Genomic DNA, 109,437 nt, shown 5'->3' with positions numbered 1-109,437 from the left:
CCACGAGGACGTCACCGGACCGCTGGTGAACAGCGCCGACGTCGTCCGCTCGGGCGCCGAGAACCCCGCCATCTGCGAGACCGGCACCCTCGACCCCGACAAGGTGAAGGGCACGATCGTCGCCTGCACCGCGGGCGTCACCGCGCGCGTCTCCAAGTCGGCCGAGGTCGAGCGGGCCGGCGGCATCGGCATGCTGCTGCTCAACCCGACCCCGAACGCCCTGCACGTCGACGACCACTCGGTCCCGAGCATCCAGATCGACTCGCAGGCCTACCAGGCGATCACGACCTACGCCGGCACCGCCGGTGCGACCGTGACCCTCTCCGAGGGCAACTCGTCCGGAGCCTCCATCCCCGTCCCGCAGGTCGCCGGCTTCTCGTCGCGCGGACCCGCTGAGGCGGACGGCGCCGACGTGCTGAAGCCCGACCTCACGGCGCCCGGCGTCGCGATCCTCGCCGACAGCTTCAACGCCGAGGGCGACGACCCCGCCTTCGCGTTCGAGTCCGGCACCTCGATGTCGTCGCCGCACGTGGCGGGCCTCGGCGCGCTGATCCTCGGCGCGACCCCGAAGGCCTCGCCGTCCGCGGTGAAGTCGGCCATGATGACCTCCGCCTACGACAGCGTCGACCAGTCGGGCGCCGCGTCCGAGGACGTCTTCGCCCAGGGCGCCGGACACGTCGACCCGGCCGCGTTCCTCGACCCCGGACTGCTCTACCAGAGCGGCACGGAGGACTGGATCGCGTTCCTCAAGGGTGCGGGCTACGTCTTCACCTCGAACCCGGTGATCGACCCGATCGCCGCGATCGACCCGTCCGACCTCAACCAGGCCTCGATCGCGATCGGCGCCCTCGCGGGCACGCAGACCGTGACCCGCACGGTCACCTCGACCGGCGCGGGCACCTACACCGCCTCGGTCGACGGCCTCGCCGGGATCGACACCGTCGTCTCGCCCTCGACCCTCTCCTTCACGGGTGCGGGCCAGACGGCGGAGTACACGGTCTCCTTCACCACCGGCTCGGCGGCGCTCAACCAGTTCGCCACCGGCTACCTGACCTGGGCGAGCGCGGAGCACGACGTCCGCAGCCCGATCGCGGTGCGCCCCGTCCTGCTGGACGCGCCCTACGAGGTCTCCGGCACCGGCTCGACCGGCACCGGCACGGTGACGGTCACGCCCGGCATCACCGGCGCGCTGCCGCTCACCGCGAGCGGTCTCGCCGAGGGCGTCCTCGCCGAGGACGCCACTGCCGCTGACGGCCACTCGGCGACGCTCCCCACGGGGAAGTCGCTGACGACCACCGTCGTGGTGCCGGAGGGCGCCGAGTTCGCCCGCTTCGACCTCGACTCGCTCGACGACGCGGCCGACCTCGACCTCACCGTCACCAGCGAGAGCACCGACAAGGTCTTCACCTCGGCGACCGGCTCGGCCGACGAGCGCGTCGACATCGCCGACCCCGCTCCGGGCGAGTACACGGTCCAGGCCGATGTCTACTCGACCGCTCCGGGATCCTCGACGGTCACGTTCGACTTCCGCAGCTTCGTCATCACTCCGGAGAACGGTCTCGGCTCGCTGAGCACCGACCCCGCCGTGGTCGACGCCGTGCAGGGCGAGCCGATCGCGTACGCGGTCTCCTGGTCGAACCTGGCGGGCCCGGCCCGCTACCTCGGCCGTGTCGCCTACACCGACTCGGGACTCGCGACGCTCGTGAGCGTCGACGTCACCGAGGCGGTCACCCCCACCCCGACGCCGACCGCGACTCCGGAGCCCACGGGCACCCCGGAGCCGACCGCGACGCCGACGGCCGGCCCCACCGCCGGACCGGGGGAGCCCACCTCCACGCCGACCGCCGGACCGGGCGCGCCCGGCCACGGCGCCGGCGGCCTCCCGTCGACGGGCTTCGACGGCGGTCTCCTCGGAGCCGCCGCCCTCGCCCTCCTCGGTGCAGGTGCTGTGATCACCGGCCTCCGACGCCGCGCTTTGGCGCAGCGTGAGGCGGGCGCCGCGGAGTAGTCCTCCGCGACCGCCGCGAACGGCCGTCCCCCTGCTCCTCCAGGAGCGGCGGGGGCGGCCGTTCGCCGTTCCCGGGCCGGGGAGGCGGAGACGGGGCGGCTCGTGGTGCGTGCCAGGAGCAGGACCGGCCCGGCTGCGTGGGGGAACGGCTCGAGAGGGGAGGCGGGAGCGGGTCGGGGAGAGATCGACGATCAGGCGGGGCGGAACACCTCCGACTGGGGGCCCGGCGGCGCGATCGGCCCGGGGTCCCGCTGCGGTCGCGCATCCCCGGAGGTGCATCGACGGGAGAACGCGGTGGCGACCTGCCGCTGCGAGCCGGGACGACGCGTTCGGTCCCGCTCCGAGCGGCGGCGAGCGCACGGGGACCGCGGTGCACCCTCGGGGACAGCGGTGGACGGCTCCGAGCGAGCGCCCCCTCGGCCTGAGCGGCCGCCGTCAGGATCAGAGGGAGCGGCGTCCCGCGATGACGCCGGAGACGACGGCGAGGACGCCGAAGACGATCGCGACGACCGGCTGGCCGAGGTCCAGCCACGCCAGCGCGGCGGCGCCCATCACGAGCAGCTCGATCAGCGAGCGGCCGTAGACGTCGATCGCGAGGACCGCGCGCGGCGAGAGGAAGAGCGCCCAGATCAGCGCGGCGACCACCGGAGCGCCGATGCCGAGGACGATGTTCCACGGGAGGTCCCACGACGCGAAGCCCCAGAGGGCGAAGGTCGCCAGCGCGACGAGCTCCAGGAGGAACCGGAGGATCGCGTTCGGGCCGATCCTGATGTCGGTGCCCGCGGTGTCCGCTCCTGCTCGATTCACGCCGACCATGCTAGCCGCCGGAGGTCAGCGGAAGATGATGGTGCGGGCCCCGTCGAGGAGCACCCGGTCCTCCGCGAACCACTTGACCGCCTGCGTGAGCGTGCGGCTCTCCTCGTCCTGCCCGATGGCCACGAGCTGGGCGACCGAGTGCGAGTGTTCCACGCGGACGACGTTCTGCTCGATGATCGGCCCCTCGTCGAGGTCGCTGGTGACGAAGTGCGCGGTCGCCCCGATCAGCTTGACGCCGCGGGCGTGCGCCTGCTTGTACGGGTTCGCGCCCTTGAAGCCCGGCAGGAACGAGTGGTGGATGTTGATGGCGCGGCCGGCCAGTCGCGCGCAGAGCTCGGGGGAGAGGATCTGCATGTAGCGCGCCAGGACCACGAGCTCGACGTCGTGCTCCTCGACGACCTCCAGCACGCGCTCCTCGAACCCGCGCTTCGACTCCGGCGAGACCACGGGGCGCGACTCGAAGGGAACGCCGTAGAACTCGGCGAGGTCGCGCAGGCTGCCGTGGTTGGACAGGATCATCGGGATGTCCACCGCGAGCTGCCCGGCGCGCTGGCGGAAGAGCAGGTCGTTGACGCAGTGCGCGGCGGTGGAGGCGAGGACGAGGGTGCGCAGCGGCCGGCCGACGACGTCGAGGCGCCAGGTCATCCCGTAGTGCTCGGTGATCGGCAGCAGGGCGGCGGCGAACTCCTCGCGGCTGATCGGCGACTCCACCTGCAGGCGCATGAAGAAGCGGCCGGTGTCGGCGCTCGAGAACTGCTGGCTCTCGGTGATGTTGCCGCGGGCCTGGACGACGGCACCGGACACGGCGTGCACGATGCCCGGCTGGTCGGGGCAGGCGAAGGTCAGGGTCCAGTGGTTTCCCGCGGGCCGGGCGCCGGACCACGCGGCGTCGCTGCCCGTCGGACGGGTGCTCGCGGGGGCGGGCCGGGGAGTCGCGGACGCGGCGGGTTCGGGCTGCATCCGCCCAGGATAACGGTGGGGCACGGGGCGGTCCGCGCGCCTCAGCCCGCGTCGACGGACACGACGGCGACGGGTCCCTTCCGCCCGTCCGGGGAGGAGTAGCGGACGCCGATCGTGTGCCTCCCAGGACCGACCTCCAGGGTCGCGGCGAGGACGGGGGCTCCGGGAGCGAGGGACCGCACCTGCCCGCCGTCGACCAGGAGGTCGAGGCCGTCCGCGTCGGGATCGGCGAGCACGAGCACGCCGACCGCGCCCCCGCTCGACGCGGCCCGGGCGAGGAGCACCGGAGCGCGCAGGTCGACCGTCTCGGGGGAGCTGACTCCTGCGGCGGTGCGCGCCAGCACCGTGGTCCTGCCCGCGGGGAGGGGGAGCGCCGGCGCGGTCCAGGAGCCGTCGGCGTCGGCGGTGGCGGAGCCCACGCGGCGTCCGTCGGAGGCGTCCTCGAGGAGCACCTCGGCGCCGGGCGTGGCGGTGCCCCGGGCATCGGGCAGCAGCCGGCCGTCGGTGTCGAGCGCGAGGGTCGGTGCGGCCGGAGCGGGAGGTGCGGCCGGAGTGGGAGGTGCGGCCGGAGTGGGGGTCGTGACCGGAGCGGAGGTGCTCGGCGCCTCTGTCGGGACCGGCGCCGGAGTGCTCGGTACGTGCGTCGCTGCCGGAGCCGGAGTGTCCGGTGGGGGAGTCACGGTCGGAACAGGAACCGGGACCGGAGTGCTCGGTGCGGGGGTCGGGACCGGGACGGAGGGCAGGGCCGGGCCGCTGCCGATCGGGCCCGGCGCGGAGCCCCCGGTCGTGGCCCCCGGCGGCCCGGAGGGGGCCGGAGCCTCGGGGACGGCGGGCTTGGGCGCCGGTGCCGCGCTGCCGGTCACGGCGGGGCGGGACGGGGCGGGCTCGGCGGCAGGAGTCGGGGAGGCGGTCGCCTCGATCCCTCTCGACGCCGGTGCGCCGACGGGATCGGAGGACGGCTCCCGCTGCGGCGGACGTCCCGTCCTCCCGTGGGTTGCGCGCGTCGCTCCGGCATCGTCCGACGCATCCCCTCCGGCCACGGTCGGCACCGTGCTCCTCGGAGCGGCGCCGGAGCCGCTGGACCGCCCCGCCGGATCGCCGTCCGCTCCTGCACTCGCGCGGTCCGCGGCCTCCTGGTCCTCCGGGTCCGTCTCCGGTCGGTCGGCGCTCGCGGTCGCTCCTCCGCTCGATGTGGGCGCAGCCGCCTCGGCCGTTCCGCGCTCGTCCACCCGCGCGGAGGCGTCCTCCGCCGCCACGAGCGCGCCGCCCCCGTTCCCGGACAGCAGCACCGCCGCCCCGACGACTCCCGCGATCGCGAGTGCCGCCGCAGCGGACGCGGCGACGACCACTCCTGTTCCGCTGCCCGCTCTCGACGCTCGGACCGCGCTCGACGCTCGAACCGCGCTCGACGCCCGGACCGCGCTCGGCAGCGGACCGGAGGCCGCGCCGGAGCCCCCGCCCGCCGCCCAGGCGGCCGCACCGCTCACGCCGGCCGAGAGCGGCAGCAGCACCGACGCGAGGCGGCGCGCAGTGCTCTCGGCCTCCGCCAGCGCCTCCCGGCACGAGAGGCACCCGTCCAGGTGCCGGTCGATGCGGTGCCTGTCCCGGACGGGGACCCGTCCTCGCGCGTACGTCCCCGCCCGCTCGAGCACCCACTCGCACTCGCCCGTCGCCGAGGCGTCCGCCACGTGCTCCCGGATCCACGCGGAGCGCAGCCCCTCCCGCGCCCGCACCCCGAGCGCTGCGACCGCGTTGGGCCGCAGGCCCATCAGCGGCGCGGCGGCGGCGGGGGACAGGCCCTCCACCTCCGTGTACCAGAGCACCTCCTGCCAGCGCGGCGGCAGCGCCCGGAACGCGCGCGCGCCCAGGTCGCGCTCGAGGGCGGCGAGGGCGTGCGCCTCGGGATCGGGGCCGGCGGAGGGGAGGGCGCGGTCGGCCTCGTCGAACGGCCGCTCGTGCCGGTCCCGCCGGGCCCAGGACCCCGCGACGTTGCGGACGGCGGTGAAGAAGTAGGGGCGGAAGGCGCCCTCGGGTCCGCCGCCGCGCTCGATCGCCCGCAGGACGCGGAGGAACGCCTCCGAGACCAGGTCGTCGGGATCGGAGCTGCTCGCCCACGCCCGGGCCACGGTGCGCCCGGCCGAGGAGTGGCGGCGCCAGAGCTCGGAGACGGCGTCGGTGCGGCCCTCCCGGACCAGCGCGACGAGCTCCTCGTCGCTGCGGCCGTCGACGCGCTCGGAGCGGCGTCGAGGACCCACGGCGATGCCCTCCCTCCCGGTCCCGCGCCGGGACCGCCCGAGGGATCGTCGCACGATCGCGCGTGCCCGCCCCCGACTGGCGCGACTCCCGCGCCACCCGGCCCGCTTGCTAGAGTGAGCCCGCCGCGACTGGCGTTCGGATGGGTGACCATCAGGGAGCGGCACCTCCTCCGGGGCAGCGCCCCGGACACTTTTCCCGCCGCACGCCTGGGCTGGAACGGATACCGTAGATCGGGTCGCCCGAACGAGCCGTGTCGCGCCGCAGCGACCTGCCGGGCCCCTTCCGTTTCCCAGCCAAGGAGCGTCCGTGTCCTCTTCCCCCGCCAGCCCCGGCGTCGCCGCCTCGTTCGACCAGCCCGTGTCGGTGGTCGACCCCGAGATCGCCGCCGTGCTCCAGCAGGAGCTCGACCGCCAGCGCGGCTACCTCGAGATGATCGCGAGCGAGAACTTCGTGCCGCGCGCGATCCTCGAGTCGCAGGGCTCCGTCCTGACCAACAAGTACGCCGAGGGCTACCCCGGCCGCCGCTACTACGGCGGCTGCGAGTACGTCGACATCGCCGAGCAGCTCGCGATCGACCGCGCCAAGGCCCTCTTCGGCGCCGAGTTCGCCAACGTCCAGCCGCACTCCGGAGCCTCCGCCAACGCCGCGGCGCTCGCCGCGCTCGTGCAGCCCGGAGACACCATCCTCGGCCTCGAGCTCGCGCACGGCGGCCACCTGACCCACGGCATGAAGCTGAACTTCTCGGGCAAGCTCTACAACGCGACCGCGTACGGCGTCGACCCGCAGACCTTCCGCATCGACATGGACGCGGTCCGCGAGAAGGCCCTCGAGGTCCGTCCGCAGGTGCTCATCGCCGGCTGGTCCGCCTACCCCCGTCAGCTCGACTTCGAGGCGTTCCGCGCCATCGCCGACGAGGTCGGCGCGAAGCTCTGGGTCGACATGGCCCACTTCGCCGGCCTCGTGGCGGCGGGGCTGCACCCGTCGCCGGTGCCCTACGCCGACGTCGTGACGACCACCGTCCACAAGACGCTGGCCGGCCCGCGCTCGGGGCTCATCCTCGCGAAGCAGGAGTACGCCAAGAAGCTGAACTCGGCCGTCTTCCCCGGCCAGCAGGGCGGCCCGCTCATGCACGTGATCGCCGCGAAGGCGACCGCGTTCAAGCTCGCCGGCGAGCCCGAGTTCGCCGACCGCCAGGCACGCACCATCCGCGGCGCGCAGATCCTCGCCGAGCGCCTCACGGCGGCCGACTCGAAGGCCGAGGGCATCGACGTCCTGACCGGCGGCACGGACGTCCACCTCGTCCTCGCCGACCTGCGCGACTCGCCGCTGGACGGCAAGCAGGCCGAGGACCGCCTCCACGAGGTCGGTATCACGGTCAACCGCAACGCCGTGCCGTTCGACCCCCGCCCGCCGATGGTCACCTCGGGCCTGCGCATCGGCACGCCGGCGCTCGCGACGCGCGGCTTCGGCGACACGGAGTTCACCGAGGTCGCCGACGTCATCGCCGAGGCGCTCAAGCCCTCGGCCGACCTCGAGGCGCTGCGCGGCCGTGTCGCCCGCCTCACCGACGACTTCCCGCTCTACCCCGGGCTGTAGTCGATCCGCTGCACCACCCGCGCGGCGGAGGCCGGGGCACCGTCCCCCTCCGCCGCGCCACGACCGAGGAGCCCGAGATGACGGCACAGGTACTCGACGGCGTCGCGACGGCGACGGCGGTCAAGACGGAGATCGCGGAGCGGGTCGCCGCTCTGCGCGAGCGGGGCGTCGTGCCCGGGCTCGGCACGCTGCTGGTGGGGGACGATCCCGCCTCCCGCTCGTACGTCGCGGGCAAGCACCGCGACTGCGCGGAGGTCGGGATCGAGTCGATCCGCGTGGACCTCCCCGCGACCGCGTCGGCGGACGACATCCGCGCTGCCATCCGGCAGCTCAACGACTCGGAGGCCGTGACCGGGTACATCATCCAGCTCCCGCTGCCGGAGGGCATCGACGAGAACGCGATGCTCGAGCTCATGGATCCGGACAAGGACGCCGACGGCCTGCACCCCACCAACCTCGGCCGCCTGGTGCTCGGCGTCGAGGGTGAGCTGGACAGCCCGCTGCCCTGCACGCCGAACGGGATCGTCGAGATGCTGCAGCGCCACGGCATCCCGACCTCGGGCAGACACGTCGTCGTCGTGGGCCGCGGGCTCACCGTCGGCCGACCGCTCGGGCTCCTGCTCACGCGGAAGGGCCTCGACGCCACCGTGACCCTCACCCACTCCCGCACGGCCGATCTCGCCGCGGAGGTGCGCCGCGCCGACATCGTGGTGGCCGCCGTGGGCGTGCCCGGGCTCATCCGCGCCGACTGGGTGAAGCCCGGCGCCGCCGTGCTCGACGTGGGCATCACGCGAGTCGAGAACCCGGAGACGGGCCGCGCGAAGCTGACCGGCGACGTCGCACCGGAGGTGGCGGAGGTCGCGGGCTGGCTCTCGCCCGTGCCCGGCGGAGTCGGCCCGATGACGCGCGCGATGCTCATCCACAACGTGGTGACGGCGGCCGAGCGCGCCCTGCGCTGACCGGTCCCGCGCCACAGGACCCGCGCCGGACCGCGCTCGGGGGCGACGTCCAGTCGCCTGCCGGTAGCGTGGCCCGGCGCTCTCGCGTCCCCCACCCCGTCGGACACGTCCTCGGAGCGCGCCCCGCCCCACGAGGAGAACCCATGCTCACCGTCACCGCCTACGCCGCCCCCTCCGCGACCGAGCCGCTCGTCCCCACCACCATCGAGCGCCGCGACGTCGGACCGCACGACGTGCTCATCGAGATCGCCTACTCCGGCATCTGCCACTCCGACATCCACACCGTCCGCGGCGACTGGGGACCGGTGGCGTACCCGCTGACCGTCGGCCACGAGATCGTCGGCGTCGTGGCCGAGGTCGGCTCCGAGGTCACCAAGCACTCCGTCGGCGACCGCGTCGGCGTCGGCTGCATGGTGAACTCCTGCCGCGAGTGCGAGAACTGCCTCGCGGGCGAGGAGCAGTACTGCCTGAAGGGCAACACCGGCACCTACGCCTCCGTCGACCGCGACGGCACCATCACCCAGGGCGGCTACTCCACGCACGTCGTCGTCGTCGAGGACTTCGTGCTCCGCGTCCCGGAGTCGATCCCCTACGAGGCCGCCGCCCCGCTGCTGTGCGCGGGCATCACGACCTACTCGCCGCTCTCGCACTGGGAGGCGGGCCCCGGCAAGCGCGTGGCCGTCGTCGGCCTCGGCGGGCTCGGCCACATGGCCGTCAAGTTCGCGCACGCGATGGGCGCCGAGGTCACCGTGCTCTCGCAGACCCTCAGCAAGAAGGAGGACGGCCTCCGCCTGGGCGCCGACCACTACTACGCGACGCGCGACGAGGCGACCTTCACCGATCTCGCGAACACCTTCGACCTGATCGTCAACACGGTCAGCGCGCCCCTCGACCTCGACGCCTACCTGGGGCTCCTGCGCCGCAACGGCACGATGGTGAACGTGGGCGCTCCGGCCGAGGCGCTGCCGTTGCACGTCTTCACGCTCTTCGGCGCCCGTCGCTCCTTCGCGGGCTCGGGCATCGGCGGCATCCGCGAGACCCAGGAGATGCTCGACTTCTGCGCCGAGAAGGGCATCGCGAGCGAGGTCGAGGTCGTCTCGGCCTCGCAGATCAACGAGGCCTACGAGCGCGTCCTCGCCTCGGACGTCCGCTACCGCTTCGTGATCGACGCCTCCACGTTCGAGAAGTGAGCGCGGCCGGGGCGCTAGCCTCGGCGGCATGAGCGAACGGAGCCACCCGGCCGTCGACCGCGTCCTCGCCGACCTCGACCGGCACGGCGTGCACCCGACCGTGCGCTGGCTCGACTCGGCCGCGTCGACGGCCGCACTGGCGGCCGAGGCGCTGGGCGTCGACGTCGGTCAGATCGCCAACTCGCTCGTGTTCCTGCTCGACAGTGCGCCGCTGCTGGTCCTGACCAGCGGCGGCCACCGCGTCGACACCGCCTGGCTGGGCGTGCAGCTGGGCGGATCGATCACCCGGGCGCCGGCCGCGGAGGTGAAGGCCGCGACAGGCCAGACGATCGGCGGGATCGCGCCGGTGGGCCATCCCGCGCCGCTGCGCACCGTGGTCGACGCGGCCCTCGCCGCCTACGACGTGGTCTGGGCTGCGGCCGGGCACGCGCACACCGTCTACCCGACGAGCTTCGCCGAGCTGGTCCGGGTCACCGGGGGAGAAGCGCGCGCCGTCGTTCCGCCGGATCCGGCGCCGTAGCGGCTGGAGGAGGAACGCCCCCTGCGACGCGAGGTCGCAGGGGGCGTCGACGGAAGCAGAGGTCAGAGCACGCGGCCCGCGCCGTCGGCGGCCGTGACCAGGAAGAGCTCCGGAGTCGTGAAGCCCTTCTCGGCGAAGGCGGCGAGGACCGCGGCGCGGACCTCCTCCTCCTTCTCCACCGGAGTGAGGGCGATCGCGGAGCCGCCGAAGCCGCCGCCGGTCATCCGGGCGCCGATCGCTCCGGCGCCGCGCGCCGCCTCGACGGCGGTGTCGAGCTCGGGCACCGAGATCTCGAAGTCGTCGCGGAGGGAGACGTGGCCGGCGTCGAGCAGATCGCCGATCGCCCGGGGACCGTGCTCGCGCAGGGTGCGGACGGTCTCGAGCACGCGGGCGTCCTCGGTCACGACGTGCTTCACGCGCCGGTAGGTGACGTCGTCGAGGAGCTCCTGGGCGCGCGGCAGGTCGTCGACCGTCAGCTCGCGGAGCGACGGCACGCCGAGGGTCGCGGCGCCGAGCTCGCAGGAGGCGCGCCGCTCGGCGTAGCCGCCGGTGGCGTGCGCGTGCTCGACGCGCGTGTCGACGACGAGCAGGACGAGCCCGGCCTCCTCGAAGCCGAGGGGGACGACTTCGGTGTCGAGGCTGCGGCAGTCCAGGAACACTGCGGCGTCGCGCTTCCCGAAGAGGGAGGCGGACTCGTCCATGATCCCGGTGGGGGCGCCGACCGCGACGTTCTCGGCGCGACGGCCGACGCGGGCCATCGTCGCGCGGTCGAAGCCGAGGTGCCAGAGCTCGTCGAGGGCGACGGCCATCGCGCACATCAGCGCCGCAGAGCTCGAGAGCCCCGCGCCGACCGGCACGTCGGAGTCGACGTACGCGTCGAAGCCCGAGCGGGAGCCCAGGTCGACGCCGTACTCGGTGAGCGCCCAGACCACGCCGAGCGGGTAGGCCGACCAGCCGGTCACGGCGCCGGGGCCGAGCTCGTCGAGAGCGACCTCGACCACCTCGGGGGAGAAGGCGCTGCTGATCCGGATCAGGCGGTCCTCCCTGGGCGCGACGGCCATCGCCGTGGCGCGGTCGATCGCGAAGGGGAAGACGAAGCCGTCGTTGTAGTCGGTGTGCTCGCCGATCAGGTTCACGCGGCCGGGGCCGGCCCAGACGCCGGCGGCGGGGCGGCCGAAGGTGCGCTCGAAGGCGGAGGCCGCGCTCTCGGCGACGGCGGTCAGGGAGGCGGGAGCGGCGGTCATCGGTTCTCCTCGGCGATGTCGGCGGCGGTGGTGGCGGGAGTGGCGGCGCCGCCGGGAAGCGAGTCGTCGCTGTGCACGGCGACCGGCAGGGCCGCGTCGGGGCGCTGTGCGATCCCGGCCTCGAGCACGGCCGCGTCGGCCCGCTCGATCGCCGCGCGCAGGGCCGCGGCGCTCGTCTCGGGGGCGATGTCGCCGATCCAGGCGCCCATCGCGGCCTCGCTCCCCGCGAGGTACTTGAGCTTCGTCTCGGCGCGGCGTGGCGAGGTGATCTGGAGCATCAGGCGCACCTCGTCGCGGCGCTCGTGCACCGGGGCCTGGTGCCAGGCGGCGATGTAGGGCGTCGGGGTGTCGTAGAGGGCGTCGATGCCGCGGAGCAGGCGCTGGTACATCACAGCCAGCTCGTCGCGCTCCTCCGGGGTGGTCGCCGCCAGGTCCGGGACGTGGCGGTGCGGCAGGAGGTGCACCTCGACGGGCCAGCGCGCGGCGAACGGCACGAACGCGGTGAAGTGCTCGCCGCGGAGGAGGACGCGCTCGCCGGCCTGCTCGAAGGCGAGGACGTCGGCGAACATCGACGGCCCGTAGCTGTCGAGCGAGGCGAGCAGGCGGGTCGTGCGCGGCGTGACGTAGGGGTAGGAGTAGATCTGCCCGTGGGGGTGGTGCAGCGTGACGCCGATCGCCTCGCCGCGGTTCTCGAACGGGAACACCTGCTGCACGCCGGGAAGGGCAGAGAGGGCGCCCACGCGGTCGGCCCAGGCCTCGACCACGGTCCGGACGCGGGAGGCGCTGAGCGTGGCGAACGAGCCCTCGTGCTCGGGGCTGAAGCAGACGACCTCGCAGCGGCCGACGCTGGTCAGCGTCCGGCCGAGCCCGAGGGTGCGCAGGTCCTCCAGGGAGGCGGGCGCGTCCGCGTCCTCGAGGAGCGGGCCGAAGGAGGGGGAGCGGTTCTCGAAGACGGCGACGTCGTAGCGGCTGGGCACCTCCGACGGGTTCGTCGGCGACGCCGGGGCGAGCGGATCGAGCTCGGCCGGCGGCAGGAACACGCGGTTCTGGCGCGACGCGGCGATGGAGACCCACTCGCCGGTCAGCACGTCCTGGCGCATCCGCGCGGTGGCGGGGCGGGGGTCGAGGTGGCGTGCGTCGGCGGCGCGCTCCGGGGGGAGGGTCGTGTCGGCGTCGTCGAAGTAGAGGAGCTCGCGGCCGTCGGCCAGCGTGTGCGGGCGCTTGACGACGCCGGCGGAGAGTGTGATCGCTTCGTTCATGGCAGGAGTCAGACTAGGGCCGCACCTTCGAAAAGGAAAGCTCGTTTTCGCTTTGACAAGTCCACCGGCCCGCGGGCACGATGGGCGGATGAGGACGGACGGCGAGCAGGAGTCCACGTCGGCGATCGAGCGCCGGCTGCGGCTGCGTCTGGCCGCCGAGAGCTCGGGCTTCGTCGGGGTCGCCCCGATGGCCGACATGCTCGGGGTCTCGGTCGTCACCGTCCGCTCCGATCTCGCCCTGCTCGCGAGCGAGGGCGTCCTCCAGCGGGTGCGCGGAGGGGCGATCCCGGCTCCGAGGCCCACCGGCGAGCGCTCGCTCGAGGAGGGCCTGAGCGCCGCCTCCGACGAGAAGGCCGCGATCGGCGAGGAGGCCGCCGCCTCCGTCTCCTCCGGGCAGAGCATCGTGCTCGACGTGGGCACCACCCCGCTCGCCATCGCGCACGCGCTCGTGGCGCGGGAGGAGCTGCGCGACGTCACGGTGATCACGAACGGCCTCTCCACGGCGCTGGCGCTCGAGCCGGCCATCCCGCGCTTCACGGTCGTCGTCACCGGGGGCACTCTGCGGCCGCTGCAGCACTCGCTGGTCGAGCCGCTCGCGTCCGAGCTGCTCGAGCGGATCCGCGCCGACATCGCCTTCATCGGCTGCACCGGCGTGCACCCCGAGGCCGGCGTCACCAACGTCAACCTCCCGGAGGCGACCCTGAAGCGCCGGATGCTGCAGGCGGCGACCCGCCGGGTCGTGGTCGCGGACTCCTCGAAGCTCGGAGTGGTCGACCTCGGCCGGGTCGCCGCTCCCGACGAGTTCGACCGTCTGCTCACGGGGGCGGGCGCCGCCGACGGACTCGTTGCCGCTCTGGAGGAGGCGGGGCTCGCGGTCACCCGTTGCCGGGCGCTCGGCGAGCGCGTCAGTCCGTAGGATCGAGGAATGGCCGACTTCACCCCCGCCCCCGCCACCGGGCGCCAGTTCTCGCTCGACCTCACCGCCGAGGGACGCACCCTGCACGCCGTCGTGACGGAGGTGGCCGCAGCGCTGCGCCACCTCTCGGTCGACGGAGTGGAGATCACCGCCTCCTACCCGGAGAGCACCGTTCCGCCGTTCGGCTCGGGCATCGTCCTGATGCCCTGGCCCAACCGCGTGAAGGACGGGCGCTGGCACCACCGCGGCGAGACGCTCCAGCTCGCGATCACCGAGCCGAAGTACCACAACGCCATCCACGGCCTGCTGGTGAGCACCCCGTACCGCCTCGTCGACCAGGGCCCGTCCTTCGTCGAGCTGGCCGCGCCGGTCGTGCCCCAGGCGGGCTACCCGTTCCACCTCGAGACCTCGGTCCGCTACGAGCTGCAGGCCGACGGGCTGAAGGTCGTCCACCGCGTCGTCAACGTCGGAGCCGACGAGGCGCCCGTCGCCATCGGCACGCACCCCTTCCTCGCCATCGGCGACGTCCCGACCGACGAGCTCGAGATCACCGTCGACGCGGCGGTGCACATCGAGGTCGACGAGCGCCTCAACCCCACCGCGCAGAACCCGGTCGAGGGCACCGAGTGGGACCTCCGCTCCGGCCGCCGCATCGGCGACCTCGAGCTCGACGACGCCTGGGCCGACGTCCGGATGGTCGACGGCGAGAGCGTGCACGGCCTCCGCGCTGCGGACGGCCGCCGCGTGCTCCTCTGGGCCGACGCCTCGCACAACTTCATCCAGGTCTTCATCACCCGGATCTTCCCCGACGGCGACGACGTGAAGACCGCGATCGCCGTGGAGCCGATGACCGCTCCCGCCGAGGCGTTCAACAGCGGGCAGGGCCTGCGCTGGCTCGAGCCGGGCGAGGAGTGGACCGTCGCGTGGGGCATCCGCCACGAGGGGTTCCCCACCGCGTCATGACCACCCTCGCGGCGGTCGGGCGCGACGACGAGGCCAAGCGCGTCGCTCTCGTCCGGATGAAGCGGCTCGCCACGGGCCTGCTCGTGGTGATGGCCGTCGTCTTCGCCGTGTCGTTCGCCCTGCAGGAGCGCTACCCGTGGCTGCAGTGGGTCCGGGCCGCGAGCGAGGGCGGGATGGTCGGCGCGCTCGCCGACTGGTTCGCCGTGACCGCGCTGTTCCGGCGGCCGCTGGGCCTGCCGATCCCGCACACCGCGATCATCCCGACCAAGAAGGACGAGATCGGCGCGAGCCTCGCGCAGTTCGTCGAGGAGAACTTCCTCCGCGGCGCCATCGTGCGCGAGAAGCTCGACTCCTTCGGGATCGCCCGGCGGGCGGGGCTGTGGCTCGCCGAGCCGGAGAACGCGCACCGGGTCGGCGGCGAGAGCGCCGCGGCCGTCCGCTCGGCGATCGCCCTGCTGGACGACTCCGACGTGCAGCGCGTGATCGAGGCGCTGGCACGGCGCCACCTCCTCGACCCGCAGTGGGGCCCGCCGCTGGGCTCGCTGGTGGGCAGCGTGGTCGAGGCGGGCCACCACCGGCGCCTCGTGGACACGCTGGTGGAGCAGGCGGAGGCGTGGCTGACCGCGAACCCGCAGAGCTTCACCCGCATGGTCAGCGGCCGCCTGCCGAGCTGGCTGCCCTCCGCGGTCAGCCGAGCGGTGGACGAGCGGCTGTACCGCGAGGCTCTCGTCTTCGTCGCCGCAGTGCGCGAGGACCAGGTGCACCCCTTCCGGATCGCGATCGACGGCTACCTCGCCACGCTCGCGCAGGATCTGGGCACCGACCCCGACCTGATCGCCCGGGTCGAGGAGATCAAGAACCGCGCCTTCGACAGCCCGCGCGTGCGCGAGCTCGCCGGGGACGCCTGGGAGGCGACGAAGGCCTCCCTCCTCGGCGCGATGGACGACCCGTCGAGCCCCCTCCGCGGCAGCATCGAGTCGATCGTGGTCGATCTGGGCCGCCGGCTCTCGACCGACGCCAGCCTCGCGGCGACCGTCGACTCCTGGATCGGATCGGTCGCGGCCAACCTGGTCGACCGCTACCGCACCGACATCGCCAGCATCATCGGCGACACCATCCACCGCTGGGACCCGCGCGAGACGTCCGAGAAGCTCGAGCTGCAGGTCGGGAAGGACCTCCAGTTCATCCGGATCAACGGCACCGTCGTGGGCTCCCTGGCCGGGCTGGTCATCTTCACCGTCGCGCACGCGCTGCTCGGCTCGTGAAGCGGGGCGCCCGGGCCCGCTCCGCAAGCCCTCGTCGACGTCGGTGGTCGGGCGTACGGTCGCACCATGAGCGATGACAACACCACCGATCCCGATGTCAAGACCGAGGGCGACGTCCTCGGGGCCCGTGCCGACGACGGCAGCGACACCAGCGCCAGCAAGGACCCGTCCGACTGGGTCACCGGCGACGAGCCGATGACCGGCCCGCAGCGCAGCTACCTCGACACCCTCGCGCGCGAGGCGGGCGAGACCCTGCCCGCCGACCTCACCAAGGCCCAGGCCTCCGAGCACATCGACCGCCTGCAGTCCTCCACGGGCCGTGGCGACGGCAGCAACGGGCACGACTGATCCCGCCGGGGCGCCCCGGGGCTGAGCATCAGTCCCCGTCGGCGCCCCCGTCCGGGGCGCGCACACCGCGCCCCGGCGTCCCTAGGGTTCCGTCATGGCGATCTCCCGCACCACGCGCAACGCCCTCGACCTCATCGACGCGATCCGGATCCCCGGCCGCATCGATCCCCGTCTGGCCCGGCAGGTGACCCTGTCCCTCCGCCAGCTCCTCGAATCCGGAGCCTTCGGCCCGAGCGAGCGGCTCCTCCGCCGCCGCGCGAGGAGGCTCCGCTCCCGCACCCGCGAGGCGGCCGCGTTCCGGCAGACGCGCCCGGCTGGCTGAACCGTCCAGCCCTGAGCCCGCTGAACGGAGTCGCTCCGCTGTGACCGGCGACGGGACAGACACCGTCCGCGCGGTCGTCTAGAGTTCCTGGCATCCGGTCCGCCGGATGCCCGCCGCAGTCTCCCGGCCGGTCGACAACGGAGTCGTCCCGGTGCGGGTCATCCCCCCCCGTTCGCGCGTCGAACGCCCCGCTGGTTCCAGCACCCCGCTCCCTCCTCGAGAAGGGACTCCCGCGATGACGACCCGCGTCTCGCACACCGCGACGACCGTCCGCCTCGTCCGCTGGTACCGGATCGACTCCGACTGGCTCTCGGAGGTCGTCACCGGCCGCCTGCTCGAGCACCAGGACGGCCGCTGGCGCCTGCTCGTCGGCGAGAAGGTCCGTGACTACCCGGACGAGGTGTGGTCGCTCTGCCACGAGTGACGCCGTCGCGGAGCACCGCGGCCCGGACGAGGCGTCAGAGGTAGAGGTAGTACGTCTTCGCGCAGTCCGTCGAGCAGAACGGGTCACGGCGGCGGGCCGGCCGGACGCGGCACGCCTCGCACAGCCGCGGCCGGCGCAGAAGAACGCGGAGGACGGTCAGCACCTCTGCACGGTAGCGCGGCGACCTGGCTGCGCCCTGGCCGCGCCCTGGCACTGTCCGGAAAGCGCGACCAGGCGGTCGAGTGGTGGGCCCCGTCGGGCTCGAACCGACGACCCGCGGATTAAAAGTCCGCTGCTCTGCCAACTGAGCTAGAGGCCCGCGCGATCCAGGGTAGCGGGCCGTCGGCGCCCCCGGAGCAGGTGCGGCCCGGAGCAGGTGCGGCCCGGAGCGCGGTCGATCCCGGAGCGGACCGCGTCCTCCGCGCGGGCATACCCGCCCAGCCGTGGGCGTTACCCTCCTCGAACCCCCTACGGAGCGCGAGCGCGAGAGCGTCCGCGCGCACGACCGCGGAAGGCGGCCCCATGACAGACGGCTTCCACAAGCCGACCAAGTTCCCCTCCCACGTCTTCGAGGCGTTCCAGGGAGGAGAGGACCCGGCGCAGATCAGCCGCGTCGCCCACGAGACCGCGATCGCGCTGCTGAGCCGTGTCCGGAACGACCCCGACCCGGTGGTCATCGACCGCCTGGTCGAGTACACCGACCACAACGGCATCGACGCGCTCGCCGAGCTCTGGGCGCGCTCCAGCGCGGCGAGCCTGCCGGGCGCCCTCTGGCGGATCTACCTGCTGCGGCTGGTCATCCGGCAGGACCCGGAGAGCACGAGCTTCCTCTACCAGCGCGGAGTCGAGCTGTCCGCCACGATCGACCCGGTGGTCGCCGGAGCCAGCACTCCCACGGGGCCGGCCGAGATCACCGAGCTGGCCGACCGGATCCTCCGCGGCGTCTTCGACGGCGACTTCGCGGTGGCACTGGACCGCGCCGCGGCGTTCTGCCGCGTGAGCGCCTCCGGAGCCGTCTCGGTCGCCGACGACGTGGAGCCAGTGAACCCCGCCCGGGCGAGCGAGCTGACCACCCGCGCCCTGCGCCTCTCGACCACCGCGGCCGAGCTCGTGAGCTGCGCGCGGCTGTGGCGGAGCGACTCCCTGGAGTGACGCGCAACCCGCGTTCACCCACTGCGAACGCCGCTCGCCGCCACCGCGGAGGCCTTTGGTAGACTGGCGGAAGCCGGATCGCAGTAACCCCGGGCTCCACTTATAGCCGCTTCGAGCGGCCTCGCGCCGAGAGGCGTTCCTGCGGTCCGGCCCCTTCTCTGCTCGCATCGCCGCCACGGTGCGCGAGGCGAGGGCCCAGGAGGAGTCGATCCTCGCCCGAGTCCCCACAGACAGGCGCCAGCGGAATGAAGAACAGCAGAGCTCTCCGGATCGGCGCGCGCGTCTGGGCGGGGGCGGGGCTGCTGGTCGTCGCCGCCCTCTACCTCCTCGCCGCCCCGAGCGTCGACGACGCGGAGGGCGCCCAGTTCGCCGCGGGGGTCTCGCTCTCGCAGGGCACGGTGATGCGCGTCCTCGCGGTCCTCGACGTGCTCGCCGGGCTCTGGGTCCTCATCCGCCCGCGCAGCTATCCGGGCATCACCGCTGCGGCGGTGGCCGTGATCTCGCTCTGGCTGGCCCCCCGGCTGGGCGACCCCGCGCTCGTGCCGATCGGCACGTTGGCGCTGGATGTCCGATTCGTGACGCATCCGATCGAGGTGTCGGTCGTCGTTGCAGGCCTGGCCGTGACAGCCTTCTGGATGACGCGGAATCTTTCAGCCCGGGCGCGGGCGAGGCGGGGCTGATGACGGACGACACCACAGCGGAGGCGGCTGTCCTCCTCGAGCGCATCGCCGGGGGAGAGCAGGCCGCGTTCGCCGCGCTCTACGACCAGATGGCCGGCCGGGTCCTCGGCCTGATCATCCGCGTCCTCGTCGACCGCTCCCAGTCCGAGGAGGTGGCCCAGGAGGTCTTCCTCGAGATCTGGCAAACCGCTGGGCGTTTCGCTCCGAATAAAGGAAGCGCGACGACCTGGATCCTCACGATGGCACACCGCAGGGCCATCGACAGGGTCCGCGCGGCTCAAGCCGGCCGTGATCGGGACATGCGCATCGGAATCCGAGACCTCGGACGCGACTACGACCAGGTCTCCGAGCAGGCGGAGGTGTCCCTCGAGCACGAGAAGGTCGCGGCCGCCATGGGCCGCCTGACGGAACTGCAGCGGCAGGCGCTGCAGCTCGCTTACTACGGCGGATACTCGCACAGCGAGATCGCGGGGATCCTGCAGTGCCCCGTGGGAACCGTCAAGACACGCCTGCGTGACGGAATGATCAGACTTCGAGAAGAGATGGGGGTGGCCCTGTGAACGATGTGCGATTCCCCGACGGGATGGACGACCCGCGCGATCTCGCGGCGGGTCACGCACTGGGCATCCTGACGCCCGAGGAGCAGGAGCGCTACGAGCGCTTCCTCTCCGAGCACCCGGAGGCGCGCGGCGAGGCCGACGCGTTCGCCGAGGTGGCGGAGGCGCTGGTCGCCGACGCACCCGCCGTGGAGCCCTCGCCGGGCTTCAAGGCCGACCTGATGGCGCTCATCGCCACCACTCCGCAGCTGCCGCTGGAGGAGCCCGACGAGGACCACGAGGCGCCCGCCGCGCCCCGTCTGGTCCCCGTCGCCTCCGAGGGCGAGCGGAGCGGTCCGACGGCTCGCCGGGACGGTGGCGGCAGCGCCGCGAACCGCGCCCGGAGCCGCTGGTTCGCCCGCCCCGCGGTCTACCTCTCGGCTGCCGCGGCCGCCGCGGTGATCGTGGTCGGCGGAGTGACCCTCCCGCCGCTGCTCTCGTCCGGCCCCGGCCAGACGCAGCAGCAGACGGCTCTGGAGCAGATCCGCAGCGCCCCCGACGCGCAGGAGACGACCGGCACGGTCGCCACCGGCGAGCAGGCGACGCTGGTCTGGTCGAGCTCGCTCGGCCGCTCCGCCCTCGTGGTGGACGACCTGGCGCCGCTGCCGGAGGACAAGACCTACGAGCTCTGGTACATCGGCTCGTCCGGTCCGGTCGCCGCAGGGACGTTCGACGGGGGAGAAGGCAGCACCGTGGCCCCGCTCGAGGGGAGCCTCACCGAGGGCGGAGTCGTCGCCGTGACGGTCGAGGACGCCGGCGGCTCGCCGACTCCGACCACCGATCCGATACTGGCGATCGACATCGCCTGACGGCCCGAGAACGAGAAGAGCCGCACTCCCATGACGGAGTGCGGCTCTTCTCGTTCCCGGAGGGAACGCGGTGGAACGAGAGCGAGCCGCGACCCCGGAGGGACGCGGCTCGCTCTCGTCTGCGGCGGATCAGCCGAAGCGGCCCGAGACGTAGTCCTCGGTCGCCTGGACGGACGGCCGCGAGAACATCGTCGCGGTGTCGTCGTACTCGATGAGCTTGCCCGGCTTGCCGGTGCCCGCGATGTTGAAGAACGCGGTGCGGTCCGAGACGCGCGAGGCCTGCTGCATGTTGTGGGTCACGATGACGATCGTGTAGTCGTTCTTGAGCTCCTCGATGAGGTCCTCGATCGCGAGGGTCGAGATCGGGTCGAGGGCGGAGCAGGGCTCGTCCATCAGGAGGACATCGGGGGAGACGGCGATCGCGCGGGCGATGCACAGACGCTGCTGCTGGCCGCCGGAGAGACCGGAGCCCGGCTTGTCGAGGCGGTCCTTCACCTCGTTCCAGAGGTTCGCGCCCTGGAGCGAGCGCTCGACGAGCGCGTCCGCGTCCGACTTCGAGATGCGGCGGTTGTTGAGCTTCACGCCGGCCAGCACGTTGTCCCGGATGGACATCGTCGGGAACGGGTTGGGGCGCTGGAAGACCATGCCCACCTGCCGGCGGACCTGCACCGGGTCGACGCCCGGGCCGTACAGGTTGTTGCCGTCGATCAGGACCTCGCCCTCGACATGCGCGCCGGGGATGACCTCGTGCATGCGGTTGAGCGTGCGGAGGAAGGTCGACTTGCCGCAGCCGGACGGGCCGATGAAGGCGGTGACCGTGCGGGGCTCGATGGCGAGCGAGACGCCCTCCACCGCGAGGAACTGGCTGTAGTAGACGTTGAGGTCGTTGACCTCGATGCGCTTGGACATTGCTTCCTTCGGGGATTCCGGCCGGAGCCGAGTGGTGGGTGTCAGCGGCCGAGCTTGGGGGCGAAGATCTTCGCGATCAGGCGGGCGACCAGGTTCAGCGCCATGACGATCAGGATGAGGGCCAGCGCGCCGGTCCAGGCCCGGTTGAGGAACGCCTCGGCGTCGGGGCCCTGGTTCGCGTACTGCGTGTAGACGAAGACCGGGAGGGTCATCATCCGCTCGCTGAAGAGGTCGTAGTTCATCGACGCGGTGAAGCCGGCGACGATGAGCAGCGGGGCGGTCTCGCCGATGACGCGGGCGATCGCGAGGGTGATGCCCGTCGTGATGCCGGCGATGGAGGTCGGCAGCACGATCTTGACGATGGTCAGCCACTTCGGCACGCCGAGGGCGTAGGACGCCTCGCGCAGCTCGTTCGGGACCAGCTTCAGCATCTCCTCCGACGAGCGGACGACCACGGGGATCATCAGCACGGCGAGGGCGATCGAGCCGGCGAAGCCCATCCGGACGCCGGGGCCGAGGAGCAGCGCGAAGAGCGCGTACGCGAACAGGCCCGCGACGATGGAGGGGATGCCCGTCATCACGTCGACGAAGAAGGTGATCGCCCGGGCGAGGTGGCCGCGGCCGTACTCGACGAGGTAGATCGAGGTGAGCAGGCCGATCGGCACCGAGATCAGCGCGGCCATGGCCGTGATCTCGAGCGTGCCGACGATCGCGTGGAGGGCGCCGCCGCCCGCGTCGATGACGTTGCGCATCGACGAGGAGAAGAAGAGCGGATCGAACCGCGCGACTCCGTTGGAGACGACCGTGTAGAGCAGGGAGATCAGCGGGAGCAGCGCGATGATGAACGCGGTCGCGACCAGCGAGGTCACGAGGCGGTCGACAGCCTTGCGGCCGCCCTCGACCAGGCGCGAGACCACGTAGATGGCGACGTCGAAGAGGACGGTGCCCCAGAAGATCGCGCCGACGAGGCTGAAGTCGTTCATCATGCCGGCCGCCTGGAGGATCAGGAAGACGGCGGCGAACACGACCCAGCTGCCGACGAGCAGCATCCAGGGGGTGCCCTTGGGCAGCTTGCCCGCCTGCAGCGAGAAGGGCATCGACGAGGTGGCGGCGGACATCAGTTGGCTCCCGAGAAGGCCTTGCGGCGGTTGACGATGAACCGCGCGACCGAGTTCACGACGAGGGTGATGACGAAGAGGATGAGGCCCGAGGCGACGAGGACGTTGACGCCGACTCCGCTCGCCTCCGGGAACTGCAGCGCGATGTTCGCGGCGATGGTGTTCGAGTTCTGCGAGGTGAGCAGGAGGAAGGAGACGACCGTCGCGGGCGAGAGCACCATCGCGACGGCGAGCGTCTCGCCGAGGGCCCGGCCGAGGCCGAGCATGGCGGCCGAGACGATGCCCGGGGCGCCGAAGGGCAGGACGGCCATGCGGATCATCTCCCAGCGGGTCGCGCCGAGCGCGAGCGCCGCCTCCTCGTGCAGGCGCGGGGCCTGGAGGAAGATCTCGCGGCAGACCGCGGTGATGATCGGGATGACCATGACGGCCAGCACCACCGAGGCGGTGAGGATCGTCTTGCCGGTGCCCGACGCCTGGCCGCCGAAGAGCGGGAACCAGCCGATGTTCACGTTGAGGAAGAGGTAGAAGGGCTGCACCATCGGCGCCAGCACGGTCGCGCCCCAGAGGCCGAAGACCACCGAGGGGACGGCGGCGAGGAGGTCGACCACGTAGCCGAGGGCCATCGCGATGCGGCGCGGCGCGTAGTGCGAGATGAAGAGGGCGATCGCGATCGAGAGCGGCAGGGCGATCACCAGGGCGATCACCGCCGACCAGACCGTGCCGAAGACCAGGGGGCCGACGTAGGCCCAGAAGCTCGTCGCGTCGCCGGGGAGGCTGCCGGCCGGCGCGGTGAACGCGGGGATCGACTGCGCGATGAGGAAGATCGCGACGGCGGCGAGGACGAGGAGGATGAGGGAACCGGCGGCGACGGTCGAGATCGAGAAGACCCGATCTCCGACACGCACCTTCGCCTTCGGGCGGACGACGGTCTCAGTTGCCATTCCAGGGGACTCTCTTCAGACGAGGGGGTTCGGCGGGGCGCACAGGGAGATGCTAGGGCTCGGAGGGGGCGTCCGGTGGGTCGAGCCCGGCACAGGCGGGGCCCGTCCCGCGGATCGTGCTGCGAGACGGGCCCTGCCGGTGGGACTACTTGATCGACTCGATCGCGGTGGCGACGGTCGAGGCGAGCTCGGAGCTCAGGGGAGCGGAGCCGGCCTGAGCGGCGGCGGCCTCCTGGCCCTCCTCGCTCGCGACGTAGGAGGCGAAGGACTTGACGACCTCGCCCTTGTCGGCGTCCGCGTACTCCTGGCACACGATGAGGTAGCTGACCAGGACCATCGGCCAGGCGTCCGCCTCGGTGCCGGTGCGGTCGATCTTGATCGCGAGGTCGTTGTCCTCGCGGCCCTCGGCGATGGGCGAGGCGGCGACGACCGCCGCGGCTCCGTCGGCCGAGATGGTCGAGAATGCGTCGCCGACCTTCAGCTGGGCCATGTCCATGCCCTGGGCGCCGGACTCGTCGGCGTAGCCGATCGTGTTGGTGCCGTTCTTGACCGCGTCGACGACACCCGAGGTGCCCTTGGCGCCGTCACCGCTCTGGTACGGGAAGGTCTGCGCGGCAGGAGCGTCCCAGACGTCGCTCGCGGTGGCCGCGAGGTAGTCGGTGAAGTTCTGCGTGGTGCCCGAGTCGTCCGAGCGGTGCACGGAGGTGATGTTCGCCGACGGGAGGGTCGCGTCGGGGTTCAGGGCCTTGATCTCCGGGGCGTCCCAGGAGGTGATGGTGCCCTTGAAGATGCCCGCGATGGTGGCCGCGTCGAGCTTGAGCTCGTCGACGCCCTCCACGTTGAAGATGACCGCGATCGGCGAGATGTAGACCGGGAGGTCGATCGCCTTGGTGTCGGGGGCGCAGGCGGCGAAGGTGCCCGCGAGCTCCTCGTCCTTGAGCGCGGAGTCGGAGCCGGCGTAGTCGGCGGCGCCGTCGATGAAGTTGGTGCGGCCGGCGCCGGAGCCCTGCGGGTCGTAGTTGACCGTGACCTCGGGGTTCGCGGTCTGGAACGCGGCGGCCCAGGTGGTCTGCGCGGTGCCCTGAGCGGACGAGCCGATCCCGGTGATGGTGCCGGAGAGCGTGGAGGTGGTGGCGGAGCCGGAGCTGCCGCCTGCGGCCGGTGCCTCGTTGGCAGCGCAGGAGGTCAGCGTGATCGCTGCGACGGCGGCGACGACGGCCGCCTGGCCGAGACGCGAGAATCTCACAAGTATCCCTTTCGGGTAGGAAAGCGTGGAAAACAGAACGGGGCCTGGTGCAGCCCGCGAGCGAGAGTACGGAGGGGTCGTGTCCTGGCACCGACCGCTCGGTGAACGCGCGGTGAACGGGTCCGCCTCGGGGATTGCGGAGCGACGGGGCGGCGGGGAAGGCGCGGTGCGTCGGGCGCGTCCCGGCTGCGCGACCGGCCCGGTGCGGACGGACCCGTCGAGCCGGTCGCTCAGCGCGGCCCGGGCGGGTCAGGCCAGCGGCGTGTGCGTCTCGATCGCGACGATGCCGGAACCGGGGTGGCTTGTGGAGAGGTGCACCACGGCGAAGCCCCCGGTCGGGAGCGCTGCCGCCTCGTCGAGGTAGGCGCCGAGAGGAGTCGCCGTGGCGAGGGCGATCTCGCGCAGGATCTCGGGGATCACCGGCCGGTGACTGCAGAGGACGGCGGTGCGGCGGGCGCGGACCCGCTTGCCGACGAGGGCGCGGACGTCGGCGGTGCCCTGCTCGTGCGCCTCCTGGCTGAGGTCGTCGCGCAGCTTGACCGGCTTCCTGACCAGACCGGACAGCGGGGCGATGGTCGACCGGCAGCGCTTGGCGGTGCTCGAGACGAGGCGGCGCGGGCGCCAGGCGGCCACGGCCTGAGCGGCGGCCGCGGCCTCGACCCGGCCGCGCCCGGTGAGGCGGCGGGTGGAGTCGCGGCCGTCCCAGGAGGAGGCGGGCACCGCCTTCGCGTGCCGCAGGACCACGATCGCGAAGGTCTCGAGCGCACCGCGTGCGGCTATCCGGGCGAACTCGTCGACGATCGTCACGTCGTGCGGATAGGTCAGGTAGCTCCGGGCCCGCTTGAGCGTCACCCACTCGAGCGCCTCGACCTCGTCGTTCGGGAGGAAGTCGGACGCCAGGACGGCCTTCTCGGTCACCTGCGCCGCCCAGTAGTAGACGGCCTTCGGGCGCCCACTCGGCAGCGTGTACTCGGTGCACCCCAGCGGCACCCCGAGCGCCACCGAGAGCCCGGTCTCCTCGCGGATCTCGCGCACCGCGGTCTCCGGGAGGGACTCGCCCGCGTCGACCTTGCCCTTGGGCAGGCTGACGTCCCGGCGGTGCGGCCGGTGGATCACGAGGATGTGCGGGCGGCCCTCGATGATCCGCCAGCACACCGCTCCTGCTGCGTAGACGGTGCCCGTCACGGGCGTCAGCGGCTGGAGGCCCGGTTGGCGGACCGTGTCGCCGCGCGCTTGCGATGGGTGATGTGCTGCATCAGCTGGTTCTGGAGGTCGGCGAGCGGAGCGCCCTCCTCGTCGAGGTGGTGCCGCGTCCAGTCGCCGTCCGGGCCGAGCCACCAGGAGGCGGTCCGCTCGTCCATCGCCCGCTCGAACATGTCGTCGATCTCGCTGAGGTGCGCCGGCTCGACGATCCGCACCAGAGCCTCGACGCGGCGGTCGAGGTTGCGGTGCATCATGTCGGCGCTGCCGATGAAGACGTCCGGCTCGCCGCCGTTGACGAAGCTGAAGATGCGGGAGTGCTCGAGGTAGCGGCCGAGGATCGAGCGCACGCGGATGGTCTCGGAGAGTCCCTCCTGGCCGGGCTTCAGCCCGCAGATGCCGCGCACCCACACGTCGACCGGCACGCCGGCCTGGCTGGCGCGGTAGAGCGCGTCGATCACGGACTCGTCGACGATCGAGTTGACCTTGATCCGGATGCCCGAGGGCCGCCCCGCGCGGGCGTTCTCGGTCTCGGCGGCGATCCGCTTGAGCAGGCCCTTCCGGAGGTGGCGCGGCGCGACGAGCAGGCGCTTGAACTTCTTCTCGATCGCGTAGCCCGAGAGCTCGTTGAACAGGCGCGTGAGGTCCTTGCCGACCTCGGGGTCGGCCGTCAGGAGTCCGAGGTCCTCGTAGATGCGCGAGGTCTTCGGGTTGTAGTTGCCGGTGCCGATGTGGGAGTAGTGGCGGAGCACTCCGCCCTTCTCCTGGCGGATGACGAGCGCGAGCTTGCAGTGGGTCTTCAGCCCGACGAGCCCGTAGACCACGTGCACGCCCGCCTTCTCGAGCTTGCGCGCCCACGAGATGTTCGCCTGCTCGTCGAAGCGCGCCTTGATCTCGACCAGGGCGAGCACCTGCTTGCCCGACTCGGCCGCGTCGATGAGCGCCTCGACGATGGGGGAGTCGCCCGAGGTGCGGTAGAGCGTCTGCTTGATCGCGAGCACGTCCGGATCGGCCGCCGCCTGCTCGAGGAACGACTGCACGCTCGTCGCGAAGGACTCGTAGGGGTGGTGCAGGAGCACGTCGCCGCGGGAGACCGCCTTGAAGACGTCCTGCCGCTGGTTGGGCTCGCTGGGCGAGAGCTGCACCGCCGTCGTCGGGACGTGATTGGGGTACTTCAGGTCCGGGCGGTCGATCTTCTGCAGGCTGAAGAGCCCGCTGAGGTCGAGCGGGGCCGGGAGCTTGTAGACCTCCTGCGTCGTGATGTCGAGCTCGCGGACCAGCAGGCCCAGCGTCTCGTCGTCCATGTCGTCGGTGACCTCGAGGCGGATGGGCGGGCCGAACCGGCGGCGCAGCAGCTCCTTCTCGAGGGCCTTGATCAGGTTCTCGGTCTCGTCCTCGTCGACCTCGACGTCCTCGTTGCGCGTCACCCGGAACACGTGGTGGTCGAGGATCTCCATGCCGGGGAACAGGTCGTCCAGCTGGTTGGCGATCAGGTCCTCGAGCGAGATGAACCGCATCGGCTCGCCCGGCGCCGCGACTCCGGCGATCCGCACGAAGCGGGGGAGCATCTGCGGCACCTTGAGGCGCGCGAACTCGACCTTCTGCGTCTTCGGGTTCCGCACCCGCACCGAGAGGTTGAGCGAGAGGCCGGAGATGTAGGGGAACGGGTGCGCCGGGTCGACCGCGAGCGGCATCAGCACCGGGAACACCTGGGCCGAGAAGTAGTCGTCCAGCACGGTGCGCTCGGCGTCGCTCAGCTCGTCCCAGCGGACGAGGTCGATGCCGCCGTCGCGCAGGGCGGGCTCGACGAGCTCCTTGAACGCTCTGGAGTGGCGCTGCTGCAGCAGGTGCGCCTTCTCCGAGATGTCGGTCAGCACGTCGACCGGCACGCGGCCGATGTTCGTCGGCAGGGCGAGCCCCGTGAGGATGCGGCGCTTGAGGCCGGCGACCCGGACCATGAAGAACTCGTCGAGGTTGGACGAGAAGATCGCCAGGAAGTTCGCCCGCTCGAGCGCCGGAACCAGCGGATCCTCCGCGAGCTCGAGCACGCGCTGGTTGAACGCGAGCCAGCTCAGCTCCCGGTCGAGGTAGCGGTTGTCGGGGAGGAGCGGGTCCGAGTGCTCCTCCTCGTCGTCGAAGTCGTCGTCGAGGTCATCGCTGAGACCGTCTTCGAGAAGCAGGTTGTCGCCGTCCATGCGACCATCCTGGCACCGCGTCCGTCCGCTCCGCGCCGCCGCTCGTGAATGCCGGATGAACGGGGCCGGGGGAGGCCCTGTGGAGGAGTGCCGGCTCAGCGCAGCGGCGCGGCGCGCTGCAGGTACTGCACGTCGACGGAGGCGTCCGTGAACCCGAGCGAGCGGTAGAGCGCCACCGCCGACCGGTTCTCGGCCTCGACGTAGAGGTCGGCCGCGGTGCAGCCGCGCTCGAGCATCCGCGCGAGCCCGGCGTTCAGCAGGGTGCGGCCGAGTCCCCGTCCGGCCGCCTCGGGGGCGACCCCGAGGACGTAGATCTCGCCGGTCGTCGATCCGGGCTCGATCTTGAGCCAGTCGTATCCGAGGAGCGTGCCGTCGACGTCGCGGAGCAGGAGGAAGTCGCCCTCGTCGAACCACGGCTCGGCGCGGCGGGCCGCCAGGTCCTCCTCCGTCATCCGCCCCTGCTCGGGGTGCGCGGCGAAGACCCGCGCGTTCAGGGCGATCCACTCGGCCGGAGCGAGGTCGCGGGCGTCCGAGAGGACGACGCCCTCGGGGACGCGGACCTCGGGGGCGGCGAGCGGCTCGAGCTCGAGGTGCAGGAGGGTGCGCACCGGGGCGAAGCCGTGGGAGGCCGCGAGGGCCCGGGCGGCGGGGTGGTCGCCGTGCGCCCAGGCGAGCAGGCCCGTCCGGCCGCTCGCGAGGACCTGCTCCAGGGTCGCGGTGCCGAAGCCGACCCCGCGCCACTCCGGATCGACGACGAACTCCAGCTCGCCCTGCCCGAGGATCGCCGCCGCCACGACCACGTCCGCGCGCAGCCCCACGAGGAGGGTGCGCGAGCCGGCCCGGGCGTCGACGAGCGTCTGGTCGCTGAAGGGGGGCTGGTGGTCGAACCAGGCGGCGCGCCCGATCAGGTGCTCGAGGCCGGCCGCCACCGCGGGATCGGCCAGGTCCTCAACGGACAGGTTGAGCGACTCGCTCATTGTCCTCTTCGTACACGTTGAAGCGGTATCCGACGTTGCGGACCGTGCCGATCAGCGACTCCAGGTCGCCGAGCTTCGCGCGGAGGCGCCGCACGTGCACGTCGACCGTGCGGGTGCCGCCGAAGTAGTCGTAGCCCCACACCTCGCTCAGCAGCTGCTCGCGGGTGAAGACGCGCGAGGGGTGCGTGGCGAAGAAGCGGAGGAGCTCGAACTCCTTGAAGGTGAGGTCGAGCGGGCGCCCGTGCACCTTGGCGGAGTAGCTGGCCTCGTCGATCACGACGCCCGAGGCCTGGATGCGCGAGGTCGACTGCTCCTGCGCCAGCCGGCCGATCACCAGGCGGATGCGGGCGTCGACCTCGGCGGGGCCGGCCGAGTCGAGGATGACGTCGTTGACGCCCCAGTCGGCCGAGACGGCCGTGAGCCCGCCCTCCGTGAGGATCAGGATGAGGGGGACGTTGATGCCCGTGGTCGTGAGGATCTTGCAGAGCGACTTGGCGCTGGCGAGGTCCTGCCGCGCGTCGACCAGGATCAGATCGCAGCTCGGGGCGTTCACGAGCTGGGCGGGCTCCGCGGGGATCTGCCGGGTCCGGTGGCTGAGGAGCCCCAGTGCGGGGAGCACCTCGGCGCCTCCCGCCGAGGTCAGTATCAACAACTGCGCCACGGATCCTCCAGAACTGGTCTGCCCGCAATACTAGCGGCGGGCCGGGAGGGGCGTCCGCCTGGGGCACAATTGTCGGATGGGCAGGGATCGGGTGGGCATCGGAGTCGTCTGGGCGCTGGCACTCGCGGGCTCCGTGCTGACGCTGGCGATCGCCGCTCCGGAGTCCCGGCAGCTCTGGCTCGCGCTGACGTTCGGCGGCTGCGTGCTCGCGACCTTCGCGGTGCAGCTCGCCGTGGCCCGCGCCGAGGGGTACCTCCTCCGCGCGATGACGAGCATCGTCGGGGCGATGGCCGTGGTCGCGGTCGCGAGCGGGATCGCCCTCCTCCTCCCCGCCTGAGCGGTCGCGCCCTCCCGTCCCGAGCGCCCGGATCCGCACCGCCTGAGCGGTCGCGTCCGCCCCGCCCCTGCGTCGGAGGCGGCGGGTAGGATGAGCGCATGCTTCTCGCGCTGGAACTCTTCTACCTCGGTCTGCTCGGGCTCGCCTCCCTCGCCATCGCGTGGGTCTCCGGCGTGGTCGTCTACAAGCTCTACCGCGGCCAGCGCTAGCCGCCGCCGGAGCCCGAGTGATCTCGCTTCCGTCGGGCCTGCCGCCCGAGCTCGTCCCCCTGTCCTGGCTGCTCGGCGTCTGGGAGGGCTCGGGCGTCATCGACTACACGATCGGCGACGACTCCGTCCAGGCCGAGTTCGGCCATCGCATCAGCTTCAGCTACGACGGCCTCCCGTACCTCAACTACAACTCCTACACGTGGCTGATCGAGGAGGGCGCCGAGGAGGCGCCCCGGCCGCTGGTCACCGAGACCGGCTACTGGCGCCTCAGCCGCGCTCTGACCGACTCCGACGCCGGCCCGGGAATGCTGCCCGGCCGCGGCGCACCCGCCTTCCCCGACGCGGAGTCCGTCGAGACGCTGCGCAACGCCGCCGGCGGCTTCGACATCGAGGTCTCGCTCGTGCATCCGGACGGGGTCAGCGAGCTCTACCTCGGCCAGGTCAAGGGGCCGCGGATCGACCTCGCGACCGACGCGGTGATGCGCACCGCCGCGGCGAAGGACTACGCCGCCGCCACGCGCCTCTACGGCCTGGTCGACGACCACCTGCTGTGGGCGTGGGACATCGCCGCGCTCGGCCAGGGCCTGCGGACCCACTCCTCCGGACGGCTCGCCCGTGTCGACTGACGCGCTCTCCCCGCTCCTGGCCGCCCCGGGCGCCGTCGCCACGACGAGCGCCGCCGAGCCCGGCGTCGCCGCCCACTACGGCGAGCCCTTCCGCGAGCAGCGCGCTCTCGCCGCGGGCACCGCGCTCGTCGACCTCTCCGGCCGCGGCGTCGTGACCGTCACGGGGCCGGACCGCCTCACCTGGATCGACTCGCTCACCAGCCAGGCCGTCTCGCGCCTCACTCCCGGCGCGTCCGCCGAGACGCTCCTGCTCGACCCGACCGGCCGGATCGAGCACGTCATCCGCCTCGTCGACGACGGCGAGACCGCCTGGCTCCTGCTCGACCGCGACGAGACGGCCGGCCTGGCCGCCTGGCTCGACCGGATGCGCTTCATGCTCCGCGTCGAGGTCGCCGACCGCACCGACGACTTCGCGACCCTCGCCGCCCTCGGCGACGGGTCGGCCCTGACGCTCGCCCTGTCCCTGGCCGAGGAGCCCGTCGTCTGGAGCGACCCGTGGTCGCAGGTCCAGCCGGGCGGCTGGCAGTACGCGCTGACCACAGAGCACCCCGGGGCCTCCTGGGAGCTGCGCGAGGTCCTGGTCCCGCGAGCGGCCCTCGAGGCCCTCGCGGAGACGGCCGTCGGGAGGGGAGTGGCCCTCGCCGGGGTCGACGCCCTCGAGGCGCTGCGCATCGCCGCCTGGCGCCCGCGCCACGCGACCGAGGTCGACGAGCGGTCCATCCCGCACGAGCTCGACCTCCTCCGCTCGAGCGTGCACCTCGCCAAGGGCTGCTACCGGGGCCAGGAGACGGTGGCGAAGGTGCACAATCTCGGCCACCCGCCGCGGCGCCTGGTCCTGCTGCAGCTCGACGGCTCCGACTCGGTCCTCCCCGCCCACGGCGACGTCGTCACGGCGCTCAAGGGCGGCGAGCCGGTCGAGGTCGGCACGGTCACCTCCAGCGCCTGGCACTACGAGGACGGACCGGTCGCCCTCGCGGTCGTCAAGCGGAGCGTCCCGGTGGACCTCGAGCTGACCGTGCTGGCCGGCGACTCGCGCGTGGCCGCGGCCCAGGAGGTCGTGGTCCCGCCCGGAGCCGGAGCGGAGGCGGGAGTGCCCCGCCTGCCCCGCCTCGGGGCGACGACCAGGTAGGCCACGCCGTGGTGGCCGCACGTCCCGCCGAGCGGGGCCGGGCGGCCGAGCGGCTGCGCGGTCTCGTCCGGACCCCCGAGCTGAGTCCCGCGCGCGCCCTCGCCCGCGCGGGGGCGTCGCTCCCCGCAGTGCTGCAGATCGTGCTCGCGGCGACCCTCGCCTACTCCGTCGCGCACTTCCTCCTCGGGCACCCCGCGCCGGTGCTGGCGCTGACGGCCACGATCTCGAGCCTCGGCATCGCGCGCGACACCCGTCCCAAGCAGGTGGCCGAGACAGCGACGGGGATGCTCATCGGCATCACGGCCAGCGAGGTCCTGCTCCTGCTGTGGGGGAGCGGCGTCTGGCAGCTCGCCGTCGTCCTCGCGATAGTCTTCACGCTCGGCCGGGCCCTCTCGCCCTCGCCGGGGTTCGCCGTGGCCGCCGGGACCCAGGCGATGCTGGTGATGGTCCTCCCTGCGCCGGACGGAGGCGTCTTCACCCGGAGCGTCGACGGCCTGATCGGCGGGCTCGCGGCGCTGCTCTGCACGGCGATCGTGCCCCGCCCGCCGCTGCGCACAGCGCGGGCCGAGGCGCACCGGCTCCTCACCGCGCTCAGCCGGACCGTGGAGGAGCTGGCCGAGGCGCTCCGCCGGGGCGACTCCTCGGCGTCCACCGCGGCCCTTGAGCGGATCCGCGGGACGCAGCCGGTCATCGACGGCTGGACCGCGGCGCTCGACTCCGCTACCGGCGTCGCCCGGATCTCGCCGTTCGTCCGCCGGCACCGCGGCGAGCTCTCCCGCCAGGCCGTGATGCTGTCCGCGCTGGACCTCGCGACCCGTAATCTGCGCATCGTCGCGCGCCGCACCGACTTCCTCGTCGGGGACGGCGCCCCGCGGCCGGCGCTCGCCGGAGCGGTCGCCGCCCTCGGCCCGGGCATCGCGCTGCTCGGCCGCGCGGTCGCCGATCCGTCGGTGCTCGCCCTGGCGCGTCAGGACCTCGTGCTGCTCGCGACCACGCTCGACCCCCAGCGGCTGATCCCGGAGGCGCGCCTCGCCGAGAAGACGGTGCTCGTCCTGCTCCGCCCGCTCGTCGTCGACCTGCTCACGGCGACCGGCGCCGCTCCCGCCGAGGCTCGGGCCGCCCTGCCCCCGCTCGCCTAGGGCTCAGGAGGTCCGGTGCTCAGGCCCGGCGCTCAGGCCCGGCGCTCAGGAGGAGGGGGCGACCGCCTCCCACGCGACCGTCACCTCGCCCAGGCGCCAGCGCCGCGGCCCGCCGAGGACCGGCCACTCCGGCCGGAGGTCCCGGACCGCCGCGATCCAGCGCTGGCCCGGACCGTAGACGGCGAGAGGGGCGTTCAGCGTCCACGCCCGCTCGAGGGAGGAGAGGAAGGCGTGCACGCCCTCGCCGGGCACGTTGCGGTGGATGAGGGCCTTCGGCAGGCGCTCGGCCGCCGTCATCGGCGAGGGGACCGCCGCGAGCCGGAGCGAGAGGGTCAGCGAGCGCGGGCCCTCCCGGCCGACCTCGATCCAGGTGCAGATGCGGCCGATCTCGTCGCAGGTGCCCTCGACCAGGACGCCGTCGGGCTGCAGACGGTCCGTCATCGTCGCCCAGGCTCCCTGAACCGCGTCCTCGTCGTACTGGCGGAGCACGTTGAAGGCGCGGATGACGCCTGCCCGCCGCCCCGCGGGCAGGGGCACCTCGAAGCCGCCGCGCTCGAAGCGCACGCGCGCGTCCGCGGGGAACGGCGTGCCGCCCTCCCTCACCCGGGCGAGCTGGCGCCGAGCGGTGTCGACCCGGGCGGGCTCGATCTCGAGGCCGAGCACCTCGACGTCGGGCGCGGCCCGGACGAGCCGGCGGTGCAGCTCGAGCGTGGTGACCGCGCTCGCCCCGAAGCCGAGATCGACGACGAGCGGGGAGGCGGTGCTGCGCAGGACGGGCAGCTCGGCGAGCCGGCGGTCGACCCGGCGGAGGCGGTTCGTGCCCGTCGTTCCGCGGGTGACGGCTCCGATGGGCATACTCTCCAGCGTATCCGCGGGCGAGGGGGCCGCCTCTAAGCTGGACGCATGTCCGAGACCTACACCCTCATCCTCGTGCGCCACGGCAACAGCGAGTGGAACCAGAAGAACCTGTTCACCGGCTGGGTCGACGTGCGCCTGACCGAGCAGGGAGTCGCGGAGGCCACCCGCGCCGGCGAGCTGCTGACCGAGGCGGGCCTGCACCCCGACATCGTCTACACGTCGCGCCAGACGCGTGCGATCCAGACCGCCAACATCGCGCTCGAGGTCGCCGACCGCCTGTGGATCGACGTCAAGCGCTCCTGGCGCCTCAACGAGCGCCACTACGGCGCCCTGCAGGGCAAGGACAAGGCGCAGACCCTCGCCGAGTACGGCCCCGAGCAGTTCCAGACCTGGCGCCGCTCCTTCGACGTGCCGCCGCCCCCGCTCGACGACGACGACCAGTACTCGCAGGCGCACGACGAGCGCTACGCCGACCTCGGCGACGCCCTGCCCCGCACCGAGTCGCTGAAGCTCGTCATCGAGCGGATGCTTCCGTACTGGGAGTCCGACATCAAGCCGGACCTCGCCTCGGGCAAGACCGTCATGATCACCGCGCACGGCAACTCCCTCCGCGCGCTGGTGAAGACGCTCGACGGCATCTCGGACTCGGACATCGCGGAGCTCAACATCCCGACCGGGATCCCGCTCGTCTACGAGCTGAACGAGGACTTCGAGCCCATCGGGGAGGCGCGCTACCTCGACCCCGAGGCCGCGGCCGCCGGTGCCGCCGCCGTCGCCGCCCAGGGCGCCAAGAAGTAGCACCGCCCCGCACGCGCGAACGGCCCGCCCGAGTCCTCGACTCCGGCGGGCCGTTCCCGTCCACAGCTCCGACGGGGACGGCACGGACACGTCCGGCCCGCAGGAGACGATCGTTCCTGCGGGCCGGACGGTGAGACGGGCCGGAGCCCGAGGTGTCGACTAGGAGTAGTCGCCCGAGATCAGGTACTGGACCTTCTTGGCGATCGACACGGCGTGGTCGGCGAAGCGCTCGTGGTAGCGGCTGGCGAGGGTCGCGTCGACGGTGTCCGCTGCCTGGCCCTTCCACGCCTCGCTGAGCACCTTGTCGAAGACGCTGACGTGCAGCTCGTCGATCTTGTCGTCCTCGTCGCGGATCTCCTCGGCGATGCGCGGATCCTGCGAGCGGAGCAGGTCGGTCAGCTTGTGCGCGACGACCACGTCGAGGCGGCCCATCTCGACGAACGTCGGACGCAGGCTCTTGGGGACCACCTTGTCGGGGAAGCGGTAACGCGAGAGCTGGGCGATGTGCTCGGCGATGTCGCCCATCCGCTCGAGCGACGCGCTGATGCGCAGCGCCGAGACGACGATCCGCAGGTCGCGGGCGACCGGGTTCTGCCGGGCGAGGATGTCGATCGCGAGCTCGTCGAGGCTGATGGCCAGCTCGTCGATGCGCGCGTCGCTCGCGATGACCTCCTCCGCGAGGGTGACGTCGGAGTGGTTGAACGCCTGGGTCGCCTTCTCGATGGCGATCTCGACGAGTCCGGAGATCTCGACGAGTCGTTCCTGGACCTCGGCCAGCTCCTGCTGGAAAACTTCGCGCATCTGTGTTCGACCCTCTCTACGGCGCGCGCGGACGACGGCGCCGGATCTGCGGCGAGCACCTCGCACGCCGCTGCGACTGCACTCCGTGGGCGCAGGCGCAGTCATGATGACCACGGCAGGTTAACGGACGGTGCCGGGCGTTTGAACAGTACTCGACCCCCGGAGGATCGACGGGCGTCCGGTAGGGGGACGCCCGGTGGATGGTTAGCCTGGGTCCGTGGATTCGGGCTTGATCGTGGTTCTGTCGCTCGTTCTCGGTGTCGCGATCGGGATCCTACTGACGACCGTGCTCACGCTCGCCGCCCGCCAGGGCCGCATCGCGCAGGACGTGATCTCGGTCGGTCTCCCCGAGGGGATCGAGGCGATCATCGACGCCGTCGGCTCGCCCGCCTTCGTGACCGACCCGTCGCACAACGTGCTGAAGGCGTCCACCCGCGCCGTCGCGCTCGGCCTGGTCTCGCAGGACACGCTGCTCCACCCCGACCTCGCCGCCATCGTCGACCGCGTCCGCCGCTTCGGCGACGACATCGTCCAGGACCTCGAGCTCGCGACCAGCCCGCTCTCCGACGCCGCCGTGACGCTCGTCGTCCACGCGACCCGCCTGGGCTCCCGCTACGTCCTCGTCATCGCCGAGGACCACACCGAGGCGCGCCGGCTCGAGGCCGTCCGCCGGGACTTCGTCGCCAACATCTCCCACGAGCTGAAGACCCCGATCGGCGCCGTCGGCCTGCTCGCCGAGGCCCTCGACTCCGCCGCCGACGACCCCCAGCAGGTGCGCCGCTTCGCGCATCGGCTGACCCAGGAGTCGCACCGCCTCGCGAAGATCACCCGCGAGATCATCGAGCTCTCCCGCCTCCAGGCCGCCGACGTCGCCGGCTCCGCCGAGATCATCCGCGTCGACGACGTCGTCACGGCGGCGCTCGAGACCACCCACGTCATGGCGGAGTCGCACGACGTCACCCTGGTCAAGGGCGGGATGAAGAAGGCCTACGTCGTGGGGCAGGAGAAGATGCTCGTCTCGGCGCTGCACAACCTCCTCGCCAACGCCATCCAGTACTCGCCCGCCGGCTCCCGCGTGGGCATCGGCGTCCGCTCCACCGGCGGAGTCGTCGAGATCGCCGTCACCGACCAGGGCATCGGCATCCCGGAGGAGGACCTCGACCGGGTGTTCGAGCGCTTCTACCGCGTCGACCAGGCCCGCTCCCGCCACACCGGCGGCACCGGCCTCGGCCTCAGCATCGTCAAGCACGCCGTGCAGAACCACGGCGGCGACGTCCGCGTCTGGTCCAAGCCCGGCCGCGGCTCCACCTTCACCATCCGGCTCCCCGAAGCCGACCCCGCCCGGACGCCCTTCGCGGCGACCGCCCCGATAGGAGAACACGCGTGACCAGCATCCTGCTCGTCGAGGACGAGAGCGCCCTCAGCGAGCCCCTCAGCTACCTGCTCGAACGCGAGGGCTACGACGTCACCGTCGCCGAGGACGGCAACCGCGCCGTCGCCGCCTTCGACGAGGGCGACTACGACCTGATCCTCCTCGACCTCATGCTGCCCGGCATGCCCGGCACCGAGGTCTGCCGCGAGATCCGCACCCGCTCCTCCGTCCCGATCATCATGGTCACCGCCAAGGACTCCGAAGTGGACATCGTCGTCGGCCTGGAGCTCGGCGCCGACGACTACGTCACCAAGCCCTACTCCACCCGCGAACTGCTCGCCCGCATCCGCGCCGTCCTCCGACGCCGCACCGAGGAGCCCGGCGAGGAGCGGATCGTCGTCGCCGGCCCCGTCCGCATGGACATCGAACGCCACACGGTCGAAGTCGACGGCGTCGAGACCCCGATGCCCCTCAAGGAGTTCGAGCTCCTCGAGATGCTCCTCCGCAACGCGGGCCGCGTCCTCACCCGCGGCCAGCTCATCGACCGCGTCTGGGGGAGCGACTACTTCGGCGACACGAAGACCCTCGACGTCCACGTCAAGCGCATCCGCTCGAAGATCGAGAAGACGCCGAAGGAACCGGTGCTCCTGGTTACTGTCCGCGGCCTCGGCTACCGCTTCGACGCTTGATCGCGGGCCCTGGCGGGGCGATCTGCGGCGTTGTCGTCGGTTGCGATACCGCTGGTATCGCGCCCTCCTCCGCCTTGCAGCCCACCCCGCCAGGACCCGCGATCAACCCTGTGCTGGAGGGGTGAGGTGCGGGGCCGTCGCTGCGCGACGAGCCGTCGAGGGTGGGGCCGTCGCTGCGCGACGAGCCGTCGAGGGTGGGGCCGTCGCTGCGCGACAAGCCGTCGAGGGTGGGGCCGTCGCTTCGCGACGAGCCGGGCGGGGGCGTCGCTCAGGGCGTGGTGCTCGAGTGGTCGGCGTATCGAGACCCGCGCAGCCGGACGTCGCCCGCCTGGTGGTCGAGTAGCCGGCGGAGCGGGTGTGTCGTGACCTGCGGGGACGACGAAGGGCCGCCCACCGGGGTGGACGGCCCTCGAGGGCGGAGGGGGCTACTCCGCGGTGGGAGCGTCGACGCCGGGCTCGGCGGTGGGAGTGGGGAGCGCGGTCCGGGCGGGGTCGGCCGTCGGGGTGACGGTCGGCGTCGCGGAGGGCGCGGGGGTCAGCGTCGAGTAGGCCTCGAGGGCGTTCGTCAGGACGGGGACGAGGAGCTCCTTGCCCTGCTCGGAGCCGTACTGGAAGTAGACGGGGAGCAGGCCGCCGGGGATCGTGTCGATGTCATCCATCTGGACGGCCTCGGTGCTGTCGGGGCGGACCTCGGTACGGCCGGGGACGGCGTCGACGGTGTCGCTGGTGCGGCCCGCGGAGCCCTCGTACTGCACCTCGACGCTCAGCGCCTCATCGGTGGAGTTCACGAGCGTCACGATCAGGGTGCCGGCCTCGCCGTCGTCCGAGACGATCATCGCGTTGCGGATGGCGAGATCGCCGATCGTCGCGCCGACTCCGTCGCTCGGGTCGTAGATCTTGCGCGTCGCCTGCGGGGCGACGAGGTTGCAGCCGGCGGTAGCGAGGGCGACGCCGACCGCGAGAACGACGGATGCAGCGATACGCGCCTTCACAGGAACCTCCAGATCGTCGGCCCCGCTCGCCCCGGACAGGGCGACTTCACTGTGCACGAGCCGACACCAGGCTAGCGTAGCGAGCACCGCGGCTCCGCCCGTCCGGACTCCCGTCCTGCTCGGCGCGCATGGTAATCTGTCCGCCGCTGAAAGGACGTCGCATGCAGTTCGAGGTCGGAGAGACGGTCGTCTACCCCCATCACGGAGCCGCCACGATCGCCGAGGTGAAGACCCGGACGATCAAGGGCCAGGAGAAGACGTACCTGAAGCTCCGCGTCGCGCAGGGCGACCTCGTCATCGAGGTGCCCGCCGACAACGTCGACCTGGTCGGCGTCCGCGACGTCATCGGCCGCGAGGGCGTCGAGCGCGTGTTCGAGGTCCTGCGCGCCGAGGTCGTCGAGGAGCCGACCAACTGGTCGCGCCGCTACAAGGCCAACCTCGAGAAGCTCGGGTCCGGAGACGTCGTCAAGGTCTCCGAGGTCGTCCGCGACCTCACCCGCCGCGACCGCGACCGCGGCCTCTCGGCGGGAGAGAAGAGCATGCTCGCCAAGGCCCGCCAGATCCTCGTCTCCGAGCTCGCCCTGGCCGAGAAGACCGATGAGGACGCCGCCTCCGTGCTCCTCGACGAGGTCCTCGCATCCTGAACGGTCCGGCCGGCGCGCCGACCGCGGCCGTCGTCGTCGTCGCCGCCGGCAGCGGCACGAGGCTCGGCCGCGAGCGCCCCAAGGCCTACGTCGACTGCGCGGGGAGGACGATCCTCGAGCGCAGCCTGCGCACGGTGCTGCTGCTCGCGGAGCCGGTCCAGATCGTCGTCGTGGCTCCCGCCGCCCTCCTTGAGGAGACGGCCGCTCTGACGCACGCCGCCGGAGCCCCGGACGGCTCCGTCAGCGTCGTCGCCGGAGGCGCCAGCCGCCAGGAGTCGGTCGCTCGAGGGCTCCGGGCGCTCGGTCCAGCCGTCGAGACGGTGCTCGTGCACGACGCCGCCCGCGCCCTCACGCCCGTCGACCAGTTCGAGCGGGTGATCGCGGCGGTCCGGGAGACGGGCGGCGGAGTGATCCCGGGTCTGCCGGTCACCGACACGATCAAGCGCATCCGCGCCGACGGCGGGATCCTCGGCACGGTGGACCGCTCCGAGCTCGCCGCGGTGCAGACGCCGCAGGGCTTCCCGCGCGCGCTCCTCGACGAGGCCTACGCCTCGGCGGAGGAGGACTTCACCGACGACGCGGCGCTCCTCGCCTCGCGCGGCAGTCCCTCGATCGTCGTCGCCGGCGACCCGCTCGCCTTCAAGATCACCACCCCCTGGGACCTGGCCCGCGCCGAGCAGGTGCTCGCACCGCCGCCCGTCGTCGTCGTGCCGCGCGTCGGCATCGGCACGGACGTGCACGCCTTCGACGACGCGTCGCCGCTCTGGCTCGCCGGGCTGCACTGGCCGGGGGAGCGGGGCCTGTCCGGGCACAGCGACGGCGACCCGGTCGCCCACGCGATCTGCGACGCGCTCCTGGCGGCGGCGGGTCTCGGCGACATCGGCTCCCGCTTCGGCACGGCCGACCCGCGCTTCGCGGACGCCCACGGCGAGGTCTTCCTCCGCGCGACCCGCGAGCTGGTGGAGGCCGCCGGCTTCGCCATCGGCAACGTCTCGGTGCAGCTCATCGGCAACCGCCCGAAGTTCTCGCCGCGGCGCGAAGAGGCGCAGAGGCTGCTCTCGGAGCTGCTCGGCGCACCGGTCAGCGTCGCCGCCACCACCTCGGACGCGCTGGGCTTCACCGGCCGGGGCGAAGGGGTCGCCGCGACCGCGACGGCACTCGTCCTCCCCGCCCCCGCTGTCGCCCGGTAGTCCCCGGGCGGAGCCGCCGACCCGGCCGGGAGCGGTCCGCCCGGTAAACTCGCCCGCGTGACTCTGCGACTGCATGACTCGAAGGCCCAGGCCCTCGTCGATTTCGTCCCCCTCCGCGAGAACGAGGTCGGGATGTACGTCTGCGGACCCACCGTGCAGTCCTCGCCCCACATCGGGCACCTGCGCTCCGCCCTCGCCTACGACCAGCTGCGCCGCTGGCTGGCGTACCGCGGCTTCCAGGTCACCCTGGTGCGCAACGTCACCGACATCGACGACAAGATCCTCGCCATCGCCGAGGACGCGCGGCGTCGGGTGCCCGAGGGTGCGCCGGTCGAGCAGTGGTGGGCGCTCGCCTACCGCGTCGAGCTCGAGTTCACCGCCGCGTACACGGCCCTCGGCATCCTCCCGCCGACCTACGAGCCGCGCGCGACCGCGAGCATCGCCGAGATGATCACCCTCATCCAGACCCTGATCGAGCGCGGTCACGCCTACCCGGCGCCCGACGACTCCGGCGACGTCTACTTCGACACGCGGTCCTGGCCGGACTACGGCTCGCTCACCCACCAGCGCCTCGAGAGCATGGAGGCGGCGACCGACGCCGACCCGCGCGGCAAGCGCGACCCGCACGACTTCGCTCTCTGGAAGGGCGCCAAGCCGGAGGAGCCCGAGTCGGCCGCCTGGGCCTCGCCGTGGGGCGCCGGCCGCCCCGGCTGGCACATCGAGTGCTCCGCGATGTCGACGAAGTACCTCGGCACCCAGTTCGACATCCACGGCGGCGGGCTCGACCTGCGCTTCCCCCACCACGAGAACGAGCTCGCCCAGTCCAGCGCCGCCGGCCACGCCTTCGCCAGCTACTGGCTGCACAACGGCCTCGTGTCCGTCACCGGCCAGAAGATGAGCAAGTCGCTCGGCAACTCGGTGTTCGCCTCCGAGCTGCTCGAAGCGGCCCGCCCGCTCGTCGTCCGCTACTACCTCGGCTCGGCCCACTACCGCTCCACCCTCGAGTTCCACGACGGAGCCCTCGAGGAGGCCGAAGCGGCGCTGGAGCGGATCGAGGGCTTCCTCGAGCGCTCCCGCCGCCGCCTCGACGGCACGCGGTTCGCCGCGCTCGGCGAGCCGGTGGTCCCGGAGGAGTTCGCCGAGGCGATGGACGACGACCTGTCCGTCCCGCAGGCCATCGGCGTCCTGCACGAGACCGTGCGCGCCGGCAACGCCGCCCTCGACGCCGAGGACCTCGGCTCCGTCTCGGCCCTGCGCACCCAGGTGCTCGCGATGGCGGCCGTGCTCGGCATCGACCCGGAGGCGCCCGAGTGGGCGCGCTCCGACGACGAACCCTCGTACCGCGCGCTCAGCGTGCTGGTCGACCGCCTGGTCGCCGAACGCCAGACCGCGCGCGAGCAGCGCGACTGGGCGAGCGCCGACCGCATCCGAACCGATCTCGCCGCGGCGGGAATCACGATCGAAGACACCCAGACGGGTGCGCATTGGAGTCTCGATGGCGAATAAGCCCGGCCGCCCCGGAGCGGTCCGAAAGAAGAGCAAGGGCAAGGCCGTCGGTTCCGGCGGTCAGGGCCGTCAGGCCCTCGAGGGCAAGAAGCCCACGCCCAAGGCCGAGGACCGGCCCTACCACCCCGCAGGCAAGGCGAAGCTCGCGCGCGAGCGGTTCGTCGCCGCCGGCGGAAAGGGCCGTCCCGGCGGAGCCCTCTCCGCGGCCGCCCGCGGACAGGGGCGCCCCGCCCCGTCGCGCAAGCCCAAGAGCGGCGACGACTTCGAGATGGTGACGGGCCGGAACTCGGTCCTCGAGGCGCTGCGCGCCAGCATCCCGGCCACCACCCTCTACCTCGCGACCCGCATCGAGATGGACGACCGGGTCAAGGAGGCGCTCAAGATCGCCACCGCCCGCGGCCTTCCCGTGCTCGAGGTCATGCGCCCGGAGCTCGACCGCCTCGCCGGCCCCGACTCCGTGCACCAGGGCCTCGTGCTGAAGGTGCCGCCCTACGAGTACGCCCACCCGAGCGACCTGCTCGAGCGCAGCGTCTCCCGCGGAGCGGTCCCCCTCCTCGTCGCCCTCGACGGCATCACCGACCCGCGCAACCTCGGAGCGATCATCCGCTCCGTCGCCGCGTTCGGCGGCCAGGGCGTCATCGTCCCGCAGCGCCGCTCCGTGGGCCTCAACTCCGCCGCCTGGAAGACCTCCGCCGGAGCCGCCGCACGCATCCCCGTCGCGATGGCGTCCAACCTCACCGCCATGATCAAGGACTTCAAGCGCGCCGGCGTCTTCGTCATCGGACTCGACGGCGACGGCGACGTGATGCTGCCCGGCCTCGAACTCGCCGACCGGCCGCTCCTCGTCGTCGTCGGCAGCGAGGGCAAGGGCCTCTCCCGCCTCGTCACCGAGCAGTGCGACGCCGTCGTCTCCATCCCGATCAGCTCCGCCACCGAATCCCTCAACGCCGGGATCGCGGCGTCGGTCGCGCTCTACGAGATCTCCAAACTCCGCTCCGCCTCCGAGTAGCGCGGGCGCCGGCACGGCGATCTGCGGCGTTGTCGTCGGGCGCGATACCGCCGGTATCGCTTCCTCCTCCGCCTTCCAGCTCACAGCGCGAGCGCCGGCACGGCGATCTGCGGCGTTGTCGTCGGGCGCGATACCGCCGGTATCGCTTCCTCCTCCGCCTTGCAGCTCACCGCGCCGGCACCCGCGCTCCAGGTCTGGATGTCAGGGGCGCCGCCTTCGGCGAGCGGACAGGGGCGCCGCCTGCGGCGAGCGGATCGGGGCGCCGCCTGTGGCGAGCGAGCCGGGGGGAATGCGAAGAGGGCCCGTGCTGACAGCGCGGGCCCTCTTGCGGTGGGGGGGGTCAGACGTTCTTGGTCCAGTCGACGTCGGCGTCCTCGTCGGTGAGCTCGGCGTCGCCGGACTCGTCGAGGACGAGGTTCGGGAGGGTCAGCGCCTCGGTGGGAGGAGCGATGACCGTCGCCTCGTCGCGGCGGTGACGCAGGATGTCGTTCACGTAGGCGGTGACCGCCTCCGCCAGGGGGACGTCGCGCGCCTGCTGCTGCGACATGAACCAGCGGTGCTCGAGCAGCTGGTGGAACATCTCGGCCGGCTCCAGGCGACCCTTGAGATCGCGGGGGATCGAGCGGATGACCGGCTCGAACACCTGCGCCAGCCACTCGTGCGCCACCATCTCCTCGTCCAGGCCCTGCTTGTCGTAGGTCGCCGTGTACGAGTCGAGGTCGTTGAGCAGGCGCCGCGCCTGGTTCTCCTGCGCGTCCAGCCCGGTGAGACGGAGCAGCCGCCGCTGATGGTGGCCGGCGTCGACCACCTTCGGCTGGATCCGCACCGTGGACCCGGCCTCGTCGGTCTTGATCGCGAGCTCCTCGATGTCGAAGCCCAGCTCGTTCAGCCGGTTCACGCGGTCGTTGATCCGCCAGCGCTCCGACGTCGCGAACGACTCGGCACCGGTCAGCTCCTTCCAGAGGCTGCGGTACGCCGCGACGATGCCGTCGGAGACCGTGATCGGATCGAGGTCGTCGTCGACGCGACCGCCGGCCTCGAGGTCGAGCAGCTCGCCGGCGATGTTGACGCGGGCGATCTCCAGATCGTTCTCGCGCTGGCCGTTCGAGAGGCCGCCCGAGTAGAGCTGCCCGGTCTCCGCATCGACCAGGTAGGCGGCGAAGGCGCCGGCATCGCGCCGGAAGAGAGTGTTCGAGAGCGAGACGTCGCCCCAGAAGAAGCCGATCACGTGCAGGCGGACCAGGAGGAGCGCCAGCGCGTCGACCAGACGGGTCGCCGTGTCCGGCCGCAGCGTCTGCGAGAAGAGCGCCCGGTAGGGGAGCGAGAACTTGAGGTGACGGGTGACGAGCACGGCGGGCAGGGCCTCGCCCTCGTCGTCGGTGCGGTTCGTGATCACCGCGCCCGGAACCACGCACGGCACGTCGAGGCGCTGCAGCGTCTTCAGCATCTCGTACTCGCGCCGCGACATCTCGGCGGTCGTCTCCTTGACGGCGACGACGTGCCCGGAGAGGTGGGCGAAGCGGACCGTGTGCCGCGAGATGCCCTTCGGCAGGGCGGCGATGTACTCGTCGGGCCAGTCGTCGAGCCGCAGGTTCCACGGCAGGTCGAGCAGGGCCGGGTCGACGGTGGCCGAGGTGATGTTCAGGGAGCCGGACATGGTGCGCCGTTCGTGTCGCGTGTCGGACGGTGGGGGAGCCGCAGACGACGCTGCCGCCGCCCTGGAGGGGACGGCGGCAGCGTGCGGTGCAGGAGGAGGCTCAGGAGAGGCGCTCGCCCGACTCCGCGTCGAAGATGTGCACGCGGTGGTTCGCGGTCACGTACACGCGGTCGCCCGCGGTCGGGTGCACGCGGCCGTCGACGCGCGCGACGATGTCGGTGCGGCGGCCCTCGACCTCGGTGTGGCCGTAGAGGTAGCCGTCCGAGCCGAGCTCCTCGATGAGGTCGACCTCGATCGGCAGTCCGCCGGGCTGGGTCGAGACGGTGACGTCCTCGGGGCGCACGCCGAGCGTGACGACCTTCTGGCTCGTCTTCGCGAGCGCCTCGCGGGCGATCGGGAGAACGGTGTCGCCGAACTTGACGCCGCCGTCGGTGACGTCCGCGTGGAACAGGTTCATCGCGGGCGAGCCGATGAAGCCGGCCACGAAGACGTTGTTCGGGTTCTCGTACAGGTCGCGGGGCGAGCCGACCTGCTGGAGGAGGCCGTCCTTGAGGACCGCGATGCGGTCGCCCATGGTGAGCGCCTCGGTCTGGTCGTGGGTGACGTAGACCGTGGTGATGCCCAGGCGGCGCTGGAGCGTGCCGATCTGGGTGCGGGTGGACACGCGGAGCTTGGCGTCGAGGTTCGACAGCGGCTCGTCCATGAGGAACACCTGGGGCTTGCGGACGATGGCGCGGCCCATCGCGACGCGCTGGCGCTGGCCACCGGAGAGCGCCTTCGGCTTGCGGTTCAGGTAGGGCTCGAGGTCGAGCATCTTCGCGGCCTCGAGGACCCGCGCGGCGCGCTCGTCCTTGTTGACGCCGGCGATCTTGAGCGCGAAGCCCATGTTCTCGGCGACCGACATGTGCGGGTACAGCGCGTAGTTCTGGAAGACCATCGCGATGTCGCGGTCCTTCGGCGGAACGTCCGTGACGTTGCGGTCGCCGATGAGGATGCGGCCCTCGTTGACCTCTTCGAGGCCGGCGAGCATGCGCAGGGAGGTGGACTTGCCGCAGCCGGATGGGCCGACGAGGACGAGGAACTCGCCGTCGCCCACCTCGAGGTTGAGCTTGTCGACGGAGGCGCGAGTGGCCCCGGGGTAGACGCGGGACGCGTGGTCGAAAGTTACGGACGCCATTGTTCTTGCTCCTTCACCGGCAGGTACGTGCCGGACGATCCGAGTGAATGGAAGTGATGGTCATCATCGCGTGGGCGACTCCGACCAACCGTCACAGTATGCCACGGGGCCGACAGTCGTCGGTCGGGCACCGCGTATCCGTCGTTTGGAGGTTTCCCAGGGCTCGCGCGTAGGATTCCGGCGAGTCGCGCCCGGCGACCCCCTTCTTCCCCCTCTCTCATTCGGAGCGTTCTTGTCATGACCACCGGCGGAGCCAACGACCGTCTCTCGAAGAACCAGCGACGAGAGGCCGCCCGAGAGAAGGCGCGCCGCCTGCGCGAGCAGCAGAAGCGCCGCGACCGCGTGAGCCGCTTCGCCCTGCAGGGCGGGCTCGCCGCCGTCGTGATCGCGGTCGTCGTGATCGTGGTCTTCGCCGTCACCTCGAGCATCCGCCCCGCGGGCCCGGGCCCGGCGAACATGGCGAGCGACGGTGTCGTCATCGGCGAGAACATGGTCGCGCAGACGAGCGGTGCCGTCGCCGCCGACGGGACGCCCACCCCCAGCGCGCTCGACACCTCGGCCGGCACGGTCGACATCCGGGTCTACCTCGACTACCTCTGCCCCTACTGCGGCCAGTTCGAGAAGACCAACGGCGACCAGATCAAGGAGTGGGTGACCAGCGGTGCCGCGACGGTCGAGATCCACCCGATCGCCATCCTCACGACCCGCTCCAACGGAACCAAGTACTCGGAGCGCTCGGCCAACGCCGCCGCGTGCGTTGCGGACCGCTCGCCCGACTCGTTCTTCGACTTCAACTCCCTGCTGTTCGCCAACCAGCCGGCGGAGGGGACCGACGGACTCTCGGACGACCAGTTGAAGGACTACGCCTCGCAGGCCGGCGTCGAGGACACGGCGGCCGTGAACACCTGCATCGACGACCAGAGCTTCGTGAGCTGGGTCCGCGCCGCGACCGAGCGCGCCACCTCGGGTCCGCTGCCCGGCACGGACGTGCCCGCTGTCACGGGCACCCCGACCGTCCTGGTCAACGGCGAGGCGTACTCGGGCTCGCTGACCGACCCGGACGCCTTCAGCTCCTTCGTGCTCTCGGCCGCCGCCGACTCCTACTCGTCGGCGACTCCCGCGCCCACCTCCTCCGAGACCCCGGCGCCGAGTGACACGCCCGCCTCGACCGAGACGCCCGCGTCGACCGAGACCCCCGCGTCGACCGAGACCCCCGCTCCCGGCGACTCCCCGGTCTCCACCGAGGCTCCGGCCTCCTCCGAGCCGACTCCGGCCGCCGCGGGCTGAGCCGCGGACGCGCAGGAGCCCCGCTCATGCAGAAGGCCCCGACCGCACGCAGCGGTCGGGGCCTTCTTCTCTCCTGAGCCGACGACGGGACTTGAACCCGTAACCGCCCGATTACAAGTCGGGTGCGCTACCAATTGCGCCACGTCGGCAGGTGCGCTCGCGCGCCCGGCAACCCTATCGCGGGCCCGGATCCGGCCGGATCCGGGCCCGCCGCGTCTCACGGCTCGAGGATGCTGAGGTGCCGCTCGGCGGGAGCGGGCCGCTTGGGGCCGCCGATCTTCCCGTCGGGACGGCCGACGTAGAGCCAGCCGAGCAGCTCCTCGCCCTTCTCGAGGCGATGCGCCTTCCGCACGGCCTTGTCGCGCGTGTAGGAGCCGGTGCGCCAGAAGACGCCCCAGCCCGCCTCGTCGAGCAGCAGGCTCAGGAGGTGGGCGACGCCCGAGGCGACGGCCTCCTGCTCCCAGGCCGGCACCTTCGACTTCTTGACGCTGACCACGACGGCCAGCAGCAGGGAGGCGCGGTGCGTCTTCTCGATGTACTTCCGCGGGTCCTTCTTCGCCCCCGAGGCGACCGCGAAGCTGCGGCCGACCCGGTCGCGGGCGGCGCCGCGGATCTCGATGACCCGCCACGGGCGCAGCGAGCTGTGATCGGCGAGACGCGACGCCGCCGAGACGAACGCCGCGATCTCGTCGTGCCCCGGAGCCTCCGGCGTCACCTTCGAGCGCGATCGGCGCGCGAGGACGGCCTCGAGCACGGGGGAGGAGGACACGGTCACTCGCCCTCGGCCTGGAAGTTCAGGGCGATCGAGTTCATGCAGTAGCGGTCGCCGGTGGGCGTGCCGAAGCCGTCGGGGAAGACGTGTCCCAGGTGGGATCCGCAGTTCGCGCAGCGGACCTCGGTGCGGACCATGCCGAGGGTGCTGTCCTCGATCAGCTGGACCGCGTCCGGCTTCACGGACTCGTAGAAGCTCGGCCAGCCGCAGCCGGAGTCGAACTTGGTGCCGCTCTTGAAGAGCTCGGCGCTGCAGGCGGCACAGGTGTAGAGGCCGGAGCGGTGCTCGTCGAGCAGCTCGCCGGTCCACGGGCGCTCGGTGGCCGCTTCGCGCAGGACCGCGTACTGGTCGCGGTCGAGCTCCTCGCGCCACTCGGCGTCGGACTTGTTCACGGAATACGACGACATGGGTCTCCCTCGGAATCCTCGTCAGTGTACGGGGGCGGTCGCGCCCCTCCACCTGGTCCAACCCCCGGGGCGACGGCTCCATTCCGCCTCCGCGGGCTGTGGAGGAGACTCCCCGCCTCCATGCCGCGACACGGTCACGAGGTGTTCGGAGCGCCTCCCCGGCGGTGGCCGTGGGCCTGCCTACCTTGGAGGAATGAGCAGGACGACGGACCCGAGACCGTGCACCGGTCTGTCCGAGCGCGAGCTGCGGGTGCTCGCCTTCGAGCGCGAGTGGACGGCCCGCTCCGGGGACAAGGACGACGCGATCCGCTCCCAGTTCGGACTGTCGGCCGCCCGCTACTATCAGGTGCTCAGCGCGGTGCTCGCCTCTCCGGCCGCCCTCGCGCACGACCCGATGCTCGTCACGCGGCTGCAGCGCATCCGCGACCAGCGCGCCGGCGCCCGCGCCTCGCGACGCCTCGGGCGCCTCGAGTAGACGAGCTGCTCGAGTCCACCAACGGAAGGCCGGCCGTACCCCCGATGTCGAACACGCACCCGAGAGACCGCTTCGACGAGGTCCCGGCGACGGAGGCGCGCGTCGGCGCCCACCGTCGGCCGCCGGCCCCTCACGCCCGCGCGGTCGCCCTCGCCTGGGCCGCGCTCGCCACCGGAGTCATCGTCCTGCTCGGCTTCATCGGGCTGCTGGTCATCGACGACCGGGTGCAGTTCACGGACGTCTTCACTCCGCCGACCGCGACCGCGGAGGCGACCCCGACCGCCTCCGCGACGCTCGATCCCGATCTCGCCGTCGCCGTCCTCAACGGCACCGCCACCGTCGGACTCGCCGCCAGCGCCGGCGACGCCCTGACGACGGCCGGATGGAGCGTCCCGACCGTCGCGAACGCGAACACCGAGGACATCGCCGCCACGACCGTCTACTACACCGACCCGGCGCTCGAGGGAGCGGCCCTCGGTCTCGTCGACTCGCTCGGAACGGGGACGGTCCTGCTCTCGCAGGACTTCGTCGAGACGGGCTCCGTCGTCGTGGTCCTGGGGGCCGATTACGCCTCCGAGCAGGGCTGATCGGGGCCCTCTGTTACGGGCACGTTTCCTCCGTGTTGAATCCCGGGCAACTCTTCCCCGCGAGGCCCTTTCCAGCCCCTCCCGGGGCCGATAGCCGGATTAGTATTCCTGACCAGGCACCAGCACATCGCTCGTGCCGCGGGCATCACAGCACTGGGGAGTACAGAGATGGCGAACGGAACCGTCAAGTGGTTCAACGCTGAGAAGGGCTACGGCTTCATCACGGTCGACGGCGGCGGACAGGACGTCTTCGTCCACTACTCCGCGATCGACATGTCGGGGTACAAGGTCCTCGAGGAGGGGCAGCAGGTCGCGTTCGAGGTCGGCACGGGGTCGAAGGGCCCCCAGGCCGAATCGGTCCGCCCGGCCTGACCGCCGAGCCTCCCGGGAGCCGTCGTCCGCCTCGTGCGGGCGGCGGCTCCTTCGTGTCGGAGCGCGTGCCGGTCGCTTGCACTCGTCCACCGCGAGTGCCAGAATCGACCTTGGCACTCGCTCCGGTCGAGTGCCAGCACAGACATTTCACGACGTCCGGGAGGGACGAGAAACACACATGGCCAAGATCATTGCTTTTGACGAAGAAGCCCGCCGCGGCCTCGAGCGTGGACTCAACACTCTGGCCGACGCGGTCAAGGTGACCCTCGGCCCGCGCGGCCGCAACGTCGTCCTCGAGAAGAAGTGGGGCGCTCCCACCATCACGAACGACGGCGTCTCCATCGCCAAGGAGATCGAGCTCGACGAGCCGTACGAGAAGATCGGCGCCGAGCTCGTCAAGGAGGTCGCCAAGAAGACCGACGACGTCGCCGGCGACGGAACCACCACCGCGACCGTCCTCGCTCAGGCGCTCGTCCGCGAGGGCCTGCGCAACGTCGCGGCCGGCGCCGACCCGATCAGCCTCAAGAAGGGCATCGAGAAGGCCGTCAAGGCCGTCACCGCCGAGCTCATCGCCGGCGCGAAGGCGATCGAGACCAAGGAGGAGATCGCGGCGACCGCCTCCATCTCCGCCGCGGACCCCGAGATCGGCGCGATCATCGCCGAGGCGATCGACAAGGTCGGCAAGGAGGGCGTCGTCACCGTCGAGGAGTCGAACACCTTCGGCACCGAGCTCGAGCTCACCGAGGGCATGCGCTTCGACAAGGGCTACCTGTCGCAGTACTTCGTGACCGACCCCGACCGCCAGGAGGCGGTGTTCGAGGACCCCTACATCCTCATCGTCAACTCCAAGGTCTCGAACATCAAGGACCTGCTCCCGGTCGTCGACAAGGTGATCCAGGCGGGCAAGCAGCTGCTGATCATCGCCGAGGACGTCGACGGCGAGGCGCTGGCGACCCTGGTCGTCAACAAGATCCGCGGCATCTTCAAGTCGGTCGCCGTCAAGGCCCCCGGCTTCGGCGACCGTCGCAAGGCGCAGCTCCAGGACATCGCGATCCTCACCGGCGGCCAGGTCATCTCCGAGGAGGTCGGCCTCAAGCTCGAGAACGTCACCCTCGACCTGCTCGGCTCGGCCCGCAAGGTCGTCATCACCAAGGACGAGACCACGATCGTCGAGGGTGCCGGCGATGCCGAGGCCATCGCCGGTCGCGTCGCGCAGATCCGCGGCGAGATCGAGAACACCGACAGCGACTACGACCGCGAGAAGCTCCAGGAGCGCCTCGCGAAGCTCGCCGGCGGCGTCGCGGTCATCAAGGCCGGGGCGGCGACCGAGGTCGAGCTCAAGGAGCGCAAGCACCGCATCGAGGACGCCGTCCGCAACGCGAAGGCCGCCGTCGAGGAGGGCATCGTCGCCGGTGGTGGCGTCGCCCTCATCCAGGCCGGCAAGCTCGCCTTCGAGAAGCTCGAGCTCGTCGGAGACGAGGCGACCGGCGCGAACATCGTCAAGGTCGCCATCGACGCCCCGCTCAAGCAGATCGCCCTCAACGCGGGCATGGAGCCCGGCGTCGTCGCTGCGAAGGTCCGCGAGCTGCCCACCGGACACGGCCTCAACGCCGCGACCGGCGAGTACGTCGACCTCATCGCCGCGGGCATCATCGACCCGGTCAAGGTCACGCGCTCCGCTCTGCAGAACGCGGCGTCGATCGCCGGTCTCTTCCTCACCACGGAGGCCGTCGTCGCCGACAAGCCCGAGAAGAACCCGGTCGCCGCGGGCGGCGACCCCACCGGAGGCATGGACTTCTAGTCCAGGCCCCCCACCACGCAGAAGGCGGTTCCCCTTCGGGGGAGCCGCCTTCGGCGTTTCCGGAGGCATCTGAGCGAGTAGCGGGCGACCGAACCGGCAGGTGGTCCTGGATCCGCTCCGCGACCACAACGGCGGTTCTCCTGCGGTGGCACCGCCCTCCGCGCCGCCTCGGTCTCCTCAGCGGACACCGGTACCAGAAGCGCGTAGAGTGCGCCGGTGCGGGTCGCGACGTCCGCGGTCAGGGCGGAGATGTCGTCGGCCGAACGGATGCGGACGCGAGTCCGCAGGATCCGGCGACGCGGCACCCGTCGAGCGTCGGGTCTCATCTCCAGCGGTCCGGGCGGGCTCGCCGCCCGTTGGTCCCCAAGAGGAGAGTGAGCCGTGCGCGGCCGTGCGGGCCGGGTGGGCGAGGTCACGGTCGCTCGGGCGGATCGATCTGTGCCGCTCGCGGACGTCGACGGAAGAGCTCGGACCGAAGGGGCCCCGAGGAAAGACGGACCGCGGTGCGGATCAGACCGAGGCGGGGGAGGTCTCGCCGTTCTGGCCGACCGTGAGCAGCGGCAGCGCGACGCGGAAGGTCGCGCCTCCGCCCGGCGTCTCGACGACGTCCACGCGGCCCTTGTGCGCGGCGACGATCGAGGACACGATCGCCAGTCCGAGGCCGCTGCCGCCGGTCTCGCGGGTCCGCGACGTGTCCGCGCGCCAGAAGCGCTGGAAGATCTTCTCGCGGATCTGCGGCGGGATGCCCTCGCCGTGGTCGATGACCTCCAGCAGGGCGAGGCGGCGGGAGCGGTCGACGGCGACGCCGATCTCGATCGGAGTGTCCTCGGGCGTGTAGCGGACGGCGTTGCCGATCAGGTTCGTCAGGACCTGGCGGATCTTGTTCTCCTCCGCCATCACCATCGCCGGCACGCCCGGCTCCTCGGGGGCGGTGGCGGTGCCGGCGGCGATCTCCTCGGCGTTGACCCGGCGCGGACGCCGGCGGAATCGGGCGAGCCTCGCTCCTGCCGCGGCGATCGGGCCGGTGAGCCCGGGGTTCGTCAGCTCCATGGTCTGCGTGGCGGAGGCGCCGGCCTCGTCGGGCTCGAGCGCGGGCGTCTCCACGGGGGTGTCGTCGCGGGTCTCGACGCCGAAGTCGCGGTCGGGCCAGGAGGCCATCGCGTCCATCGCGGCGTCGCGGGCGAGCGGCATCAGATCGACGGGCGCGAGTGCGAGAGGCTTCGTCTCGTCGAGGCGGGCGAGCTCGAGGAGGTCCTCGACCAGGCCGCCCATCCGGATCGCCTCCTTCTCGATGCGCTCCATCGCCTGGCCGACGGCCTCGGGCGTCTGCAGAGCGCCCATCCGATACAGCTCGGCGTAGCCGCGGACGGAGACCAGCGGCGTGCGCAGCTCGTGGCTGGCGTCGCCGACGAAGCGGCGCATCTGGTCGATCGTGCGGGCGCGGTCGCGGAAGGCGGAGTCGATCCGCCCGAGCATCGCGTTCAGGGAGCGGTTGAGGCGCCCGACCTCGGTGTTGGGCGTCGTGCCGTCCAGACGCTGGCTGAAGTCGCCGTCCGCGATGGCGGCAGCGGTCTGCTCGACCTCGCGCAGCGGGGCGAAGGTGGTGGTGACCAGCAGGCGGGTGAGGAGTGCGCCGATCACGACGATCGCGACTCCGAAGCCGAGGAAGATCGTGAGGTACGTCGTCATGATGACGTCGACGCTGCGGGTCGACACCGCGAGCAGGAGCGTCTGGTACTCGGTGCCCCTCGTGAACACCGTCGACATGACGTGGTACTCGACCTTGCCGTTGGAGCTCCAGATCTCCATCGGCTTGTCGCCGCCCTGCAGCGCCTGCTCGAGGGTGAAGGTCTGCGGGAAGGCGGGGTCGGCCGCGCCGGACGCGTTCGTGTTGTCGAGCGTGCCGTACTGGTCGTAGACGGCGCCGAAATCGGCCTTGGACTCGTCGATCGCGGCCAAGTCGTTGACGGAGAGGTCGCTCGCCGTCCGCTGGACCTGGTCGGCCAGCTGTGCGTCGAGCTGGGCGACGAGCTGCGGCTTCAGCATCGTCATCGTCCCGATCCCGGAGACGAGGAGTCCCAGCGTGAGCAGGAGGACCGTGACCGCGGTGATCTTCGTGCGCAACGAGATGGAGTTCCACCGCTCGGCCAGACCCTGGTGCATGGCGGTGGAACTCCCTCGGGATCGGCGGGCGCCGCGCCTCCGGCGGGAGGTGGCGCCGAGGTGGCGGAGGCTAGGCCTTCGCGACCTTCAGCATGTATCCGAATCCTCGCTTGGTCTGGATGAGCGATTCCTCCGAATGCGTGTCGAGCTTACGTCGCAGGTACGAGATGTAGGACTCGACGATGCCCGCATCGCCGTTGAAGTCGTACTCCCACACGTGGTCGAGGATCTGCGCCTTGCTGAGCACCCGGTTCGGGTTGAGCATCAGGTAGCGGAGCAGCTTGAACTCGGTGGGGCTGAGCTCCACCGGCTCGTCGCCGACGAGGACCTCGTGCGTGTCCTGGTCCATGGTCAGCTCGCCAGCCCGGATGACCGCGTCCTCCTCGGCGTGCATGGTGCGGCGGAGGATCGCCTTGATGCGCGCGACGATCTCGTCGAGGCTGAACGGCTTCGTGACGTAGTCGTCACCGCCGACGGTGAGGCCCGTGATCTTGTCCTCGGTGTCGTCCTTCGCCGTGAGGAAGAGGATGGGGGAGGTGTACCCGGCCGAGCGGAGGCGCTTGGTCACGCCGAATCCGTTCATGTCCGGGAGCATCACGTCGAGGATGATCAGGTCCGGCTCCTCCTCGAGGACCGCCGAGATGGCCTGGGCCCCGTTGCCGACCGCACGCACGGCGAAGCCGGCGAAGCGGAGGCTCGTGGTGAGCAGGTCTCTGATGTTGGGCTCGTCGTCGACGATGAGAATGCGGGGTCCGTCCATGCAGGACAGTATCTGGCCGTCGGCTGTACGGAGTCTGGGAGTCGGTTGTCCGGGCGCTCGGTGCAGGCTCGGCGGCGGGGAACGCCGGATCGGAGGCGGTGCGGCAGGAGGAGAGCGCGTCCGATCAGGACTGCGCGCGGCGGCGCCGGACCCCCACGATGAGCATCGCGATCATCATGAGGAACGCGATGGGCAGGCCCACCAGCGGCACAGCGAAGACGAACTGCCAGAACGGGCCGGCGTACTCGCGGATCCCGAGCGCGGGGGCGACCAGGATCGCGAGGAACGCGAGGACCGTCACGACGATGATCGCGATGAACATATAGGCGAGCGTGCGCTCCGCGCGTCCGACGCCCGCCGGCTCCTGTGGCTTCACCCGTCAAGGATAGGGCGGCCCCGGTCGACTAAACTGATGGCTGCTTCATTTCCAGGAGGGGTCTGCATGCCTACCGGCAAGGTCAAGTTCTACGACGAGGAGAAGGGCTTCGGCTTCATCAGCACTGATGACGGCCAGGAGGTCTTCCTGCACGCTTCCGCGCTGCCCTCCGGGACCGCGGTCAAGGCCGGCACCCGCCTCGAGTTCGGCATCGCCGACGGCAAGCGCGGGGCGCAGGCGCTCTCGGCGCGCGTCCTCGACGCTCCGCCGAGCCTGGTGAAGCTCAACCGGAAGTCCGCGGACGACATGTCCGTGATCGTGGAGGACACGGTCAAGCTGCTCGACGGGATCGGCGCCGGGCTCAAGCGCGGCCGCTACCCCGACAAGGCGCACGGGCGCACGATCGCGGCGCTCCTGCGCCGGGTTGCGGACGAGCTGGATGCCTGACGCCGACGGCACGACCGGCGACCAGGGCCCGGTCGAGGAGACCGTCGCCGCTCCGACCCCGGAGGACGCTCGCGTGGAGCAGTCCCCGGAAGAGGGTGACTCCGGCGCCGAGCCGGACGCGACTCCCGCCGATTCTGACTCCTCCGCTGAGGACACGCGCGGAGCCGACGAGGAGATCGACGCTGACCAGGCGGCTCCTGTCGACGAGGCTCCCTCCGGCGAGGGTGAGAGCGACGCGGCCCTCCCGGTGACCGAGGCTTCTGCCGAGGACTCCGCCTCTGCGGAGGAGACTCTTCCGGCCGACGATGTCGCCGCTGAGGCGGGGGCTCCCGGCGCGGACACGGCTTCTGCTGCAGTGCCGGCTCCTGCTGAGGACGCGGCCACTGCTGACGATGCGGTTCCTGCTGACGACGCGGGAACATCTGAGGACTCGGCTCCTGCTCAGGACATGGCTCCTGCTGACGACTCGGCTCCTGCTGAGGATGCGGCTCCTGCTGAGGACGGGGCTCCTGCTGAGGATGCGACTTCTGCTGAGGATTCCGGCCCCGTCGCCGACGACCGTTCCGAGGCCGACGACGACGCTTCCCCGGGGGAGGCGGACGAGGCCGCCGCGGACGAGGCTCCCGAGCCCGTCTACGAGGCGGACGCCGTGCTCGCGAGGTCTCTCGATGTCGCTCGCGCCGCGCTCGCCGAGATCGCCCCCGAGGGGACGATCGGCGAGCTGGTCACGACTCTGGCGCAGGGCGAGCACGTCGTGTCGCTGCAGTTCGCGAACCTCATGCGCGGGTACCCGGGTTGGCTGTGGACGGCGACGCTCTCCCGGATCGACGAGAACGAGGACGTGAACGTCCTGGAGGTCGAGCTGCTGCCGGGTGAGGGCGCGGTCCTCGCTCCGGACTGGGTGCCGTGGTCCGTGCGTCTGGCCGATTACCAGACCGCGCAGGACGCGCTCGGCGAGGAGGTCGAGGACGCGGACGACGACGAGCTCGAGGACGCCGAGGAAGACGACCTCGACGACGAGTCGGAGGACGACTCCGACGAGGACGAGGGCGACTCGGACGACGACGACGATCCGGTCGACGACGACGACGACTCGGACGACGATTCCGACGGCGACGACTCGGACGACGAGGACTCGGACGAGGACGACTCCGACGACCCGGACGACGACCCCGACGACGAGGACTCCGACGACGTCGAGCCCGAGCCCGCCCCCGCCCCGACGACCCGTCGCCGTCGACGTCGCCGCTGATCCGGCCCGGCGCCGCCCGATGAGCATCGACTCCGACACCCGCATCGCTTATCCCGACGGCGCCGTGCGCTCCTCCGGGCGCGTGCAGCACGTGGGCCGGCTGGAGGACGGCCGCTGGGCGGTCGTCCTCGATGCGACCTCCGCTCACCCCGTCGACCCGACCTGGCCCGACCAGGGGCCCGACCGCGGCGCGCTGGTCGTGGCGGGGGAGCGGCATCCCCTCATCGACTGCCGCATCGGGGCGTGGCAGGGCGGCGAGCTGCACGTCGGCGAGCGGCTCCCGGCGCGGCTCGGCACTCCGGAGTGGAGCTTCGTCGTCGTCCACATCGTCGACGACCCTTCCTCACTCCACGTGGACGACGAGGTCGACGTCGAGGTCGACGAGGAGCACCGGCACGAGCTCTCCCGTGGGCACACCGCCTGCCACCTCGCCTCCCTCGCCCTGAACGCCGCTCTGGCCTCGTTCTGGTCGAAGCCGGCGCGCACCGACGCTCTCGGGAACCCGGACTTCGACCAGGCGGCGATCCAGACCTCGCGGATCCGCGAGTCCGGCTCCACCGACGTCTACCGCCTCGGCAAGTCCCTGCGACGCAGCGGGATGGACACCGCCCGCCTGCTGGCGGAGATCCTCGAGGTGCAGGAGCGGGTGAACGCCCTCCTCGCCGAGTGGATCGCCTCGGACGCGGAGGTGCGCATCGAGCGCGACGACGACCTCCTCAGCACGCGGCGGACATGGCGCTGCACCCTCCCCGCGGGGGACGCCGCGATCGCGTGCGGCGGCACCCACGTCGAGCGCCTCGGCGAGTTCACCGGCCTGCGCGTCCGTCGCGAGCCCGAGGCCGACGGCACCGGACTCCGGATGGAGACCGACGCGGTCTAGCGGCGGTTGCGGCTGTAGAACAGCCCGATCGTGCCGAGGACCAGTCCGATCACGACGGTCGACAGGACGACCGGCTCGATGACGGCTCCGACGGCCGTCGCCACGAGCACGGCCACGAGCGCGACCGCCCAGACGACGCACCCGACCAGCAGAGCCGTCGCGTCGTCGCTCGCGTAGGGCGGCGGCGTGGGCCGCCGCTCCTCCTCGCGCAACCACAGCCGCATGGCGTGCCTCAGACCGCCAGGCGCTCGAGGACGTGGTCGATGCAGCCGAGCAGCGAGCGGACGTCGTCCGGCTCGATCGCGACGAACGTCGCCACGCGCAGCTGGTTGCGGCCGAGCTTGCGGTACGGCTCCGTGTCGACGATCCCGTTCGCGCGGAGGATCTTCGCGACGAGAGCGGCATCGACGGAGGCGTCGAAGTCGACGGTCGCGACGACCTGGGAGCGGTGCTCGGGCACCTCGACGAACGGGGTGGCGAGGCTCGAGGCCTCGGCCCAGTCGTAGATCGCGGAGGAGGACTCGGCCGTGCGCGCCGACGCCCAGGCCAGGCCGCCCGAGGCGTTCATCCACTCGAGCTGCGACTCCATCAGCAGGAGGGTCGAGAGCGCCGGAGTGTTCAGCGTCTGGTTCAGGCGCGAGTTGTCGACGGCGTTCTTGAGGCTGAGGAACTCGGGGATGTAGCGGCCGCTCGCCGCGATGCGCTCGATCCGCTCGATCGCGGCGGGGGAGAAGAGGCCGAACCAGAGTCCGCCGTCGGAGGCGAAGTTCTTCTGCGGGGCGAAGTAGTAGACGTCGGCCTCGGCGATGTCGACGTCGATGCCGCCCGCCGCGCTGGTGGCGTCGATGACGGTGAGCGCGCCCTCGTCGCCGCGGACCCGGCGGACCGGGGCCATCACTCCGGTGCTCGTCTCGTTGTGGGGCCACGCGTACACGTCGATCCCCTCGACGATCTCGACCTCGCTCCGGGACCCCGCGGGGGCGGAGACGACGTGGGCCGGCTCGAGGAACGGCGCGGAGGCGGCGGCCGCGAACTTCTGGCCGAACTCGCCGAACGTGAGGTTCTCGGCGCGGCGCTCGATGAGGGAGAAGGCCGCGGCGTCCCAGAAGGCGGTCGAGCCGCCGTTGCCCAGCAGGACCTCGTAGCCCTCGGGGATGCGGAACAGCGTGGCGAGATGCTCGCGCACGCGCCCGACGAGGTCCTTGACGGGCGCCTGGCGGTGCGAGGTCCCGAGGAGGTGCGCGCCCTGCGTCGCGAGGTGGGCGAGCTGGTCGTGCCGCACCTTGGACGGGCCGCAGCCGAACCGTCCGTCGTGGGGGAGCAGCTCGCGAGGAATGGTGAGGTCCGGCATGCGTTAATACTAGGGTTCCCGGCCCGCACCCCTCCTCCGAGCGACGGAGGCCTGAGTCGCGCCGCAGCGCCGATGCTGCGTCGTGGCGACCACTAGGGTGGAGCGCGCCGAGACGGGAAGGCTGAGATGACGGATCTGATCGACACCACCGAGATGTACCTGCGCACCATCCTCGAGCTCGAGGAGGAGAACATCATCCCGCTGCGCGCGCGCATCTCGGAGCGGCTCAGCCACTCCGGGCCGACCGTGTCGCAGACCGTCGGTCGCATGGAGCGCGACGGCCTCGTCGTCGTCTCGGGCGACCGCCACCTCGAGCTCACCTCCGACGGCCGCCGCAAGGCGATCCACGTCATGCGCAAGCACCGCCTCGCCGAGCGGCTCCTCCACGACGTCATCAAGCTCGACTGGGAGTTCGTGCACGAGGAGGCCTGCCGCTGGGAGCACGTGATGAGCGAGCAGGTCGAGCGCCGTCTCCTCGAGATGCTCGACCACCCGACGGAGTCGCCCTACGGCAATCCGATCCCGGGCCTGGACGAGCTCGGCGACACCCCCGCCTCCCGCTTCGCCGACGGCGTCATCAGCCTGCCGCGCTTCGTCGCGGGGTCGAGCGAGCCCCGCCGCGGCGTCGTCCGGCGCCTCGGCGAGCCGGCGCAGGTCGATCCGGAGCTCCTCCTCCAGCTCAAGCAGGCCGGGGTCGTCCCCGGTGCCGAGGGCGAGTTCTCGGCCCTCAACGGCTACGTGCTCGCTCGCATCGACGGCGCCGAGGCGGGCATCGAGCTGCCGAACGAGGTCGCGGCGCACATCTTCCTCGTCGTCTGACCCGCGTCTCCCTGGGAGCGGCCCGTACGGGCCCTTACCGCATCCGGTGACCGGAGGCGATCGGGAGAGCGGTCTCTTCCCGCCGAGAAGGTGACAAATCGGTAACGGTCGCTTACGCTCTGTGGAGCCCTGCGGCCGAGCCTCGGTCCCAGGGCGCGGGATCCGACGCCCCCACACCCGTCTCGGATCCTGTGCACACCGATGCTTCGTGCATGAGACGGGACAGCTGCCTGGGCTGAGGGGACGTCGGAGGATCTCCCCCTTGCCCCAGAACCCCCTCACCCCGAACGAGGACGCCGGCTCACCCGACCGGTTCCGCTCCAACCACCCCGACCGCTCCGGCGACGCGACCTTCGAGAACCGGCCCCCGGTCATCCGCGCCCGGATCCACGGGGACGCACCCGTCTCCCGTCGCGCCGTTCCCGCAGCTCCTGCCCGCCGCGCGGACATCACCGACTTCGTGCCGTCGCCGGCCGGGACCCCGCGCAAGCGCCGGGGCCGTGTCGTCGGCAAGGTCGCGATGGTCGGCTTCGCCGGCGCGCTGGTCGCGACGATGGCGCTCCCCGCCTACGCCTTCACTCCGGGCAGCCAGGACGACGGCCTGTTCGCGGCGTCGCGAGCCGACCTCCTCCGCCAGGGCTCCGCGCAGACCGTCGCCGTCGACGGCGGAGTGGTGCAGGCCGCGATCGCCCGCGACGGCTTCTCGGCCGAGGCGGCGCCCCCGCCGCCCGCACCGGAGCCCGAGCCCGTCGTGGTGGCCGAGCCTGTCGTCGACACGAGCGACGTCGCCGAGGCGCGCGCCGAGACCGCCGAGGAGTTCAACTCCTACTCCGGCGCCTCGGCCAGCGAGATCGCGGCCGCCGCCCCGACCACCAGCTACAGCCTCTCGGCGGTGTTCGACACGGCGATGCAGTACCAGGGCGTGCCCTACGTCTTCGGCGGAGCCGACCCGAGCGGCTTCGACTGCTCCGGCTTCGTGATGTACGTCTTCGCGCAGTACGGCATCTCGATGCCGCACTCGGCCGCGGGCCAGGGCGCCATGGGCACCCCCGTCTCGCTCGCCGACGCGCAGCCCGGCGACCTCGTCATCATGGACGGCCACGACGGCTTCTACGCCGGCAACGGCAACATCCTGCACGCACCCTACGAGGGCGCGAGCGTCCGCGTGCAGCCGCTGTGGACCTCCGACTACCGGATCGTGCGCATCAACGGCTGATCCGGTGGATCCGCTCGAGAGCCCGTCCCCTCCTGGAGGGGGCGGGCTCTCGTCGTCCCGCCGTGTGAACGCCGCGTGACGAATCCGGACCGACCCCTGGTGTTCCGGGCGTGAAGGGTTAACCTGAACCCCAGTCCGCTCGCGTGGCGAGCGGATCGATTCGTCGAGGGACGGAGTGCCGGGATGGCCGAGCGGAGCGGGCGCCACAGCGTGGGGCTGCGCTCGCGCGTGCGGCCGGCCGATTCGATACGCGCGCGGGTCCTCACCGCGGCGGTGCACTCCTCCGACACGCGGATACGACTCCACGTCATCGCGCGGCACTCCGCCGCGGCCTCGCAGGGCGCCGTCATCACGACGGCGCCCTTGCTCGTGGTCGCGGCGCCTTCGCGCGACGGCGTGCGACAGCACGGAGGTCACTGATGCGCACTCTGGTTCTCAACGCCGGCTACGAGCCGCTCGCGGTGGTGTCGTTCAAGCGGGCCCTGGTCCTGCTGATGACGGAGAAGGCGACCGTGATCGCCGCGGACGAGGGCAATCCGGTGCACAGCGCGCACGGCGACCACGTGCGGCCCTCGGTGATCGTGCTGACCCGGTACGTGCGCATCCCGAGCGGCCGGAGCGTGCCGGTGTCGCGCCGGGGCGTGCTCCGCCGGGACAACCACCGCTGCGGCTACTGCGGTCAGCACGCGGCGACGATCGACCACATCCAGCCCAAGTCGCGCGGGGGCCGGGACACGTGGGAGAACCTCGTCGCCTGCTGCCAGCGCTGCAACAACGTCAAGAGCGACCGCACCCCGCACGAGATGGGATGGCGTCTGCGCACCGTCCCCCGGATGCCGCGCGCCGGCTCCTGGCTCGTGCGCGGCGCGGAGCGGACGCAGCCCGACTGGGACGACTACCTGGCTCCCGCCGCCTGACGGGCCGCGGTCGCGTCGCTGGCGGCGTTGTCGTCGGGCGCGATCGCCGGTATCGCTTCCTCCTCCGCCTTGCCAGCGCCTGACGGGCCGCGGTCGCGCCGCTGGCGGCGTTGTCGTCGGGCGCGATACCGCCGGTATCGCTTCCTCCTCCGCCTTGCCAGCGACACGACCGCGACCCGTCAGTGGAGGGGCGTGGTGTGCGAACCGGCGCTATTCGTTGTCGTTGCCGGTGTTGGCGCTGGCGTTGCCGGAGCGCTCGCCGGCCCAGGTCCAGTTCGCGACCTCGGGGATGTCCTCGCCGTGCTCGCGGGTGTAGGCGCGGGCGCGGATGCGGGCGTCCTGCATCTCCTGGCGGAGACCGGCGGCGCGGGCGCCGAGGCCGGGGGTCCGGTCGATGACGTCGATCACCAGCGAGTAGCGGTCGAGGTCGTTGAGCATCACCATGTCGAAGGGAGTGGTGGTGGTGCCGTTCTCCTTGTACCCGCGCACGTGCAGGTTGCCGTGGCCGGTCCGCTTGTAGGTCAGGCGGTGGATCAGCCACGGATAGCCGTGGTACGCGAACACGATCGGGCGGTCGGGGGTGAAGACCGCGTCGAACTCGCGGTCGGAGAGGCCGTGCGGGTGCTCCGACTCCGACATCAGACGCATCAGATCGACCACGTTGACCGTGCGGATCGCGAGGTCCGGCAGCGTCTCGCGGAGGATGCTCACCGCCGCGAGGGTCTCGAGGGTCGGCACGTCGCCCGCGCAGGCGAGCACGACGTCCGGGGACTCGCCCTGCCGCTCGCTGCTCGCCCACTCCAGGATGCCGAGTCCGCGCGTGCAGTGGGCGACCGCCTCCGCCATCGTGAGCCACTGGGGCGAGGGCTGCTTCCCGGCGACGACCACGTTGACGTAGTCGACGCTCCGGAGGCAGTGGTCGTAGGTCGAGAGGAGCGTGTTCGCGTCGAAGGGCAGGTAGACGCGCACGACCTCGGGCTTCTTGTTGACGACGTGGTCGATGAAGCCGGGGTCCTGGTGGCTGAAGCCGTTGTGGTCCTGGCGCCAGACGTGGCTCGAGAGCAGGTAGTTGAGGCTCGCGATCGGGCGGCGCCACTCGATGTCGCGGGTGCCGTCCAGCCACTTCGCGTGCTGGTTGAACATCGAGTCGATGATGTGGATGAACGCCTCGTAGCAGGTGAAGAGCCCGTGGCGGCCGGTGAGCAGGTAGCCCTCCAGCCAGCCCTGGCACTGGTGCTCCGAGAGCACCTCCATGACCCGCCCGGCGCGAGCCAGGTGGTCGTCGAGGGGGCTGAGCTCGGCGTCCCACTGCTTGTCGGTGGCGGCGTAGACGGACTGAAGCCGGTTGCTCGCGACCTCGTCCGGCCCGAAGAGGCGGAAGTTGGTCGGGTTGGCGCGGATGACGTCGGCGAGCCATTCGCCGAGCACCTTCGTCGCCTCCGCGACGGTGCCACCCGGCTGCTCCACGACGACCTCGTAGCGGCGGAAGTCGGGCAGGTCGAGGGTCTGCCGCAGCAGCCCGCCGTTCGCGTGCGGGGTCGCGCTCATCCGCAGCTCGCCCTCGGGGGCCAGCGAGCGGACGCGGTCGACCACGCCGCCCTCCTCGGTGAAGAGCTCCTCGGGCCGGTAGGAGCGGAGCCAGTCCTCGAGGAGCCGGGTGTGCGCCTCCGTGTCGCGCGCGTTGGGCAGCGGGACCTGGTGCGAGCGGTAGGTGCCCTCCACCTGGACGCCGTCGATCTCGGTCGGGCAGGTCCAGCCCTTCGGGGTCTTCAGCACGATCATCGGCCAGGCCGGGCGTGAGAGGTCGCCGGCGGCGGCGCGCTCCTTGATCGCCGCGATGCGGTCGAGCACCGTGTCCAGGACGTCGGCGAACCGCTCGTGCACGCGCATCGGGTCCTCGCCGTCGAAGCCGCCCTCGACGAGGAACGGCTCGTGGCCGTAGCCCCGGAGGAGGCTGTCGAGCTCCTCCTGCGGGATGCGGGCGAGGACGGTCGGGTTCGCGATCTTCCAGCCGTTGAGGTGCAGGATCGGCAGGACGACGCCGTCGGTGAGCGGGTTCACGAACTTGTTGGAGTGCCAGCTGGTGGCGAGCGGGCCTGTCTCGGCCTCGCCGTCGCCGACGACCGCCGCGACCAGGAGGTCCGGGTTGTCGAAGGCCGCTCCGTACGCGTGGCTCAGCGCGTACCCGAGCTCTCCGCCCTCGTGGATGCTGCCCGGAGTCTCGGGGGCGGCGTGGCTGGGGATGCCCCCGGGGAAGCTGAACTGGCGGAAGAGGCGGCGCAGCCCCTCCTCCGACTCGTCGATGTGCGAGTAGATCTCGCTGTAGGTGCCGTCGAGGTAGGCGTTGGCGACCATGCCCGGTCCGCCGTGGCCGGGACCGGTGATGTAGAGGGTCGGCTGGCGGCGCTCGCGGATCGCGCGGTTCAGGTGCGCGTAGATCAGGTTGAGGCCGGGGGTGGTGCCCCAGTGGCCGAGCAGGCGGGGCTTGATGTCCTCCCGGCTCAGCGGGGTCTTCAGGAGCGGGTTCGCGAGCAGGTAGATCTGCCCGACCGCGAGGTAGTTCGCGGCGCGCCACCAGGCGTCGACCGTGTCGAGAGTGTCCTGCGTCAGCTCGGCGTCGGCGGGTCGGGCGATCCAGCTGTGCTCGGGGACGGGCAGGAGGGACGGAGCGGGGGAGTCGGCCATGTGCCCACGCTGGCATCCGGACGCCCGGGGCGGAAGGGCCTTGCAGGCCCGGCTCAGGAGGGGGTCAGCCGCGCGGCGTCGCCCGGCGGAGGACCAGCGAGCCCACCGCCGTCAGGAGCGCGGCGGGGACGAGGAGCAGAGCGGCGGCTCCGGCGGTGCCCGCGCTCTCGAGGACGTCCGCCACGACCGGCCGGCCCCCGGCGAGAGCGACGACGACGACCACCGCGAGTGCCGCCGCTCCGAGGGCGAGGAGGAAGGCCGTCACCCCGCGCTCCCGCCAGCGGAGGAAGACCGCTCCCGCTGCTCCCCCGAGGGCGAAGGCGGCGAGGAGGGAGCAGAGCAGGACGACGAAGCGCTCGTGCCACGGACCGTCGAGGGGGGAGGCGAGGAAGAGCGCGCCGCCCAGCCCCCAGCCCCCGGTCGCCTCCTCGAGCACCCCGAGGACCACGACGATCGCCGCCCAGAGCACCGACAGGGCCGCGAAGGCGAGGGCGCTGCCGAGGACGTGGTCGCGTCGGGTCGCTCCGTAGCTCAGCGCCAGCCCGAAGGTGGCGGTCGTGGCCTGGATGGAGCCGATGAAGAGGAAGACGACGATCAGCATCCCCGGCCCCACGAGGAGGATGCCCGAGTCGCCGCCGCCCCGCTCGGCCCCGATCCCGCGGAGGACGAGCCACCAGATCACGAGGTTGCCGGCGAGGACGGCGAGCAGGACGAGCAGCGGCCAGCCGAGGACCGTCCCGGGGTGGGCGAGATGGAGCCTCAGGACGGAGAGGATCCTCCGCGAGGAGGCGGAGCTGCGGGCGGGGGCGGTCATGGTCGGTCCTCTCGGATCGGTGGCGGTGGTGTCAGCTGCTGCGCGGGGTGGCGCGGCGGAGGATCGCCCAGCCCGCGACTCCGGCGATCGCGGTCGGGATGAGCGAGAGGGCGTAGCCGCCCGCGTATCCGACGCTGCCGAAGAAGGAGCCGACGGCGGGCCAGTTCTCGGTGAGCGTGAGGAGGGTGATCACGGCCAGCAGGAGGGCGCCGAGGATCCCGAAGAAGAGCAGCATCCCGCGCTGGCGCCAGCGCACGTAGACCGCCGCGGTCGCCGCTCCGATGAAGAAGAAGAAGAGCAGGGCGCAGAGCACCGCGACGGCCTGCTCGCCCACGGAGTCCCCGCCGAAGTAGATCGAGCGGAAGAAGCTGCCGCCGAAGCCCCAGCCGTCGGTCGCGCGCTCCACGATCCCGAGGACCACGAAGACGCCGGTGTAGAAGACCGAGAGGGCGACGAAGGTGAGGGCCGTGCCGAGGGAGAAGTCGCGGCGGGTGGCACCGTAGCCGAGGGCGAGGCCGAAGGTGACGTTCACCGACTGGACGGCCACGACCATCATGTAGACGAAGAGGAAGAAGGACGCGCCGGAGTAGGTCATCCCCTCCTGCGCCTCGAGGCGCTCGCCGGAGTCGAGCCCGCGGAGGATCAGCCACCAGACGACCAGGTTGCCCGCCAGGATGACGGCCGTGATGATCAGCGGCGTGTAGAGGATCGTGGCGGGGTTCGCGAAGTGCAGGCGGACGATGCTGCCGAGGCGGCCGACGGCGGTGTCGTGGCGCGTGTGGGCGCCGGTGAGGGCGGTCATTCCGAGGCCTTCCCGGTGGTGAGCTGGACGACGAGCTGCTGGAGGGGGACGGACTCGAGCTCGAGCCCGTGGCGGGCGGCGGAGGCGCGGCCGGCGTCGTCGAGGCGGGGGAGCGTGGCCGAGGCGCGGCTGCCGAGAGCGGAGCGGGCGATGACCTCGCGGCCGGCGGTGAACGACTCGACGGCCTGCCGGGGTCCGATGACCGTTGCCGCAGCACCCCGCAGCTCCTCCGCGTCACTGTCGACGACGAGGCGGCCCTGATCGATGACGAGGACGTGCTCGAGCAGACTGCTGACCTCGTCGATGAGGTGGGTGGAGAGGACGACCGTGCGCGGGTGCTCGGCGAAGTCCTGGAGGAGGCGGTCGTAGAACAGCTGCCGGGCGACGGCGTCCAGCCCCAGGTACGGCTCGTCGAAGAACGTGAGCGGAGCGCGGGAGGCCAGGCCGACGATCACTCCGATCGCCGAGAGCTGTCCGCGGGAGAGCTTCTTGATCTTGCGGTCGACCGGGAGGCGGAAGTCCTCGACGAGCTCGCGAGCGAACGCCTCGTCCCAGCCGTCGAAGAACCAGGGGGCGCTGCGCAGGACGTGCTTCACCTTGAAGTCGTCCGGGTACTTCTGGCTCTCCTTGATGAAGCAGGTGCGGGAGAGGACGGCGGCGTTCTCCACCGGCGACTGCCCGAAGACGCGGATCTCGCCCGAGCTGGCGAACTCCTGGCCGGTGAGCAGCGACATCAGCGTCGTCTTGCCCGCGCCGTTGCGGCCGAGGAGGCCGTGGATGCGGTTCTCCTCCAGCGCGAAGCCGATGCCGTCGACGGCGCGCATGCGTCCGTAGTGCTTGGTGAGGTCGTGGACCTCGATGACCGCGCTCATCGCGATCCCCCTTCTGTGATCATGTCGGCGAGCTGCTCGGTGCTGAGGCCGAGCTTGGCGGCCTCGGCGAGCAGCGGAGCGACGAACTGGTCGCGGAACTGCGTGCGGCGCTTCTCGACCAGCCGGTCGCGCGCCCCCTCGGCGACGAACATGCCGATCCCCCTCTTCTTGTAGAGCACCCCGTCGTCGACGAGCAGGTTCACGCCCTTGCCGGCGGTGGCCGGGTTGATGCGGTGGAACGCGGCGAACTCGTTGGTCGACGGGACCTGCGACTCCTCCGGCAGTGCGCCGTCGATGATGTCGTTCTCGATCTGCTCGGCGATCTGCAGGAAGAGCGGGCGGGAGTCGTCCACGCGGGCTCCTTCGGTGCTGGGTTGGGTGGTTAGTTGGTGTTGTAACTAACCATGGAGGCGGGAGGCGTCCGTGTCAAGAGGTGCGTGCCGCTCGGTCAGCGCGACGAGGCCCGCGGCGTGCTTCGCTGGCGTTGTGGTGAGGCCCTGTCGTCGCTTCGCGGGGGGCGGGGCACGGCGGGTACACTGGCTCGGCCAGCCTCTGTAGCTCAATGGAAGAGCGACTCCGTCCTAAGGAGCAGGTTGGGGGTTCGAGTCCCTCCAGGGGCACCACGATCCGCGATCGGGATCAGTCCATCGGAAGACCGCGCCGTCGCTCCGTCTGACGCCACGGTCTGCCGCCCGCCCAGCACTCCGAGCTGTGCTGGTCGAGGCGCCGACGGTTCGAGTCCTCGATGGTCCTGCCCGGGTGGGGACTCCTCGGCGGCAGGGAGGCACGACCGAGGAGCTCCTTCGCGGGTTCGCGGCCGTCCTCGTCCTGAGCCTCTCCGTTCAGCGGAACGCGTTCGCGAAAAGCCGACTCGCGGGATTCAGCGCGCTGCTCGCGATAGCCGGTCGCATGGCGGCCGTCCGCAGGCAGTGGCCGGCGGAATCCGAGATCCCCTTCCTCGGCTGGGTGTCGCGGGCCGCCCTCCGCCCGCGGTGCGTGCGCGAGCTCCTCGATCAGGCGAGGGACGGGGAGGAGATCGCGGAGGGACGCCCACCGCGCCGACCGCTCACGGCCTTCTGAGGGCGTCTCGCGGGCCTTCGCTCAGGCGGCGCCGCCATGATCGAGGCTGGTACTCGACGGAAGGTTCTCTGTGAGCATGTTCAAGCGCGTTCTCGGCATGGCGTCGAAGGCGCTCGATTCGAAGAGCGGCTCGGGGTCGTCCTCGAGCGGGACGACCGATTGGCGCGACCTTGTGCGCACCGCCGCCGACAAGGTGACAGGCGACTCGCGGAGCGGGCAGGCCCAGCCGCCTCAGCAGTACGGCTCACCGCGGCGACCCTCCGCGCGACCGCAGGACGCCCGGCCCGGGCAGCAGCCGGTGGTCACGCAGGAGGACCGCGCAGCGATCGCGCGCTACGACTACCTCCTCCGCACCGCCGACCCCGAGCAGCTCGAGCAGGTGCACCGGGACGCGTTCGCGAAGCTGACGACGGCGCAGCGCACACAGGTCGAGGCGCGGCTCCGCGACGAGCTGCCCGCGAACGAGCAGCCGCGGTCCTCCGCCCCCGAGGACCTGGCGCGCGCGGCGACGCGCGGCGAGGCGAACGATCCGGGGTTCCTCAAGAAGATGTTCTCGAAGCCGGGGACCCGCGGCGCCCTCGCGGGTGCTGGCGTCGGAGCGGCGGCGGGCATCGGGCTCGGCGCGGCGGGCGGACTGCTCGCGGCGGTCGCGGGCGGTGCCGTGATCAGCAGCGTCGCCGGTACGCTGCTCGCGCAGGCGTCCGGCCTCGGCGTGGACTTCGAGAACCTCGCCGGCGGGTTCGGCGATCTGGGCGACTTCGGTGACATCACGGGCGGCGCGGGGGAGTTCGTCTCCGGTGCGGGTGAGCACGTGTCCGGGCTGGGGGAGCAGGTGTCGGAGTTCGGCTCCGACTTCCAGCTGCCGGGGCTCGGCGACCTCGGGAACCTCTTCGACCGCTAGACGGACGGGACCGGAGCGCGCCTGCGGAGGAGCGGCGACGCGATCGCGAGTGCCGCGCCGACGACGAGCAGCACGGCCCCCACGATCGCGACGGCGGTCGTCGACCAGTCGGGGAGGTCGACCACCGTCGTGCCGTCGAGCAGCGTCCATTCGCACGCCGCGCCCAGCGGCCACCACGACCAGAAGCCGCGGACCAGGTCGCCTGCCTCGGGCGGGACGCCGCCCAGGCTGACGCTGCACACGTAGTCGAAGCCCTGACGGTCGATGTTCGCGAACTGCAGAGGCACGAGCGCGAGGGCCGCGAGTCCGGCGACGGCGAGGACGAGGCCGGCGAGCAGGGCGAGACGCGCGGCGGTCAGGCGCTTCCTCGCCGGCGTCGAGGCGGGGGCGGGCGGCGTCTCGGTCATCGTCCGATGGTGGCACGCGTTCGTGGGGAGCAGGCGTGTGCCCGGGATCGGCGCCGAACAGCGCGGAGGCACGGGGCGGATGCGTCGGAGCCGCTCCTGGACCGCACACGGACCGGACGCCGGCCGGCGCAGCGGCGACGGGGAGCCCTCGGCGTCGTACCCTCGACTGCATGGGGTTCGTCTTCTCGCTGGTGATCATCGTCCTGACCGTGCTCGCGCTGGTCGACGTCGTGCGGCAGCCGGACAACATCATCAAGAACCTGCCCAAGATCGTGTGGATCCTGCTGATCTTCTTCCTCCCGCTCATCGGCGTCTCGCTGTGGTTCCTGCTCGGGCACGACTGGAAGCGCGGCGACGGCGGATCCTTCGTGCCGGGCGGCCGAGTGCCCCGCCGCCGGAAGCAGGTGCCGCCGACGATGGTGGTGCGGCCCGCTCCGAAGAGCACCGAGGAGCAGCTCGCCGACCTCGAGCGCGAGGAGGCGCACTACGCGCGGCTCGCCGAGGAGCAGCGTCGCCGCCGCGAGGGGGAGCGGCCGCTCGACGCGTGAGCGGCCGCTCCGGAGGCCGCTACTTCGAGAAGTTCGACGCCGCCCACTGGATCGAGGCGATCTTCGCCTGACCCGCGACGCTCGGGTGAAAGTAGTCGGTGGTCCCGATCAGGCCCTTGGTGACGGGGGTCGCGGTGAGCGCTCCGCCGTCCCAGTCGCAGAGCTGACCGGCGGCGCTGCACGCCGTCTGCAGCGCGGTGTTGTACTGCGTCGTCCGCGTCTTCGCGGCAGCGGCGGAGGCGGCCGCGGCGGTGCTGCTGAGCCTGCGGCCGGTGGAGCTGACGCCGCGCGTGGTCCGGCAGAGGTCGCCGCCCGCCCAGACGAGCGCGCCGACTCCGGTCTTCACGACCGACCACTCGGAGGCCACGTTCGGCATCGACGAGAGGACGATGCGGGCGGAGGGCCACGTGGTGCGGATCTTCGTGATCGCGGCGGAGGCTCCGGTGCGGAACGTGCTCGCCGGGGTCATCGTGTAGCCGTCGGAGGCGACGCGGTTGTCGGGCGAGCAGAGGTCGTTGCCGCCGATGAGCAGGGTGACGACGTCCGGCCGCACGCCGGCGGCGACCGCGGCGTCGATCCGCGAGGGGACCTGCGCGACGACGTCGCCGGTGGTGGCGAAGTTCGCGGTCGTGACGGTGGTGCCGGGGAGCGCGGTCCGCAAGCGGGAGGCGAAGGAGTTCACGGAGGAGCTGGTGCCGGTGGACCAGTTGTTGCGGGGGCAGTCCGCGAAGGAGCCGCAGGTCCCGTAGGCCTGGGTGATGGAGTCGCCGAGGCTCAGCACCGAGAGGGTGGCGGGAGTGGCGGCGGCGGCCTGCGCCGGGAGCAGCGCGGCGGCGAGGGCGAGCGCGGCTCCGACGGCGAGGGCGCGGACGCGGCGGCTCGGGGTCGGCGGGCGGGAGAGGGAGAGGCTCATGGGGGACCGTTCTCGAGGGGGAGGACGGTGGGGGAGCCGTCGGTGCTGACGCTAGGGGAGCGGCGCCCCGGATGACCCCGAACGGGTGACCCCAGAACGGGCCGGATGTGCGCGACGGCAGCGGATCCGGTCGTCCGGCGGGCGGAACCGTCTGGAAGGCGAGCGTCCTCTCAGCCGCCTGCCACCGGCACGATCCGCAGCCGGCTCATCGCCCAGACCAGCGCCCCCGACGCGAGGAACGCGACCGCGATCCCGACGACGAACACCGACACCTGCCCGTACCCGGTCGCGGGATCCAGGAACGGATAGGGCACCCAGCCGTCCGTCGCTCCGCGGATCAGCACCACGACGAGCCAGACGATCGGGTAGACCACGACCAGCCAGAGCCTGCGCCACGGCAGCGGAGGGCGATCCGCGAGCAGCAGCCAGTCGAGCAGTCCGTAGACGGGGAACAGCACGTGCATGACGGTGTTGGCCCACGGCAGCGCCACTCCGCCCGCCACATCGGTGAGGAGGGTGTTGTACACGAGGCCGACGACGATGATGTACCCGGTGAAGGCACCCCGCACCAGTAGGAGCCCGCCGGGCGCGGGACGGCGGCGGAGCGCGAGCACGGCGGTGGCTCCGAGCACGACGGCCAGCACGATGTTGCTCTGGATGGTGAAGAAGCCGAAGAAGTTGAACGGGTTCAGCGGCGTCCGAGAGGCGGTGTCGACGGCCGTCGCGATCACGGCCACGAGAACGGCGGCGGCCACGAGGAGGCGGAGGAGCGCGACCGGCACGCGGGCCGACTCCGCCCGGGAGGAGGGAGCGGGCGGCGTCATCGCTCGAGCGTAGCGCCGGAGCGCCTACCCTGTCCCCGTGCTCACGATCGGTGTCGACCTCGCTGCGGAGCCGGTGCGCACCGCTCTCGCCGCCCTCGAGTTCTCCGGCGGCCGGGCCGTCGTCCGCTCGCTCGTACTCGGCGCCGAGGACGCGACGATCGTCGAGGCGTCACGGGACGCGGCGGTCATCGGGATCGACTGCGCGTTCGGCTGGCCGGTGGAGTTCGCGGCGTTCGTCTCCGCGCACACGCGACGGGAGGTCTCGCCGCGGACGCTCGCGGGACGCGACTGGCGCCGCCGCCTCGCGTACCGCGAGACGGACCGGGTGGCGCGCGAGGTCACCGGCCGCTGGCCGCTCAGCGTCTCGACCGACCGGCTCGGGATGACCGCGATGCGCTGCGCGGAGCTGCTCGACGCCTTCGCCGCGAGCGGGGAGGACGTCGACCGCTCCGGGCGCGGACGGCTCGTCGAGGCGTACCCGGCGGCGGCGCTGCGGCTCTGGGGAGTGGACACCACGGGGTACAAGACGCGACCGGAGGCCGTGGCGCTCGCCGCGGAGTCGCTGCGACGGGCCGCACCCTGGCTCGATGTGCCGGCGCCCGCGCTCGCGCTGATGAGCCGCTCCGACGACGCGTTCGACGCCGTCGTCGCCGCTCTCAACGCCCGCGCCCACGCCCTGGGCGCGACCATGCCGGTCCCTCCCGAACTGCAGGAGGCGGCGGAGGCTGAGGGGTGGATCGCGGTCCCGACCGGATCGCTCGCGGAGCTCGCGAGCTGATCCGGCCGTCTCGACGGGTGTGCGCTCAGGCCGGGATCTTCGCCCCCAGCAGGCCGGCGGCGACCTCGGCGGCCCGCTCGGCCTCCTCGACGGTCGAGAAGGGTCCGGTGGGAACGAGGGAGGGCGCGGTGGTCAGTCGGGCGTCGATCTCGAGTCGGAACCGGGGCAGCTCCGCCCCGGGAACGACGACGATCCTGACTCCGTTCCGGCTCCATCGCGCGGGTTGGATAGAAGAAATCTGTGTCATGGTGCTCTCCGCTTTCGCGATCATCCGCACGGGTGGCTGACGCCTCGACCGTGCACGCTTCACGCTACGTCCGGTGCCCGTCTCTCCGAACGGGCTTGACCTCTCAGGCTCGTCGGGCGTAGCGCCTCACTGCAGTCGGTCGAGGGTGTCGCTGATCCGCCGCAGGCACTCGATGAGGACCGACACCTGCGCGGCGTCCAGGTCGGCGAGCACCTCGCCCTCGGCGGCGACGAGATTCCGCATAGCCTCGTCGACCCGCTTCATGCCCCGCGGGGTGAGCGAGACGATCTTGCTGCGCGAGTCGGCGGCGTTCTGCTCGCGGACCACGAGCCCGCGAGCCCCGAGGCGGTCGACGCGGCTGGCGAGGTTGCCGCTGGACAGCGCGAGGTGCGTGGCCAGGGCCGAGGGCGTCATCCCGCCCTCCCCGCGCTGCCGCAGCAGCGAGAGGAGCTCGAACTCCCACGGGGCGAGATCGCTGACGGCGAAGGACTGCCGCCGCACCTCCTGCACGCGCGGACTGAGGCGGCGGAGGCGGGAGACGACGTCCAGAGGCGCGAGATCGAGGTCGGGCAGGGCCCCGGCCCACGCGTCGATCACCAGATCGACATCGTCGTCTTCGCGCATGCCCCGATTATCCCCGCACGGCGCGGGCGCCGACGACGGGTGGTCCGGGGAGGCCGGCGGGCCTAGCCTGTGCGGACGACGGGCGGGCCGGTCAGGCGCGGGCGGCCCGGACGTAGGCGACGATCGCGTTGGCGTGGCCATGGCCCAGGCCGTGCTCGGTCTTCAGCCAGGTGACGACCTGCATGTGCGGCTCGGAGCGCAGCCGCTCGTCGGCGAGGTCGAGCCAGTCCTGGACGGGACGGCCGTAGGTCTTCTCGATGCTCGGGAAGTACGAGGCCGGTCCCTTCGGCTTCGCGCCGTCGGCGGGCGGTTCGGGAGCGAGCACGCGGTCGGTCATGCGGTCACGATAGCGAGCCGCGGTCAGGTCGTGTAGGCCGAGGGGTCGAACCGGCCGAGCTCCTCGCGGAAGGCGAAGGCGAAGTCGGGCCAGAGCAGGGTGAGTCGCCGGTTGTCGTCCAGGTACCAGCTCTCGCAGCCCCCGTTGGTCCAGACGGTGTCGGCGCTGAGGGCGTCGAGCCGTGCGACGGAGGCGGCCTCGGCCTCGGCGGTGACCTCGAGCCGGTCGGCGCCGGAGACCGCGAGGTGGTCGAGCGCGGCGAGCACGTAGGCGGTCTGCGTCTCGATCATGTGCACCGCGGAGTTGTGGCCGAGGCTCGCGTTGGGGCCGTTGACGACGAAGAGGCTCGGGAAGCCGTGGACCGCGGTCGACTCGTACGCGACCATGCCGTCGGCCCAGCGGTCGGCGAGGAGGACGCCGCCGCGGCCGCGGATGCGCCGGGCGAAGGGCGGCCGCGTGGAGTGGAAGCCGGTCGCGAAGACGAGCACGTCGACCCCGTGCGGGACGCCGTCGTCGCCGAGCGCGGCCCCCTCCTCGAGGCGCCGGAGCGGACCGGGGACGACGCGGACGTGCGGCTGCGCGAGAGCGGGGTAGTAGTCGTCCGAGAGGAGCACGCGCTTGCAGCCGATCTCGTAGTCCGGAGTCAGCACGGCGCGGAGCGCGGGATCGATGATCTGCGCCTCGAGGTGGCCGAGCGCCTCCGCCCGCAGCCGATCGATGGCCTCGGGCACGGCGACGCGGCCGGCGAAGCCGAGCTCGGCGCGCCAGAACAGCTCCTCGCGGAGCCTCGCGAGGGCCCCGGGCGCGCGGGAGAGGGTTCGGCGCTCCTCCGGCGGGTACGGGCGGTTCCGGCGGGGGACGACGTACGGGGCCGAGCGCTGGAAGAGCACCACCTCGGCGGCGCGCTCGGCGAGGTGCGGCACGATCTGCACGGCGGAGGCTCCCGAGCCGACGATGCCGACGCGCTTCCCGTCGAGGTCGACGTCGTCCCTCCAGCGGGCGGAATGGAAGGCGGGACCCGCGAACGAATCCAGGCCCGGGACGGCCGGGAGGCGGGGCTCGGAGAGGCGCCCCGCGCAGACGAGGAGGACCGCGGCGGAGTAGTCGCCCCGGGAGGTGCGCACCCGCCAGCGGTGCGCCTCCTCGTCGAAGACCGCCTCGAGCACCTCGGTCCCCAGCCGGAGCCGGGGCGCCAGGCCCTCCTTCTCGACGACGCGCTCGAGGTAGGACTGGATCTCGGCCCCGGGGGCGTAGAACGCCGACCAGTCGGCCTCGGGGGCGAAGGAGTAGGAGTAGAGGTGCGAGGGGATGTCGCAGGAGACTCCGGGGTAGACGTTGTCCCGCCAGGTCCCGCCGATCCGCTCGGCGCGCTCCAACACGACGAACGAGGTCCCGCCGCGGCGCTCCAGGCGGACCGCGGCTCCGAGCCCGGCGAACCCGGCGCCGATCACGACGACGTCGACGTCCATCAGACCGTCGTCCTCGCCAGGACGCTGCCAGCCGGGTCGCGGTGCGGATCGGCGAGGAAGTGCTCGAGGACGGCGAGGAGCTCGGCGGGCCGCTCGGCGAGCACCGCGTGACCGGAGTCGAGGACGGCGTAGCGGGCGTCGTCGATCGCGCCGAGCAGGGCCTCGGCGCCCTCGACTCCTGCGACGGCATCGGCGGAGCAGCCGACCACGAGGGCGGGAACCCGGCAGTCCATAGCGGCCGCAGCGACGTCGGCCCGGGCGGAGGCGGCGAGCATCCTGGCGGCGTCGGCGCCCCACGGGGAGGAGGCGGTGACCGAGCGGACGGCGAGGAGCCGAGCGGCCTCCTCCTGCGCGTCGGGCGGCAGCATCGGCCAGAGGCGCGCCGTGCGGAGGAGGCGCTCCGTCGGGCGCAGCCATCCGGCCACGAGGGCGAGGGCGCGCACCCGCCGATCGCCCGTGGCGAGGGCCACGGCGGATCCGAGCGAGTGGCCGATCAGGACGGCCTCCTCGGCGCCGAGCGCCTCCAGGGAGGCGCGGACCGCGGCGGGTCCGTCGAGCCAGGGGTCGCCGAGATCGGCGAGCTCGAGCGCGGCGACGCGGTGGCGCCGCGCCAGCATCGGCAGCAGCAGCCCGGTGTCGCTTTGCGCGCCCCGGCCGACGCCGGTCAGCAGCAGGACCGCGCGCGGGCTCTCGGCGCCCGCGGTCAGCAGCCGCACGGTGGCGCTGCCCGACTCGATCCGCTCCTCCCGGACCAGGTCGGCCTGGCGCCGCAGGTACTCGGAGCGGGTCATGACGCCCGGCGGGTCCCGCGGACCGGGAGGCGCATCCGCTGCGGACCCGCCGCTGCGACGGGCTCCGCCCGCAGCGCCCTCTCCGGCGCGACCACGCCGTACGTCGTGGTGCGCTGGCGCCAGCCGCGGCCGATCTCGCCGCTCAGCCGGGCGACGGTCGCGATGTCGAGCGAGCGGTAGGCCTCCGCTCCGGCCTCGGGCCGCAGGGCGCCGTCGAGCAGCAGGCCGCCGAGGTCGTCCGCCCCGCCGCGGAGGAGGACCTGCGCCGCGTGCAGTCCGAGCTTGGTCCAGGCGGTCTGCACGTGGGCGATCCGGCCGTGGAGGACGAGCCGTGCGACGGCGTGCACGGCGCGGGTCTCGCGGAGGGTCGGCCCGCCCCGGCTCGCGCGCACCACGGCGGGAGGCGCCTCCGCCGGGACGAAGGGCATCGCGATGAACTCGGTGAAGCCGCCCGTCTCGTCCTGGATCGCCGCGAGCGTGCGCAGGTGCGCGAGCTGCTGCTCGGGGGTCTCGACGTGTCCGTAGACCATGGTCGAGGTGGAGCGGAGGCCGCTGCGGTGCGCGGCCGTGATCGCCTCGCGCCACTCGGCCACGGTCGGGTCCGTCCCCTCGCTCAGGACGGCGCGGACGTCGTCGTCGAGGATGCGGGCGGCGGTCCCCGGGACGGAGTCCACGCCGGCCTCGCGCAGAGCGTCGAGCATCGCGGGCAGGGTTCGGCCCGTGCGCCGGGCGACCTCGAGGATCTCGCCGGGCCGGTAGGCGTGCAGGTGCAGCGAGGGCTGCCGCTGCTTCAGCGTGCGGACGATCAGCAGCAGATCGTCGCCCAGGTGCTCCGGTCCGATCGCGCCCTGGAGGCAGAGCTCGGTGGCGCCGAGCGCGACCGCCTCGTCGGCGAGCTCCTCCAGCCGCTCGACGGTCAGCCCGCCGTCTCCCCAGAGGGAGGTGTCGATGTTGCGGTTGACGACGACCGAGACCTCGTCGCCGGCGGCGTCGTGCCGCAGGTCGTCCGCCAGAGCGGAGAGGGCGTCGAGGTCGTCGCCGTCGGCTGCGAGCAGGGCGAGGTAGTCGGCGTCCTCGAGACCGGCGGGGTCCGTCTCCGCCCGGGCGAGCACGGCGCCGAGGGCGGGCGCGACCGGTCGGGGCAGGGCGTCGAGCGAGTCGCGGTAGGGCCGGGGGAGGACCGCTGCCGCCTCGTCGGCGAGCCAGGTCCCGCGGTCGGCGAGCGCCTCGACGTAGGGAGCGACGCGCGGATCGATCCAGGTGGCCGAGTCGCGGAGGTACTGCGGGTGGGCGGTCAGCCGCTCGTGCAGCCGGTAGCCGGCCGCCGCGGTGAGCCGCGCGAGGTCGTCGATGTTCGGCCAGGGGCGCTCCGGATTCACGTGATCCGCCGTGAGCGGGCTGACACCGCCCCAGTCGTCGACCCCGGCGCGCAGCAGCAGCCCGAGCTCCTGCTCGTCGGTGAGGTTCGGCGGCGCCTGGATCGTCGCCTCGGCGCCCAGCACGAGGCGCGCGACCGCGACGTTGGCCACGTACTCCTGCAGCTCGAGGTCGACCTCGTTCTGCATGGCCGTCCGCGGCTTCGCGCGGAAGTTCTGAACGATGCACTCCTGCACGTGGCCCCACCGCTCGTGGGACTCGCGGATCGCGAAGAGGGCGTCCGCCCGCTCCGCCGCGTTCTCGCCGATGCCCAGCAGCACGCCGGTGGTGAAGGGGATGCGGCTGCGTCCCGCGTCCTCGAGCACGCGCAGGCGCAGCGCCGGGTCCTTGTCCGGGGAGCCGTAGTGCACGCCGCCCTTCTCGGACCAGAGGCGCTCGGCGGTCGTCTCGAGCATCATGCCCATCGAGGGCGCGACCGGGCGGAGCCGCTGCAGCTCAGCCCACGACATCACGCCGGGGTTCAGGTGCGTGACCATGCCCGTCTCGCTCATGACCAGGACGGCCATCGCGCGCACGTACTCGAGCGTCGAGGCGTAGCCGTGCTCGGCGAGCCAGGCGCGGGCGACCGGCCACCGGTCCTCCGGGCGGTCGCCGAGCGTGAACAGGGCCTCCTTGCAGCCGAGCGCGGCACCGGCGCGGGCGACCTCGAGGATCTCCTCCGGCTCCATGAAGGTCGACTCGCGCTTGGCCGCGAGCCCGCCCGGTGTCTCCACGAAGACGCAGTAGTGGCACCGGTCGCGGCAGAGCTTGGTCAGCGGGACGAAGACCTTCCGCGAGTAGGTGACGACGCCGGGCCGTCCGCGGCGGGCGAGTCCGTCGTCGCGCAGGCGGCCGGCGGCCTCCAGCAGCAGGTCGAGGTCGTCGCCGCGCGCGCCGAGGAGCTCCTCGGCGGTCTCGCGTGTCAGCGCCTCGCCGCGGTCGAGCCGGGCGAGCAGGGTGGCCGTGGTCATGCGGGAGCGGCCCTTCCGAAGGGGGTCGTGGCGGAGGCGGGAGGTCAGAGCGCGCGCAGCCGCGGCGCGAGGTCGCGCTCGAAGGCGTCGAAGAAGCGCTGCTGGTCGTCGCCCGGGGCGTGGAAGACCAGGTGGGTGAAGCCCGCGTCGACGTAGGGCTTGATCTGCGCGACCGTCTCCTCGGGGTCGGAGCCGACGATCCAGCGCTTCGCGACCTGCTCGATCGGCAGCTCGTCGGCGGCGCGCTCCATGTCGACCGGATCGGTCAGCGAGTGCTTCTGCTCCGGCGACAGCGAGAGCGGCGCCCAGAAGCGCGTGTTCTCGAGCGCGAGCGCCGGATCGGGATCGTAGGAGAGCTTGATCTCGATCATGCGGTCGATGGTCGAGGAGTCGCGATCGGCCGCCGCGGCGCCCTCCTCGACGGCGGGGAGCAGCTTCTCGGTGTAGAGCTCCATGCCCTTGCCCGACGTGCAGATGAAGCCGTCGCCCGCGCGGCCGGCGTACTTGGCGACGACGGGGCCGCCCGCCGCGATGTAGACCGGCACGCCGCTCTCGGGCTTGTCGTAGATCGACGCCTCGTGCGTGGAGTAGTACTCGCCGTCGAAGGTGACGCGGTCGCCCGCCCAGAGCGCGCGCATGAGCCGCACGGCCTCGCGCAGGCGGGCGAAGCGCTCCTTGAAGTCGGGCCAGGTCTGCTCGCCCGCGCCCTGGTAGCCGGTGGCGACCTCGTTCAGCGCCTCGCCGGTGCCGACACCGAGCATGATCCGCTCGGGGTAGAGCACGCCGAGCGTGCCGAACGCCTGGGCGATGACGGCGGGGTTGTAGCGGTAGTGCGGGGTCATCACGGAGGTGCCGAGGGTGATGGTGGAGGTGCGCTCACCGGCCGCGGCGAGCCAGGCGAGGGAGAACGGCGCGTGCCCGCCCGTGTGCCGCCACGGCTGGAAGTGGTCCGAGACGACCGCGGTCTCGAAGCCGTGCCGCTCTGCGCCGACCGCGAGCTCGACGAGCTCCCGGGCGCCGAACTGCTCCGCCGATGCCTTGTACCCGAGCGTGATCGTCATCTGCAGCCTTCGTGAGAGGTGGGACGGCCCCCGGAGCGGGAGCGGCCCCTCCATTCTGCGCCCGCCGCGGCGTCCGGCGGGACGGGTGGACGCACCCGGGGGAGGCGTGCCCCGATCCCGTGCTGGGGAGGAGCCTCAGGCCGGCGGAGCGGCGATGTTCACCATCCAGCCGACGCCGTAGCGGTCGACCAGCATCCCGAAGCGGTCGCCCCAGGGTGAGGCGACCAGCGGCTCGACGACCGTGCCGCCCTCGGCCAGGCCGTCCCAGTAGCCGCTCAGCTCGGCGTCGTCGTCGCCGAAGAGCGCGATCGTGATGCGGGCGCCGCTCTCGGCCGGGCTCGAGGAGGGGGAGTCGGAGCCCATCAGGATCATCCCGCTCGGCGTGACGAGCTGGGCGTGCATGATCCGGTCCTGGTCGGCCGGATCCGCGCTCATCCCGAAGTCGCCGAAGCGGCTGGAGCTGAGCTCGCCGCCGAGGACGTCCCGGTAGAACTCCATCGCCTCCTGCGCGGAGCCGTCGAAGCCGATGTAGGGGCTCAGTGAAGTGGGCACGGCACGCCTTTCCGTCGAGGTGCGCCCAGTATCTCCGCGTCCCGACGCGAGCACCAGGGGCGTCCTGCAGAAGGTCCGCCCCCGGCCCTCAGAGCTCGTCGCGGGTGGGCGGGTTCGCGCCGGAGCGGGAGGTCGTGATGCCGGCGACGTGCGCGGCGTGGCGGCCGATCGCGTGCAGGGCGGGGCCGTCGAGGAGCATCCCGTTCGCGGCGCCGAGGCCCTGGCGGAACGCCTCGTCGAGGATCGCGCCCATCGCGGAGTCGCCGGCGCCGATCGTGTCCGCCACCACGATCCGGGCGGCGGGCACGGTCACCCGCGTGACGGCCGAGGCCAGCAGCAGTCCCTCCGCGCCGCGGGTGACGACCGCGAGCTGCGACCCGAGGGAGAGCAGCCTGCTGAGGACCTCGTCGAGCTGCATCGTCGGGTAGAGCCACTCCGCGTCCTCGTCGCTGAGCTTCACGACCTCGCACGCGGCGGCGATCCGCTCGAAGCGCGCGAGCGCCTCGGCGTGCGCGCCGACCAGAGCCGGACGGATGTTCGCGTCGACGCTCGCCGTCACTCCGGCGGGCAGAGCCTCGAGGAGCCCGAGCACGGCGGATCCGCCCGGCTCGAGGAAGATCGCGATGGAGCCGGTGTGGACGTGGGAGGCGCCCTCCGGGTCCGCCGCCGGCGGGTTCCAGGAGAGGTCGAAGACGTAGCGGGCCGACCCGTCCGCGGCGAGGACCGCCCGAGCGGTGCTGGTGCGCTCCGAGTCGCCGTGCCGGACCTCCACTCCGGAGGCCTCGAGGTGGGCGCTGATGCGGCGGCCGCGCTCGTCGTCGGCGATGTCGGTGACGAGGGTCGCGGGTCGCCCGAGTCGGGCGAGCGTGAGGGCGACGTTGGCCGGGGAGCCGCCGACGTGCTCCGTGGCGCTGCCGTCGCGCTCGACGATGTCGATCAGCGCCTCGCCGATGACCAGGGTGCGGGAAGCCGGGCTGACGCGCTCGTCGGTGGAGGACATGCCGACATCATGCCGGGTGACGGGGTCGCCCCGCGACGCGCGGGGCCGACCGGCGCGAGCGGCTCGCGTCCCGCCCGCGGTCTCAGACCCGGTCGCGCAGGTCCGCCAGCACCGCGTCCACGGTCGTGATCTCGATCAGCGGCACGTACAGGGACATGGCGTCGAGCGCGCGCTGGTGGTCGGCCTCGGAGGCGCCGGCGCAGGCGTCCGCGGCGACCCTGACCCGCACTCCGGCGTCCGCGGCCGCCAGCGCCGTCGAGAGCACGCAGCAGTCGGTCGAGACGCCGGTGAGCACGAGCTCGCGGGAGTCGTCGAGCTCGGCCTCGAGCTCGGGCCCCCACTTGCCGAAGGTCGTGGCGGTGATCGTGCGGTGGCCCTCGAACCCGGCCACGAGCTCGTAGAGCCGGTCGCTCTCGGGGACGAGCGCGAACGGCCATTCGCGGTAGTAGGGGATCCACGCGCCGGCGGGCCGCTCCGGGGCGACGAAGCGGGTGGTCACGACCCGCTCGCCGAACGCCGGGAGGAGCCGGCGGGTCCCCTCGGCCGCGCGCTCGAATCCGCCGGATCCCCACGGCGACTCGGCGTCGGCGAAGACGTGCTGCAGGTCGATCGCGACGAGCAGGCTCACGCCGAGGCCTCCTGGCGGCGGACGGCCCCGCGCGAGAGGGCGAGCGTTCCCGCGAAGCCGATCACGAGCGCCACGAGGACGCCGAGGTTGGCGCCGGCCCAGTCGCCGTCGCGGCCGCCGAGCGGGCCGAGGAGGTAGCCCTCCCACTCGAACCCGGGGGAGTAGTTGACCACCAGGCCCCAGCCGATGACCGCACCGATCAGCACGAGGGCCACGGGGACCGCCGAGACGCTGCCGTAGCGGCCGCGGGAGTCGTACAGGGCTTCCTGGTCGTAGTCGCGCCGACGGAGGAGGAGGTCGGCGAGGAACACGCCGAGCCAGGCCGCGATCGGCACGCCGAGGGTGATCAGGAAGCCCTGGAACGGGCCGAGGAAGTCGCCCGCGACGAACACGACGTAGACCGCTCCGAGGACCATCAGCACGCCGTCGATCCCGGCGGCCACCGGCCGCGAGACCTTGAGCCCCGTGCTGAGCAGCGCCAGGCCCGAGGAGTAGATGTCCATCACCGCCCCGCCGATCAGGCCGAGCAGCGCGACGACGATGAAGGGGAGCAGGAACCAGGTCGGCAGGATCCCGGCGAGCGCTCCGATCGGGTCCGCGGCGATCGCGTCCGAGAGCTCCTGCGAGGAGCCGGCCAGCAGCAGGCCGACGACCACCAGCACGACGGGCGCGACCGCTCCGCCGATCGTCGTCCACGCGATCACTCCGCTCGTGCGGGCACCGCGGGGGAGGTAGCGGGAGTAGTCGGCCGCGGCGTTCACCCAGCCCAGCCCGAAGCCGGTCATCATGAACACGAGCCCGCCGATGACCGCGGCGGCCGAGCCCGCGGGCAGGGCGCCGACGGCGGCGAGGTCGATCCGGTCGAGGACGAGCACGACGTAGACCACGGTCAGCACGGCGGTCGCGACGGTGATCGCGAGCTGGAGCCGCATGATCAGGCGGAAGCCCGCGATCCCGGCGATCACGATGAGCGCGGCGACCACGATCAGCGCGACCACCTTGGTGAGCACGCCGCCGTCCCAGCCGAACTCCTCGAACACCGTCGCCGTCGCGAGCACCGCGAGGGAGGCCAGCACCGTCTCCCAGCCCACCGTGAGCAGCCAGGAGATCACCGAGATGAGGCGGTTGCCGTCGACCCCGAAGGCCGCCCGGCTGAGCACCATCGTGGGGGCGGAGCCGCGCTTGCCGGCGACGGCGACCAGACCGCAGAAGAGGAACGAGACGACGATCCCGATCACGCTGACGAGCGTCGCCTGCCCGAAGGAGAGGCCGAAGCCGAGGAGGAAGGAGCCGTAGCTCAGCCCGAGCACGGACACGTTCGCGGCGAACCACGGCCAGAACAGGTCGCGAGGGCGGCCGTGCCGCTCCGACTCCTGGATCGTGTCGAGGCCGTTGAGCTCGATGCCGCTCGCGTGGCGGGTGCTCGGACGATCGGGGGAGGTCATCGCGTCCTCGTTCTCACGGGTGCCGGCCCTGCGCCGGAGCTGTGACGAACCTACAGCGCCCCGCGCTCGAACAGCAGCCGGAGCGATTCGAGGTCGTCCGCGACTCGCGCGCAGTCCTCGTCCCAGTCGTCGAGGCTCATCCCAGGGCGCCGCCGCACGGTGAAGGCCACCTCGGCGCCGTCCCCGTTCACGAGCACCCGGAGCGGATTGTCCACCACCGTCCCGTCGGGGAGCGTGACCTCGTGGTCCGCGACGCCGAACGGGTTCTGCGGGGCGAAGCGCACCTCGACCCGGCCCATCGGCGAGTCGGCGAACCAGCGTCCGTCGACCTCTTCGAGCGCGGCGGAGGCGAGGCCCGCGGCCCACCGCGGGAGGTTCGCCGGGTCGGAGACGAAGGCGTACACCTCCGCGGCCGGAGCCTCGATCACGACGCCCACGGGGCGCGATTCGTACAGGGTCATCCGCTCGTCCTTCCTCTGCAGCCGGTCAGTGCTCGTCGCCGAAGCTGGCGACCAGCAGCGCGGCGAGCGCCGTCCGCTCCAGCATGCCCTCGATGCCGATCGCCTCGCTGCGCGCGTGCGCCCCCTCGCCCGGGGCGCCGAGCCCGTCGAGGACCGGCAGGCCCAGCGCGGCGACGAGGTTGCCGTCGCTCGCCCCGCCGACCGCGATCTCGCGGAGGGGGACGTCGATCCGCTTCGCGACCCGCTCGGCCCTGCGGTAGAGCGCGGCGACGGAGGCGGTTCGCTCGAAGACGGGCCGCTCCCAGGAGCCGCGCACCTCCAGCCGGATGCGCGGGTCGGCGGCTGCGAGCGCGTCGAGCTCGGCCTCGACGCGGGCGGCCTCGGCGGATCCGCGGATCCGCGCCTCCAGCTCCAGGCGCACGCGGGCCGTCGTCACGTTGACCCGCGAGCCGCCGGAGACCACTCCGATGTTGACCGAGGTGCCCTCCTCCTCCCGCGCGATCGCCAGCACCCGCGGGATCAGCGAGCCGAGCTCGTGGATCGCGCTCGCCCCCTTCTCCGGCTCGACCCCGGCGTGCGCCTCGACCCCGACCACGTCGATCACGAAGCGCCCGATGCCCTTGCGCGCCGTCTTGACCGCGTCGCCGATCGCGCCCTCGAACACCAGGACCGCGTCGGCGCCCGCGCACTGCCGCTCCAGGAACGGGCGGGAGGCGGCGCTGCCGATCTCCTCGTCCCCGCTCATCACCAGGCGGACGGCCGGATGCGGGACGCCGGCGTGGCGGAGCGCGGCCACCAGCCACACCATCTGCACCAGCCCGGCCTTCATGTCGTAGCTGCCCGGTCCGCTCAGGCGGTCGCCGTCGACGGCGAAGGGCCAGGAGCGGGTCGTGCCCAGGGGCCACACCGTGTCGTAGTGGCCGAGCAGCGCCACGAACGGACGCGTGCCGCGGTGCGGTCTCGCGGCGCCGCTCGCCGGGACGGTCCAGCTGGTCGCGGTCGGCGCGTCCTGCGCACGCCGGTGCTGCACGTCGGCGTCGTGCCCGAGCCGCTCTCCCACCCAGTGCACCAGGAAGGCGTGCAGCTCGCCGAGCGCCTCGAGGGAGTCGCTGGGGCTCTCGATCATCACGAGGTGCCGGACGTCGTCGAGCATCCGCGAGCGGTTGTCGCGGAGGAAGGAGCGCACGCGGGCGGCGTCGTCGGCATCGGGGAAGGTCATCGACTCCGGAGTACCAGAGTGGGGCCGCTCGCGCGAACCGGCTGAACCGTTCGGGCCCCCGTTACGTTGGTGGAGGAAGAGGTGGAGATGTCCGAGGATCAGGCCCAGATGCTGCGTGCGCTGCACGACGAGCACGCCAGCGCGCTCTGGCGGTTCGTGCTGCGCCTGACCGGCGACCGCCAGATGGCGGAGGACGTCGTGCAGGAGGCGCTGCTGCGCGCCTGGAAGCACCCCGAGATCCTCGCCCAGGGCGAGGCCGCCGCCCGCTCCTGGCTCTACACCGTGGCCCGGAACCTCGTCATCGACGACCGCCGCAGCGCCCGCTACGCCCGGGAGCTGGGCACGGACGAGGTCCCCGAGCGCCCGACCGCCGACCGCACCGACCAGGTGCTCGACGCCTGGCTGCTCTCGGACGCGCTCAGCGGACTGAGCCACGACCACCGCGCCGTCATCGTGCACGCCTACTACGGCGGCCGCACGGTCACCGAGATCGCCGCGCTGCTGGGGATCGCCCCGGGCACCGTCAAGTCTCGGATGCACTACGGGATGCGGGCCCTCAAGCTCGCACTGCAGGAGCGGGGGGTGACGGAGCTGTGAACCGCGACCCCTCCTCCGACGACCGGCACGACGACCCCTTCCGCGACTGGGACGCCGCGTACCTCCTCGGATCCCTGACCGCCGCCGACCGCCGCGAGTACGAGCTGCACCTGCGCGCCTGCCCCGGCTGCCGCGAGTCCCTCGCCGAGTTCGTCCCGCTGCCGGGCCTGCTGGCCCACCTGCCCCAGGACGAGGCGATGCGCCTGGTCGAGGAGCCGGAGGCGGCCGGCGATCCGGCTCCGGCGGCACTGCTGACCCGCCTCGCCGCGGCCACCGACTCCGTCCGCCGCCGGACGCGGCTGCGCATCGCGGGCCTGGTGCTCGCCGCCGCGGGCGTCTCGGCCGCCGCCGCCGTCGCCCTGCCGCTCGCGATCGGCCCGTCCCTCGCCCCCGTCGAGACCGTCGGCTCGACCGTCTCGCTCGCCGCGGCTCCGGGCGTCCCCGTCGAGGCCTCCGTGCGGTTCGTGCCGCAGCAGTGGGGCACGCGGATCGACATGGACTGCAGCTGGGCCGACACGGCCGAGCAGTACGCGGGCTCGGCCGGCTACGTCCTCTACGTCACGGACACCTCGGGCGGCACCGAGGCCGTCGGATCGTGGACGAGCGCGCCGGGGACGACGATGGAGCCCAGCCTCGCCACCGGGCTCCCGCTGTCCGAGATCGCCTCGGTCGAGGTGCGGCTGCAGGGAACGGACACCGTCGTGCTCACCGGCCGCCCCTGAGCGGGCCGCCGGATTCCCAGGTGCGCGCGCGGCGGACTGAGTAGCTTCTCAGTCATGACGATCGCGACCCTCGCCCTCGCCCCCGCCTCCGTGGCGACCGCCTCCTCCTCCGACAGCATCGACGAGCTCTCCGGGCTCGTCGGCGTCGCCGCGCGGGTGATCGCCGCGCTCGGAGAGGCGGGCGTCGGCCTGCTGACGCTGATCGAGACGGTGTTCCCGCCGATCCCGAGCGAGCTCGTGCTGCCGCTGGCCGGCTTCCTCGCCCAGCAGGGCCGGATGAACCTGGTGCTGGTTGTGATCACGGCGACCCTCGGCGCCTACCTCGGCGGCCTGATCCTCTACGCGCTCGGCCACCGCATCGGCACGGAGCGCTCGATCCGCCTGCTCTCCAAGCTCCCGCTGGTCGACCGCGAGGACTTCGAGAAGGCGGTCGGCTGGTTCCGCCGGCACGGCACCTGGGCGGTCCTCTTCGGTCGCCTCATCCCGGGCGTGCGCAGCCTCATCTCGCTCCCCGCAGGGGCCGAGCGGATGAACCTGCTGCTGTTCTCGGGACTGACGATCCTCGGCTCCGGCGTCTGGAACGGCCTGCTGATCGGCCTCGGCGCGGCCCTCGGCACGCAGTACGAGCTCGTCGACCAGTACGCGGGCGTGCTCGACGCGATCATCTACAGCGCGTTCGGCGTGCTGCTGCTCGCGCTCGTTGTGCGCCGCGTGCGGCGGCACCGTGCCGCGGCGCGCACCGGATCGCGCCACTGACCTGCGTCCTCGGGCGGGCGGGCGCAAGGCCCCGCGCCACCCCGCCCCGGTGCCCTAACGTTCGAGGGGTCCGCACTCCCCGACGCGAAGGAACGCCATGTCCGAGACCGCCGCGCCCACGATGTCCCGCACCTCCGTCGAGCGCTGGTGGATCATCGCCGTCTCGCTGATCGCGATCGTGCTCGGCGTCATCGCCGTCCTGATCCCCGGTCCGACGCTGCTGACCGTCGCCATCGTCTTCGGCATCCACCTGATCGCCGCGGGCGTCTTCCGCCTGCTGCTGGCCTTCACCGCCTCGCGGCTCGATGCCCGGGTGCGCTGGCTCGCGGGCCTGCTCGGCGCCCTGATCCTGGTCACGGGCATCCTGTGCCTGTCGAACCCGTTCGAGTCGCTGAGCGTCCTGGGCCTCGTGATCGGCGCGGGCTGGATCCTCGACGGCGTCTCGAGCATCACCAGCGGCCGCACCGTCGCCGGCCCCGCGTGGCTGCCGATCGCGGCAGGGATCGCCTCGGTCATCGCGGGCGTCCTGACGATCATCATGCCCGTGCTGGCGCTGGCCTCCTTCGTCACGGTCGCGGCCATCCTGCTGATCGTCGTGGGCGTCTCGGGCCTGCTCCTGCTCCCGGGCCGCACGAAGCGCCCCGAGGGCGCCGAGGCGTAGACCGCGCGGATGGCCGATCCCGATCTCGTCCCCGAGCTGCTCGTCGCCGACCTCGACCGGAGCCTGGGATTCTGGTGCGGTCCCTGCGGGTTCCGGATCCACTACGCCCGGCCCGAGGAGGGCTTCGCGTACCTGGTCCTCGGCTCCGCGCACGTGATGCTCGAAGAGGCGGGTCGGGGCCGCAACTGGATCGCGGCACCGCTGGAGCGCCCGCTCGGCCGGGGGATGAACCTGCAGCTGCACGTCGACGACGCGGACCGGACGGCGGCGGCGCTCGCCGAGGCCGGGACGCCGCTGTTCTCGCCGCTCGAGACCCGCTGGTACCGGGTCGGAGCGGAGGAGGCGGGCGTCCGTCAGCTGGTGGTCGCCGATCCCGACGGGTACCTGCTGCGGTTCCAGTCGTCGCTCGGACGCCGACCGGCCCGAGCGGACGTCCCCGTCGCTCCCTGACCGGCCGACTGCGCCACCATCCGCTCGGCTCAGGACGTCATGCCAGCGAGTGACGACCGTGACACCGCGCGGCTGGTTCCCTCGGAGACATGACGCAGCACCCCGCCACCGCGACCCTCCCGCAGGTCCCGGCCGCCGCCCTCTCCGAGCCCGCGATCGAGCAGGCCGCCTCGGCGGAGCACGAGCCCCTCGTCCGTCCGGCAGACCTGGTGTCGGCGCTCACGGGCGTCGCGCTCTGCTTCTTCTCCCTCTTCGTCTACGCCATCGCGCACTGGCAGTACTTCGGCACGGACGTCGACGAGGTGAGCGTCCTCGGCTGGCTCGCGCCGCTGATCGCCGGCGTCGCCTGCCTGCTGTCGGCCGTCGTGTCCGTCGGGGTCCGCGCCTCCGGGCGCCGCGCCGAGCGGACCGCGGCATGATCCCCGTCCTCGCCGGGCCCGGCCTCGAAGCCGCGGAGCAGCTCCTCGTCCGCGCCGGCTGCCTCCGCCCCGAGCACCCGTGGGCGGCCGGTGCCGCCACGGAGGCCGCGCCGCGGATCGACTTCGCCGTCCTCGCCGAGCAGGCGTGCCTCCTCGACCTCTCGGAGGAGGCGGTCGCCCGCATCGCCGTGTCGCTCGCCACCGGCCGTCCCGTCGATCTGCGGAGCGCCTTCGGGCATCTCACGCGCGACCACGCCCGGCTCGTCATGACCGCGGTCGCCGCGGCCGCCGGGCACGACCGCGTGAGCAGCCGGATCCGCGTGGTCGGCGACGAGCGCCGGGTCGAGACGGCGCCGCCCCTGGCCGTCTGGCCCTCCTGACCCCCGCCCGCCCCGATCGGGCGGGCGCGCTCGCCGATCCGACCCTGGGCTCCGCGTTCCTCCGATGCTCCGGCCCGGTGAGCCGTACGGAGGTGCCGTGCCGCCGACCCGCGTCGCTACGGCCTTTCGGAGGTGCCCGGTTTAGGGTGTCCGTGTGCAACGAGTCGACGATTTCCCAGGAGCCGGACCGGTGGCGACCTCACCCGAATCCGGTGACCAGGGGGAGGCGTCCGCGCATCGGCTCTCCCCGACGGCGACCTCTCCCGTGCAGGTGACGAGCGGCGAGGCCGGCTACCAGGGCGGCAACGTGGCCGATCCGGTGTGGCAGTCGTGGCGCGACGAGCTCGCCAAGGTCGGCGGTCCGTCGCCCCTGCTCCACTTCGTGGACTCGCCCCGGACGCGCATCGAGCTCTCGACCACGCACCCCGGCGGGCTGCCCCCGTTCATCTCGGGCAAGACGACGCTCCTCTCCTCGCTCATCCGCGACGAGCTCGCCCTGCGCACCGCGAAGAACGCCGCGGGTGCGATCACCGACAAGGGGATCGAGCTGCGCTCGGTCCGCGGCATCGAGGGCGTCCACCTCGCCATCGGCCTCGCCCAGTGGCGCGCCGGCGACACGGAGTTCACCGCACCCGTGCTCCTGCGCCCGCTCGCCATCCGCCGCTACGGCCGCGACTTCGAGCTCAAGCTCAAGGGTCAGCCCTACTTCAATCCGCAGCTCGCGCGCGCCCTCAAGCAGCAGTTCGGCATCACGATCGACCCCGAGCAGTTCGTCGAGCTGGCCGTGCAGAACGGCGTCTTCAAGCCGCAGCCGGTCATCGACCAGTTGCGCGGCCTGACCTCGCACCTGCCGTGGTTCGCCGTGCACCCGCGCCTCGTGGTCTCGAGCTTCGCCGACGTGGCGGGCGACATGCTCCGCGACGCCCGGATGCTCGAGCACCCGGTCCTCGACGCCGTCGCCGGGAACCCGGCCGCCAAGCGGGCGCTGCAGCAGTCGCAGAAGGTGGCGTCGATCATCCCGCAGGACGAGCGTCCTCCGGCGACCGACAACCTCCTCCTCGACGCGGACGCCGAGCAGGAGCAGGTGATCGCGAACATCGCGGCCGGCAACTCGCTCGTCGTGAAGACCCTTCCCGGCACGGGCGGCACCCAGACCATCGTCAACGCGATCGGCGCCCTGGCCGCCCAGCACAAGCGCGTGCTGGTCGTCAGCGCCCGCCGGTCGAGCCTCGACAGCATCCACCAGCGCCTGCTCTCGGCGGGCCTGGGCGGCATCGCGGTCGGGCCCCGCACGCTCCGCCGCGACCTCATCCAGTCGATCGGCCGCAACGAGAAGGCCGCGCGCCCCTCCGTCAGCGAGATCGACGACGCCCTGCTCCGGCTGCGGAAGGTGCTGCTCGACTACCGCGGCGCGCTCTCCCGGCGCGACGAGAGCTTCGGCGTCTCGGCGCTGCAGGCCCTCGAGGAGCTCGCCCGCCTCTCGCAGCTGCGGACGCCCCCGTCGACCGCCGCCCGCCTCGACCGCCGCTCCGTCACCGCTCTCGCGCACAGCCGCCCCGAGGCGACCCGGATGCTGATCGAGTCGGCGCGCCTGGGCGAGTTCCGCTACGGCCCGGGCGACTCGCCCTGGTACGGGGCCCAGTTCGACTCCACCGCCGACGCCGAGATCGCCCACGAGCTGGCCAAGCGCCTGCACCTGCGCGACCTGCCGCGCCTGCTCGACCGCGCCCAGGACGTCATCGGCCAGACGCGGATGCGCCCGTTCGAGTCGGTCGCCGAGCTCGGCATCTACCTGCGCCTGCTGCAGGACGTCCGCGAGACGCTGGACAAGTTCCAGCCGGCCGTCTTCGACCGCTCGATCCAGGACCTCATCGTCGCCACCTCGCCGCGCCGCGAGGCCGCCGAGATGTCGTCCACCAACCGCCGGCGCCTGAAGAAGCTCGCCCGCGAGTACCTGCGTCCCGGCGCGCACGTCACCGACCTCAACGCGGCGCTCCGCCGGGTGCAGCAGCAGCGGACGCTGTGGCAGCGCTACGCGGTCGCCGGCACGATCCCCGAGGTCCCGGTCGGCGTCGCCGACGTGCAGGTGGCCTACCAGCAGGTGACCGACCAGCTGAGCCGTCTCGACGAGCCGCTCGGCCGCCGCGGGACGAACCTGCAGCTCGCCTCGCTCCCTCTCGCCGAGCTGGCCTCGATGGTGTCCGGCCTCGCCGAGGACAGCGAGGTGCTGGCCAACCTCCAGGAGCGGACGACCCTCCTCGCCACCCTGCGCGACTGGGGCCTGGACCCGCTGCTCACCGACCTCTCGCGCCGCCACGTGCCGGCCGAGCTGGTCGCGGGCGAGCTGGACCTGGCCTGGTGGCGCTCGGCGCTCGAGATCATGCTGACCGACGAGCGTGCGCTGCTCGGCGGCAACACGAGCGTGCTCGACCGGCTCGAGGCCGACTTCAAGCTCGTCGACGAGGCGCACGCCGCCTCGAGCGCCGAGCTGCTGGCCTGGAAGCTCTCCGAGACCTGGAAGATCGGGCTCGTCGACTGGCCGCAGGAGCGCGACGCGCTGCGCGCGCTGCTGCGCACCGAGGCGGCGACGACCCCTCAGGAGCTGCAGAAGGCCGCTCCGCACCTCTCGCGCGTGCTCGCTCCGGCCTGGCTCGCCTCGCCGTACGAGGTGCACCGCATCGGCACCGAGACGACCTTCGACGCGGTGTTCCTCGTCGACGCCGGGGCGACCACGCTGGCCGAGAACGTCGGAGCGATCCGCCGGGCGAAGCAGGTCGTCGCGTTCGGCGATCCGGTCACGCAGACCCCCACTCCCTTCGGCCTGCGCGTCGACGAGACGCCGGAGTTCGGCTCCACCGCCTCGCGGACCGACGTGGAGGCGCTGCACGCCCAGTCGGCGCTCGCCCGACTCGGCGAGCTGCTCAACACCGTCACGCTCACCCGCAGCTACCGCGCGGGCGGCGAGGACCTGGCCGAGCTGGTCAACCGCCGCTTCTACGGCGGCCGCATCGACTCGCTGCCCTGGGCCGGCTCGTTCCTCGGACACGACTCGCTCCGCTTCCACTACATCGCGAGCGGGCACGGCATGCCCGAGAACGACTCCGGAGCCGTCGAGTCCGTCGACGCCGAGGTCGCGAAGGTGGTCGAGCTGGTGCTCGAGCACGCCGTGATCCGTCCGCGCGAGTCGCTGATGGTCATCACTGCGAGCCCTCGCCACGCCGTGCGGGTGCAGCAGGCGGTGCTGACGGCCTTCGCCAAGCGCACCGACCTGAGCGACTTCATCCTCGGCGATCGGCCCGAGCCCTTCGCCGTCGTGACTCTGGAGCAGTCGGTCGCGCAGAGCCGTGACCGCGTCATCTTCTCGATCGGCTACGGCCGGACGCCCCACGGCCGCCTGCTGTCGAACTTCGGCGCGCTCGCGGAGCCGGGCGGAGAGCGTCTGCTGGCGGTCGGGATGACCCGTGCCCGCCGCTCGATGGACATCGTCTCGTGCTTCCGCCCGGGCGACATCGACGAGTCGCGCATGCGATACGGCATGGTCGCGCTCGCGCAGGTGCTGCAGGAGGCGGAGGACCGCGTCCAGCCGAGCGACCGCGACGACTACTCGGAGCCGATGCTGGTGGATCTCGCCGCGCGCCTCGAGCGCCGCGGACTCCGGGTCAACATCGGGCACAAGGGCAAGCTGGCGCTCGTCGCCGCGCACGGGACCCGTGCCGTGGTGGTCGAGACCGACCGCGACGTGAGCACGCAGAGCCTGCGCGTGTCGCTGCGCCTGCGTCCGGAGCTGCTGCGCCGGCTGGGCTGGCACTACCTGCGGGTGCACAACTTCGAGCTGTTCGCCGACCCCGAGGCCGTGGCCGCGCGGGTGGCCGGGCTGATCGGTGCGACCGCGGGGGAGGAGCAGACCCCTGCTCCCGCCGCCGGCGAGGCTCCTGCTGCTCCCGCCGCTCCTGCCGCCGCCGCCGCTCCGGCGTCGGGGGAGACGCAGCCCGTCGAGCCGCTGCCGCACGACTGATCGTGGCGCCGGATCCCGACGCCCCCGCGGGTGCCGACCGCCCGTTGCGGCGCACCCGCGGCGGCCGGCGGGCGACGCTCCCCGCGAAGCCCGGCACCGATCCGTCCCCGCACGACGCTCCGGTCGCCGACCCCTCCGCGCCGCCCGCGCGCCCCGACACCGGCCCGAACGACGCGCGCCTGCGCCAGGACGTCCCCCCGCACTACTGAGGTCAGCCGGACCGGTCGGTGATCCGCGAGTCGAGACATGTCCCGTCGGCGACCTCGGACCTTCCCCCGGCGCGCCCCCGCTCGACGAGCGGATGGACGCGTGGAGACAGGGCCGGTCGGTCCCCGCCAAAGTCGCTCAAGGTCCCGATCGGCGACCTCCCGAAGATGCAGGTGCCGTCCGAAACGCGTGCCGACGTTTCGGACGCACCGTTCGCACAACGCTCTGCGAAGCGTTCCCCGATCGGGAAGCCGACCGCGGTCCTCTTCCGCCTCCGGCGGAAGACGACAGAGCGACTCAGTCGACGTGCTTGCCGGAGTTCGCGGTGGTGGCGGTGCCGTTGTTGGCGAGCAGGTCGCGGATGTCGGCGAGGAGCTCGAGCTCGGTGGGGGCCTTGTCCTCCGCGGCGGGGGCGTCGGCGGCCTTCTTGGCGAACGCGGCGTTCTTGAGGTGGTTGATCGGCAGGACGAACGCGAAGTAGAGGACGAAGGCGACGATCACGAACTGGATCAGGGCCGAGACGACCGAGCCGTAGGCGATGACGGTCGGGTCCTCGCCGTTCTCTCCCGGCCGGATGGTCCAGACCAGGGTCTCGAGGGAGGAGGCGTCGAAGATCACGCCGATGAGCGGGTTGAAGATCCCCGTCACGATCGCGTTGACGATGGTCGTGAAGGCGGCGCCGATGACCACGGCGACAGCCAGGTCGATGACGTTGCCGCGGAGGATGAACTCCTTGAAGCCGTTGATCATGATCGTTCCGTTTCTGCCGTGAGCGGTGGGTGGCGGGTCAGCTCCCGGAGGAGGAGCCCGAGGAGGAGGACCCGGAGGAGCCCGAGGACGACGAGGAGGAGGACGATCCGGAGCCCGAGGACCCCGAACCGGACGAGGAGCCGCCCGAGCCGCCCGAGCCCGACGACCCGGAGGATCCCGAGGAGGAGCCGCCCGATCCCGAGGAGCCCGACGACGAGTCGGACGAGCCCGAGCCGGACGAGCCGGATCCCGAGGAGGAGGAGCCGCCCTCGCTCGACTTCCCGCCGGAGCGGGAGTCGGTGCGGTAGAAGCCCGAGCCGTTGAAGGTCACGCCGACCGCGCTGAACACCTTGCGCAGCGCCCCCTGGCAGCTCGGGCACTCGGTGAGCGTGTCGTCGGTGAACTTCTGCTGGATGTCGAAGGCGTTGCCGCACTGCGTGCAGCGGTAGGAGTAGGTGGGCACAGGGGGCTCCTCGGAGGCGGGTGGGGGAGAAGGAGGACGGGGTCAGTGGCGCAGGTCGACGATGCCGGAGGGAGTGACGACTCCGTCGACGGCCTGGTCGTGGACCTCGCTGGGCACCCGGTCGACGAGCTCGCTGTCGAAGACGACGGCGTAGACCGGCGGGCACTTCTCCATCGAGCCGAGGGTCTTGTCGAAGTAGCCGCGCCCCCAGCCCATCCGCATCCCCTGCCGGTCGACGGTGGCGGCCGGGACGACGATGAGGTCGACGTCGTTGATCGCGATGGGGCCGAGCAGCTGCCCGACGGGCTCGGGCATGCCGAACAGGCCCTGGGTCTCGGTGTGGCCGTCGCCGACCGCCCAGTCGAGCAGGCCGTCCTGGCGCGAGACGGGGAAGAGGACGCGGATGCCGTGGCTCTCGGCCCAGCCCAGGAACGGCCGGGTGCTCGGCTCGTCCGGAGCGGAGAGGTAGCACGCGAGGGAGCGGGCCCCCACGCGGGTGGCGAGCTCGATCAGGTGGGCGGTGATCTGCTCCGCGGCCTGCTCGCGAGCGGTCGAGGTCTGCGTGCGGCGGCGCTCGCGCAGCTCGGCGCGCAGCGCCCGCTTCTCGTGCGTGATGTCGGCTGGCATGCGCTCAGTCTAGAACCGGGCCCCGCGCCGGCCTCCGCGCGGACGACCCTGAGGGACGCTCGTCACGGACCGCCCCGGAACGGGGTCCGGCGCCTTCCGTCGCCGGTCCTGGCGCGAAACTCCCGCGACTTCCCCCGCCGCTAGGATGGCGCCCCATGGGCACTCGAATCCGCAAAGCAGTCATCCCCGCCGCAGGTCTCGGCACCCGCTTCCTGCCGGCGACGAAGGCCATCCCCAAGGAGATGCTGCCGGTCGTCGACAAGCCGGCGATCCAGTACGTGGTCGAGGAGGCGGCGGACGCCGGCCTCCAGGACGTGCTCGTGATCATCGGGCGCAACAAGAACGCGCTCGCCAACCACTTCGACTCGGTGCCCGAGCTCGAGCAGAACCTGTCCCAGAAGAAGGACGACAAGAAGCTCGAGCACGTCAAGTACGCCAGCGACCTCGCCGACGTGCACTTCGTCCGTCAGGGCGAGCCGAAGGGCCTCGGCCACGCGGTCTCCCGCGCGCAGCGCCACGTCGGCGACGAGCCCTTCGCCGTGCTCCTCGGCGACGACCTGATCGACGCCCGCGACCCGCTGCTCTCGCGCATGATCGACGTCGCCGAGCAGCGCGACACCACGGTGGTCGCGCTGCTCGAGGTCGACCCCGACCAGATCCACCTCTACGGCTGCGCGGCGGTCGAGGCGACCGACGAGGACGACGTGGTGCGGATCACCGGCCTGGTCGAGAAGCCCTCCAAGGAGGACGCCCCCTCGAACCTCGCGATCATCGGCCGCTACGTGCTGAAGCCCGACGTGTTCGGCGTGCTCGAGCACACCGCTCCGGGCAAGGGCGGCGAGATCCAGCTGACCGACGCGCTGGAGCGCATGGCCCAGGATCCGGCCGAGTTCGGCGGCGTCTACGGCGTCGTGTTCCGCGGCCGCCGCTACGACACCGGCGACAAGCTCGACTACATCAAGGCCATCGTGCAGCTCGCCTCCGACCGCGACGACCTCGGCAAGGACCTCAAGCCCTGGCTGAAGGACTTCGTCGCCGGCCTCTGAGCCCCGGCGAGCGCGCCTCCGGAACGGACGGGACCCCCTGCTGAGGCGGGGGATCCCGTCCGTTCCTCCGTTCCACGGAAGCACGGAACGCCCCGGAGTCCAGTCCCCCTCCCGCAGTGCGGCGGAGCAGTAGGGTCGCATCATGCCGCTCCCGATCCCGACGCTCACCGAGGGTCGTGTCACCGTCCGCCCCATCCGCGTGCGCGACGCCCGCCCTCTCGAGCGGGAGCTGATCGCGAACCGGTCGTGGCTGCGCCAGTGGGAGGCGTCCGACCCCCGGGGAGGCGCCGCGTTCGACGTGCGCGCCAGCATCCGCTCGCTGCAGCAGAACGCGCGGGCCGGCGGCGGAGTGCCGTTCCTCATCGACTGGGACGGCGAGCTCGCCGGGCAGCTCAACATCTCGAACATCGGGTACGGCTCGCTCTCCTCCGGGTCGATCGGCTACTGGGTGTCCGAGCGCTACGCCGGGCGGGGGATCACTCCGATCGCCGTGGCCCTCGCGGCCGACCACGCCTTCCTCGACCTGGGCCTGCACCGGATCGAGATCTGCATCCGCCCGGAGAACCGGCCGAGCCTGCGCGTGGTCGAGAAGCTCGGCTTCCGCTACGAGGGCCTACGGCGGCGCTTCATCCACATCAACGGCGACTGGCGCGACCACTTCTGCTTCGCCCTCGTGGCGGAGGAGGTGCCCCGCGGCGTGCTCCGCCGCTACCTCGACGGGCAGGTCCCGTCGGAGGTCGGCGTGCCGACCGACGCGGACCTCCGCGCCTCGCGCCGCTCGGGTCTCTCCGGACCCTCCGACGGCGCCGGTGTCCCTCCGACGGGGCCCCGGCTGATCCGCGATCCGCACGGACACACCTACCCGTAATGACGGACGGGAGTGCCCGGTACTCCTAGCGTTGTCCGCATGAGTAGCGACTGGCTGGGCGGGGGCGTCGTCTGGGCGCTCGCCGCCGTTCTGTGGGTCGCCTACCTGATCCCCACGTGGATGCGCAGGCGGTCGTACAACGCGACCGAGCGCAACGCGGTGAGGCTGCAGCAGACGCTGCGGATCCTCGCCGAGACCGCGGAAGTGCCCGAGCACGTGCGTGCGGAGGCGACGGCCCGCGAGGTGGCGCTGCAGCAGCGCCGGCTCCGGGTGACCGAGACACGACGACGAGCCGAAGAGAAGGCACAGGCGATGGAGCTGGCACAGGCGGAGAAGGCGGCGCGCGACGCGCTGCGACGGGCGACCGCGAGCGCACGGCGGAGCACGCGGTCAGGGCCCTCGGTCCTGCGCTGGCGCCAGGGCGCCGCGCTGGCCGTGCTGGTCGGGGCGGTCGCCGCGCTGGTCGGGCTCGTGATGCTGCCCTTCGGCGGCACGGGTGCGGTGCCGCTCGTCGGCCTGCTCCTCGCCGTCGCGGGGCTCGGCACGCTGATCCTGCTGGCTCCGGGTCGCCGCCGCGCCGCCGCTCCGGCCGCGGCAGCGACGACGGCCGCCGCGACCGAGCGCCGGCGCGCCGAGGTCTTCGAGGCCGAGCTCGCCGAGGATGCGGCGGACGACGCCTCCGAGGAGCTCGCCGAGGACCGTGCGAGCTGGACGCCGCAGCCGCTCCCCAAGCCGCTCTACCTCTCCCGGGGCACGGTGGCCGCCTCCGCGATGGCGTCGATCGACGCCGTGGAGCGCCTGCGCACCGCCGCGGCGGAGGCGGAGCTCGCCCAGCGCGCCGCCGCGACCGCTCCCGAGGTGGCGCCGCTGCGCGTCCCGCGTGCTGCCGCTCCCGCTCCCGAGGCGCCGCGTCCCTCCTCCCGCTTCGCCGCGATGGGCGTCGTGGACGGCGTCGACGCGATCGACCTCGACCAGGCGCTGCAGCGCCGCCGCGGGGCCTGACCCGAGTGCGAGGCGCCTGCTCGTCCGTGCTAGTGTGGACGAGTTGTTCGGGCCGGTGACGGCTCGGAAGGCACGGGTCCGTGGCGCAGTTGGTAGCGCGCTTCGTTCGCAATGAAGAGGTCAGGGGTTCGAATCCCCTCGGATCCACCACCACAGAAGGCCCGCTCGAGAGAGCGGGCCTTCTGCGTTCTCCCGGCGGCCCGCTCTGCGAGAACGTGCTGGTCGCGCTCGCCGTCTGCCCTGCCGTTCCCGCCCTGCGGCCGAAGGCCGGTCCTCCGCGGTGAGCAGCCGTCGTGCTCGCGGCCGCCCGCCTCTCCCCTCCCGGATCGCTCCCGCCCGACCGCCGACAGACGTCCTCCGTGTCCCCCATCCGGGCCGCGACGGACGGGAGCCGCCCTCCTCCGGTCCGTCGGGGGATCCGCGGCGACGTACGCTCGCCCCTCGTGCTCTCGCAGCACGCGAGGCACTCGAACGATGGACGACCAGGGGACGGGACGACATGGGGACCACAGCACACAGGGCACGGCGGAGAGCAGCAGGGGTCGGCGCGGGGGCGATCGCGCTCCTGGCGGGGCTCCTGGCGGCACCGCCGGCGCAGGCGTCCGGGACGCAGACGCTGCTCGCGCTCGGCGACTCGATCACGCGCGCGGCGACGACCTGCGGGGTGAACCGCGACTGCGTCGAGAACTCCTGGGCGACGGGATCGGCGCCCGCGGTCGACTCGATCGCGAGCCGTTTGGCGGCGGCGGATCCGCGGACGGCGGTCCGCGCGGTGAACTACGCGAAGTCGGGCGCGGTCATCAGCGGAGTCGAGTCGCGGATCGACGCCGCGGTCGCGGCCGGGGAGGAGCCGGACGTGGTCACGCTGCTGATCGGCGGCAACGACCTCTGCTCGCTGAGCCTCTCGCCCGACTCCCGCGACGGCTACGCGATGACGCCCGCGGCCTCCTTCGCGGCGTCGGCGACCCGGATACTGCGCTCCATCGGCGAGGAGTGGCCGGAGGCGACGGTGCTCGTCGGCTCGGTCCCGGACATCGAGTCGGAGTGGGAGGCCGTGAAGTCGACGCCGGGCGCCGCGATCTGGGCCTGGGGCGGGGTCTGCCGGACCCAGCGCGGAGTCGACGCGACGACCGGAGCCCCGCTGACCGGCTCGGCCTACACCGCCTCGCTCGCGGCGGCGGAGGACCGGGAGGCCGCCTTCAACGAGGCACTGGAATCGGCCTGCGCGTCCGCCGCGAACGACTGCGTCTGGGACGGCGGCGCCCTCACGGCGGCTCCGATCTCGCTCGACCAGCTCTCGACGGACGTCGACTACTTCCACCCGAACGTCGCCGGCCAGGCGATGATCGCGGAGGAGCTGTGGACGGCCTGGGGCCTCGGCGACGAACCGGCTCCGACCCCGACCCCGACTCCCACGTCGGCGCCCACCGCGGCTCCTGCTCCGGCACCCACGGGCTCGCCCGCGCCGTCGCGCGACACGACGGCTCCGAAGACCGTCATCACCGCGCCGACGAGCGGATCGACGGTGCGCGGCTCTGTCACCCTGGTCGCCACCGCCAAGGACGACGTCGGCACGACGAAGCTGAGCTTCTGGAGCGGAGCCACGCGGCTGGGCGACGCGACGAGGGCGTCGGACGGCACGTGGCGCCTGACCGTCTCGGCCTCCTCCTACCCGGCCGGGCGCTACGCGATCGTCGCGCACGCCTCCGACGCCGCAGGGAACCTCGGGCGGAGCTCTTCGATCACCCTCAAGCGCTGAGCGGCTGAGGGGGCCGTCCGTCACCGGCCCCCTCAGCCCCGCGCGACGAGCAGCACGTCGGGACGATCCCAGTTCTCGACGGTCTGCAGCACCCAGAAGATCCCGAAGAGGGCGAGCGCGACGGCCTCGCCGAGCAGGAGCCACTGCTCGCCGAGAAGTTCCGCTCCCCGCCCCGTGAGAAGCAGGAGCACCAGCGCCGCATCGACCGCGGCGATCAGCACCGCGAGAACGGCGTAGCAGCGGGAGTAGAAGCGCGGCGTCCCCGGCCCGCTCGCTCCCTCCTCGCGCACCGCGACGGCGTGCAGACCCGCGGTGACGGCGATGAGGAGGAAGAAGACGCCGGCGGCGGCGTAGTGGCCGAGCCGCAGGAACGACGGGAGCGTGCTCCAGGCCGCCAGGGCGATCAGGAGGGCGGCGGCGATCGCGGTGCGGACGAGCGCCCAGCGGTCGAGGACCCGGTCGAGGGCGAGCAGGATCACGGAGGCGACGAGGACGGCCGCGGCCGTGACCAGGTAGGCGGGCAGGGAGGCGGCGACCTCACCCGCGGCCGTCGCGGGAAGGCACGACGCCCCTCCCGCCGGGCACACCGCTCCCTGGAGGCGCTGCAGCTCCTCCGAGGCGAGGGGCACCGGCACGATCGCGATGACCGGCGCCGTCATGCCCGCCAGCAGTAGGAGGAAGCGCCGCACGCTCCTCCCGGCGAGGACGACCAGCGCGACGCCGACCGCGAAGAGCGCCCCGGTGAAGAGGGAGCGGACCGGGGTGTAGTACGAGGCGCTGATCGAGCGCAGCGGGCCTCCGACGACGAGCTGGTGGACGAGGCCGGCCGTGAGGAGCACCACGGCCGCCACCAGGGAGAGGCGGACGTAGCGGTAGGTGCGGAGGGAGGAGACGGCACCGCCCCCGCCCAGCGCGTCGCCGCGGGCCACCCGGCTACTCCGCGCGCAGGCCGGAGGAGGCGAGGGCGAAGTCGACGTCGATGCGGATAGCGACGCGGAGGGGGTTCGGGCGCGGGGTGCGGTAGCGCTGGGAGTAGAGCTCGACGGCGTGCTGCACGGCGTCCGGCTCCTCCTCGATCGTCGCCGGACCGCCCAGGCTCAGCCACCGGATGCCGTCGACCTGCCCGACCGTCGCGGTGCCGCCCCGCCGGACGTTGAGCACCTTCTGGCTCTCGCGGGAGGTGATGACGCGGACGACGCCGTCCTCATAGGTGAAGCCCACGGCGACCACGTGCAGGCGACCCTGGCGGCCGGGGGTGGAGAGGGTGGCCAGGTGGCGCTCGGTGACGAAGGCGAGGCCGTCGGCGCTCAGGATGCTCATCCCGCGAGCGTAGCCGGAGGCGCCGACGCACTCCTGGGGGCGGACCGCGGGTCAGCCCTCGAGGATCAGCGCCTCGCCCTGGCCGCCTCCGCCGCAGAGCGCGGCGACGCCCAGACCGCCGCCCCGGCGCCGGAGGGCCAGCGCCAGGTGCAGGGCCAGCCGTGCTCCGGAGGCGCCCACAGGGTGGCCGAGCGCGATCGCCCCGCCGTCGGGGTTGACCGCCTCGGGCTCGACGCCGAGATCGTCCGCCGACTGGAGGACGACGGAGGCGAACGCCTCGTTGATCTCGATCAGGTCCAGGTCGGACACCGCTGCACCGCGGCGGCCGAGCGCCCGGAGGATCGCCGCCGACGGCTGTGAATGCAGGGAGTTGTCCGGTCCGGCGACCTGCCCGTGCTCGGCGACGGTCGCGAGCCAGGGCAGTCCGCGCTCGCGGGCCCAGCCGCGGGACACGACGACCAGCGCGGCGGCGCCGTCCGTGATCGGGGACGAGCTGCCCGCCGTGATCGTGCCCTCGGGCGAGAACGCGGGGGCCAGCCGGGCGAGCGTCTCGACCGTGCTGTCCTCCCGGATCCCGTCGTCGGCGGACACGACGAGGTCCGGTCCGCGCCGCTGCGGAACCGCGACCGGCACGATCTCCTCGGCGAGCACGCCGGTGGACCGTGCCGCGGCGGCCCGCTGGTGCGAGAGCGCGGCGAAGGCGTCCTGGCGCTCGCGGCGGATGCCCCGTGCGGCGTTGCCGTCGTCGGTCACCCTCCCCATCAGGCGGCGGTCGAACGGATCGAGCAGGCCGTCGTGGAGGAGTGCGTCCTCGAGCGGACGCGGACCGACACCCAGGCCCGAGCGGGATCCGAGCAGGAGGTGCGGCGCGTTGGTCATCGACTCCTGCCCTCCGGCGACGACCACCTGCGCCTCGCCGAGCCGGATCATCCGCGCCGCGTCGATCACCGCGGTGAGACCCGACAGGCAGAGCTTGTTGATCGTGACCGCCGGGACGTCCCAGCCCAGGCCCGCGAGGACCGCGGCCTGCCGGGCGGGGCCCTGACCGGCTCCGGCCTGGATCACCTGGCCGAGTACGACCGCGTCGACGTCGGCCGCGGAGGCGCCCGAGCGCTCGAGAGCCCCTCGGATGGCAGCGGCGCCGAGCTCGACGCCCGAGAGCGGCGCGAAGGCTCCGGAGAAGCGGGCGAACGGGGTGCGGGCGCCCCCCAGGATCACGGGGGTGGTGTCGTCAGTGGACACGGGGACTCCTTCTCGACGGTGAGAGCGGGGGAAGCGGTGGGGAGACGGATGCCGGGAGCCGGCCCGGCTCAGGGAACGAGCAGGATCTTCCCGCGGACGTGGCCGTCCTCGCTGAGCCGGTGCGCCTCGGCGGCCTGCTCGAGAGGGAGGCGCGGACCTGTCGCGACCGCGAAGCGCCCCTCGCTCGCCAGCCGGGCGGCCAGCGGCACGCCCTCGCGGCGGAGGCGCTGCTCCTCCTCGGTCAGCGGCACGGGACTGCCGCCGCTCCAGGCCCGGATGCCCAGCTCGGCCGCCCGAGGACCGGCGACCACCGTTCCGACGTGCTGCGGATCCTCCACCAGCGCGAGCGAGGCGGCGAGCGCCTCGTCCGTCCCGGCCGCGTCGAGCACGCGGTCGACGCCCTCGGGCGCCGCGGCACGCAGCCGCTCGAGCAGTCCGGGCCCGTAGGCGACCGGCACCGCTCCGAGCGCGCGCAGCGCCTCGTGATTCGCCGGGCTCGCCGTGGCGATCACCCGGGCTCCGCGGTCGACGGCGAACTGGATCGCCGCCCGGCCGACCGCTCCGGCGCCCGCGTGGACGACGAACGTCGATCCCTCCGCGACGCCGAGCGAGACCACCGCCTGGTAGGCGGTGGAGACCGGGATGCCGAGCGCGGCCGCCTCCTCGAAGCCGAGTCCGTCGGGGAGCGGATCGAGGGAGTCGGGGGAGACCGCGACGGCGGTCGCGTAGGTGCCGGTGGCGCCGCTGACGATCACCCGGTCTCCGACGCTCCAACCGGTCACGCCCGGACCGACGGCGGAGACCACGCCGGAGCCGTCCGACCCGAGCCTCCGCGGACCGTCGAACGGCGGGCTCGGGCGCAGGCCGGAGCGCATCTTCCACTCGATCGGGTTCACGCCGGCCGCGCGGACGGCGACCACCACGGTGCCGGGCCCCGCCTCGGGCTCCGGCGCCTCGACGGTCTCGAGCACCTCGGGCCCGCCGATCCGCTCGTACTGCACGATCCTCGCCATGTCGTCCTCCTCCTCGCGGGCCACCGCCCGCTCCGGTCGCCTCAGTCCAGCAGACTCTCGCGCACCTGGCGGCGCAGCACCTTGCCGATCAGCGAGGTCGGCAGCTCGTCCACCGGGACGATCCGCCTGGGCACCTTGTAGGGCGTCAGGTGCAGCCGGCAGAAGTCGCGCAGCGCCTCCGGATCCACGGCCGTCCCGGCCCGCAGGACCACGGCCGCCGCGACGCTCTCGCCGCCGTCCTCGCGGGGGAGCCCGACGACGGCCGCGCGCGTCACGTCCGGGTGCGACTCCAGCACTCCCTCGACCTCGGAGGGGGAGACATTGAAGCCGCCGGTGATGATGAGCTCCTTGGCCCGGTCGACGATCGTCACGAAGCCGTCGGCCGAGACGGTCGCGATGTCGCCCGTGCGCAGCCAGCCGCCGGGGAGGAGGGCCTCGGCCGTCTCCTCCGGCCGCTTCCAGTACCCCTGGAACACCTGCGGCCCCCGGAGCAGGAGCTCGCCGGACTCGCCCGGGCCGCGGTCGACCGACGGATCGGCGGGGTCGACGAGGCGGATCGTCGTGCTGGGGAACGGCACGCCCACCGTGCCGGGCCGGCGGGTCGGGCCGACCGGGTTGCCGAGGGCGACCGGCGAGCTCTCGGTCATTCCGTAGCCCTCGACCAGGAGTCCCCGGCTCGCGCGCTCCCAGCGGTCGACCGTCGCGACCGGCAGGCTCATCGCTCCCGAGATCGCGAAGCGGATGCCGCGCAGGTCGAGCTCGTGGCGCTCGGAGGCGCGGGCCAGCGCGTCGTACACGGGCGGCACCGCGGGGAGGAAGGTGGGCGGCGACGACTTCGCGGCCGCCTTCACGAGGCCGACGTCGAAGGTCGGGAACAGCACGACCTTCGCGCCGATGCTGATCGCGAAGGTCAGGCACAGCGTCAGCCCGTAGGCGTGGAACAGAGGGAGCACCGCGTAGAACGTCTCGTCGCCCTCGCGCAGGCCCGGCACCCAGGCGCGGCCCTGCAGGGCGTTCGCGCGGAGGTTCGCGTGCGAGAGGATCGCGCCCTTGGGCGTGCCGGTGGTGCCGCTCGTGTACTGCAGCAGGGCCGTGTCGCCGAGGACCGGGCGGGGGTGCGAGCGCGCGATGCGGCGGTTCTTCAGCAGCGACGCGAAGGGCACCAGGGAGCGGCTGCGGGGGGTCGCGGTCAGCTTCTCGCGCGACCGGCGCACCGACGGCAGGGGGAGCCGGAGCGCCAGGCGCTTGCCGAGCGGGAAGGAGCGGGTGAGGTCGACGGAGACGACGCGCTCGATGCCCAGGTCGGCGGGCATGGTCGCGACGACGTCGGCGATCTTGTTCCAGACGACCGCGAACCGGGCGCCGTGGTCCTCGAACTGCCGCCGCAGCTCGCGCGGCGTGTAGAGCGGGTTGTGCTCGACCACGATCGCTCCGAGGCGGAGAGCGGCGTAGAACGCCACCACGTGCTCCGGGCAGTTCGGGAGCACCAGCGCGACGCGGTCGCCGGCGCGCACGCCCAGGCGCCGCAGGCCCTCCGCCGCCCGCGCGACCTGCTCGCCGAGCTCGGCGTAGCTGGTCTCGGCGCCGAAGAACTCGAGCGCGGTGCCGCGGCGGTACCGCGCGACCGAGTCCTCGAGCAGGTCGACGAGGGTCTGGGTGGGAGGGTCGATCTCGGCGGGCACGCCCTCCGCGTAGGAGGTCAGCCACGGCTTCGTCGCCAGGTTCGAGGATCCGGAGGTCACGGGCCGAGTATCGGGCACCCGCCTCCGCACTTCCTCCGAGGCGCGCGGAGGGGGTGCCGCGCCGGGCGCGGGAGCGGCAGGCTGGCGGCATGAGCGCAGCCATCGACCTCCTCCGCGACGCCTTCGGCCGGGTGCACGAGAACGTGCACGCCGTCCTCGACGACAGCACCCCCGATCAGCTCGCGTTCCGCGCGGACGCCCGCTCGAACTCGCCCGCCTGGCTCGTCTGGCATCTCGTCCGGGTGCAGGACGACCACCTCGCCCCGCTCGCCGGCCACGAGCAGGTGTGGACGGCCGACGGCTTCCACGGCCGGTCCGGCCTGCCCTTCGGGCCCGACGAGACCGGCTACGGGCAGGAGCCGGCCGAGGTGGCGGCGCTCGCCGCGGTGCCGGCCGCGCTGCTCGCGGAGTACGCCGACGCCGTGCACCGGCAGACGCTCGCCCTCCTCGACACGCTCGGCGACGAGGACCTCGCGCGCGTCGTCGACGAGCAGTGGGATCCGCCGGTGACTCTCGGGGTGCGGCTGGTCTCGGTGATCGACGACGACACGCAGCACGTCGGCCAGGCCGCGTACGCGAAGGGTCTCGCCGAGCGCTCGGCGCGCTGAGCCCGGCCTCTACGCTGGCGGGATGCGCGCGCTCCGGACCCTGCCCGCGAGCGCGGTCCTCGCCCTCGCCACCGCGCTGACCCTCGTCGGCTCCTGGATCCCCTCCTACTGGAACGACGAGGCCGCGACCCTCCGCCTGGCGCGGCTCCCGGTGGGGGAGCTCCTCGCCTTCGTGCAGGAGAAGGACGCGGTGCACCTTGTCTACGGCCTGATGATGCACGGCTGGATCGCGATCGCCGGGGAGTCGGAGCTCGCGGTGCGGGCGCCGTCCGCTCTCGCCACGGGAGCCGCGGCGGCGGGCGTCGTCGTCCTGCTGCGATCGTTCGACCGGCCCCGGGCGGCACTCCTCGCCGCCGCGGTGCTCGTGCTGCTCCCGCGGTCCTCGTTCTCGGGGACCGAGGCGCGATCCTCCGCTCTGGCCACCGCGCTCGTGGTGGGAGCGGCGGTCCTCGTCGTGCGGGCGGCCCGCTCCGGAGGAGCCCTGCGCTGGATCGCGTTCGCGGCCGTCGCGGGTCTGGCGGACGCGGTGTTCCTCTACTCCGTGCTGGTGCTGCCGGCTCTCGTCGCGCTCGCCGCGGCCGCGGCGCCCCGGGGTGCCGTGCGGGCTCTCCCGGCGAGCGCCCTCTCTGCACTGGGCGCCGTGCCGGTGCTGCTCCTCGCCGCCGGGCAGAGCGGCCAGGTCGGCTGGCTCCGCTCGCAGCCGGTGACCGCGTTCACCGTAATGGTCGAGCCGTTCTTCGGATCCGCGTGGTGGCTGGCCGGGATCGCCGTCGCGCTCCTCGCGGTCGCCGCGGTGCGGGGCGGCCTGCGCGGGCCGCTCCTACCGGCCCTCGTCCTCTGGATCGTGCTGCCGACCGCGGTGCTGGTGCTCGGGACCCTCCTCGTCGAGCCGATGTTCACCCCGCGCTACCTCGCGTCGAGCACGCCCGCTCTCGCGGTCCTCCTCGGCCTCGCGCTCGACTCGTTCAGGGCCCGGACGGGCGTCGCCCTCCTCGCCCTGATCGCGGTGGCCGCACTGCCGGTCCTGGTGCAGATGCGCACGGTCACCGGGAAGCCGGCCGGGCAGGATCTCCGCGGTCTGGCGGCCGCCGTCGAGGAGCGGGCCCGTCCGGGCGACGCCGTCCTCCTCGGCTCCTCCGGGACGGTCTCGCTCCGGCCCCGCCTGGCGCTCGCCGCCTACCCGGAGGCGTTCGCGGGCGTGGACGATGTCGCCCTCGCCGCTCCGTACGGGACGACGGGCACGTATTCGGACGTCCTGCTGGAGGGCGAGGCGCTGCACGCCGCGCTCGCCGGGGAGGACCGGGTCTGGCAGGCGCTGCCGGAGGGCGAGGCGGACACGGTGCTCGCGAAGGCGGGGTTCGTCGCGCGCGAGCGGGTCCGGGTGCCGACGACGGTGCTGACGCTGTGGGAGCGTCCGGAGGGCCGCTGATCCGGAGCGCTCGGGGCGTCGCAGCCCCGGAGTGGAGAGACGCCGGAGTGCCCGGAGCCCCGCCGACGGGGAGCCGCTACCCTTGTCCCCGGCGCCGTCGCAGAGCGGTGGCGTCCGCGGAGCGAGGACCGCGCCACCGAGAGGACCCGAACGTGACGTTGCCCGAGACCACCACCACCGCCATCGCGAAGCGGAAGGGGCGCGACGTCGCCCCCGAGATCGCGCGCTCCTGGCTGCTGGTGAACGCCACCCGCACCGAGACGTTCGACGCCGCGCACGCGTCCCGCGCCGACCAGATCGTCCTCGACATCGAGGACGCGGTCGACCCCAAGGCGAAGCCCGACGCGCGGACCGACGTCGCGGAGTGGCTGACCGGCGAGAAGCGCGCCTGGGTCCGCATCAACGACCACTCCACCCCGTTCTGGTCCGACGACGTCGACGCGCTGAAGGGCCTGCCCGGCCTCGCCGGCGTCATGCTCGCCAAGACCGAGGCCGCTGAGCACGTCACCGAGACCTTCGACCGCCTCGGCGGCTCCACCCCGGTGCTCGCCCTGGTCGAGTCCGCCCTCGGCATCGAGGAGGCGGTCTCGATCGCCCGCGCCCGCGGCACCTTCCGCCTCGCGTTCGGCAGCGGCGACTACCGCCGCGACACCGGCACCAGCGCCGACGACCTCGCGATGGCCTACCCGCGCTCGCGCCTGGTCGTCGCCTCGCGCATCGGCGACCTGCCCGGCCCGATCGACGGACCGACCGTCTCGAACAGCCACCCCGTGCTGCGCGAGCAGTCCGCGCTCACGGTCTCGCTCGGCCTCACCGGGAAGCTCTGCCTCGACACCGAGCAGCTCGCCGTGATCAACGAGGTCATCAGCCCGACGCCGTCCGACGTCGCCTGGGCCCGCGACTTCCTCGACGACTTCGAGGCCCGCGGCCGCGTCATCCGCGACGGCAGCGACCTGCCCCGGCTGGGCCGCGCCAAGAAGATCGACAAGCTGGCCACGGCGTTCGGCGTCAACCCGCTGTGATCCGTCGCGGGGAGGGCGCCTCCGCGGCACACTGAGGGAGCCGCGGAGACCCTCCCGCGCAGGACGGAGACTCCGATGGGCGCGGTCAGCACCTTCCTCTGGTTCGACGACGGCGCGGGGGAGGCGGCGCGCTTCTACACGGAGCTGGTGCCGAACTCGCGGATCACCGGAAGCCAGGTGCTGCCGGAGGGCTCCCCGTCGCCCGGCGAGGTGCTGTCGGTGACGTTCGAGCTCGACGGGCAGCGGTTCCAGGCGATCAACGCCGGGCCGCGGTTCCCGTTCACCGAGGCCGTCTCGATCGTCGTGACCGTCGGCGGCCAGTCCGAGCTCGACCGGCTGTGGGACGCCCTGATCGCGGACGGCGGCGAGGAGAGCCGGTGCGGCTGGCTCCGCGACCGCTGGGGGCTGTCCTGGCAGATCGTGCCGGAGGTCCTCCCGCGTCTGCTCGGAGGCGCCGACCCCGAGGCGTCCGCGCGCGCTCTGCAGGCGATGCTCGCGATGAGCCGCCTCGACATCGCGGAGCTGGAGCGGGCCCATGCCGGCACGTGACTCCGCCCGCCCGCGCCGCTCGACCTCGCTGCGGCGCGCGTACCTCCGCGACTACCGCTACGCCTACGGCTCGCGCTTCGTGCACCTGCGGGAGGGCTGGGACGTGTCGCGGTACGCGTCCGGCGACGGCGCTCCGGTGCTGCTCATCCCCGGGATCTACGAGACGTGGCAGTTCCTCCGGCCCATCGCCGAGAGGCTGCACGCGGCGGGCCATCCGATCCACGTGCTGCCCGCGCTCGGCTACAACACGCGGCCGATCGTCGCGTCGGCCGGACTCGGCCAGGACTACCTGCGCGAGCACGATCTGCGCGGAGTCGTCGTCGTCGCTCACAGCAAGGGCGGCCTGATCGGCAAGCACATGATGGTCGTCGACGACCGCGAGGACGGGCGGATCGAGCGCATGATCGCCGTCTCGACCCCGTTCAACGGTTCGTCGCTCGCACGGATCGCCCCGGCGCGGGCGCTCCGGGAGTTCGCGCCCCACCGCCCGCTGATCCGCACCCTGCTGGCCGAGCGCGAGGCCGACGCGCGCATCACGTCGATCTACGGGATGCGCGACCAGTACATCCCCGGAGGGAGCCGCCTCGCCGGGGCGCGCGAGAACATCGCGGTCTCGGTGGTCGGCCACTTCGCGCTGCTCTCGAGCCCGAAGGTGCTCGACCTCATCGCGGCCCGGGTCTGAGGCCGGACCGGATCCGCTGGACTCGCCGCCCGCATGAGGCGCCTGCCGTGCGGCGCGTCCTCGACCGGAGGACGGCCGCCTCAGCGACGGGCCGAGCCGCCCGCCGCGCTCAGGACCAGGGAGTGAGCAGCACGAGCGGGATCTGCCGCTCGGTCTTCGTCTGGTATTCGGCGTAGTCCGGCCACGCGGCGACCGCGCGCTCCCACCAGGCCGCGCGCAGATCGCCCTCGAGCACGCTCGCGGCGTAGTCCTTCTTCACGGGCCCGTCCTGCAGCTCGACGTGCGGCTCCTTGAGCATGTTGCCGTACCAGACGGGGTGCTCGGGCGCGCCGCCCTTGGACGCGACGACCACGTACTCGCCCTCGTGCTCGACGCGCATCAGCGCGGTCTTGCGGAGCTTCCCGCTCTTCGAGCCGACGGTGGTCAGGACGATGATGGGGCGGCCGCGGAGGAGGTTCCCCTCGGCTCCGCCGGTCCGCTCGTAGAGCTCCGCCTGCTCGCGGGCCCACTCGGACGTGCTGGGTTCGTACTCTCCGGTCAGCGGCATGCCTCCGATCGTACGGCCGCGGCGGCCCCGGTGGCCGACCCGTGTGCAGGAGGATGGAGCGGTGTTCTCCGCAGACCCGTTCGACCGAGCCCGTATCGCCCTCCTGCGCGACGACCTGATCCGCGCCCGCTACGGCGTGGACGCCGTGCGGGGGCTCTGGGGCGACGAAGC

At 72.7% G+C, this 109,437-nt stretch carries 115 protein-coding genes and 4 tRNA genes (2 of these 119 running past the window's edge); 61 read left to right on the top strand and 58 right to left on the bottom strand.

Annotation, left to right across the window (positions count from 1 at the left end; all coding sequences use genetic code 11):
- Positions 1–2,008 carry the 3' portion of a S8 family serine peptidase gene (locus C5C39_RS01090; RefSeq protein ID WP_104352447.1) on the top strand. It extends 1,406 nt beyond the left edge of the window, so 2,008 of the gene's 3,414 nt are visible here — the last part of the coding sequence; its start codon lies off the left edge, out of view; its stop codon occupies positions 2,006–2,008.
- A 441-nt stretch (positions 2,009–2,449) separates the two neighbouring features.
- Here C5C39_RS01090 and C5C39_RS01085 read toward each other — a convergent pair whose 3' ends face one another.
- Genes C5C39_RS01085 through C5C39_RS01075 form a run of 3 tightly spaced genes read right to left on the bottom strand, consistent with a single transcriptional unit; the run spans position 2,450 to position 6,039 of the window.
- A complete protein-coding gene (locus tag C5C39_RS01085; protein WP_104276971.1) occupies positions 2,450–2,815 on the bottom strand; it encodes a YrdB family protein in 366 nt (121 codons plus the stop codon).
- Positions 2,816–2,839: 24 nt separating this feature from the next.
- Positions 2,840–3,784, bottom strand: a complete 945-nt coding sequence (purU, locus tag C5C39_RS01080; protein WP_104352446.1) for a formyltetrahydrofolate deformylase — start codon at positions 3,782–3,784, stop codon at positions 2,840–2,842.
- A 41-nt stretch (positions 3,785–3,825) separates the two neighbouring features.
- Entirely contained in the window at positions 3,826–6,039 is a 2,214-nt protein-coding gene (locus tag C5C39_RS01075; protein ID WP_146083860.1) for a sigma-70 family RNA polymerase sigma factor, read from the bottom strand.
- Positions 6,040–6,346: 307 nt separating this feature from the next.
- Here C5C39_RS01075 and glyA point away from each other — a divergent pair, with 307 nt between their 5' ends.
- The 4 genes from glyA to C5C39_RS01055 all read left to right on the top strand — a co-directional run bounded on the left by glyA (position 6,347) and on the right by C5C39_RS01055 (position 10,305).
- A complete protein-coding gene (gene glyA, locus C5C39_RS01070) occupies positions 6,347–7,636 on the top strand; it encodes a serine hydroxymethyltransferase (RefSeq protein ID WP_104224723.1) in 1,290 nt (429 codons plus the stop codon).
- 77 nt (positions 7,637–7,713) lie between these two features.
- Complete coding sequence (locus C5C39_RS01065; protein ID WP_104295729.1) at positions 7,714–8,595, top strand: bifunctional methylenetetrahydrofolate dehydrogenase/methenyltetrahydrofolate cyclohydrolase; 882 nt, start codon at positions 7,714–7,716, stop codon at positions 8,593–8,595.
- Between the two features lie 143 nt (positions 8,596–8,738).
- On the top strand, positions 8,739–9,785 hold the full coding sequence (locus C5C39_RS01060) for an NAD(P)-dependent alcohol dehydrogenase (protein WP_104233905.1): 1,047 nt from the start codon (positions 8,739–8,741) through the stop codon (positions 9,783–9,785).
- A 28-nt stretch (positions 9,786–9,813) separates the two neighbouring features.
- Positions 9,814–10,305, top strand: a complete 492-nt coding sequence (locus C5C39_RS01055) for a YbaK/EbsC family protein (protein ID WP_104352444.1) — start codon at positions 9,814–9,816, stop codon at positions 10,303–10,305.
- Positions 10,306–10,367: 62 nt separating this feature from the next.
- Here C5C39_RS01055 and galK read toward each other — a convergent pair whose 3' ends face one another.
- Both galK and galT read right to left on the bottom strand, forming a co-directional pair.
- Positions 10,368–11,549: a galactokinase gene (galK, locus tag C5C39_RS01050; protein WP_104352443.1), complete on the bottom strand. Its 1,182-nt coding sequence runs from the start codon at positions 11,547–11,549 to the stop codon at positions 10,368–10,370.
- A complete protein-coding gene (galT, locus tag C5C39_RS01045; protein WP_104352442.1) occupies positions 11,546–12,808 on the bottom strand; it encodes a galactose-1-phosphate uridylyltransferase in 1,263 nt (420 codons plus the stop codon). The genes galK and galT overlap by 4 nt, the downstream gene beginning before the upstream one ends.
- An 88-nt stretch (positions 12,809–12,896) precedes the next feature.
- Here galT and C5C39_RS01040 point away from each other — a divergent pair, with 88 nt between their 5' ends.
- The 6 genes from C5C39_RS01040 (at position 12,897) to C5C39_RS01015 (ending at position 17,046) form a co-directional block, all read left to right on the top strand.
- A complete protein-coding gene (locus C5C39_RS01040) occupies positions 12,897–13,724 on the top strand; it encodes a DeoR/GlpR family DNA-binding transcription regulator (protein WP_104288068.1) in 828 nt (275 codons plus the stop codon).
- Positions 13,725–13,733: 9 nt separating this feature from the next.
- Positions 13,734–14,687, top strand: coding sequence for an aldose 1-epimerase family protein (locus C5C39_RS01035; protein ID WP_104352441.1), 954 nt, complete (start codon positions 13,734–13,736; stop codon positions 14,685–14,687).
- Positions 14,684–15,952: a DUF445 domain-containing protein gene (locus C5C39_RS01030; protein WP_104352440.1), complete on the top strand. Its 1,269-nt coding sequence runs from the start codon at positions 14,684–14,686 to the stop codon at positions 15,950–15,952. Before C5C39_RS01035 ends, C5C39_RS01030 begins: the two co-directional genes overlap by 4 nt.
- Positions 15,953–16,018: 66 nt before the next feature.
- Positions 16,019–16,300, top strand: coding sequence for a DUF3072 domain-containing protein (locus C5C39_RS01025; RefSeq protein ID WP_104224714.1), 282 nt, complete (start codon positions 16,019–16,021; stop codon positions 16,298–16,300).
- A 94-nt stretch (positions 16,301–16,394) separates the two neighbouring features.
- Complete coding sequence (locus tag C5C39_RS01020; protein ID WP_104352439.1) at positions 16,395–16,622, top strand: hypothetical protein; 228 nt, start codon at positions 16,395–16,397, stop codon at positions 16,620–16,622.
- A gap of 235 nt (positions 16,623–16,857) precedes the next feature.
- On the top strand, positions 16,858–17,046 hold the full coding sequence (locus tag C5C39_RS01015) for a hypothetical protein (protein ID WP_104224712.1): 189 nt from the start codon (positions 16,858–16,860) through the stop codon (positions 17,044–17,046).
- Positions 17,047–17,080: 34 nt separating this feature from the next.
- Here the strand turns inward: C5C39_RS01015 and C5C39_RS17775 are convergent, their stop codons facing one another.
- Both C5C39_RS17775 and C5C39_RS01010 read right to left on the bottom strand, forming a co-directional pair.
- A complete protein-coding gene (locus C5C39_RS17775) occupies positions 17,081–17,209 on the bottom strand; it encodes a hypothetical protein (RefSeq protein ID WP_258059535.1) in 129 nt (42 codons plus the stop codon).
- Positions 17,210–17,289: 80 nt separating this feature from the next.
- A tRNA-Lys gene (locus C5C39_RS01010) sits at positions 17,290–17,365 on the bottom strand.
- Positions 17,366–17,568: 203 nt separating this feature from the next.
- On the opposite strand from C5C39_RS01010, the gene C5C39_RS01005 reads away from it, so the two are divergent.
- The 4 genes from C5C39_RS01005 to C5C39_RS00990 all read left to right on the top strand — a co-directional run bounded on the left by C5C39_RS01005 (position 17,569) and on the right by C5C39_RS00990 (position 20,283).
- Entirely contained in the window at positions 17,569–18,198 is a 630-nt protein-coding gene (locus C5C39_RS01005; protein ID WP_104227273.1) for a DNA-directed RNA polymerase subunit beta, read from the top strand.
- A gap of 245 nt (positions 18,199–18,443) precedes the next feature.
- A complete protein-coding gene (locus C5C39_RS17350) occupies positions 18,444–18,878 on the top strand; it encodes a hypothetical protein (RefSeq protein WP_104224710.1) in 435 nt (144 codons plus the stop codon).
- The gene (gene sigK / locus C5C39_RS00995; RefSeq protein ID WP_104224709.1) at positions 18,878–19,438 is read left to right on the top strand and encodes an ECF RNA polymerase sigma factor SigK; all 561 of its coding nucleotides are present in this window, start codon (positions 18,878–18,880) and stop codon (positions 19,436–19,438) included. Before C5C39_RS17350 ends, sigK begins: the two co-directional genes overlap by 1 nt.
- Entirely contained in the window at positions 19,435–20,283 is an 849-nt protein-coding gene (locus C5C39_RS00990; protein WP_146083859.1) for an anti-sigma factor domain-containing protein, read from the top strand. The genes sigK and C5C39_RS00990 overlap by 4 nt, the downstream gene beginning before the upstream one ends.
- Positions 20,284–20,412: 129 nt before the next feature.
- Here C5C39_RS00990 and pstB read toward each other — a convergent pair whose 3' ends face one another.
- From pstB to C5C39_RS00950, 8 genes are all read right to left on the bottom strand, one after another.
- Positions 20,413–21,192 (bottom strand): phosphate ABC transporter ATP-binding protein PstB, encoded by a 780-nt coding sequence (gene pstB / locus C5C39_RS00985; protein ID WP_104224707.1) that lies wholly within the window; start codon positions 21,190–21,192, stop codon positions 20,413–20,415.
- A gap of 41 nt (positions 21,193–21,233) precedes the next feature.
- Positions 21,234–22,310, bottom strand: coding sequence for a phosphate ABC transporter permease PstA (gene pstA, locus C5C39_RS00980; RefSeq protein ID WP_104352438.1), 1,077 nt, complete (start codon positions 22,308–22,310; stop codon positions 21,234–21,236).
- Positions 22,310–23,251 (bottom strand): phosphate ABC transporter permease subunit PstC, encoded by a 942-nt coding sequence (gene pstC / locus C5C39_RS00975; RefSeq protein ID WP_104227270.1) that lies wholly within the window; start codon positions 23,249–23,251, stop codon positions 22,310–22,312. Before pstC ends, pstA begins: the two co-directional genes overlap by 1 nt.
- Before the next feature lie 145 nt (positions 23,252–23,396).
- Positions 23,397–24,497 (bottom strand): phosphate ABC transporter substrate-binding protein PstS, encoded by a 1,101-nt coding sequence (pstS, locus tag C5C39_RS00970; RefSeq protein WP_104233897.1) that lies wholly within the window; start codon positions 24,495–24,497, stop codon positions 23,397–23,399.
- A 249-nt stretch (positions 24,498–24,746) separates the two neighbouring features.
- A complete protein-coding gene (locus C5C39_RS00965; protein WP_104256418.1) occupies positions 24,747–25,682 on the bottom strand; it encodes an NUDIX domain-containing protein in 936 nt (311 codons plus the stop codon).
- A gap of 5 nt (positions 25,683–25,687) precedes the next feature.
- On the bottom strand, positions 25,688–27,892 hold the full coding sequence (locus C5C39_RS00960; protein ID WP_104224702.1) for an RNA degradosome polyphosphate kinase: 2,205 nt from the start codon (positions 27,890–27,892) through the stop codon (positions 25,688–25,690).
- A gap of 95 nt (positions 27,893–27,987) precedes the next feature.
- Positions 27,988–28,869, bottom strand: a complete 882-nt coding sequence (mshD, locus tag C5C39_RS00955; RefSeq protein ID WP_104352437.1) for a mycothiol synthase — start codon at positions 28,867–28,869, stop codon at positions 27,988–27,990.
- Positions 28,841–29,530 carry a winged helix-turn-helix domain-containing protein gene (locus C5C39_RS00950; protein WP_104224700.1) on the bottom strand — a complete coding sequence of 230 codons (690 nt, stop codon included), beginning with the start codon at positions 29,528–29,530 and terminating at the stop codon, positions 28,841–28,843. Before C5C39_RS00950 ends, mshD begins: the two co-directional genes overlap by 29 nt.
- A gap of 76 nt (positions 29,531–29,606) precedes the next feature.
- On the opposite strand from C5C39_RS00950, the gene C5C39_RS00945 reads away from it, so the two are divergent.
- From C5C39_RS00945 to C5C39_RS00930, 4 genes are all read left to right on the top strand, one after another.
- On the top strand, positions 29,607–29,867 hold the full coding sequence (locus C5C39_RS00945; protein ID WP_146076503.1) for a hypothetical protein: 261 nt from the start codon (positions 29,607–29,609) through the stop codon (positions 29,865–29,867).
- Positions 29,868–30,093: 226 nt separating this feature from the next.
- Positions 30,094–30,702, top strand: a complete 609-nt coding sequence (locus C5C39_RS00940; RefSeq protein ID WP_104224698.1) for an FABP family protein — start codon at positions 30,094–30,096, stop codon at positions 30,700–30,702.
- Positions 30,692–31,831 (top strand): folate-binding protein YgfZ, encoded by a 1,140-nt coding sequence (locus tag C5C39_RS00935; RefSeq protein WP_104352436.1) that lies wholly within the window; start codon positions 30,692–30,694, stop codon positions 31,829–31,831. The genes C5C39_RS00940 and C5C39_RS00935 overlap by 11 nt, the downstream gene beginning before the upstream one ends.
- An 8-nt stretch (positions 31,832–31,839) precedes the next feature.
- Positions 31,840–32,970 (top strand): aromatic acid exporter family protein, encoded by a 1,131-nt coding sequence (locus tag C5C39_RS00930; RefSeq protein WP_104227265.1) that lies wholly within the window; start codon positions 31,840–31,842, stop codon positions 32,968–32,970.
- A 45-nt stretch (positions 32,971–33,015) separates the two neighbouring features.
- Here the strand turns inward: C5C39_RS00930 and C5C39_RS00925 are convergent, their stop codons facing one another.
- Entirely contained in the window at positions 33,016–33,825 is an 810-nt protein-coding gene (locus tag C5C39_RS00925) for a class I SAM-dependent methyltransferase (RefSeq protein ID WP_104352435.1), read from the bottom strand.
- 48 nt (positions 33,826–33,873) lie between these two features.
- Here C5C39_RS00925 and C5C39_RS00920 point away from each other — a divergent pair, with 48 nt between their 5' ends.
- Entirely contained in the window at positions 33,874–34,626 is a 753-nt protein-coding gene (locus C5C39_RS00920; RefSeq protein ID WP_104224694.1) for a phosphoglyceromutase, read from the top strand.
- 159 nt (positions 34,627–34,785) lie between these two features.
- Here C5C39_RS00920 and phoU read toward each other — a convergent pair whose 3' ends face one another.
- On the bottom strand, positions 34,786–35,427 hold the full coding sequence (gene phoU, locus C5C39_RS00915) for a phosphate signaling complex protein PhoU (protein WP_104224693.1): 642 nt from the start codon (positions 35,425–35,427) through the stop codon (positions 34,786–34,788).
- 217 nt (positions 35,428–35,644) lie between these two features.
- On the opposite strand from phoU, the gene C5C39_RS00910 reads away from it, so the two are divergent.
- Complete coding sequence (locus C5C39_RS00910) at positions 35,645–36,814, top strand: cell wall metabolism sensor histidine kinase WalK (protein ID WP_104224692.1); 1,170 nt, start codon at positions 35,645–35,647, stop codon at positions 36,812–36,814.
- Positions 36,811–37,488: a response regulator transcription factor gene (locus C5C39_RS00905; protein ID WP_104227263.1), complete on the top strand. Its 678-nt coding sequence runs from the start codon at positions 36,811–36,813 to the stop codon at positions 37,486–37,488. The genes C5C39_RS00910 and C5C39_RS00905 overlap by 4 nt, the downstream gene beginning before the upstream one ends.
- Positions 37,489–37,913: 425 nt before the next feature.
- Here the strand turns inward: C5C39_RS00905 and C5C39_RS00900 are convergent, their stop codons facing one another.
- On the bottom strand, positions 37,914–38,480 hold the full coding sequence (locus tag C5C39_RS00900) for a hypothetical protein (RefSeq protein ID WP_104224588.1): 567 nt from the start codon (positions 38,478–38,480) through the stop codon (positions 37,914–37,916).
- Positions 38,481–38,641: 161 nt separating this feature from the next.
- Between C5C39_RS00900 and C5C39_RS00895 the strand changes: the two genes are divergently transcribed.
- From C5C39_RS00895 to rlmB, 4 genes are read left to right on the top strand one after another with little or no spacing between them, the layout of a single operon-like run.
- Entirely contained in the window at positions 38,642–39,124 is a 483-nt protein-coding gene (locus C5C39_RS00895) for a CarD family transcriptional regulator (RefSeq protein WP_104224589.1), read from the top strand.
- Positions 39,118–40,314 carry a 2-C-methyl-D-erythritol 4-phosphate cytidylyltransferase gene (ispD, locus tag C5C39_RS00890; protein WP_104352434.1) on the top strand — a complete coding sequence of 399 codons (1,197 nt, stop codon included), beginning with the start codon at positions 39,118–39,120 and terminating at the stop codon, positions 40,312–40,314. Before C5C39_RS00895 ends, ispD begins: the two co-directional genes overlap by 7 nt.
- Positions 40,315–40,371: 57 nt before the next feature.
- Complete coding sequence (cysS, locus tag C5C39_RS00885) at positions 40,372–41,820, top strand: cysteine--tRNA ligase (RefSeq protein ID WP_104224590.1); 1,449 nt, start codon at positions 40,372–40,374, stop codon at positions 41,818–41,820.
- The gene (gene rlmB / locus C5C39_RS00880) at positions 41,810–42,829 is read left to right on the top strand and encodes a 23S rRNA (guanosine(2251)-2'-O)-methyltransferase RlmB (protein ID WP_104224591.1); all 1,020 of its coding nucleotides are present in this window, start codon (positions 41,810–41,812) and stop codon (positions 42,827–42,829) included. The genes cysS and rlmB overlap by 11 nt, the downstream gene beginning before the upstream one ends.
- A gap of 340 nt (positions 42,830–43,169) precedes the next feature.
- Here the strand turns inward: rlmB and C5C39_RS00875 are convergent, their stop codons facing one another.
- Positions 43,170–44,486, bottom strand: coding sequence for a DUF4032 domain-containing protein (locus tag C5C39_RS00875; protein ID WP_104226481.1), 1,317 nt, complete (start codon positions 44,484–44,486; stop codon positions 43,170–43,172).
- Positions 44,487–44,586: 100 nt separating this feature from the next.
- Positions 44,587–45,663, bottom strand: a complete 1,077-nt coding sequence (locus C5C39_RS00870) for an ABC transporter ATP-binding protein (protein WP_104224593.1) — start codon at positions 45,661–45,663, stop codon at positions 44,587–44,589.
- Positions 45,664–45,900: 237 nt separating this feature from the next.
- Here C5C39_RS00870 and C5C39_RS00865 point away from each other — a divergent pair, with 237 nt between their 5' ends.
- A complete protein-coding gene (locus C5C39_RS00865; RefSeq protein ID WP_104352433.1) occupies positions 45,901–46,950 on the top strand; it encodes a thioredoxin domain-containing protein in 1,050 nt (349 codons plus the stop codon).
- Between the two features lie 76 nt (positions 46,951–47,026).
- On the opposite strand, the gene C5C39_RS00860 is transcribed toward C5C39_RS00865, so the two are convergent.
- The 3 genes from C5C39_RS00860 to msrB all read right to left on the bottom strand — a co-directional run bounded on the left by C5C39_RS00860 (position 47,027) and on the right by msrB (position 48,129).
- Positions 47,027–47,099 (bottom strand) — tRNA-Thr (locus C5C39_RS00860).
- 68 nt (positions 47,100–47,167) lie between these two features.
- Positions 47,168–47,725 carry a nitroreductase family protein gene (locus tag C5C39_RS00855; RefSeq protein WP_104226480.1) on the bottom strand — a complete coding sequence of 186 codons (558 nt, stop codon included), beginning with the start codon at positions 47,723–47,725 and terminating at the stop codon, positions 47,168–47,170.
- Positions 47,722–48,129 carry a peptide-methionine (R)-S-oxide reductase MsrB gene (msrB, locus tag C5C39_RS00850; protein WP_104352432.1) on the bottom strand — a complete coding sequence of 136 codons (408 nt, stop codon included), beginning with the start codon at positions 48,127–48,129 and terminating at the stop codon, positions 47,722–47,724. The genes C5C39_RS00855 and msrB overlap by 4 nt, the downstream gene beginning before the upstream one ends.
- A gap of 193 nt (positions 48,130–48,322) precedes the next feature.
- Here msrB and C5C39_RS00845 point away from each other — a divergent pair, with 193 nt between their 5' ends.
- The 4 genes from C5C39_RS00845 to groL all read left to right on the top strand — a co-directional run bounded on the left by C5C39_RS00845 (position 48,323) and on the right by groL (position 51,364).
- Positions 48,323–48,604: a DUF3263 domain-containing protein gene (locus C5C39_RS00845; protein ID WP_104352431.1), complete on the top strand. Its 282-nt coding sequence runs from the start codon at positions 48,323–48,325 to the stop codon at positions 48,602–48,604.
- Positions 48,605–48,648: 44 nt separating this feature from the next.
- Positions 48,649–49,191: a LytR C-terminal domain-containing protein gene (locus tag C5C39_RS00840; RefSeq protein ID WP_104352430.1), complete on the top strand. Its 543-nt coding sequence runs from the start codon at positions 48,649–48,651 to the stop codon at positions 49,189–49,191.
- A 168-nt stretch (positions 49,192–49,359) separates the two neighbouring features.
- The gene (locus tag C5C39_RS00835) at positions 49,360–49,563 is read left to right on the top strand and encodes a cold-shock protein (protein WP_104224599.1); all 204 of its coding nucleotides are present in this window, start codon (positions 49,360–49,362) and stop codon (positions 49,561–49,563) included.
- 178 nt (positions 49,564–49,741) lie between these two features.
- The gene (gene groL / locus C5C39_RS00830) at positions 49,742–51,364 is read left to right on the top strand and encodes a chaperonin GroEL (RefSeq protein WP_104224600.1); all 1,623 of its coding nucleotides are present in this window, start codon (positions 49,742–49,744) and stop codon (positions 51,362–51,364) included.
- A 510-nt stretch (positions 51,365–51,874) separates the two neighbouring features.
- Here the strand turns inward: groL and C5C39_RS00825 are convergent.
- From C5C39_RS00825 to C5C39_RS00815, 3 genes are all read right to left on the bottom strand, one after another.
- Entirely contained in the window at positions 51,875–53,527 is a 1,653-nt protein-coding gene (locus C5C39_RS00825; RefSeq protein WP_104224601.1) for a HAMP domain-containing sensor histidine kinase, read from the bottom strand.
- Positions 53,528–53,597: 70 nt separating this feature from the next.
- The gene (locus C5C39_RS00820) at positions 53,598–54,287 is read right to left on the bottom strand and encodes a response regulator transcription factor (protein WP_055787731.1); all 690 of its coding nucleotides are present in this window, start codon (positions 54,285–54,287) and stop codon (positions 53,598–53,600) included.
- A gap of 124 nt (positions 54,288–54,411) precedes the next feature.
- Positions 54,412–54,663, bottom strand: coding sequence for a hypothetical protein (locus C5C39_RS00815; protein WP_244229474.1), 252 nt, complete (start codon positions 54,661–54,663; stop codon positions 54,412–54,414).
- Between the two features lie 66 nt (positions 54,664–54,729).
- Between C5C39_RS00815 and C5C39_RS00810 the strand changes: the two genes are divergently transcribed.
- Genes C5C39_RS00810 through C5C39_RS00800 form a run of 3 tightly spaced genes read left to right on the top strand, consistent with a single transcriptional unit; the run spans position 54,730 to position 57,242 of the window.
- Positions 54,730–55,110: a cold-shock protein gene (locus C5C39_RS00810; RefSeq protein ID WP_104224602.1), complete on the top strand. Its 381-nt coding sequence runs from the start codon at positions 54,730–54,732 to the stop codon at positions 55,108–55,110.
- On the top strand, positions 55,103–56,362 hold the full coding sequence (locus C5C39_RS17770) for a DUF3027 domain-containing protein (protein WP_104352429.1): 1,260 nt from the start codon (positions 55,103–55,105) through the stop codon (positions 56,360–56,362). Before C5C39_RS00810 ends, C5C39_RS17770 begins: the two co-directional genes overlap by 8 nt.
- A 19-nt stretch (positions 56,363–56,381) precedes the next feature.
- On the top strand, positions 56,382–57,242 hold the full coding sequence (locus tag C5C39_RS00800; protein WP_104352428.1) for a metal-dependent hydrolase: 861 nt from the start codon (positions 56,382–56,384) through the stop codon (positions 57,240–57,242).
- Here the strand turns inward: C5C39_RS00800 and C5C39_RS00795 are convergent.
- Both C5C39_RS00795 and serC read right to left on the bottom strand, forming a co-directional pair.
- Positions 57,239–57,466, bottom strand: a complete 228-nt coding sequence (locus C5C39_RS00795) for a DUF2530 domain-containing protein (RefSeq protein ID WP_104352427.1) — start codon at positions 57,464–57,466, stop codon at positions 57,239–57,241. The two genes, C5C39_RS00800 and C5C39_RS00795, sit on opposite strands and share 4 nt — an antisense overlap.
- Positions 57,467–57,474: 8 nt before the next feature.
- Positions 57,475–58,593, bottom strand: a complete 1,119-nt coding sequence (gene serC, locus C5C39_RS00790) for a phosphoserine transaminase (RefSeq protein WP_104352426.1) — start codon at positions 58,591–58,593, stop codon at positions 57,475–57,477.
- A gap of 126 nt (positions 58,594–58,719) precedes the next feature.
- Here serC and C5C39_RS00785 point away from each other — a divergent pair, with 126 nt between their 5' ends.
- The 3 genes from C5C39_RS00785 (at position 58,720) to C5C39_RS00770 (ending at position 61,545) form a co-directional block, all read left to right on the top strand.
- Complete coding sequence (locus C5C39_RS00785; RefSeq protein ID WP_104224606.1) at positions 58,720–59,412, top strand: metal-dependent transcriptional regulator; 693 nt, start codon at positions 58,720–58,722, stop codon at positions 59,410–59,412.
- 262 nt (positions 59,413–59,674) lie between these two features.
- Positions 59,675–60,628 (top strand): C40 family peptidase, encoded by a 954-nt coding sequence (locus C5C39_RS17695; protein WP_258060437.1) that lies wholly within the window; start codon positions 59,675–59,677, stop codon positions 60,626–60,628.
- A gap of 419 nt (positions 60,629–61,047) precedes the next feature.
- Complete coding sequence (locus tag C5C39_RS00770; RefSeq protein ID WP_104224608.1) at positions 61,048–61,545, top strand: HNH endonuclease; 498 nt, start codon at positions 61,048–61,050, stop codon at positions 61,543–61,545.
- Between the two features lie 210 nt (positions 61,546–61,755).
- Here the strand turns inward: C5C39_RS00770 and C5C39_RS00765 are convergent, their stop codons facing one another.
- The 5 genes from C5C39_RS00765 to C5C39_RS00745 all read right to left on the bottom strand — a co-directional run bounded on the left by C5C39_RS00765 (position 61,756) and on the right by C5C39_RS00745 (position 67,071).
- Complete coding sequence (locus tag C5C39_RS00765) at positions 61,756–64,230, bottom strand: phosphoketolase (protein ID WP_104352425.1); 2,475 nt, start codon at positions 64,228–64,230, stop codon at positions 61,756–61,758.
- Positions 64,231–64,294: 64 nt separating this feature from the next.
- The gene (locus C5C39_RS00760; RefSeq protein ID WP_104352424.1) at positions 64,295–65,044 is read right to left on the bottom strand and encodes a hypothetical protein; all 750 of its coding nucleotides are present in this window, start codon (positions 65,042–65,044) and stop codon (positions 64,295–64,297) included.
- Positions 65,045–65,075: 31 nt separating this feature from the next.
- A complete protein-coding gene (locus C5C39_RS00755; protein WP_104335747.1) occupies positions 65,076–65,846 on the bottom strand; it encodes an ABC transporter permease in 771 nt (256 codons plus the stop codon).
- Entirely contained in the window at positions 65,843–66,718 is an 876-nt protein-coding gene (locus C5C39_RS00750) for an ABC transporter ATP-binding protein (RefSeq protein WP_104224612.1), read from the bottom strand. Before C5C39_RS00750 ends, C5C39_RS00755 begins: the two co-directional genes overlap by 4 nt.
- Positions 66,715–67,071, bottom strand: coding sequence for a GntR family transcriptional regulator (locus tag C5C39_RS00745; protein WP_104224613.1), 357 nt, complete (start codon positions 67,069–67,071; stop codon positions 66,715–66,717). Before C5C39_RS00745 ends, C5C39_RS00750 begins: the two co-directional genes overlap by 4 nt.
- 195 nt (positions 67,072–67,266) lie before the next feature.
- Here C5C39_RS00745 and C5C39_RS00740 point away from each other — a divergent pair.
- A tRNA-Arg gene (locus C5C39_RS00740) sits at positions 67,267–67,341 on the top strand.
- Between the two features lie 533 nt (positions 67,342–67,874).
- The gene (locus C5C39_RS00730; protein ID WP_258075748.1) at positions 67,875–68,699 is read left to right on the top strand and encodes a hypothetical protein; all 825 of its coding nucleotides are present in this window, start codon (positions 67,875–67,877) and stop codon (positions 68,697–68,699) included.
- Here C5C39_RS00730 and C5C39_RS00725 read toward each other — a convergent pair.
- On the bottom strand, positions 68,696–69,106 hold the full coding sequence (locus tag C5C39_RS00725; RefSeq protein WP_104249440.1) for a hypothetical protein: 411 nt from the start codon (positions 69,104–69,106) through the stop codon (positions 68,696–68,698). The two genes, C5C39_RS00730 and C5C39_RS00725, sit on opposite strands and share 4 nt — an antisense overlap.
- Before the next feature lie 170 nt (positions 69,107–69,276).
- On the opposite strand from C5C39_RS00725, the gene C5C39_RS00720 reads away from it, so the two are divergent.
- Complete coding sequence (locus tag C5C39_RS00720; protein WP_104352421.1) at positions 69,277–69,654, top strand: PLD nuclease N-terminal domain-containing protein; 378 nt, start codon at positions 69,277–69,279, stop codon at positions 69,652–69,654.
- 19 nt (positions 69,655–69,673) lie between these two features.
- Here C5C39_RS00720 and C5C39_RS00715 read toward each other — a convergent pair whose 3' ends face one another.
- Both C5C39_RS00715 and C5C39_RS00710 read right to left on the bottom strand, forming a co-directional pair.
- A complete protein-coding gene (locus C5C39_RS00715; RefSeq protein WP_104352420.1) occupies positions 69,674–70,567 on the bottom strand; it encodes a GDSL-type esterase/lipase family protein in 894 nt (297 codons plus the stop codon).
- 170 nt (positions 70,568–70,737) lie between these two features.
- Positions 70,738–71,391, bottom strand: coding sequence for a Pr6Pr family membrane protein (locus C5C39_RS00710; RefSeq protein WP_104249443.1), 654 nt, complete (start codon positions 71,389–71,391; stop codon positions 70,738–70,740).
- A 37-nt stretch (positions 71,392–71,428) separates the two neighbouring features.
- On the opposite strand from C5C39_RS00710, the gene C5C39_RS00705 reads away from it, so the two are divergent.
- Positions 71,429–72,169, top strand: a complete 741-nt coding sequence (locus tag C5C39_RS00705) for a DUF429 domain-containing protein (protein WP_104352419.1) — start codon at positions 71,429–71,431, stop codon at positions 72,167–72,169.
- 25 nt (positions 72,170–72,194) lie between these two features.
- Here C5C39_RS00705 and C5C39_RS00700 read toward each other — a convergent pair whose 3' ends face one another.
- The 13 genes from C5C39_RS00700 to C5C39_RS00640 all read right to left on the bottom strand — a co-directional run bounded on the left by C5C39_RS00700 (position 72,195) and on the right by C5C39_RS00640 (position 84,390).
- Positions 72,195–72,416 (bottom strand): hypothetical protein, encoded by a 222-nt coding sequence (locus C5C39_RS00700; RefSeq protein ID WP_146076606.1) that lies wholly within the window; start codon positions 72,414–72,416, stop codon positions 72,195–72,197.
- A 126-nt stretch (positions 72,417–72,542) separates the two neighbouring features.
- Positions 72,543–73,040 (bottom strand): MarR family winged helix-turn-helix transcriptional regulator, encoded by a 498-nt coding sequence (locus C5C39_RS00695; RefSeq protein WP_104352418.1) that lies wholly within the window; start codon positions 73,038–73,040, stop codon positions 72,543–72,545.
- Between the two features lie 91 nt (positions 73,041–73,131).
- The gene (locus tag C5C39_RS00690; RefSeq protein WP_104225060.1) at positions 73,132–73,377 is read right to left on the bottom strand and encodes a DUF4287 domain-containing protein; all 246 of its coding nucleotides are present in this window, start codon (positions 73,375–73,377) and stop codon (positions 73,132–73,134) included.
- A gap of 23 nt (positions 73,378–73,400) precedes the next feature.
- Positions 73,401–74,846, bottom strand: coding sequence for an NAD(P)/FAD-dependent oxidoreductase (locus C5C39_RS00685; protein ID WP_104352417.1), 1,446 nt, complete (start codon positions 74,844–74,846; stop codon positions 73,401–73,403).
- Entirely contained in the window at positions 74,846–75,637 is a 792-nt protein-coding gene (locus C5C39_RS00680) for an alpha/beta fold hydrolase (protein ID WP_104352416.1), read from the bottom strand. Before C5C39_RS00680 ends, C5C39_RS00685 begins: the two co-directional genes overlap by 1 nt.
- Positions 75,634–78,024, bottom strand: coding sequence for a 7,8-didemethyl-8-hydroxy-5-deazariboflavin synthase CofG (gene cofG, locus C5C39_RS00675; RefSeq protein ID WP_104352415.1), 2,391 nt, complete (start codon positions 78,022–78,024; stop codon positions 75,634–75,636). Before cofG ends, C5C39_RS00680 begins: the two co-directional genes overlap by 4 nt.
- 44 nt (positions 78,025–78,068) lie before the next feature.
- The gene (gene fgd, locus C5C39_RS00670; RefSeq protein ID WP_181067747.1) at positions 78,069–79,085 is read right to left on the bottom strand and encodes a glucose-6-phosphate dehydrogenase (coenzyme-F420); all 1,017 of its coding nucleotides are present in this window, start codon (positions 79,083–79,085) and stop codon (positions 78,069–78,071) included.
- Positions 79,086–79,220: 135 nt separating this feature from the next.
- On the bottom strand, positions 79,221–79,637 hold the full coding sequence (locus tag C5C39_RS00665; RefSeq protein WP_104246718.1) for a VOC family protein: 417 nt from the start codon (positions 79,635–79,637) through the stop codon (positions 79,221–79,223).
- Positions 79,638–79,725: 88 nt separating this feature from the next.
- Complete coding sequence (locus tag C5C39_RS00660) at positions 79,726–80,637, bottom strand: carbohydrate kinase (RefSeq protein ID WP_104225065.1); 912 nt, start codon at positions 80,635–80,637, stop codon at positions 79,726–79,728.
- A gap of 82 nt (positions 80,638–80,719) precedes the next feature.
- Positions 80,720–81,265, bottom strand: coding sequence for a cysteine hydrolase family protein (locus C5C39_RS00655; protein ID WP_104352414.1), 546 nt, complete (start codon positions 81,263–81,265; stop codon positions 80,720–80,722).
- Complete coding sequence (locus tag C5C39_RS00650) at positions 81,262–82,710, bottom strand: cytosine permease (protein ID WP_104352413.1); 1,449 nt, start codon at positions 82,708–82,710, stop codon at positions 81,262–81,264. Before C5C39_RS00650 ends, C5C39_RS00655 begins: the two co-directional genes overlap by 4 nt.
- 50 nt (positions 82,711–82,760) lie before the next feature.
- The gene (locus C5C39_RS00645) at positions 82,761–83,171 is read right to left on the bottom strand and encodes an SRPBCC family protein (RefSeq protein WP_104246714.1); all 411 of its coding nucleotides are present in this window, start codon (positions 83,169–83,171) and stop codon (positions 82,761–82,763) included.
- A 25-nt stretch (positions 83,172–83,196) separates the two neighbouring features.
- Entirely contained in the window at positions 83,197–84,390 is a 1,194-nt protein-coding gene (locus C5C39_RS00640; RefSeq protein ID WP_219813303.1) for a M20/M25/M40 family metallo-hydrolase, read from the bottom strand.
- An 87-nt stretch (positions 84,391–84,477) separates the two neighbouring features.
- Between C5C39_RS00640 and C5C39_RS00635 the strand changes: the two genes are divergently transcribed.
- The 9 genes from C5C39_RS00635 (at position 84,478) to C5C39_RS00595 (ending at position 92,599) form a co-directional block, all read left to right on the top strand.
- Positions 84,478–84,987 (top strand): sigma-70 family RNA polymerase sigma factor, encoded by a 510-nt coding sequence (locus C5C39_RS00635; RefSeq protein ID WP_104225070.1) that lies wholly within the window; start codon positions 84,478–84,480, stop codon positions 84,985–84,987.
- Entirely contained in the window at positions 84,984–85,709 is a 726-nt protein-coding gene (locus C5C39_RS00630) for an anti-sigma factor (RefSeq protein WP_104295921.1), read from the top strand. Before C5C39_RS00635 ends, C5C39_RS00630 begins: the two co-directional genes overlap by 4 nt.
- A gap of 54 nt (positions 85,710–85,763) precedes the next feature.
- A complete protein-coding gene (locus C5C39_RS00625) occupies positions 85,764–86,465 on the top strand; it encodes a DedA family protein (RefSeq protein ID WP_104225072.1) in 702 nt (233 codons plus the stop codon).
- A gap of 97 nt (positions 86,466–86,562) precedes the next feature.
- Positions 86,563–87,126, top strand: coding sequence for an HdeD family acid-resistance protein (locus C5C39_RS00620; RefSeq protein WP_104352412.1), 564 nt, complete (start codon positions 86,563–86,565; stop codon positions 87,124–87,126).
- Positions 87,127–87,135: 9 nt separating this feature from the next.
- Positions 87,136–87,576, top strand: coding sequence for a VOC family protein (locus C5C39_RS00615; RefSeq protein ID WP_104225074.1), 441 nt, complete (start codon positions 87,136–87,138; stop codon positions 87,574–87,576).
- 89 nt (positions 87,577–87,665) lie between these two features.
- Positions 87,666–87,995 (top strand): hypothetical protein, encoded by a 330-nt coding sequence (locus C5C39_RS00610; RefSeq protein ID WP_104226447.1) that lies wholly within the window; start codon positions 87,666–87,668, stop codon positions 87,993–87,995.
- On the top strand, positions 87,992–88,375 hold the full coding sequence (locus C5C39_RS00605; RefSeq protein WP_104232859.1) for a hypothetical protein: 384 nt from the start codon (positions 87,992–87,994) through the stop codon (positions 88,373–88,375). Before C5C39_RS00610 ends, C5C39_RS00605 begins: the two co-directional genes overlap by 4 nt.
- Positions 88,376–88,565: 190 nt before the next feature.
- Positions 88,566–92,390 carry a DEAD/DEAH box helicase gene (locus tag C5C39_RS00600; RefSeq protein WP_374953661.1) on the top strand — a complete coding sequence of 1,275 codons (3,825 nt, stop codon included), beginning with the start codon at positions 88,566–88,568 and terminating at the stop codon, positions 92,388–92,390.
- Positions 92,391–92,392: 2 nt separating this feature from the next.
- Positions 92,393–92,599 (top strand): hypothetical protein, encoded by a 207-nt coding sequence (locus tag C5C39_RS00595; RefSeq protein WP_104232858.1) that lies wholly within the window; start codon positions 92,393–92,395, stop codon positions 92,597–92,599.
- Between the two features lie 295 nt (positions 92,600–92,894).
- Here C5C39_RS00595 and mscL read toward each other — a convergent pair whose 3' ends face one another.
- Genes mscL through C5C39_RS00580 form a run of 3 tightly spaced genes read right to left on the bottom strand, consistent with a single transcriptional unit; the run spans position 92,895 to position 94,437 of the window.
- On the bottom strand, positions 92,895–93,347 hold the full coding sequence (gene mscL, locus C5C39_RS00590) for a large conductance mechanosensitive channel protein MscL (RefSeq protein WP_181072883.1): 453 nt from the start codon (positions 93,345–93,347) through the stop codon (positions 92,895–92,897).
- A 37-nt stretch (positions 93,348–93,384) separates the two neighbouring features.
- A complete protein-coding gene (locus C5C39_RS00585; RefSeq protein WP_104352411.1) occupies positions 93,385–93,810 on the bottom strand; it encodes an FmdB family zinc ribbon protein in 426 nt (141 codons plus the stop codon).
- Positions 93,811–93,852: 42 nt separating this feature from the next.
- On the bottom strand, positions 93,853–94,437 hold the full coding sequence (locus tag C5C39_RS00580) for a 5-formyltetrahydrofolate cyclo-ligase (RefSeq protein ID WP_104352410.1): 585 nt from the start codon (positions 94,435–94,437) through the stop codon (positions 93,853–93,855).
- A gap of 155 nt (positions 94,438–94,592) precedes the next feature.
- On the opposite strand from C5C39_RS00580, the gene galU reads away from it, so the two are divergent.
- The 5 genes from galU to C5C39_RS00555 all read left to right on the top strand — a co-directional run bounded on the left by galU (position 94,593) and on the right by C5C39_RS00555 (position 99,112).
- The gene (galU, locus tag C5C39_RS00575) at positions 94,593–95,483 is read left to right on the top strand and encodes a UTP--glucose-1-phosphate uridylyltransferase GalU (protein WP_104223218.1); all 891 of its coding nucleotides are present in this window, start codon (positions 94,593–94,595) and stop codon (positions 95,481–95,483) included.
- A 142-nt stretch (positions 95,484–95,625) separates the two neighbouring features.
- Positions 95,626–96,351 (top strand): GNAT family N-acetyltransferase, encoded by a 726-nt coding sequence (locus tag C5C39_RS00570; RefSeq protein ID WP_104223217.1) that lies wholly within the window; start codon positions 95,626–95,628, stop codon positions 96,349–96,351.
- Positions 96,352–96,390: 39 nt separating this feature from the next.
- Positions 96,391–97,353, top strand: a complete 963-nt coding sequence (locus C5C39_RS00565) for a hypothetical protein (protein ID WP_104352409.1) — start codon at positions 96,391–96,393, stop codon at positions 97,351–97,353.
- Between the two features lie 74 nt (positions 97,354–97,427).
- A tRNA-Ala gene (locus C5C39_RS00560) sits at positions 97,428–97,503 on the top strand.
- 349 nt (positions 97,504–97,852) lie between these two features.
- Positions 97,853–99,112, top strand: coding sequence for a GDSL-type esterase/lipase family protein (locus tag C5C39_RS00555; protein WP_104352408.1), 1,260 nt, complete (start codon positions 97,853–97,855; stop codon positions 99,110–99,112).
- A gap of 32 nt (positions 99,113–99,144) precedes the next feature.
- On the opposite strand, the gene C5C39_RS00550 is transcribed toward C5C39_RS00555, so the two are convergent.
- From C5C39_RS00550 to C5C39_RS00530, 5 genes are all read right to left on the bottom strand, one after another.
- Positions 99,145–100,041: a hypothetical protein gene (locus C5C39_RS00550; RefSeq protein ID WP_104315159.1), complete on the bottom strand. Its 897-nt coding sequence runs from the start codon at positions 100,039–100,041 to the stop codon at positions 99,145–99,147.
- A gap of 4 nt (positions 100,042–100,045) precedes the next feature.
- A complete protein-coding gene (locus C5C39_RS00545; RefSeq protein WP_104223212.1) occupies positions 100,046–100,432 on the bottom strand; it encodes a pyridoxamine 5'-phosphate oxidase family protein in 387 nt (128 codons plus the stop codon).
- 51 nt (positions 100,433–100,483) lie between these two features.
- Positions 100,484–101,674, bottom strand: coding sequence for an acetyl-CoA C-acyltransferase (locus C5C39_RS00540; protein ID WP_104232853.1), 1,191 nt, complete (start codon positions 101,672–101,674; stop codon positions 100,484–100,486).
- Between the two features lie 68 nt (positions 101,675–101,742).
- Positions 101,743–102,687: an NADP-dependent oxidoreductase gene (locus C5C39_RS00535; RefSeq protein ID WP_104352486.1), complete on the bottom strand. Its 945-nt coding sequence runs from the start codon at positions 102,685–102,687 to the stop codon at positions 101,743–101,745.
- 41 nt (positions 102,688–102,728) lie between these two features.
- Positions 102,729–104,429, bottom strand: a complete 1,701-nt coding sequence (locus C5C39_RS00530) for a long-chain-fatty-acid--CoA ligase (protein ID WP_104352407.1) — start codon at positions 104,427–104,429, stop codon at positions 102,729–102,731.
- A gap of 89 nt (positions 104,430–104,518) precedes the next feature.
- Here C5C39_RS00530 and C5C39_RS00525 point away from each other — a divergent pair, with 89 nt between their 5' ends.
- The 5 genes from C5C39_RS00525 (at position 104,519) to C5C39_RS00505 (ending at position 108,719) form a co-directional block, all read left to right on the top strand.
- A complete protein-coding gene (locus C5C39_RS00525; protein ID WP_104246705.1) occupies positions 104,519–105,037 on the top strand; it encodes a DinB family protein in 519 nt (172 codons plus the stop codon).
- Between the two features lie 22 nt (positions 105,038–105,059).
- Positions 105,060–106,466 (top strand): glycosyltransferase family 39 protein, encoded by a 1,407-nt coding sequence (locus C5C39_RS00520; protein ID WP_104352406.1) that lies wholly within the window; start codon positions 105,060–105,062, stop codon positions 106,464–106,466.
- Between the two features lie 158 nt (positions 106,467–106,624).
- A complete protein-coding gene (locus C5C39_RS00515; RefSeq protein ID WP_208543400.1) occupies positions 106,625–107,488 on the top strand; it encodes a CoA ester lyase in 864 nt (287 codons plus the stop codon).
- 75 nt (positions 107,489–107,563) lie between these two features.
- Positions 107,564–108,037, top strand: coding sequence for a VOC family protein (locus C5C39_RS00510; RefSeq protein ID WP_104246703.1), 474 nt, complete (start codon positions 107,564–107,566; stop codon positions 108,035–108,037).
- Positions 108,024–108,719 (top strand): triacylglycerol lipase, encoded by a 696-nt coding sequence (locus tag C5C39_RS00505; RefSeq protein WP_104223206.1) that lies wholly within the window; start codon positions 108,024–108,026, stop codon positions 108,717–108,719. Before C5C39_RS00510 ends, C5C39_RS00505 begins: the two co-directional genes overlap by 14 nt.
- A 109-nt stretch (positions 108,720–108,828) precedes the next feature.
- Here C5C39_RS00505 and C5C39_RS00500 read toward each other — a convergent pair whose 3' ends face one another.
- On the bottom strand, positions 108,829–109,266 hold the full coding sequence (locus tag C5C39_RS00500) for a nitroreductase family deazaflavin-dependent oxidoreductase (RefSeq protein WP_104223205.1): 438 nt from the start codon (positions 109,264–109,266) through the stop codon (positions 108,829–108,831).
- Between the two features lie 61 nt (positions 109,267–109,327).
- Between C5C39_RS00500 and C5C39_RS00495 the strand changes: the two genes are divergently transcribed.
- Positions 109,328–109,437, top strand: partial view of a methyltransferase gene (locus C5C39_RS00495; RefSeq protein WP_258075747.1) — the 5' portion only. Its footprint extends 1,504 nt past the window's final position; the window shows 110 of its 1,614 coding nt (coding positions 1–110); its start codon is at positions 109,328–109,330; its stop codon lies beyond the right edge, outside the window.

Origin of the sequence: Rathayibacter sp. AY1F3, from assembly GCF_002931975.1 — a bacterium.
Classification (GTDB): domain Bacteria; phylum Actinomycetota; class Actinomycetes; order Actinomycetales; family Microbacteriaceae; genus Rathayibacter.
The sequence above is the reverse complement of the archived record's forward strand: the minus strand, read 5'-3'. Positions and strand labels throughout refer to the sequence as shown.

Excerpts from the sequence above, each read along its gene's own strand:
- cofG (WP_104352415.1), bottom strand. The coding sequence starts at position 78,024 with ATGACCACGGCCACCCTGCTCGCCCGGCTCGACCGCGGCGAGGCGCTG.
- C5C39_RS01040 (WP_104288068.1), top strand. The coding sequence starts at position 12,897 with ATGAGGACGGACGGCGAGCAGGAGTCCACGTCGGCGATCGAGCGCCGG.
- C5C39_RS00545 (WP_104223212.1), bottom strand. The coding sequence starts at position 100,432 with ATGAGCATCCTGAGCGCCGACGGCCTCGCCTTCGTCACCGAGCGCCAC.
- C5C39_RS00660 (WP_104225065.1), bottom strand. The coding sequence starts at position 80,637 with ATGTCCTCCACCGACGAGCGCGTCAGCCCGGCTTCCCGCACCCTGGTC.
- C5C39_RS00570 (WP_104223217.1), top strand. The coding sequence starts at position 95,626 with ATGCCGCTCCCGATCCCGACGCTCACCGAGGGTCGTGTCACCGTCCGC.
- C5C39_RS00795 (WP_104352427.1), bottom strand. The coding sequence starts at position 57,466 with ATGCGGCTGTGGTTGCGCGAGGAGGAGCGGCGGCCCACGCCGCCGCCC.
- pstA (WP_104352438.1), bottom strand. The coding sequence starts at position 22,310 with ATGTCCGCCGCCACCTCGTCGATGCCCTTCTCGCTGCAGGCGGGCAAG.
- groL (WP_104224600.1), top strand. The coding sequence starts at position 49,742 with ATGGCCAAGATCATTGCTTTTGACGAAGAAGCCCGCCGCGGCCTCGAG.
- C5C39_RS00640 (WP_219813303.1), bottom strand. The coding sequence starts at position 84,390 with ATGACCTTCCCCGATGCCGACGACGCCGCCCGCGTGCGCTCCTTCCTC.
- C5C39_RS00690 (WP_104225060.1), bottom strand. The coding sequence starts at position 73,377 with ATGACCGACCGCGTGCTCGCTCCCGAACCGCCCGCCGACGGCGCGAAG.
- C5C39_RS00680 (WP_104352416.1), bottom strand. The coding sequence starts at position 75,637 with ATGACCCGCTCCGAGTACCTGCGGCGCCAGGCCGACCTGGTCCGGGAG.
- C5C39_RS00710 (WP_104249443.1), bottom strand. The coding sequence starts at position 71,391 with ATGACGCCGCCCGCTCCCTCCTCCCGGGCGGAGTCGGCCCGCGTGCCG.
- C5C39_RS00785 (WP_104224606.1), top strand. The coding sequence starts at position 58,720 with ATGACGGATCTGATCGACACCACCGAGATGTACCTGCGCACCATCCTC.
- C5C39_RS17350 (WP_104224710.1), top strand. The coding sequence starts at position 18,444 with ATGAAGAACAGCAGAGCTCTCCGGATCGGCGCGCGCGTCTGGGCGGGG.
- galK (WP_104352443.1), bottom strand. The coding sequence starts at position 11,549 with ATGACCGCCGCTCCCGCCTCCCTGACCGCCGTCGCCGAGAGCGCGGCC.
- C5C39_RS00865 (WP_104352433.1), top strand. The coding sequence starts at position 45,901 with ATGACCACCGGCGGAGCCAACGACCGTCTCTCGAAGAACCAGCGACGA.
- C5C39_RS00875 (WP_104226481.1), bottom strand. The coding sequence starts at position 44,486 with ATGTCCGGCTCCCTGAACATCACCTCGGCCACCGTCGACCCGGCCCTG.
- C5C39_RS00635 (WP_104225070.1), top strand. The coding sequence starts at position 84,478 with ATGTCCGAGGATCAGGCCCAGATGCTGCGTGCGCTGCACGACGAGCAC.
- C5C39_RS00580 (WP_104352410.1), bottom strand. The coding sequence starts at position 94,437 with ATGCCAGCCGACATCACGCACGAGAAGCGGGCGCTGCGCGCCGAGCTG.
- C5C39_RS00535 (WP_104352486.1), bottom strand. The coding sequence starts at position 102,687 with ATGGCGAGGATCGTGCAGTACGAGCGGATCGGCGGGCCCGAGGTGCTC.
- C5C39_RS00610 (WP_104226447.1), top strand. The coding sequence starts at position 87,666 with ATGACGCAGCACCCCGCCACCGCGACCCTCCCGCAGGTCCCGGCCGCC.
- C5C39_RS00925 (WP_104352435.1), bottom strand. The coding sequence starts at position 33,825 with ATGCCCATCGGAGCCGTCACCCGCGGAACGACGGGCACGAACCGCCTC.
- C5C39_RS00720 (WP_104352421.1), top strand. The coding sequence starts at position 69,277 with ATGGGGTTCGTCTTCTCGCTGGTGATCATCGTCCTGACCGTGCTCGCG.
- phoU (WP_104224693.1), bottom strand. The coding sequence starts at position 35,427 with ATGCGCGAAGTTTTCCAGCAGGAGCTGGCCGAGGTCCAGGAACGACTC.
- sigK (WP_104224709.1), top strand. The coding sequence starts at position 18,878 with ATGACGGACGACACCACAGCGGAGGCGGCTGTCCTCCTCGAGCGCATC.
- C5C39_RS00505 (WP_104223206.1), top strand. The coding sequence starts at position 108,024 with ATGCCGGCACGTGACTCCGCCCGCCCGCGCCGCTCGACCTCGCTGCGG.
- C5C39_RS00565 (WP_104352409.1), top strand. The coding sequence starts at position 96,391 with ATGAGTAGCGACTGGCTGGGCGGGGGCGTCGTCTGGGCGCTCGCCGCC.
- C5C39_RS00920 (WP_104224694.1), top strand. The coding sequence starts at position 33,874 with ATGTCCGAGACCTACACCCTCATCCTCGTGCGCCACGGCAACAGCGAG.
- C5C39_RS00730 (WP_258075748.1), top strand. The coding sequence starts at position 67,875 with ATGTTCAAGCGCGTTCTCGGCATGGCGTCGAAGGCGCTCGATTCGAAG.
- C5C39_RS01020 (WP_104352439.1), top strand. The coding sequence starts at position 16,395 with ATGGCGATCTCCCGCACCACGCGCAACGCCCTCGACCTCATCGACGCG.
- C5C39_RS01005 (WP_104227273.1), top strand. The coding sequence starts at position 17,569 with ATGACAGACGGCTTCCACAAGCCGACCAAGTTCCCCTCCCACGTCTTC.
- C5C39_RS00685 (WP_104352417.1), bottom strand. The coding sequence starts at position 74,846 with ATGGACGTCGACGTCGTCGTGATCGGCGCCGGGTTCGCCGGGCTCGGA.
- C5C39_RS00605 (WP_104232859.1), top strand. The coding sequence starts at position 87,992 with ATGATCCCCGTCCTCGCCGGGCCCGGCCTCGAAGCCGCGGAGCAGCTC.
- fgd (WP_181067747.1), bottom strand. The coding sequence starts at position 79,085 with ATGACGATCACGCTCGGGTACAAGGCATCGGCGGAGCAGTTCGGCGCC.
- C5C39_RS01055 (WP_104352444.1), top strand. The coding sequence starts at position 9,814 with ATGAGCGAACGGAGCCACCCGGCCGTCGACCGCGTCCTCGCCGACCTC.
- C5C39_RS00645 (WP_104246714.1), bottom strand. The coding sequence starts at position 83,171 with ATGACCCTGTACGAATCGCGCCCCGTGGGCGTCGTGATCGAGGCTCCG.
- C5C39_RS00625 (WP_104225072.1), top strand. The coding sequence starts at position 85,764 with ATGACGATCGCGACCCTCGCCCTCGCCCCCGCCTCCGTGGCGACCGCC.
- C5C39_RS01060 (WP_104233905.1), top strand. The coding sequence starts at position 8,739 with ATGCTCACCGTCACCGCCTACGCCGCCCCCTCCGCGACCGAGCCGCTC.
- C5C39_RS00945 (WP_146076503.1), top strand. The coding sequence starts at position 29,607 with ATGGGCAGGGATCGGGTGGGCATCGGAGTCGTCTGGGCGCTGGCACTC.
- C5C39_RS01035 (WP_104352441.1), top strand. The coding sequence starts at position 13,734 with ATGGCCGACTTCACCCCCGCCCCCGCCACCGGGCGCCAGTTCTCGCTC.
- C5C39_RS01025 (WP_104224714.1), top strand. The coding sequence starts at position 16,019 with ATGAGCGATGACAACACCACCGATCCCGATGTCAAGACCGAGGGCGAC.
- C5C39_RS00800 (WP_104352428.1), top strand. The coding sequence starts at position 56,382 with ATGAGCATCGACTCCGACACCCGCATCGCTTATCCCGACGGCGCCGTG.
- C5C39_RS00840 (WP_104352430.1), top strand. The coding sequence starts at position 48,649 with ATGTCGAACACGCACCCGAGAGACCGCTTCGACGAGGTCCCGGCGACG.
- C5C39_RS00870 (WP_104224593.1), bottom strand. The coding sequence starts at position 45,663 with ATGGCGTCCGTAACTTTCGACCACGCGTCCCGCGTCTACCCCGGGGCC.
- C5C39_RS00960 (WP_104224702.1), bottom strand. The coding sequence starts at position 27,892 with ATGGACGGCGACAACCTGCTTCTCGAAGACGGTCTCAGCGATGACCTC.
- C5C39_RS00525 (WP_104246705.1), top strand. The coding sequence starts at position 104,519 with ATGAGCGCAGCCATCGACCTCCTCCGCGACGCCTTCGGCCGGGTGCAC.
- C5C39_RS01030 (WP_104352440.1), top strand. The coding sequence starts at position 14,684 with ATGACCACCCTCGCGGCGGTCGGGCGCGACGACGAGGCCAAGCGCGTC.
- C5C39_RS00500 (WP_104223205.1), bottom strand. The coding sequence starts at position 109,266 with ATGCCGCTGACCGGAGAGTACGAACCCAGCACGTCCGAGTGGGCCCGC.
- serC (WP_104352426.1), bottom strand. The coding sequence starts at position 58,593 with ATGCCGGACCTCACCATTCCTCGCGAGCTGCTCCCCCACGACGGACGG.
- C5C39_RS00615 (WP_104225074.1), top strand. The coding sequence starts at position 87,136 with ATGGCCGATCCCGATCTCGTCCCCGAGCTGCTCGTCGCCGACCTCGAC.
- galT (WP_104352442.1), bottom strand. The coding sequence starts at position 12,808 with ATGAACGAAGCGATCACACTCTCCGCCGGCGTCGTCAAGCGCCCGCAC.
- C5C39_RS00845 (WP_104352431.1), top strand. The coding sequence starts at position 48,323 with ATGAGCAGGACGACGGACCCGAGACCGTGCACCGGTCTGTCCGAGCGC.
- C5C39_RS00725 (WP_104249440.1), bottom strand. The coding sequence starts at position 69,106 with ATGACCGAGACGCCGCCCGCCCCCGCCTCGACGCCGGCGAGGAAGCGC.
- C5C39_RS01015 (WP_104224712.1), top strand. The coding sequence starts at position 16,858 with ATGACGACCCGCGTCTCGCACACCGCGACGACCGTCCGCCTCGTCCGC.
- pstC (WP_104227270.1), bottom strand. The coding sequence starts at position 23,251 with ATGGCAACTGAGACCGTCGTCCGCCCGAAGGCGAAGGTGCGTGTCGGA.
- C5C39_RS00510 (WP_104246703.1), top strand. The coding sequence starts at position 107,564 with ATGGGCGCGGTCAGCACCTTCCTCTGGTTCGACGACGGCGCGGGGGAG.
- mscL (WP_181072883.1), bottom strand. The coding sequence starts at position 93,347 with ATGATCAACGGCTTCAAGGAGTTCATCCTCCGCGGCAACGTCATCGAC.
- C5C39_RS00620 (WP_104352412.1), top strand. The coding sequence starts at position 86,563 with ATGTCCGAGACCGCCGCGCCCACGATGTCCCGCACCTCCGTCGAGCGC.
- C5C39_RS17770 (WP_104352429.1), top strand. The coding sequence starts at position 55,103 with ATGCCTGACGCCGACGGCACGACCGGCGACCAGGGCCCGGTCGAGGAG.
- C5C39_RS00825 (WP_104224601.1), bottom strand. The coding sequence starts at position 53,527 with ATGCACCAGGGTCTGGCCGAGCGGTGGAACTCCATCTCGTTGCGCACG.
- mshD (WP_104352437.1), bottom strand. The coding sequence starts at position 28,869 with ATGAGCGAGTCGCTCAACCTGTCCGTTGAGGACCTGGCCGATCCCGCG.
- C5C39_RS01065 (WP_104295729.1), top strand. The coding sequence starts at position 7,714 with ATGACGGCACAGGTACTCGACGGCGTCGCGACGGCGACGGCGGTCAAG.
- C5C39_RS00555 (WP_104352408.1), top strand. The coding sequence starts at position 97,853 with ATGGGGACCACAGCACACAGGGCACGGCGGAGAGCAGCAGGGGTCGGC.
- galU (WP_104223218.1), top strand. The coding sequence starts at position 94,593 with ATGGGCACTCGAATCCGCAAAGCAGTCATCCCCGCCGCAGGTCTCGGC.
- C5C39_RS00650 (WP_104352413.1), bottom strand. The coding sequence starts at position 82,710 with ATGACCTCCCCCGATCGTCCGAGCACCCGCCACGCGAGCGGCATCGAG.
- C5C39_RS00520 (WP_104352406.1), top strand. The coding sequence starts at position 105,060 with ATGCGCGCGCTCCGGACCCTGCCCGCGAGCGCGGTCCTCGCCCTCGCC.
- purU (WP_104352446.1), bottom strand. The coding sequence starts at position 3,784 with ATGCAGCCCGAACCCGCCGCGTCCGCGACTCCCCGGCCCGCCCCCGCG.
- pstB (WP_104224707.1), bottom strand. The coding sequence starts at position 21,192 with ATGTCCAAGCGCATCGAGGTCAACGACCTCAACGTCTACTACAGCCAG.
- C5C39_RS00695 (WP_104352418.1), bottom strand. The coding sequence starts at position 73,040 with ATGCGCGAAGACGACGATGTCGATCTGGTGATCGACGCGTGGGCCGGG.
- C5C39_RS00810 (WP_104224602.1), top strand. The coding sequence starts at position 54,730 with ATGCCTACCGGCAAGGTCAAGTTCTACGACGAGGAGAAGGGCTTCGGC.
- C5C39_RS00700 (WP_146076606.1), bottom strand. The coding sequence starts at position 72,416 with ATGACACAGATTTCTTCTATCCAACCCGCGCGATGGAGCCGGAACGGA.
- rlmB (WP_104224591.1), top strand. The coding sequence starts at position 41,810 with ATGGCGAATAAGCCCGGCCGCCCCGGAGCGGTCCGAAAGAAGAGCAAG.
- C5C39_RS00835 (WP_104224599.1), top strand. The coding sequence starts at position 49,360 with ATGGCGAACGGAACCGTCAAGTGGTTCAACGCTGAGAAGGGCTACGGC.
- C5C39_RS00770 (WP_104224608.1), top strand. The coding sequence starts at position 61,048 with ATGCGCACTCTGGTTCTCAACGCCGGCTACGAGCCGCTCGCGGTGGTG.
- C5C39_RS00895 (WP_104224589.1), top strand. The coding sequence starts at position 38,642 with ATGCAGTTCGAGGTCGGAGAGACGGTCGTCTACCCCCATCACGGAGCC.
- C5C39_RS00820 (WP_055787731.1), bottom strand. The coding sequence starts at position 54,287 with ATGGACGGACCCCGCATTCTCATCGTCGACGACGAGCCCAACATCAGA.
- C5C39_RS00750 (WP_104224612.1), bottom strand. The coding sequence starts at position 66,718 with ATGAGCGCGGTCATCGAGGTCCACGACCTCACCAAGCACTACGGACGC.
- C5C39_RS00760 (WP_104352424.1), bottom strand. The coding sequence starts at position 65,044 with ATGACCGCCCCCGCCCGCAGCTCCGCCTCCTCGCGGAGGATCCTCTCC.
- msrB (WP_104352432.1), bottom strand. The coding sequence starts at position 48,129 with ATGTCGTCGTATTCCGTGAACAAGTCCGACGCCGAGTGGCGCGAGGAG.
- C5C39_RS00765 (WP_104352425.1), bottom strand. The coding sequence starts at position 64,230 with ATGGCCGACTCCCCCGCTCCGTCCCTCCTGCCCGTCCCCGAGCACAGC.
- C5C39_RS00755 (WP_104335747.1), bottom strand. The coding sequence starts at position 65,846 with ATGACCGCCCTCACCGGCGCCCACACGCGCCACGACACCGCCGTCGGC.
- C5C39_RS00715 (WP_104352420.1), bottom strand. The coding sequence starts at position 70,567 with ATGAGCCTCTCCCTCTCCCGCCCGCCGACCCCGAGCCGCCGCGTCCGC.